The sequence below is a fragment of the Klebsiella sp. 141240 genome, from assembly GCF_050600805.1.
Lineage (GTDB): Bacteria > Pseudomonadota > Gammaproteobacteria > Enterobacterales > Enterobacteriaceae > Klebsiella > Klebsiella aerogenes.
On sequence record NZ_JAQIRK010000005.1, the window covers coordinates 1 to 114,368 of the forward strand.

General features: G+C 53.7%; 113 protein-coding genes, 1 pseudogene and 1 other annotated feature (1 of these 115 running past the window's edge). Of the genes and pseudogenes, 56 read left to right on the top strand and 58 right to left on the bottom strand.

Features of this window, described 5'->3' with window-relative positions:
• Positions 1-294: 294 nt before the first annotated feature.
• A complete protein-coding gene (locus PGQ95_RS10855; RefSeq protein WP_080968052.1) occupies positions 295-1,032 on the top strand; it encodes a colicin Z C-terminal domain-related protein in 738 nt (245 codons plus the stop codon).
• Between the two features lie 41 nt (positions 1,033-1,073).
• On the opposite strand, the gene PGQ95_RS10860 is transcribed toward PGQ95_RS10855, so the two are convergent.
• From PGQ95_RS10860 to PGQ95_RS10905, 10 genes are all read right to left on the bottom strand, one after another.
• Entirely contained in the window at positions 1,074-1,457 is a 384-nt protein-coding gene (locus PGQ95_RS10860) for a hypothetical protein (protein WP_048228855.1), read from the bottom strand.
• Between the two features lie 217 nt (positions 1,458-1,674).
• The gene (locus PGQ95_RS10865; protein WP_263432338.1) at positions 1,675-1,797 is read right to left on the bottom strand and encodes a hypothetical protein; all 123 of its coding nucleotides are present in this window, start codon (positions 1,795-1,797) and stop codon (positions 1,675-1,677) included.
• Positions 1,798-1,991: 194 nt separating this feature from the next.
• Positions 1,992-2,249, bottom strand: coding sequence for a hypothetical protein (locus tag PGQ95_RS10870; RefSeq protein ID WP_048228856.1), 258 nt, complete (start codon positions 2,247-2,249; stop codon positions 1,992-1,994).
• Positions 2,242-2,445: a hypothetical protein gene (locus tag PGQ95_RS10875; RefSeq protein ID WP_020804603.1), complete on the bottom strand. Its 204-nt coding sequence runs from the start codon at positions 2,443-2,445 to the stop codon at positions 2,242-2,244. The genes PGQ95_RS10870 and PGQ95_RS10875 overlap by 8 nt, the downstream gene beginning before the upstream one ends.
• The gene (locus tag PGQ95_RS10880) at positions 2,442-3,227 is read right to left on the bottom strand and encodes a ParB/RepB/Spo0J family partition protein (protein ID WP_048228857.1); all 786 of its coding nucleotides are present in this window, start codon (positions 3,225-3,227) and stop codon (positions 2,442-2,444) included. The genes PGQ95_RS10875 and PGQ95_RS10880 overlap by 4 nt, the downstream gene beginning before the upstream one ends.
• The gene (locus PGQ95_RS10885) at positions 3,220-3,555 is read right to left on the bottom strand and encodes a DUF977 family protein (protein ID WP_048228858.1); all 336 of its coding nucleotides are present in this window, start codon (positions 3,553-3,555) and stop codon (positions 3,220-3,222) included. The genes PGQ95_RS10880 and PGQ95_RS10885 overlap by 8 nt, the downstream gene beginning before the upstream one ends.
• Complete coding sequence (locus PGQ95_RS10890; RefSeq protein WP_224108407.1) at positions 3,548-4,291, bottom strand: replication protein P; 744 nt, start codon at positions 4,289-4,291, stop codon at positions 3,548-3,550. Before PGQ95_RS10890 ends, PGQ95_RS10885 begins: the two co-directional genes overlap by 8 nt.
• Positions 4,288-5,208 carry a replication protein gene (locus tag PGQ95_RS10895; protein ID WP_048228860.1) on the bottom strand — a complete coding sequence of 307 codons (921 nt, stop codon included), beginning with the start codon at positions 5,206-5,208 and terminating at the stop codon, positions 4,288-4,290. Before PGQ95_RS10895 ends, PGQ95_RS10890 begins: the two co-directional genes overlap by 4 nt.
• Before the next feature lie 348 nt (positions 5,209-5,556).
• Complete coding sequence (locus PGQ95_RS10900) at positions 5,557-6,093, bottom strand: toxin YdaT domain-containing protein (protein ID WP_113373668.1); 537 nt, start codon at positions 6,091-6,093, stop codon at positions 5,557-5,559.
• A 2-nt stretch (positions 6,094-6,095) separates the two neighbouring features.
• Positions 6,096-6,323, bottom strand: coding sequence for a transcriptional regulator (locus PGQ95_RS10905; RefSeq protein WP_224108406.1), 228 nt, complete (start codon positions 6,321-6,323; stop codon positions 6,096-6,098).
• Positions 6,324-6,427: 104 nt separating this feature from the next.
• On the opposite strand from PGQ95_RS10905, the gene PGQ95_RS10910 reads away from it, so the two are divergent.
• The 10 genes from PGQ95_RS10910 to PGQ95_RS10955 all read left to right on the top strand — a co-directional run bounded on the left by PGQ95_RS10910 (position 6,428) and on the right by PGQ95_RS10955 (position 15,679).
• Complete coding sequence (locus PGQ95_RS10910) at positions 6,428-6,823, top strand: helix-turn-helix domain-containing protein (RefSeq protein WP_224108405.1); 396 nt, start codon at positions 6,428-6,430, stop codon at positions 6,821-6,823.
• 189 nt (positions 6,824-7,012) lie between these two features.
• Positions 7,013-8,620 carry an SIR2 family protein gene (locus PGQ95_RS10915; RefSeq protein ID WP_224108404.1) on the top strand — a complete coding sequence of 536 codons (1,608 nt, stop codon included), beginning with the start codon at positions 7,013-7,015 and terminating at the stop codon, positions 8,618-8,620.
• Between the two features lie 951 nt (positions 8,621-9,571).
• Complete coding sequence (locus tag PGQ95_RS10920; protein ID WP_004179600.1) at positions 9,572-9,763, top strand: YebW family protein; 192 nt, start codon at positions 9,572-9,574, stop codon at positions 9,761-9,763.
• A gap of 8 nt (positions 9,764-9,771) precedes the next feature.
• On the top strand, positions 9,772-9,927 hold the full coding sequence (locus PGQ95_RS10925) for a YdaE family protein (RefSeq protein ID WP_012967861.1): 156 nt from the start codon (positions 9,772-9,774) through the stop codon (positions 9,925-9,927).
• Between the two features lie 138 nt (positions 9,928-10,065).
• Positions 10,066-13,161, top strand: a complete 3,096-nt coding sequence (locus PGQ95_RS10930) for a RecE family exodeoxyribonuclease (RefSeq protein ID WP_430918070.1) — start codon at positions 10,066-10,068, stop codon at positions 13,159-13,161.
• Positions 13,162-13,172: 11 nt separating this feature from the next.
• The gene (locus PGQ95_RS10935) at positions 13,173-14,261 is read left to right on the top strand and encodes a RecT family recombinase (RefSeq protein WP_224108402.1); all 1,089 of its coding nucleotides are present in this window, start codon (positions 13,173-13,175) and stop codon (positions 14,259-14,261) included.
• A gap of 34 nt (positions 14,262-14,295) precedes the next feature.
• On the top strand, positions 14,296-14,649 hold the full coding sequence (locus tag PGQ95_RS10940) for a hypothetical protein (RefSeq protein ID WP_047053500.1): 354 nt from the start codon (positions 14,296-14,298) through the stop codon (positions 14,647-14,649).
• Between the two features lie 7 nt (positions 14,650-14,656).
• A complete protein-coding gene (locus PGQ95_RS10945) occupies positions 14,657-15,127 on the top strand; it encodes a hypothetical protein (protein WP_080956931.1) in 471 nt (156 codons plus the stop codon).
• Complete coding sequence (locus tag PGQ95_RS10950; RefSeq protein WP_047053502.1) at positions 15,124-15,432, top strand: hypothetical protein; 309 nt, start codon at positions 15,124-15,126, stop codon at positions 15,430-15,432. The genes PGQ95_RS10945 and PGQ95_RS10950 overlap by 4 nt, the downstream gene beginning before the upstream one ends.
• Positions 15,433-15,439: 7 nt before the next feature.
• A complete protein-coding gene (locus PGQ95_RS10955) occupies positions 15,440-15,679 on the top strand; it encodes a DUF4060 family protein (protein WP_072056188.1) in 240 nt (79 codons plus the stop codon).
• Between the two features lie 220 nt (positions 15,680-15,899).
• On the opposite strand, the gene PGQ95_RS10960 is transcribed toward PGQ95_RS10955, so the two are convergent.
• A complete protein-coding gene (locus PGQ95_RS10960; RefSeq protein WP_047053504.1) occupies positions 15,900-17,117 on the bottom strand; it encodes a tyrosine-type recombinase/integrase in 1,218 nt (405 codons plus the stop codon).
• Positions 17,118-17,263: 146 nt separating this feature from the next.
• Between PGQ95_RS10960 and sapC the strand changes: the two genes are divergently transcribed.
• The 3 genes from sapC to sapF are packed head-to-tail and all read left to right on the top strand — an operon-like array spanning position 17,264 to position 19,957.
• Entirely contained in the window at positions 17,264-18,154 is an 891-nt protein-coding gene (gene sapC, locus PGQ95_RS10965; RefSeq protein WP_015366244.1) for a putrescine export ABC transporter permease SapC, read from the top strand.
• A complete protein-coding gene (gene sapD, locus PGQ95_RS10970) occupies positions 18,154-19,146 on the top strand; it encodes a putrescine export ABC transporter ATP-binding protein SapD (protein ID WP_015366243.1) in 993 nt (330 codons plus the stop codon). Before sapC ends, sapD begins: the two co-directional genes overlap by 1 nt.
• A 1-nt stretch (position 19,147) precedes the next feature.
• On the top strand, positions 19,148-19,957 hold the full coding sequence (gene sapF, locus PGQ95_RS10975) for a peptide ABC transporter ATP-binding protein SapF (RefSeq protein ID WP_047044986.1): 810 nt from the start codon (positions 19,148-19,150) through the stop codon (positions 19,955-19,957).
• A 44-nt stretch (positions 19,958-20,001) separates the two neighbouring features.
• On the opposite strand, the gene PGQ95_RS10980 is transcribed toward sapF, so the two are convergent.
• Positions 20,002-21,432, bottom strand: coding sequence for a purine-cytosine permease family protein (locus tag PGQ95_RS10980; protein ID WP_430918074.1), 1,431 nt, complete (start codon positions 21,430-21,432; stop codon positions 20,002-20,004).
• A 199-nt stretch (positions 21,433-21,631) separates the two neighbouring features.
• Between PGQ95_RS10980 and PGQ95_RS10985 the strand changes: the two genes are divergently transcribed.
• From PGQ95_RS10985 to osmB, 7 genes are all read left to right on the top strand, one after another.
• Complete coding sequence (locus PGQ95_RS10985; RefSeq protein ID WP_430918076.1) at positions 21,632-22,174, top strand: HutD/Ves family protein; 543 nt, start codon at positions 21,632-21,634, stop codon at positions 22,172-22,174.
• 242 nt (positions 22,175-22,416) lie between these two features.
• Positions 22,417-23,205, top strand: a complete 789-nt coding sequence (gene fabI / locus PGQ95_RS10990; protein WP_061154898.1) for an enoyl-ACP reductase FabI — start codon at positions 22,417-22,419, stop codon at positions 23,203-23,205.
• 191 nt (positions 23,206-23,396) lie between these two features.
• Positions 23,397-24,557, top strand: a complete 1,161-nt coding sequence (locus PGQ95_RS10995; RefSeq protein WP_430918078.1) for a CMD domain-containing protein — start codon at positions 23,397-23,399, stop codon at positions 24,555-24,557.
• A gap of 81 nt (positions 24,558-24,638) precedes the next feature.
• Positions 24,639-26,573 (top strand): exoribonuclease II, encoded by a 1,935-nt coding sequence (locus PGQ95_RS11000; protein WP_430918080.1) that lies wholly within the window; start codon positions 24,639-24,641, stop codon positions 26,571-26,573.
• A gap of 149 nt (positions 26,574-26,722) precedes the next feature.
• On the top strand, positions 26,723-26,905 hold the full coding sequence (locus PGQ95_RS11005; RefSeq protein ID WP_015366235.1) for a hypothetical protein: 183 nt from the start codon (positions 26,723-26,725) through the stop codon (positions 26,903-26,905).
• Positions 26,906-26,975: 70 nt separating this feature from the next.
• Positions 26,976-27,725: a DNA-binding transcriptional regulator YciT gene (locus PGQ95_RS11010; protein WP_087859379.1), complete on the top strand. Its 750-nt coding sequence runs from the start codon at positions 26,976-26,978 to the stop codon at positions 27,723-27,725.
• A gap of 267 nt (positions 27,726-27,992) precedes the next feature.
• Complete coding sequence (osmB, locus tag PGQ95_RS11015) at positions 27,993-28,211, top strand: osmotically-inducible lipoprotein OsmB (RefSeq protein ID WP_032688354.1); 219 nt, start codon at positions 27,993-27,995, stop codon at positions 28,209-28,211.
• A gap of 113 nt (positions 28,212-28,324) precedes the next feature.
• Here the strand turns inward: osmB and yciH are convergent, their stop codons facing one another.
• From yciH to pgpB, 5 genes are all read right to left on the bottom strand, one after another.
• Positions 28,325-28,651 carry a stress response translation initiation inhibitor YciH gene (yciH, locus tag PGQ95_RS11020; protein WP_213794814.1) on the bottom strand — a complete coding sequence of 109 codons (327 nt, stop codon included), beginning with the start codon at positions 28,649-28,651 and terminating at the stop codon, positions 28,325-28,327.
• On the bottom strand, positions 28,651-29,388 hold the full coding sequence (gene pyrF / locus PGQ95_RS11025; protein WP_045393148.1) for an orotidine-5'-phosphate decarboxylase: 738 nt from the start codon (positions 29,386-29,388) through the stop codon (positions 28,651-28,653). Before pyrF ends, yciH begins: the two co-directional genes overlap by 1 nt.
• Before the next feature lie 194 nt (positions 29,389-29,582).
• Positions 29,583-30,752: a lipopolysaccharide assembly protein LapB gene (gene lapB / locus PGQ95_RS11030; RefSeq protein ID WP_087859378.1), complete on the bottom strand. Its 1,170-nt coding sequence runs from the start codon at positions 30,750-30,752 to the stop codon at positions 29,583-29,585.
• A gap of 6 nt (positions 30,753-30,758) precedes the next feature.
• Positions 30,759-31,067 carry a LapA family protein gene (locus PGQ95_RS11035; protein WP_045374686.1) on the bottom strand — a complete coding sequence of 103 codons (309 nt, stop codon included), beginning with the start codon at positions 31,065-31,067 and terminating at the stop codon, positions 30,759-30,761.
• 142 nt (positions 31,068-31,209) lie between these two features.
• Positions 31,210-31,968, bottom strand: a complete 759-nt coding sequence (gene pgpB, locus PGQ95_RS11040) for a phosphatidylglycerophosphatase B (RefSeq protein ID WP_213794815.1) — start codon at positions 31,966-31,968, stop codon at positions 31,210-31,212.
• 163 nt (positions 31,969-32,131) lie between these two features.
• On the opposite strand from pgpB, the gene ribA reads away from it, so the two are divergent.
• The gene (gene ribA, locus PGQ95_RS11045) at positions 32,132-32,722 is read left to right on the top strand and encodes a GTP cyclohydrolase II (RefSeq protein WP_015366227.1); all 591 of its coding nucleotides are present in this window, start codon (positions 32,132-32,134) and stop codon (positions 32,720-32,722) included.
• Positions 32,723-32,768: 46 nt separating this feature from the next.
• On the opposite strand, the gene acnA is transcribed toward ribA, so the two are convergent.
• The 4 genes from acnA to topA form a co-directional block, all read right to left on the bottom strand.
• The gene (acnA, locus tag PGQ95_RS11050; protein ID WP_087859375.1) at positions 32,769-35,441 is read right to left on the bottom strand and encodes an aconitate hydratase AcnA; all 2,673 of its coding nucleotides are present in this window, start codon (positions 35,439-35,441) and stop codon (positions 32,769-32,771) included.
• A 380-nt stretch (positions 35,442-35,821) separates the two neighbouring features.
• Positions 35,822-35,980 (bottom strand): YmiA family putative membrane protein, encoded by a 159-nt coding sequence (locus PGQ95_RS11055; protein ID WP_072056445.1) that lies wholly within the window; start codon positions 35,978-35,980, stop codon positions 35,822-35,824.
• Between the two features lie 244 nt (positions 35,981-36,224).
• The gene (cysB, locus tag PGQ95_RS11060) at positions 36,225-37,199 is read right to left on the bottom strand and encodes an HTH-type transcriptional regulator CysB (RefSeq protein WP_015705738.1); all 975 of its coding nucleotides are present in this window, start codon (positions 37,197-37,199) and stop codon (positions 36,225-36,227) included.
• A gap of 311 nt (positions 37,200-37,510) precedes the next feature.
• Entirely contained in the window at positions 37,511-40,108 is a 2,598-nt protein-coding gene (gene topA, locus PGQ95_RS11065; RefSeq protein ID WP_045393156.1) for a type I DNA topoisomerase, read from the bottom strand.
• Positions 40,109-40,518: 410 nt separating this feature from the next.
• Between topA and PGQ95_RS11070 the strand changes: the two genes are divergently transcribed.
• Positions 40,519-40,770, top strand: a complete 252-nt coding sequence (locus PGQ95_RS11070) for a YciN family protein (protein WP_015366222.1) — start codon at positions 40,519-40,521, stop codon at positions 40,768-40,770.
• 88 nt (positions 40,771-40,858) lie between these two features.
• Here the strand turns inward: PGQ95_RS11070 and sohB are convergent, their stop codons facing one another.
• On the bottom strand, positions 40,859-41,905 hold the full coding sequence (gene sohB / locus PGQ95_RS11075; protein ID WP_063447169.1) for a protease SohB: 1,047 nt from the start codon (positions 41,903-41,905) through the stop codon (positions 40,859-40,861).
• Positions 41,906-42,156: 251 nt separating this feature from the next.
• Here sohB and PGQ95_RS11080 point away from each other — a divergent pair, with 251 nt between their 5' ends.
• Together PGQ95_RS11080 and cobO are read left to right on the top strand one after the other, a co-directional pair.
• On the top strand, positions 42,157-42,918 hold the full coding sequence (locus tag PGQ95_RS11080) for a YciK family oxidoreductase (RefSeq protein ID WP_087859373.1): 762 nt from the start codon (positions 42,157-42,159) through the stop codon (positions 42,916-42,918).
• Complete coding sequence (gene cobO / locus PGQ95_RS11085) at positions 42,915-43,505, top strand: cob(I)yrinic acid a,c-diamide adenosyltransferase (protein ID WP_015366219.1); 591 nt, start codon at positions 42,915-42,917, stop codon at positions 43,503-43,505. Before PGQ95_RS11080 ends, cobO begins: the two co-directional genes overlap by 4 nt.
• On the opposite strand, the gene PGQ95_RS11090 is transcribed toward cobO, so the two are convergent.
• From PGQ95_RS11090 to rnm, 8 genes are all read right to left on the bottom strand, one after another.
• On the bottom strand, positions 43,477-44,451 hold the full coding sequence (locus PGQ95_RS11090) for a helix-turn-helix transcriptional regulator (RefSeq protein ID WP_271032385.1): 975 nt from the start codon (positions 44,449-44,451) through the stop codon (positions 43,477-43,479). The genes cobO and PGQ95_RS11090 overlap by 29 nt on opposite strands.
• A gap of 21 nt (positions 44,452-44,472) precedes the next feature.
• Positions 44,473-46,824 carry a beta-glucosidase family protein gene (locus PGQ95_RS11095; protein WP_430918083.1) on the bottom strand — a complete coding sequence of 784 codons (2,352 nt, stop codon included), beginning with the start codon at positions 46,822-46,824 and terminating at the stop codon, positions 44,473-44,475.
• Positions 46,825-46,842: 18 nt separating this feature from the next.
• Positions 46,843-48,204 (bottom strand): MFS transporter, encoded by a 1,362-nt coding sequence (locus tag PGQ95_RS11100; RefSeq protein WP_430918085.1) that lies wholly within the window; start codon positions 48,202-48,204, stop codon positions 46,843-46,845.
• Between the two features lie 177 nt (positions 48,205-48,381).
• Positions 48,382-49,284 (bottom strand): 23S rRNA pseudouridine(2605) synthase RluB, encoded by a 903-nt coding sequence (rluB, locus tag PGQ95_RS11105; protein WP_045393170.1) that lies wholly within the window; start codon positions 49,282-49,284, stop codon positions 48,382-48,384.
• 207 nt (positions 49,285-49,491) lie between these two features.
• Positions 49,492-52,074, bottom strand: coding sequence for a bifunctional diguanylate cyclase/phosphodiesterase (locus tag PGQ95_RS11110; protein WP_430918087.1), 2,583 nt, complete (start codon positions 52,072-52,074; stop codon positions 49,492-49,494).
• A 27-nt stretch (positions 52,075-52,101) separates the two neighbouring features.
• Complete coding sequence (locus PGQ95_RS11115) at positions 52,102-54,582, bottom strand: bifunctional diguanylate cyclase/phosphodiesterase (protein ID WP_430918089.1); 2,481 nt, start codon at positions 54,580-54,582, stop codon at positions 52,102-52,104.
• A 327-nt stretch (positions 54,583-54,909) separates the two neighbouring features.
• Complete coding sequence (locus PGQ95_RS11120) at positions 54,910-55,530, bottom strand: L-threonylcarbamoyladenylate synthase (protein WP_020078571.1); 621 nt, start codon at positions 55,528-55,530, stop codon at positions 54,910-54,912.
• Positions 55,527-56,408: an RNase RNM gene (gene rnm, locus PGQ95_RS11125; protein ID WP_213316325.1), complete on the bottom strand. Its 882-nt coding sequence runs from the start codon at positions 56,406-56,408 to the stop codon at positions 55,527-55,529. The genes PGQ95_RS11120 and rnm overlap by 4 nt, the downstream gene beginning before the upstream one ends.
• A gap of 159 nt (positions 56,409-56,567) precedes the next feature.
• Positions 56,568-56,663 (top strand) — a sequence feature (Trp leader region).
• Between the two features lie 35 nt (positions 56,664-56,698).
• Between rnm and PGQ95_RS11130 the strand changes: the two genes are divergently transcribed.
• The 5 genes from PGQ95_RS11130 to trpA are packed head-to-tail and all read left to right on the top strand — an operon-like array spanning position 56,699 to position 63,235.
• Positions 56,699-58,261: an anthranilate synthase component 1 gene (locus PGQ95_RS11130; protein ID WP_087859366.1), complete on the top strand. Its 1,563-nt coding sequence runs from the start codon at positions 56,699-56,701 to the stop codon at positions 58,259-58,261.
• Positions 58,261-59,856 (top strand): bifunctional anthranilate synthase glutamate amidotransferase component TrpG/anthranilate phosphoribosyltransferase TrpD, encoded by a 1,596-nt coding sequence (gene trpD, locus PGQ95_RS11135; RefSeq protein WP_015366209.1) that lies wholly within the window; start codon positions 58,261-58,263, stop codon positions 59,854-59,856. Before PGQ95_RS11130 ends, trpD begins: the two co-directional genes overlap by 1 nt.
• 3 nt (positions 59,857-59,859) lie before the next feature.
• Positions 59,860-61,218 (top strand): bifunctional indole-3-glycerol-phosphate synthase TrpC/phosphoribosylanthranilate isomerase TrpF, encoded by a 1,359-nt coding sequence (trpCF, locus tag PGQ95_RS11140; protein ID WP_316424088.1) that lies wholly within the window; start codon positions 59,860-59,862, stop codon positions 61,216-61,218.
• Positions 61,219-61,232: 14 nt separating this feature from the next.
• Positions 61,233-62,426, top strand: a complete 1,194-nt coding sequence (gene trpB, locus PGQ95_RS11145; RefSeq protein WP_015366207.1) for a tryptophan synthase subunit beta — start codon at positions 61,233-61,235, stop codon at positions 62,424-62,426.
• A complete protein-coding gene (gene trpA, locus PGQ95_RS11150) occupies positions 62,426-63,235 on the top strand; it encodes a tryptophan synthase subunit alpha (RefSeq protein WP_113373650.1) in 810 nt (269 codons plus the stop codon). The genes trpB and trpA overlap by 1 nt, the downstream gene beginning before the upstream one ends.
• Before the next feature lie 30 nt (positions 63,236-63,265).
• Here trpA and PGQ95_RS11155 read toward each other — a convergent pair whose 3' ends face one another.
• Positions 63,266-63,721, bottom strand: coding sequence for a MarR family winged helix-turn-helix transcriptional regulator (locus PGQ95_RS11155; RefSeq protein ID WP_411325051.1), 456 nt, complete (start codon positions 63,719-63,721; stop codon positions 63,266-63,268).
• A gap of 75 nt (positions 63,722-63,796) precedes the next feature.
• Here PGQ95_RS11155 and PGQ95_RS11160 point away from each other — a divergent pair, with 75 nt between their 5' ends.
• Entirely contained in the window at positions 63,797-64,744 is a 948-nt protein-coding gene (locus PGQ95_RS11160; RefSeq protein ID WP_430918093.1) for a quinone oxidoreductase family protein, read from the top strand.
• A 175-nt stretch (positions 64,745-64,919) separates the two neighbouring features.
• On the opposite strand, the gene PGQ95_RS11165 is transcribed toward PGQ95_RS11160, so the two are convergent.
• The 3 genes from PGQ95_RS11165 to PGQ95_RS11175 are packed head-to-tail and all read right to left on the bottom strand — an operon-like array spanning position 64,920 to position 66,718.
• On the bottom strand, positions 64,920-66,056 hold the full coding sequence (locus PGQ95_RS11165; protein ID WP_430914500.1) for an HlyD family secretion protein: 1,137 nt from the start codon (positions 66,054-66,056) through the stop codon (positions 64,920-64,922).
• Positions 66,057-66,065: 9 nt separating this feature from the next.
• Positions 66,066-66,416, bottom strand: a complete 351-nt coding sequence (locus PGQ95_RS11170) for a DUF3302 domain-containing protein (protein WP_063414215.1) — start codon at positions 66,414-66,416, stop codon at positions 66,066-66,068.
• Between the two features lie 38 nt (positions 66,417-66,454).
• A complete protein-coding gene (locus tag PGQ95_RS11175) occupies positions 66,455-66,718 on the bottom strand; it encodes a hypothetical protein (protein WP_411325052.1) in 264 nt (87 codons plus the stop codon).
• Positions 66,719-66,853: 135 nt separating this feature from the next.
• Here PGQ95_RS11175 and PGQ95_RS11180 point away from each other — a divergent pair, with 135 nt between their 5' ends.
• Positions 66,854-67,789 (top strand): LysR family transcriptional regulator, encoded by a 936-nt coding sequence (locus tag PGQ95_RS11180; protein ID WP_087859357.1) that lies wholly within the window; start codon positions 66,854-66,856, stop codon positions 67,787-67,789.
• 41 nt (positions 67,790-67,830) lie between these two features.
• On the opposite strand, the gene ompW is transcribed toward PGQ95_RS11180, so the two are convergent.
• Positions 67,831-68,469: an outer membrane protein OmpW gene (ompW, locus tag PGQ95_RS11185; RefSeq protein WP_045374891.1), complete on the bottom strand. Its 639-nt coding sequence runs from the start codon at positions 68,467-68,469 to the stop codon at positions 67,831-67,833.
• A 269-nt stretch (positions 68,470-68,738) separates the two neighbouring features.
• On the opposite strand from ompW, the gene PGQ95_RS11190 reads away from it, so the two are divergent.
• The 4 genes from PGQ95_RS11190 (at position 68,739) to yciA (ending at position 71,088) form a co-directional block, all read left to right on the top strand.
• Entirely contained in the window at positions 68,739-69,152 is a 414-nt protein-coding gene (locus PGQ95_RS11190) for a YkgJ family cysteine cluster protein (RefSeq protein ID WP_045393211.1), read from the top strand.
• A gap of 27 nt (positions 69,153-69,179) precedes the next feature.
• Positions 69,180-69,923, top strand: a complete 744-nt coding sequence (locus PGQ95_RS11195; RefSeq protein WP_015366197.1) for a YciC family protein — start codon at positions 69,180-69,182, stop codon at positions 69,921-69,923.
• Between the two features lie 51 nt (positions 69,924-69,974).
• Entirely contained in the window at positions 69,975-70,514 is a 540-nt protein-coding gene (locus PGQ95_RS11200; RefSeq protein ID WP_015366196.1) for a septation protein A, read from the top strand.
• 175 nt (positions 70,515-70,689) lie between these two features.
• On the top strand, positions 70,690-71,088 hold the full coding sequence (gene yciA, locus PGQ95_RS11205) for an acyl-CoA thioester hydrolase YciA (protein ID WP_015705756.1): 399 nt from the start codon (positions 70,690-70,692) through the stop codon (positions 71,086-71,088).
• A 33-nt stretch (positions 71,089-71,121) separates the two neighbouring features.
• Here yciA and PGQ95_RS11210 read toward each other — a convergent pair whose 3' ends face one another.
• Positions 71,122-71,658 carry a YniB family protein gene (locus tag PGQ95_RS11210; protein ID WP_047045057.1) on the bottom strand — a complete coding sequence of 179 codons (537 nt, stop codon included), beginning with the start codon at positions 71,656-71,658 and terminating at the stop codon, positions 71,122-71,124.
• Positions 71,659-71,809: 151 nt separating this feature from the next.
• Here PGQ95_RS11210 and hxpB point away from each other — a divergent pair, with 151 nt between their 5' ends.
• The 3 genes from hxpB (at position 71,810) to PGQ95_RS11225 (ending at position 74,721) form a co-directional block, all read left to right on the top strand.
• The gene (hxpB, locus tag PGQ95_RS11215) at positions 71,810-72,478 is read left to right on the top strand and encodes a hexitol phosphatase HxpB (RefSeq protein WP_430918095.1); all 669 of its coding nucleotides are present in this window, start codon (positions 71,810-71,812) and stop codon (positions 72,476-72,478) included.
• A gap of 127 nt (positions 72,479-72,605) precedes the next feature.
• The gene (locus tag PGQ95_RS11220; protein ID WP_015366192.1) at positions 72,606-73,196 is read left to right on the top strand and encodes a metal-dependent hydrolase; all 591 of its coding nucleotides are present in this window, start codon (positions 72,606-72,608) and stop codon (positions 73,194-73,196) included.
• 133 nt (positions 73,197-73,329) lie between these two features.
• A complete protein-coding gene (locus PGQ95_RS11225; RefSeq protein WP_430918098.1) occupies positions 73,330-74,721 on the top strand; it encodes an L-cystine transporter in 1,392 nt (463 codons plus the stop codon).
• Between the two features lie 56 nt (positions 74,722-74,777).
• On the opposite strand, the gene cedA is transcribed toward PGQ95_RS11225, so the two are convergent.
• The gene (gene cedA / locus PGQ95_RS11230; RefSeq protein ID WP_259678455.1) at positions 74,778-75,017 is read right to left on the bottom strand and encodes a cell division activator CedA; all 240 of its coding nucleotides are present in this window, start codon (positions 75,015-75,017) and stop codon (positions 74,778-74,780) included.
• A 205-nt stretch (positions 75,018-75,222) separates the two neighbouring features.
• Between cedA and katE the strand changes: the two genes are divergently transcribed.
• The gene (katE, locus tag PGQ95_RS11235; RefSeq protein ID WP_047066967.1) at positions 75,223-77,481 is read left to right on the top strand and encodes a catalase HPII; all 2,259 of its coding nucleotides are present in this window, start codon (positions 75,223-75,225) and stop codon (positions 77,479-77,481) included.
• 41 nt (positions 77,482-77,522) lie between these two features.
• On the opposite strand, the gene chbG is transcribed toward katE, so the two are convergent.
• The 8 genes and pseudogenes from chbG to osmE form a co-directional block, all read right to left on the bottom strand.
• Positions 77,523-78,281: a chitin disaccharide deacetylase gene (gene chbG, locus PGQ95_RS11240; RefSeq protein ID WP_348854768.1), complete on the bottom strand. Its 759-nt coding sequence runs from the start codon at positions 78,279-78,281 to the stop codon at positions 77,523-77,525.
• Between the two features lie 12 nt (positions 78,282-78,293).
• The gene (locus PGQ95_RS11245) at positions 78,294-79,640 is read right to left on the bottom strand and encodes a 6-phospho-beta-glucosidase (protein WP_087859349.1); all 1,347 of its coding nucleotides are present in this window, start codon (positions 79,638-79,640) and stop codon (positions 78,294-78,296) included.
• A gap of 102 nt (positions 79,641-79,742) precedes the next feature.
• The gene (gene chbR / locus PGQ95_RS11250; protein WP_045393229.1) at positions 79,743-80,582 is read right to left on the bottom strand and encodes a transcriptional regulator ChbR; all 840 of its coding nucleotides are present in this window, start codon (positions 80,580-80,582) and stop codon (positions 79,743-79,745) included.
• A gap of 12 nt (positions 80,583-80,594) precedes the next feature.
• On the bottom strand, positions 80,595-80,942 hold the full coding sequence (gene chbA / locus PGQ95_RS11255) for a PTS N,N'-diacetylchitobiose transporter subunit IIA (RefSeq protein ID WP_015366185.1): 348 nt from the start codon (positions 80,940-80,942) through the stop codon (positions 80,595-80,597).
• 52 nt (positions 80,943-80,994) lie between these two features.
• Positions 80,995-82,353 (bottom strand): PTS N,N'-diacetylchitobiose transporter subunit IIC, encoded by a 1,359-nt coding sequence (gene chbC, locus PGQ95_RS11260; RefSeq protein WP_015366184.1) that lies wholly within the window; start codon positions 82,351-82,353, stop codon positions 80,995-80,997.
• Between the two features lie 11 nt (positions 82,354-82,364).
• Positions 82,365-82,430 (bottom strand): annotated as a pseudogene (locus PGQ95_RS11265) (hypothetical protein); the annotation flags it as partial.
• A gap of 70 nt (positions 82,431-82,500) precedes the next feature.
• Complete coding sequence (gene chbB, locus PGQ95_RS11270; protein WP_015366183.1) at positions 82,501-82,821, bottom strand: PTS N,N'-diacetylchitobiose transporter subunit IIB; 321 nt, start codon at positions 82,819-82,821, stop codon at positions 82,501-82,503.
• A gap of 275 nt (positions 82,822-83,096) precedes the next feature.
• The gene (gene osmE, locus PGQ95_RS11275) at positions 83,097-83,435 is read right to left on the bottom strand and encodes an osmotically-inducible lipoprotein OsmE (protein ID WP_045393231.1); all 339 of its coding nucleotides are present in this window, start codon (positions 83,433-83,435) and stop codon (positions 83,097-83,099) included.
• 295 nt (positions 83,436-83,730) lie between these two features.
• Here osmE and nadE point away from each other — a divergent pair, with 295 nt between their 5' ends.
• On the top strand, positions 83,731-84,558 hold the full coding sequence (gene nadE, locus PGQ95_RS11280) for an ammonia-dependent NAD(+) synthetase (protein ID WP_045393234.1): 828 nt from the start codon (positions 83,731-83,733) through the stop codon (positions 84,556-84,558).
• A gap of 101 nt (positions 84,559-84,659) precedes the next feature.
• Entirely contained in the window at positions 84,660-85,520 is an 861-nt protein-coding gene (cho, locus tag PGQ95_RS11285; protein WP_430918101.1) for an excinuclease Cho, read from the top strand.
• 50 nt (positions 85,521-85,570) lie between these two features.
• Here the strand turns inward: cho and PGQ95_RS11290 are convergent, their stop codons facing one another.
• From PGQ95_RS11290 to astC, 6 genes are all read right to left on the bottom strand, one after another.
• Positions 85,571-87,601 (bottom strand): DUF2207 domain-containing protein, encoded by a 2,031-nt coding sequence (locus tag PGQ95_RS11290; protein WP_430918103.1) that lies wholly within the window; start codon positions 87,599-87,601, stop codon positions 85,571-85,573.
• 439 nt (positions 87,602-88,040) lie between these two features.
• Complete coding sequence (gene spy / locus PGQ95_RS11295) at positions 88,041-88,523, bottom strand: ATP-independent periplasmic protein-refolding chaperone Spy (protein WP_015366179.1); 483 nt, start codon at positions 88,521-88,523, stop codon at positions 88,041-88,043.
• Positions 88,524-88,890: 367 nt separating this feature from the next.
• Entirely contained in the window at positions 88,891-89,853 is a 963-nt protein-coding gene (astE, locus tag PGQ95_RS11300) for a succinylglutamate desuccinylase (RefSeq protein ID WP_430918105.1), read from the bottom strand.
• A 72-nt stretch (positions 89,854-89,925) separates the two neighbouring features.
• Entirely contained in the window at positions 89,926-91,401 is a 1,476-nt protein-coding gene (gene astD, locus PGQ95_RS11305) for a succinylglutamate-semialdehyde dehydrogenase (RefSeq protein WP_430918107.1), read from the bottom strand.
• On the bottom strand, positions 91,398-92,432 hold the full coding sequence (astA, locus tag PGQ95_RS11310) for an arginine N-succinyltransferase (protein WP_087859343.1): 1,035 nt from the start codon (positions 92,430-92,432) through the stop codon (positions 91,398-91,400). The genes astD and astA overlap by 4 nt, the downstream gene beginning before the upstream one ends.
• The gene (astC, locus tag PGQ95_RS11315) at positions 92,429-93,649 is read right to left on the bottom strand and encodes a succinylornithine/acetylornithine transaminase (protein WP_430918109.1); all 1,221 of its coding nucleotides are present in this window, start codon (positions 93,647-93,649) and stop codon (positions 92,429-92,431) included. The genes astA and astC overlap by 4 nt, the downstream gene beginning before the upstream one ends.
• A gap of 446 nt (positions 93,650-94,095) precedes the next feature.
• On the opposite strand from astC, the gene xthA reads away from it, so the two are divergent.
• The 8 genes from xthA to PGQ95_RS11355 all read left to right on the top strand — a co-directional run bounded on the left by xthA (position 94,096) and on the right by PGQ95_RS11355 (position 101,737).
• A complete protein-coding gene (gene xthA, locus PGQ95_RS11320) occupies positions 94,096-94,902 on the top strand; it encodes an exodeoxyribonuclease III (RefSeq protein ID WP_430918111.1) in 807 nt (268 codons plus the stop codon).
• A 237-nt stretch (positions 94,903-95,139) separates the two neighbouring features.
• Positions 95,140-95,760 (top strand): TVP38/TMEM64 family protein, encoded by a 621-nt coding sequence (locus PGQ95_RS11325; protein WP_430918309.1) that lies wholly within the window; start codon positions 95,140-95,142, stop codon positions 95,758-95,760.
• Positions 95,753-96,457: a TVP38/TMEM64 family protein gene (locus PGQ95_RS11330; protein ID WP_087859629.1), complete on the top strand. Its 705-nt coding sequence runs from the start codon at positions 95,753-95,755 to the stop codon at positions 96,455-96,457. The genes PGQ95_RS11325 and PGQ95_RS11330 overlap by 8 nt, the downstream gene beginning before the upstream one ends.
• Complete coding sequence (locus PGQ95_RS11335) at positions 96,454-97,017, top strand: carboxymuconolactone decarboxylase family protein (RefSeq protein ID WP_087859338.1); 564 nt, start codon at positions 96,454-96,456, stop codon at positions 97,015-97,017. Before PGQ95_RS11330 ends, PGQ95_RS11335 begins: the two co-directional genes overlap by 4 nt.
• A gap of 9 nt (positions 97,018-97,026) precedes the next feature.
• Positions 97,027-98,205 carry an ABC transporter substrate-binding protein gene (locus PGQ95_RS11340; RefSeq protein ID WP_430918114.1) on the top strand — a complete coding sequence of 393 codons (1,179 nt, stop codon included), beginning with the start codon at positions 97,027-97,029 and terminating at the stop codon, positions 98,203-98,205.
• Positions 98,178-99,710, top strand: a complete 1,533-nt coding sequence (locus tag PGQ95_RS11345; protein WP_430918116.1) for a thiamine ABC transporter permease — start codon at positions 98,178-98,180, stop codon at positions 99,708-99,710. The genes PGQ95_RS11340 and PGQ95_RS11345 overlap by 28 nt, the downstream gene beginning before the upstream one ends.
• A complete protein-coding gene (locus PGQ95_RS11350) occupies positions 99,710-100,354 on the top strand; it encodes an ATP-binding cassette domain-containing protein (protein ID WP_430918118.1) in 645 nt (214 codons plus the stop codon). The genes PGQ95_RS11345 and PGQ95_RS11350 overlap by 1 nt, the downstream gene beginning before the upstream one ends.
• A gap of 75 nt (positions 100,355-100,429) precedes the next feature.
• Complete coding sequence (locus PGQ95_RS11355; protein ID WP_430918120.1) at positions 100,430-101,737, top strand: rhodanese-like domain-containing protein; 1,308 nt, start codon at positions 100,430-100,432, stop codon at positions 101,735-101,737.
• A 5-nt stretch (positions 101,738-101,742) separates the two neighbouring features.
• On the opposite strand, the gene PGQ95_RS11360 is transcribed toward PGQ95_RS11355, so the two are convergent.
• A complete protein-coding gene (locus PGQ95_RS11360; protein WP_213794835.1) occupies positions 101,743-102,375 on the bottom strand; it encodes a CDP-alcohol phosphatidyltransferase family protein in 633 nt (210 codons plus the stop codon).
• A gap of 100 nt (positions 102,376-102,475) precedes the next feature.
• Between PGQ95_RS11360 and PGQ95_RS11365 the strand changes: the two genes are divergently transcribed.
• Together PGQ95_RS11365 and gdhA are read left to right on the top strand one after the other, a co-directional pair.
• Entirely contained in the window at positions 102,476-102,874 is a 399-nt protein-coding gene (locus PGQ95_RS11365) for a pyrimidine (deoxy)nucleoside triphosphate diphosphatase (RefSeq protein ID WP_087859332.1), read from the top strand.
• Between the two features lie 191 nt (positions 102,875-103,065).
• Positions 103,066-104,409 (top strand): NADP-specific glutamate dehydrogenase, encoded by a 1,344-nt coding sequence (gene gdhA / locus PGQ95_RS11370; protein WP_015705776.1) that lies wholly within the window; start codon positions 103,066-103,068, stop codon positions 104,407-104,409.
• A gap of 43 nt (positions 104,410-104,452) precedes the next feature.
• Here gdhA and PGQ95_RS11375 read toward each other — a convergent pair whose 3' ends face one another.
• The 5 genes from PGQ95_RS11375 to selD form a co-directional block, all read right to left on the bottom strand.
• Entirely contained in the window at positions 104,453-105,430 is a 978-nt protein-coding gene (locus PGQ95_RS11375) for an NAD(P)H-quinone oxidoreductase (RefSeq protein WP_430918122.1), read from the bottom strand.
• 26 nt (positions 105,431-105,456) lie between these two features.
• Complete coding sequence (gene hchA, locus PGQ95_RS11380) at positions 105,457-106,308, bottom strand: glyoxalase III HchA (protein ID WP_430918311.1); 852 nt, start codon at positions 106,306-106,308, stop codon at positions 105,457-105,459.
• 32 nt (positions 106,309-106,340) lie between these two features.
• Positions 106,341-107,063: a PA1136 family autoinducer-binding transcriptional regulator gene (locus tag PGQ95_RS11385; RefSeq protein WP_430918124.1), complete on the bottom strand. Its 723-nt coding sequence runs from the start codon at positions 107,061-107,063 to the stop codon at positions 106,341-106,343.
• 136 nt (positions 107,064-107,199) lie between these two features.
• Entirely contained in the window at positions 107,200-109,149 is a 1,950-nt protein-coding gene (locus tag PGQ95_RS11390; RefSeq protein ID WP_087859328.1) for a DNA topoisomerase III, read from the bottom strand.
• 4 nt (positions 109,150-109,153) lie between these two features.
• A complete protein-coding gene (selD, locus tag PGQ95_RS11395) occupies positions 109,154-110,197 on the bottom strand; it encodes a selenide, water dikinase SelD (RefSeq protein WP_032708315.1) in 1,044 nt (347 codons plus the stop codon).
• A gap of 226 nt (positions 110,198-110,423) precedes the next feature.
• Between selD and phoC the strand changes: the two genes are divergently transcribed.
• Both phoC and PGQ95_RS11405 read left to right on the top strand, forming a co-directional pair.
• Positions 110,424-111,170, top strand: coding sequence for an acid phosphatase PhoC (phoC, locus tag PGQ95_RS11400; protein WP_015705781.1), 747 nt, complete (start codon positions 110,424-110,426; stop codon positions 111,168-111,170).
• On the top strand, positions 111,145-111,285 hold the full coding sequence (locus PGQ95_RS11405; RefSeq protein ID WP_430918126.1) for a hypothetical protein: 141 nt from the start codon (positions 111,145-111,147) through the stop codon (positions 111,283-111,285). The genes phoC and PGQ95_RS11405 overlap by 26 nt, the downstream gene beginning before the upstream one ends.
• Position 111,286: 1 nt before the next feature.
• Here PGQ95_RS11405 and PGQ95_RS11410 read toward each other — a convergent pair whose 3' ends face one another.
• A complete protein-coding gene (locus tag PGQ95_RS11410; RefSeq protein ID WP_072383763.1) occupies positions 111,287-111,838 on the bottom strand; it encodes an NAD(P)H nitroreductase in 552 nt (183 codons plus the stop codon).
• Between the two features lie 164 nt (positions 111,839-112,002).
• On the opposite strand from PGQ95_RS11410, the gene sppA reads away from it, so the two are divergent.
• Together sppA and ansA are read left to right on the top strand one after the other, a co-directional pair.
• Positions 112,003-113,856: a signal peptide peptidase SppA gene (sppA, locus tag PGQ95_RS11415; protein ID WP_047045111.1), complete on the top strand. Its 1,854-nt coding sequence runs from the start codon at positions 112,003-112,005 to the stop codon at positions 113,854-113,856.
• A 140-nt stretch (positions 113,857-113,996) separates the two neighbouring features.
• Positions 113,997-114,368, top strand: partial view of an asparaginase gene (ansA, locus tag PGQ95_RS11420; protein ID WP_430918129.1) — the 5' portion only. 645 nt of this gene lie beyond the right edge of the window; the window shows 372 of its 1,017 coding nt (coding positions 1-372); its start codon is at positions 113,997-113,999; the stop codon falls past the right edge of the window.

Genomic DNA, 114,368 nt, shown 5'->3' on the forward strand with positions numbered 1-114,368 from the left:
AGCGTAGAGGGACTTTTCGTCCATGGCGGTGACCTCTGGCGATTAAATACACCATTATCATGCCTTCAGCCACCACAACAAGGGAAGACCCATATACAAACAGTACACTCAAAAATAATATTGTTCAACCTTAAGGTCAAATGTCTGAATGATGCGCATAACAGGCTAATGACTGTTCCAACCTAAAAAAAACTCCAGACTTGTTGACAATGATTATCAACAACAATACAGTAGAAATACTGGTTATTTATACAGTATTTTATTTACAACTTTAAACGTCAAAGAGGAATTATCATGGCTGATGAAACCATGGTTGTAAAAGGCACTGCATCACCCAGTTTTGGACAAGACTTATCTATTCCAGGTGGTTCGAATGCCCCACACGTACCTGTGACTGGTCACATTAAAGGAGGAGTCAATTTCCCAGTCGCTATTACCCCAGACGGGTGGCCAGTAGATATCTCTGAAAGGAAGAAAAGTGAAATCAGACCAGACGTTGATTCATTACCAGTTGACACCAAAGTCGTAGTGGAAAATGGTACACCTGCCAATGGATATCGATTAGTAACGAACTATATCCCCATCGGGCAGGTTGAAGAACGTATTACTGTTTTAGCGAAAAAGTATCATAATCAACAGCCGCGCTTAATTCTTACCGATGGTTTATCCATCAGTTTCGATAGTTTTCATCAATTATTTGCTTTCGCTAATCGTTCTAAAGCTCGTGGAACACCCGGTGGTCAGAATCATGGCGCCTCCACACAAGCATGGGCACCTCCGCTCACTTGGGGTCCATGGGTTGATTTAGCTTCGCATGTTGGTGTTGACGTATATACAATCAATTTTGATACTGTGTCTGAAGCTCCATCAACTTTTTCTATACAAATTGAGTATGCCGGCACAAATGGTATGGTTACGATTAATACTTTAGGCCCTGGTTCATATCAAGTAACAGATAATAATGGTGCAGGAACTGATCGTATTCGTTTTAAGAGCCATACGATCGGGCAAAATATTAGCATTCAATATTAACTAGTAAATACAGGGCGCCTTTTACAAGGTGCCCATTTATGTTATTCATAAACCCCATAAATACTATGAGCCGTATCTTTATTAGGTACGGAAAGATTAAATCCGTCTTCTGTTTTTATCTGTGATGCAATTTTAGCATTCAGGAGAGCCTGACTATTGAAAGTGACGACTAGATTTTTTCCTATATTATCAGAGATAAGCTTGTCGAATTTTTGAGAGCAGACTTCACTCTTTTTGACTTTTATAAAAACGCTGGGAGAGGATGCATCTTTAAATGAAACATCATCAATACAATCTTTTTTCAATGTGAAGGTTTCATCCCCTGCACTGAAACTGAGTTCTCTGTTTTTAGCATGAACGCTACATGAGGCGATGAATACCGCTGCCAGCAATACAGGTAATATGTTTCCAATCTTTTTCTTCATCACTATCTCCATATGCTATCGAGTTATAAAAATTCGCTCACTTACTTCCGTTTTTATATTAATATACAGCAAAAAAGAGCATTTGCTAACTTTGAAAGAGCCCTGAACCTAAGAAATACTCATCTTCATAGCAGGGAAACTGATGCTCTCTTATTACGCTATACAAATGATCACAGCAAAGCCAATAGTCTGTGCTGCCTCAATTCACATAACCCCCTTAGTAACTGACTAGCCTCTTCGGTTTTTTCTTCAAGCCAAATTCAGACATTGTTGCATAGTGTGCTTGTAATTTTGCGATGATAGCATTCAATTCTTCATCAGTCAGAACGTTGTCAGTCATCAATTCTTCTCCGTTCAATACCTGTATCGATTATGGACTTTCGCAGTATGCGACTCTCTGAACGGCATTGTAATATTTCAATTAGTATTAAACTACGCCTTGTACTAGCTGGGATTTAGAAGGGAAAGGTTGAGTATCATGACGACCATTCCTTGATAGTTTATAACATCCTCCCCCCCATACGGTGGTTTGTTTCACACCGACTCTAGCCTATCTAAGGCTCTGGCTATCTCTTCGAAAAAGCCATCTCGGGTATGGCTGGTCATTGCTGGTAAAAATACGGCCATCAGCCTGTTTGTGTTGCAGTTCTCATCGTCTGCGAACAGAGCGATTTTTTTATCCAAGCGCACCTTCGCTTCCTGCAACTGCTCGTTTTTCTTGTTAGTGCGCTGGATATAGTCGGCAATGATTTCTATAGCCTTGTTTGTGTATTTTTCGACGTGTTCAGTCATGTGAACCACCTATCGCCTCAATCGTTTCCAACAACAACCGGCGGCGCGTATTTTCTGCAAAGTGACGGCGCCCGGTTTCTTTGTGGTAAAACTCGTTTTTGCCGACGACCCACATCCGCTCTGTCTGGTGCAGTTTTTTTACCTTCGGACCGTCTTTGGTGATCACGGTGCCGGTATGGGTTTTTACGATTGTCATACAGCCTCCCCAAGCACCCAGCGCAGAGCCGCCGCGTATTCACCGCTGGCACCTTCGAGGGCTTTTGTGATTTCTTTGCGTGATTTGAGACGTGACTTAGTTTCGCCAAGCACAGCGCGCTGACGCCGGGCTTTTTCATGGCCGGTTGTGCCAGCAGTTGCCGCTTCGATTTGAGCGACCTTCTCCCGCTGCTCTTCTGGTTTAAGCGATACCAGCTGACGCGCCTGAGTAACGGTGACAGTTCCAGACTCCACTGCATCGCGAACAGCCTGAGTAGCATCCAGCAGTGACAGCGTTGCGCGTACGGTCTGGACGCTACAGCCAAACATCTGAGAGAGGTCTTGTTCATCGTGTCCACGTTCCAGCGCATCAGCCATTTTTTTTGCGCGGCCCAGCGGCGTATCTGCCTGGCGGATTTCGTTAGCGCTTACCATCGCCTGCGCCATGCGGATAGCAGAGCCACGTTTAGTGACTGCCGGAACCTGTAACGGTTCTTTGCCCTCATTCGACAGACGCTTGTTGGCTTCCAGTGTATGGCGCACACGCTGGCGACCATCAACCACACAGGACAACCCGCTCTCAGGGTCTTTCCAGACAATGATTGGTTCCAGTACTCCCTGGTCCATGATGTTCAGCACCATTGCCTCGCTGATAGGAAGGTGAATACGCTCATCGTAAAGTGGGTGGGCCTTATCGGTGACCAGGTGCAGGTTTTCAGGCTCGAAGTTGAGCACGTTTGTTTTGCCGCTGGCACCGTATACATCGATAGAATTCTTAGCCATGAATAGCCTCCTGAACATCTAAAACTCGCTGAAAAACAGGACTGCCAAGCAGGCTGTAATTCATCCCAACAACTGCTTTCGGCACCAGACCAAATCGTTTCATGTCAAAATCGATGATGGCGCGCTGATCGCGGAATAAACCGGATCGGCCATGCCGAACAACTTCGCCAGTGGCTTCCGCATCACGGAAATACTTCAGAACGGTATCGCGGCTTAACCCCAGTTTTTTCATTGCTTCGCTGGTCGTCAGTCGCCCCTTATGTTTCGTGAGACGAATCACTGCGCGGACATACTCCCGGCGCTCAGCAGTTGAAAATGCTCTAGCCATGATTCCGCCCTCTTCCCAAACCGAACTTCGCGCGAATCTCAGCAATTTTGTTTAACCCCTGCTCGTTGCTTAACGGACGTCCGCCGAGTTTTGGGATCTGCTTAACCGGTTCTGGAAGCGTTTCTCCGGCGTTCAAGCGACGAACCATACGCAACAGTTCATCCGATGCTTTACGACGCAGTTCTGAATCGCTGAGGCCATTTGCGCGCATATCGGTGTACAGTCCCGTGACCATCCAGTAGCAGGCTTTGTGCTTCAGCGTGGCCGGGATGACTTTGTGCTCAGGCCAAGGATATGACTCTGCGTCGGGGTACTGTCCGCGAGTTCGGCAATACTGGTAGACCATATCAACCAGTTCATTCGCATCTGGCAGTCCAGCAGAAACAGCCTGTACTGAACGGCACCAGGCGACGAATTGTCCCGGCGACGGCATGAACGGTTTTTCCTGTTTGCGGGCAACACGCATTCCGGCGTTAATCTGCTCCATGGTGGTGATCCCGTTCTCTTTGAACGCAAGAAGCCATTGCCGGCGCATCTCGTTGAGGTCTTCTGCAGACTTGCTGGCCAGTGCCGGGAATACGGCGAGCAGCTGGCGAAACAGCTCGTTGAATATCTCAGCCGTTTTTGTCGCCTGATGTGCAAAGCTATGCGCATCCTGCATTTCAGACATGCCGGCTGCGATACGCTGGAAGTTCTTCCGGTCAAAGTTATGCATGCTTTCTGCGAGAGATTTCATTCAAGTACCCCCTTGATCCAGTCGGTATTGTCCAGCGCAGCTGCACAGGATTTCGCGTGTTGTGGGTTTGGGTTGCGCTGACGTTTAGTCGTGAGCTTATCCCACTGTTTTCGCAGGCTGGTGGGGCTCAGAATGTTGTTCTGCCAGAAGCTGTCTTCGTTGGCCCACTTGAACAATTCGCAGATTTCGTAATGGCTGCGCTTGTCCTGCATGCGCATCAGACGGATGGTGTTTGCCCATTCAACCCAGTTCGGTTCTGAGAGTGAGGCATTCACGGTGAGGGCTTTATCGAAAATCCATCGCGCGGCTTTGAGGTCGTCAGCTGTTCCCCAGGATTTTCCCGCAGGGGTATAAATCCCATCGGACGCTTCTGGATGACGAGAGAGAAACTTCAAAGTTTCCTCGTTTCGGGATTCTTTAGAATTCCGAGACGAAGAAGATCTTTTACTATTGTTCTTGTTCTTGTATTGGGTGTCTCCCGTTTCCGGGAAGAGTTTTCCCGTTTTCGGTAACACTTTTCCCGATTCCGGGAAGAGTTTTCCCGTTTTCGGCTTGTCTAAAATCCACTCAGATAGCTCAGTATTTATACCGACAATTTTCATCACTCCCTGCTTATGAGCGAAGATAATTTTCCGCTCCGCGAGAGATTTGATTGTGTCGGAAATATGCGACTCTCCGAGGTCTGTAAGCTCAGCAATCACCGTGTTTGTTACTCGGTCCTGCTTCTTGTTCCATCCATAGGTAAGCCAGATAACAGCCTCAAGACACTGCCACTCACGACCAGACATCCGCAGACGTGGCTTGAGCTTCTGTATCTCGTTTGCGATCTTGGTATACCCGTTAGCCAGGTCGGCCATTTGACCTCCCGAACGCTCGGTTTTAATCGGAAAATTGATAACTTCAGCGGTATTTGACATACTCACTCCGTGAACTAAGAGCCCTTTTTTCACATCCCGAAGACTGGCTGTGTTGGCGCACAACAGTCTTCACCCACTCAGAACAACCCAACCTGGCTATTCCCCTTACGGATTGATTTCTTTGCTTCTCGCTTTTCTGCAGCGCTGGTTTGCTTCTCAGCCCACAGCCTGGCGTGGCGCATAACATCATCAAAAATGCCTCCCTTACGACTGGCCTGTGACATGCGCTTGTACATATCGACAGCCTGAAATGCCCCCCTGAGCCACTGACTGGGTAAATCCCTGCCGGATAAGCTCTTCGCGGACGTTTTTCTCAATGAATTCGATATGGTTCACGTAAACCTCCAGCTACAACGTGCCGAGCATTGAGGTGACGATTGCCATTAGCGGCCCCGTTAGCTCTGGGTCAACCCGGAACATCTCGACAATGCCCTCACTCAGCTCTTTCAGCTTCTGATGGCGTGGTGCCCCCATAGCAACGGCAACCTTCGCTTCGCTGGTTTCTTTCTCCAGACGAGCCAGTCGGGACATAAAACTCTCTTCGGGCAATAGGCGGTGGCGGTATTCCAGCGGAAGAACGGCCATGATCGCCGGTGTAAGAAGGCGAACATACTCGCGATAGCGCTCAGACTCGGCCGGGTTGTCCAGGTAGCGAAAAAGCTTCTGGCGGGCACGGCTGATATCATCAGGAAACGCGATCTCCTCGCCGCCCTGCTGTCGCCACTCATCGATGATGTGTGCCGACACAACATCCTGCCCTTCAGCTGCAGCCCAGGCGCGAACGGCGGAGCGAATAGCGTCGTGATCTGACTCTCTCAGCTGATTTCGCTTTATCAAAGTGCCGGTCTTGAATCCGGTATTTTGTTGAAAGGAGAGTATTTGCATGGTCAGCCTTCCTCTTTCGGTAGGCCGTCTGTTGGATTTGGATAAAGATCAGGGCGAAGTTCGTGAGGTGTAATGCCTGTAGCCTGAAAAATAGAGGAAATGCGTCCCTGAGGCACAAGCCCCCGACAACGTTTTTTCCAATGACTAATTGTCATTGATGAGACGTCCAATTTTTCAGCAAGCTTTGTTGCGTTACCGGCATTTTTTATGGCTTTCTCTAATGCATTCATAAGTGACTCCTTATAGTTTACGAATCAAATTAAACATTATGTTTATTTCAATGTCAACTTTATGAATGTTGTGAGCGTAAACATTTAGTTTAAAATCGTGATATATGAGAAAAAATACGCACCAAGCAGATAACCCGCAGGTTCAGCGGCTTAACGAAATCATTGAGAAGAAGCGCATATCAAAAGCTGATATCGCGAGGATCTGTGGTGTGAGCGCGCAGTCTGTTAACAACTGGTTTGTGCGGGGCGCAATAGGAAAAAGCTCTGCGATAAAGCTCGCGGATGCGCTTGGCGTCAGCCTTGAATGGGTTTTAGGCCAAGATGTGGGCTCTAAAGACGGATTGAGACCTGACGAGCGAAGGTTGCTTGAACTTTACAACCAACTGCCAAACGAAGAAGAACAACAGAACATGCAGCGGATCATATCTCTTCGGCTGAATGAGCTCGATGAGCTGTACGCCAAGTACATGGGGCGGCGGATTAAGGGTGATGCTGAGTAACCGCCTCAGAGGTATAGACAGCATTCGTACTCAATAGTGGGCTGATGAGGTATTTTGGTTGTTCGGCAGCATGATACAAACATATAGGCAAGACGGTTATTTTTACTTTTCAACCCTATAAATACGGTATGTTTGTCTTAACTGATATAAAACACACAATATGCTTCGTTTAACTAGAAGGATTTTGATATGCCAAACCAACTTTTTGAATTCAAAAGCTACCCTATCGTATTCATTGGTTCAGGTATATCTAAAAGATATCTAAAAAATTACCCTACTTGGGAAGATTTACTAAATGAGTATTGGCAAAAAATAAATCCTGAAATAGATTTCTATAATTATCTTCTGACAATAAAAGAGAAATTTCGAGCCAGCATTGGCGATGATTCTGATTTAGATCATAAAATATACACCGAAGCAGCAACTAAAATAGAGAATGACTTTAACAAGCTTTTTACTGGCAACGCAATTAAACTTGAAGGGCTAGACGCAAAACGTGTGTTTAGTGAAAACATTTCACCTTTCAAATACTCAATATGTCAACGGTTCTCTTCTCCTACGCTTAAGGATGATGTAGACCTAGATGAATTAAACTCTTTCAAAGCACTATTAAAAAAAGCAAAAATGATCATTACTACTAATTATGATGCCTTTATAGAGCATCTGCTTAATGATCAAGGCGTCACCCCTAAACTATATATTGGAAATAATGGTTTCTTCGAAGACACCATCGGATGGTGTGAGTTATACAAGATACATGGAGATATCAAGGAACCGAAATCAATTGTAATTAGCGCTGAGGACTATGAGAAATATGATGATAGTGCAATTCTCATAAGTGCAAAAATACTATCGAATATGATTAAAAATCCAATTCTCTTTATAGGGTATTCGTTAACAGATAGAAATGTGAAAAAACTATTGTCAGACTTTTCATCACAATTACCAAAAGAAGATGGAAGGAAATCAGCTGAAAGAATAATTCTTATTCAACACAAATCAAATGAAGAGCAAGTAATCATAAAGCAAATCACTGATCAGCAACTTCAGGTTACTTACACCTCTGTTGAAACAGACAATTACAAACAGATTTATGATGAGATAAGCACTGTTGATGAAGGATTATCTCCTTATGATGTTTTACGATATCAGAGAGCAATTAAGACACTTATTGTTAATGAAGGCGAAAAAGGCAATCTCGACACATTACTAGTATCTCCATCAGACTTAGATAAACTTGAAGAAAGCGTTAAACAGGGAAAAAACCTGGTTGTAGCTTTAGGTGATAAAAAATACGTTTTCACTCAAATAAAAGAACTTAATTATCTAGAGGACTATTTGTTTGAGAAAAATGAAATATCCAACAAGTTAGCAATTGAGTTTATCATTGATGCAAAAAATACAATAAGATTACCGTTTTCAAAGATTATATCCAGTTGCAACTTCCGTGATTTAAATTTGCAGCAAAAAGCATTAACTCGACTTAATCAAAGAATCGAGCGTCATGGTAACTTGGATAATATAATTAACTCTATAACATTAGATAAAGCAAATGCAGAACGAATCTTTACCACAATTACAGAGATAAAAAACGCAGGATTTAGCAAGCGAAAAGAACCAGTTGTCGTTATAAAAAATATTAGACACATAGATGTGCGTGAATTATCTGTCTATGTAAAAGAAGATATATTTTTACAATTTATATCATGTGATAATGAAAACTTAAAGACTGTTTATAGGAAATTGTTCTTAGCCTACGATTTGCTTATAAATGGTGATATTAAGAAACCTCTCTGAATAAAATCCCCGAATAGTAGTTTTGTTCGGGGCCTTTCGCCTTCCGCATGGTGGCGGAATGGTTTCTCTATGGTGAGAGAAACCGTGTGCACACCTCTAGCTTTGCAGATTACCTATTCAATATATTGGACATTATAAAAGTCTTGTAATTGTAAAACCCATATTATTCATAGAATTATGCTTCATGTATTTTAATGCAAATGTTGTAAACCTCAACATCGTTGCGATCATTCTTCCTCTTTAAGCCGTGCTTTTTACTAGCAATCATGTAACAACCGTTCATGACTACAAGCAGAACATGGATTCACCACAGGCGTAGCCAATATAAGTATACCATCCCCTCTGATTCCCTTTCCTATACATCCTTTGGCGCTCCCTTGGAATGACGTTGTCTAAGGTGCGCAGTTGAGTACATCCAATCCTGTCAGCGATGAAAGCTCGAACTCTATCCAACTCATCTCGCTCCACAACCATTCTGGCTGATGATTTTTAAACCAATAACAGCATTAAAAACAGTCAACCCACCTCTTAAATCAATTGCGTGTAAACTTTTTGTTTACTTAAAACAACTCATTTAGTTGACTACTGAGTAAACATTGTGTTTAATTATTCCATCGAAAAAAACCACCCAGGCATGGAGCCCACGAAGTAGCTGCCGGCGGCATACGAAACACCGGATGAGGTGGAGAGATCAACGCGCAGTAGGTTTAAACGTTCCGCTGGCCGGCGACAAGGCAGAGGTTGAAATGAGCAAGCGCGGCATCAGAGCCCTGGTCATTTCGGCAGTAATTGGACTCTTCATCTGGATAGCGCTTATCAGCGCACTGAGGGAGTTATTTCTATGATTGATTTCGCACGCAAACCCGCTCGTCAGCAGGCTGTTCGTTTAAGTCCGCTGTCAGCTTTCATCCGCCGGGTGTGCTACATGCTCGCGCAAAAAGGAGACCCTTCATGAGCACGATGTTTGCCCTGGTTCTCACCGTCAGCATGCTGACGGGCGGTAATCAGGATGTCCTGCTCGGGGTTTACGACACTGAGAATGACTGCAAGGCAGCTGCAGAAGAGCAACACGTGAAAGCTGAATGTTATCCGCTGAAAGGTGTACTGGACGAGCATCCAGCCGGGTTCACGGTGCAAATGTAGGGGGAGGAATGCAGAAGAAATGCGGTTACTGCCGTAAAGCAATCGAGGGAAAACCAGTAGTAAGCACCCTGTTATATCTCCAGGGAAACCAGCTCGCACGGAAAGAAAAAGAGTACTGCTCTGAACGCTGCGCCTCTTACGACCAGATGGCGCACGAGAGCTAACGTAAACCCGCCGAAGCGGGCTGTACGTCCGGTGACACCGACCAAAGTTCCACCGGAAATTACCAATAACCAATGACCACCCTGAATGGGCGCTACCAATGGCCCGGGGGATTCTACATCCAAAATAGAGGCTATCACATGGAATATTTTTATCTGATAAAAGCGACTCAAAAATCGGGTAAAGCTGATGCCGTAATCTGGCGCACTAATAAATCAGAAGCTCGCGCCCTACTGCAGCTCGACGTCGATCTGGAAGACGCTGGGATCGAAACAGGCCGCGGCAAAGACTATCAAAAACCAATTCGTACCGATTTCCCGGTATTCAATGACCTGCCGGCGGAAGGTGTTCTCGATTACTCATGGTGCGAACGCTACCAGCTCGGCAACGATGGCCGCACCTGGGCTCTGAAGCCAGGTCAGGCGCCTGCGGATCATCACATCGATGATGCCGGAGTATCTGCTGAGCCCGTTAGTGGCGAGCTGGTTGATGCCAATACTACTGGTGACGCGGCACAAGGTGAGACCGTGGAAACTTTCGGTAGCGATGAATACCAGGACGATTCGAGCGCGCTATTTAACGTGGCAGAACTCCCCTTTCGCGCTCAGCTGCTGGCGCAGTACATGGCCGAAGAACGTCACGTTTATCATATCAGCATGCCTCACCGGCAGGAGCTGTCAGTTCTTGAAATGGACACTGATAACGCAGCCGTCCAGGATCTGATTCTGGCCGCCGAGAATATCCCTGAAATCAAAAAATACGATATGCCGGCGCTCTGGAAATTCACCAGCGCCAATAAAAAAGTCTTCCCGGAAGGGAAACGGCATGAGCTCGGTAAACGTATCCAGTTTGCAAAACTGTGGTTCGCCACGAACGCGATCGACCGCGGCATTCTCACCAGGGAATGGGCTGCCGGTAACTGCATTTCTTCGGTTATGAAAACTGATGCAGGAACGAATGCTGGCGGCGGTAATAAAACCGATCGCAATCCTGACTACACACATACGCTAGATACGCTTGATGTTGAGATTGCGCTGGCCACAATGCCGATGGATTTCGATATCTACAATTTCCCGGCATCCATTCATCGCCGGGCTAAAGAAATCGTCCAGAAAAAAGAAAGCCCATTCAAAGAATGGTCTGCTGCGCTGCGTAAAACCGCAGGCATCCTGGATTATTCACGCGCTGCCATTTTTGCCCTCATTCGTGACGCCACCAGCGATATTCATCATTTCCCGGTAAGTCTGCAGACCTATATCAATGCGAACCTGACAGAGCATAAGCATGAAACGCCCTCTGCTGAAACGCTTGAGAAAGCAGGGCATGTCTCATCTGCCGCCGTTGTTCTTAACACCGTGAAGAAAGCTATTGATGGCGAGGAAAACAAACCGGAGCTGGAAAACCTCTCAACCGAATATCAGGTTGTTGGCGCTCAACTGGTGGAGGAAGCCCAAAAAGAACGGTCTGCCGTGGATAAGATTCTCGCAGCTGAGCGCGGTGAATATATCGAAGGGGTAAGCGATCCGGATGCACCGAACTGGGTAACGGAAGACCTGACTAAACCCAAACAGCCTGTAGTTTCAAACATGGGCAATGGTGTTTTTTCGATTGATGGTCTGATGGATAGCCAGCCAGCACCAGCTTCAGCACTTTCTATTGTGGACCAGGCGCGCCAGCGCGCTGCAGAAGAAAAATTACATCCAGCTAATTCCGGGGAAACCACTAGCGATGTGCAGATGGAAACGGCTCAGCCAGTCGAAGACGAAAATGATAATGCGGTATCAGCAAGCGAAGGCACTGATGCAACTGCTCCGCAAGCAGATGCCGTGAACATGCGCGACATTCTTGCTGAGCGCTGCCCTGACCTTACCGCGGCAGTATTGAAGGACCAGCAATCAGCAACTGCAGAAGAAGAGCATGAGCCAGAGCCTGAAGCAACAAAATGGCCTGAATTCTTCGAGCCCGGTCGATATGAAAGTGTTCCGAACGAGATTTACCACGCGGCGAACGGCATCAGTTCTACTCAGGTTAAAGATGCCCGTATATCTCTGATGTATTTCGAAAAGCGTCACGTCTCGAAAGTCATTGAAAAAACGCGATCTCCTGTTCTGGATATGGGCAATTTGGTGCATGCGCTGGCGCTGCAGCCTGAACAGCTGGAAAAAGAATTCAGCATCGAGCCGGAAATCCCTGAAGGCGCCTTCACCACGACTGCGACGATCCGCGCGTTTATCGACGAGTACAACGCCGGGCTTCCGTCGCTGTTGAGTGCTGACAACATCAAGGCGTTGCTGGAGGCACACAACGCCACACTGCCTCAACCGGTTCCTTTGGGTGATGACGTTACCCAAACAGGTGAAAACTACATGGCCTTACCCGCTGAATTTCAGCGCGTCGAAGATGGTCAGAAAGTTACCGCGGCCAAAATGAAGGCATGCATCAAAGAATATAACGCCACTCTGCCCGCCCTAGTGAGAACCAGCGGCAGCCGGGATGCCCTGTTAGAACAACTGGCGATTATCAACCCTGACATGGTAGCTCAGGAGGCCCAGAAGGCGCAGCCGCTGAAAGTATCAGGCACTAAAGCGGATCTGATTCAGGCTGTGAAATCGGTTAAACCGGATGCCGTGTTTGCCGACGAACTGCTGGATGCATGGCGCGAAAACCCGGAAGGAAAAATACTGGTTACCCGCCAGCAGATGAGCACTGCGCTGGACATTCAGAAAGCACTTTTGAATCACCCCACCGCCGGCAAGCTGCTCCAGCATCCGAGCCGCGCCGTTGAGGTGAGCTATTTCGGTATTGATGAGGAAACCGGGCTGGAAGTTCGCGTACGCCCTGACCTTGAGATAGACATGAGCGGCCTGCGCATTGGTGCGGACCTGAAGACCATCAGCATGTGGAACATCAAGCAGGAAGGGCTGCGCGCGAAGTTGCACAGGGAAATCATTGAGCGCGATTACCACCTCAGCGCAGCCATGTACTGCGAAACCGCGGCTCTGGATCAGTTCTTCTGGATTTTCGTCAACAAAGACGAGAACTACCACTGGATCGCCATTATCGAGGCATCAGAAGAACTACTGGAACTCGGCATGCTGGAATACCGCAAAGCAATGCGCGCCATCGCGAACGGTTTCGACACTGGCGAATGGCCGGCGCCAATCACTGAAGACTACGCCGAAGAACTTAACGATTTTGATGTGCGCCGTCTCGAAGCGCTGCGCGTACAGGCATAAGGGGAATAACAATGTCCAATTTAGTCGCAACTACTGAAAACCAGACCCAGAAGATCGACAACGTTTCTATTCTGACGAATGGTGAATTGTTCAACCGCCTGCGCACGCTTTCTGAAGTAATGGCCAACAGTGGAAATTTCGTCCCTGAACATTACCGCGGTAAACCAGATGCGTGCATGGCTGTAGTGATGCAAGCAGCGCGTTGGGGTATGGATCCGTTTGCAGTGGCACAGAAAACCTTCATCGTGGGTAACTCAGGTGTGCTTGGCTATGAGGCACAACTGGTGAATGCGGTAATTAACACCATGGCCCCAACCAAAGACCGGATCCATTTTGAATGGTTTGGTGCATGGGAAAATATCGTTGGCCGCTTCATTAAAAAAACCAGCGGCAAAGGTAACGACTACATCGCGCCGGGCTGGGATTTGAAAGATGAAGCTGGCGTGGGCGTCCGCGCCTGGGCAACGCTCAAAGGAGAATCAGAACCTCGTGAGCTTGTGCTGATGCTTTCTCAGGCACAAGTACGCAATTCTACACTGTGGGCGAGCGACCCACGCCAGCAGTTGGCCTATCTTGCCGTTAAACGTTGGGCGAGGCTGTATTGTCCAGATGTAATCCTCGGGGTATATACCGCCGACGAAATTGACGAACGCGAAGAAAAGGTTATCAACCCAGCGCAAACAGAAAAAGTCACGCTGAATGAGATAACAAACTCCGTTGGCGCTTCCACCAGCACGCAAGAGTCTGCATCTAACGTCGACGCAGTTGCCGATGGACTCCGCGACCGAATTGATACAGCTGACTCAGTGGATCAGGCCAAAGCCATTCGCGCAGACATCGAATCACAGAAAGCTCTGCTGGGTACTGCTCTTTATACCGAGCTGAAGAATAAGGCGGTGAAGCGCTACTACCTTGTTGATGCGAAGAACAAGGTTGAGGCTGCCATAAATTCACTTCCTAACCCAGGGGATCCGGAAGCCGAAGCGTTATTCGCGAAGGCAGAAGGCACCCTGACCTCATCGCGCCGCCACCTCGGTGATGAACTGTATGACCAGTTCCGTATCACCCTGGACGACATGAAACCGGAATACCTGGGCTAAGGGAGGCGGGAGGGTTAGCCCTCCCGATAACGATATGAGCAAATCACTTAACGCACGATGCATACGCCGCTGGAAAGTTGAATTCAAAGGGCGCTGCGATTCGAAATATAGCCCCTACTGGCACAAGCGCGATCTCCGCGGTTACATCCGTGAGGCGGCACTGACTACGGCGTATTGCATGGTTGAAAACTTGGCCTACAACAACGCAATGCACGATTTTTTCGCTCATGTGGGTGACAGGAATTGCTGGTCGCCAGAGTTCTCAGCATGGTACGACGGGCGTCGAGAGCATTATCTCAAAGAAGCGCGCGACTACCTGAATGAAGAAGCCACCAACGACGAAATCGACGACGAAATAGAGAACGAACTGGAGGCCTGGAATGACTGAGCGCGGAATGAAATTCTCCAAATTCACTGAGCTGGTAGCCCGCATCTGGTCAAACCCAACTACGCAGCGTCGCGACCCGGAGATCACCATCTTCATACTCTCGCCTGGCAGCATCGGCGCGTCGCCATCCGTTGAAGTAGAGTCAATTCAGGCTGGATTCGACTGGGACGCCGGGCAGGTTCTGATTTACCCTGCGCAACCACTGACCACGCTGACGCCTGAACAGGTAGCGGACATTACCACCAGCGTGAGCAAAGGCCAGTCCTGGCACGCATATGAGGCTTACAAGAAGCACAAGGCCCTGCTGGAAAACGCAGCGCTTGAGCATGCGAAAGTCGCCGGGCAGCGCGACGAGCTTCTGGCGGCGCTGGTTTCCCTAGCTGCTGTCGCTCGCCGCTATCTTCCGGATTATGACGAGCATCCGGAAGTGCAGAAGGCTGATAACACCATCTCCCGCGTCAAAGGCGGTGCAGCATGAGTCTTAAACATCGATTACCTGAGCTGGAAGCCAGCATCGACCCTGCGGCATTGCGCGCGGCCGCCGACGAATATTCGGATCTGCTTCTGACTTTGTGCTTGTGCATGAAGATGGCCGGCCCTACTCGGGAGAACTTGCGCGCCTGCGCCACCGAGCTTAAAAAACGCCTGACAACCTGGCACAGCCAGAAAGAGCTCAATGCAATTCTGTCCAGTTGGGATCCCGTTGGCTATGTTCTCGGCCTCCGTCGGGAGGCGAACGACAACGCGCGCGCAGCTGGCGATCCAGTTGATGTATTTGTGTGAGGTGGATATGCGACTGATAAACCGAAGCAAGCAATCACCGCTGGGCCGCCAGGCTTGTGATGCCGCACTGGCAAAACATGTTGAGCTTTATGGCGCCTACGGGCGACAGAAAACGAAGAGAACTTATACGGTGGTGGTTCAAGGCTCAAAGATCACTGTAGAAGTTGTAAACAGAAAATGCAGTTATGTGGCGACGGCCATGAGCTGCGCCCGTAGGCTGCAGCATCTTCCTGGACAATGTAACTAAGGGGCTTTTATGAATAACGCATCTCATTTCCAAGATGAAATATTGATAACCAGTGACATTCTGTCCAGATACAAAATTTCGCGCAGCACACTGTATTTCTGGAGCACACCATCCCGGATGCCATCGTACTTTTCTCAGCCGTTTCCGAAGCCAAAAATAAATGGCAGTCCTAAAAGATGGCGTTTGTCAGACCTTCTTGCTTGGGAAGACAACATGGGTATCAAACCAGAGGCTGGCCAATCAACTTCTCAAGATGACGTTGCCAAACAGCAAGCCAATGACGCTGATCATCCAAATAATCGTGGAGGTTATACCGCGCCATGACTCCAGACATATGATGCCCTAGTAGTTTTTCCACAACATGTGGTGGCGCACCTAATTCAGAAAGGCGCGTCGCCACTGTTCTTCTCAAATCATGAAGCGACCAAGGTTTCATCCCTGTTTTTGCAATTATCTGCGCAGAGAACAGAGCCACGTTTGGTTGAAGTGGCGGCCTGTCATCTTCTGGCCCCCTGTATCGTGACAACGTCACAACATGTTTTGAAACTGATGTTTCTTTTTCAGCTACCATCATCTGTATTACAGCCTCAGGAAGCGCCCTTCTCACCGACTTCCCAGTTTTATAGTCACTTGCCGGGATAGTCCATGTTTGTTCCTTGAAATCAAACCATTCCCATTTTGCTGTTCTGATCTCTGTACTTCGACAGCCAGTCATAATGAGAAACTTCATTATCAATTGCTGCCTATATTTCATCTCAGGCAGGGCATTCCAAACTGTAATGATTTCATCATCACTTAACCTGCGATCTTTTACAGCTGCTGTGAGCCCTACATCTGATCGTCTAAGGCTTTCAATAGGGTTCACGTTAATTACCCCACGGTTGGAACAGAAACGAAATGTGCGCTGCATCAAACCGAGCATTTGCCCTGTAACCACTCTTCGCCCCATACCGTCAAAAAGATTTAGCCAGTGAGCTTTAGTTGTCTGATCTACAATCATATTTCCGAGCACTGGGGCTATATGATTATTGAAGTCGCGGCGGTTAACTTTGATTTTTACCAGACCTTCAGGGATGCAGTAGTACTTCTCCCAGTAATCGAATGCTTCTTTCACTGTAAGCGCTTCTACTTTTTTCTGTTTCTCGAGTACTACTTGCCGTCTAGGATCAAGCCCTTCCGCTAGCCAAGCCCTGAACTGCTGCCTACGTTCTCGCGCATGAGCTAATGAGGTGGTTGGATAATCACCAATCGTTAGTTGAGCGGCTTTCCCGTTCCATCTGTAGCGGTAAAAGAATGTTATACTGCCGGATGTAGACAACCTGACATTCAGACCATGTGCGTCTGAAATGACCTCGATTTGGTCTCTTTTTTTGCCAAGAGCTTTTCTTAATTTTGTGTCGGTAAGCAATGTGTACACTCCGGAAGAAGATATACACATCAGTGTACACATTATGCGTAAATTGATAACCTTCAAATCTATGAAGAACACACAAAAATAAAGCGTTACATACTGGCAAGGCGTTGATAATAGCGGGATTCTTGAAAAGAAATTAAGCATGACTAACAAACTTAAAACGGATTCATATGCCCTACGATAGCGTCTATCTCGAAAAGCGCCCGCCCGGCGCATTGCGCACCGTATGGCGTAAATTCTACGGCGATACCACCGCGATGATTGGTTTATACGGCTGCGGCGCACTGGTGCTGCTATGCGTATTCGGCGGCTGGTTCGCGCCTTATGGCATCGATCAGCAGTTCCTCGGCTACCAGCTGCTGCCGCCTTCATGGTCGCGCTACGGCGAAGTGTCGTTCTTCCTCGGCACCGACGATCTTGGTCGCGATGTGCTAAGTCGACTACTCAGCGGCGCGGCGCCGACCGTCGGCGGTGCCTTTGTGGTCACGCTCGGCGCCGCGCTGTTCGGCCTGGTGCTTGGCGTGATTGCTGGTTCCACCCATGGTTTACGTTCAGCGGTAATGAACCATATTCTCGACACCCTGCTATCGATTCCGTCGCTGCTGCTGGCGATTATCGTCGTCGCTTTTGCCGGGCCGCATCTGAGCCATGCGATGTTTGCCGTCTGGCTGGCGCTGCTGCCGCGCATGGTGCGTTCGGTCTACAGCATGGTGCACGATGAACTGGAAAAAGAGTACGTGATTGCCGCCCGCCTCGACGGCGCTTCCACGCTCAATATTCTCTGGTTTGCGGTTCTGCCTAATATTACCGCCGGGCTGGTCACCGAAATTACCCGCGCGCTGTCGATGGCGATCCTCGACATTGCCGCGCTCGGTTTTCTCGACCTCGGCGCTCAGCTACCCTCTCCGGAATGGGGCGCCATGCTCGGCGACGCGCTGGAGCTGATTTACGTCGCCCCCTGGACGGTCATGCTACCGGGAGCGGCCATAATGATAAGCGTACTGCTCATCAATCTGCTGGGCGACGGTATTCGCCGCGCAATTATTGCCGGGGTTCAATAATGCCGTTACTGGATATTCGTAATCTCACCATTGAGTTTAAAACCAACGAGGGCTGGGTAAAGGCCGTCGATAGGGTCAGCCTGACGCTGGCTGAAGGTGAAGTCCGTGGTCTTGTCGGTGAATCAGGTTCCGGCAAAAGCTTAATCGCCAAGGCGATTTGCGGCGTCACCAAAGATAACTGGCGGGTCACCGCCGACCGTATGCGTTTTGATGATATCGATCTGCTGCGCCTCTCTAACCGCGAGCGCCGAAAACTGATTGGCCACAACGTATCGATGATCTTCCAGGAGCCGCAATCCTGTCTTGATCCTTCCGAGCGTATTGGGCTGCAGTTGATGCAAAATATCCCCGGCTGGACCTTTAAAGGCCACTGGTGGCAACGCTTTGGCTGGCGTAAGCGCCGCGCTATTGAACTGCTGCACCGGGTGGGAATTAAAGATCACAAAGATATTATGCGCAGCTTCCCCTACGAGCTGACCGACGGCGAATGTCAGAAGGTCATGATCGCCATCGCGCTTGCCAACCAGCCGCGCTTGCTGATTGCTGATGAACCCACTAATGCCATGGAACCGACTACTCAGGCGCAGATTATTCGCCTGCTGACCCGGCTCAACCAGAACAACAACACCACTATTTTGCTGATCAGTCACGATATGCAAATGCTCAGCAAATGGGCGGATAAAATTAACGTCATGTATTGCGGGCAGACGGTGGAAACCGCGCCGAGCGAAGAGCTGGTGACCATTCCTCATCACCCCTACACGCAGGCGCTGATTCGCGCGATCCCGGACTTCGGCAGCTCAATGCCGCATAAAAGCAGGCTGAATACCCTGCCCGGCGCCATTCCGCTGTTGGAACAACTGCCGATCGGCTGTCGGCTGGGGCCGCGCTGTCCCTATGCGCAACGCGAGTGTATCGTCACGCCGCGTTTGACCGGCGCGCGTAATCATCTGTACGCCTGTCATTTCCCGCTGAACATGGAGAAAGAGTGAAATGGTCGAAACATTGCTGGAAGTTCGCAATCTGAGTAAGACCTTTCGCTATCGTACCGGCTGGTTCCACCGTCAGACGGTAGAGGCGGTGAAGCCGCTGAGCTTTACCCTGCGCGAGCGTCAGACGCTGGCAATTATTGGTGAAAACGGCTCCGGTAAATCAACGCTGGCCAAAATGCTGGCCGGGATGGTTGAGCCAACCACCGGTGAACTGTTGATTGACGACCATCCGCTGGAGTTTGGCGACTACTCATTCCGCAGCCAGCGTATTCGTATGATTTTTCAGGATCCCTCGACCTCGCTTAACCCGCGTCAGCGTATTTCGCAGATCCTCGATTTCCCGCTGCGCCTCAATACCGATCTTGAACCAGAAGCCCGGGAAAAGCAGATTATCGAGACGATGCGCATGGTGGGTCTGCTACCTGACCACGTCAGCTACTATCCGCATATGCTGGCGCCGGGGCAAAAACAACGCCTGGGTCTTGCTCGTGCCTTGATCCTGCGTCCGAAAGTGATTATCTGCGATGAGGCGCTGGCCTCGTTGGATATGTCAATGCGCTCGCAGCTAATCAACCTGATGCTGGAACTACAGGAAAAACAGGGAATATCCTACATCTACGTAACTCAGCATCTGGGGATGATGAAGCACATCAGCGATCAGGTGCTGGTGATGCATGAGGGCGAAGTGGTTGAGCGCGGAAGCACTGCTGATGTACTGGCCTCACCTCTGCATGATCTGACCAAGCGGCTGATCGCCGGCCATTTTGGCGAAGCGCTGACTGCCGACGCCTGGCGAAAAGATGGCAAATAGCGTTAACTTTCCTTCAGGGGCGGCATAATAGCCGCCCCTGCCCTTTATGACTGCGGGAACACGTTCTGCGCCGGTAATGGTCGGCGGTCAAAGCGGCGCAGCGCAAAATACAACCATCCTGTACCTACCCAGCCGATAATCCATGACACATCATTGCCGGCGAATATCCACGTCAGCGAACCATGGAACAGCGGGTTCTCAATAAACGGCAGTTGAATAAGCACGCCAATGATATAAATGGTAATGGCATACAGATTCCAGAAACCATAGCGCTGATGCGGGTCGCTAAGCGCCGGAATATCGACCGCGCCTTTAGAGATAATGTAGTAATCGGTCAGGCTGATGGCGCTCCAGGGAACGAAAAAAGCCAGCAGGAATAACAGGAAATGGGTGAAGTGTTTTAAGAAAGCTGGCTCACTGAGCAGCGCGATAATACACGAAGCCGCGACCATCAGGACGACGAAAGCGACACGGCATTTCTGCGACAATGCCGTCTGGCGACGGAAACCGGAAACAATGGTGGTCAGAGACATAAAACTGCCGTAGGCGTTAAGCGTCGTGAAGGTGATTTTGCCAAAGCAAATAGCAAAGTAGATGACCATCGCCATCACCTGGCTTTTACCCAATCCCACCAGATAACTCACTTCATGACCGGGGAAAGCGCTGCCGGCAATCGCGGCGGTAAATACCCCTAGCGTCATGGATGTCTGGGTTCCTAATACGGTACCGAAAAATACCGAGCAGAACGTTTTCGTTGCCGATACATTGCGTGGCAGGTAGCGCGAATAGTCGGACACATACGGGCAGAACGCGATTTGCCACGACGATGACAGCGACACGGCCAGCAGGAACATCGGCAGGGAGAAATGGTTATTTTGCGCCAGGGCCGTGAGATCCGCCGACATCAGTAGCGTAACGAACATATAGACAAAAGCCAGAATGCCGATAATGCTCGCCAGTTTACCCAGCTTATGAATCACCTTATAACCCAGTACCGCAATAACAATAATAATCGCGCTGAATAGCAGCATGCCGGCAACGTTGCTGATACTTAACAGTTTTGCCATCGCCTGCCCGGCCAGTACGGTACCGCTGGCGGAGAAGCCAACATACATGACGCAGACCAGTACCAGCGGCACTACCGCGCCAAAGACGCCAAACTGGGCGCGGCTGATTATCATCTGCGGCAAACCCAGCCGTGGTCCCTGCAGGGCATGCAGCGACATCACCGCCGCCCCCAACACCTGCCCAAGAAGAAGGCCTATCAGCGACCACACCACGTCGCCGCCCAGCACCACGGCTAAAGCGCCGGTGACAATAGCGGTAATTTGCAGGTTGCCGCCAAACCACAGAGTAAACTGGCTAAACGGATGCCCATGCCTCTCGCGTTCGGGAATGTAATCAATCGACCGCGTTTCCTTTAATCCTGCCTCATTACTTTTTGGTTGCCCGTCTGTAGACGAAAAAGAAGACATAGGTACCTCGCTATTATTATTTCATTGACTCCCCACCTGACCGATCCTGTATATACAAGCATTGACAACTGCCCGCACCGCACGCATCCTATTTTTGTGATGAATATGTAAATTCTTTGTATTGCAAAAAGTAACAAAACCATAACAATAACGTTGATTAACGCCTGCGCAGGCAGCGCTTAGCCGAGGTGTACCGCTCATGATCGTTCCCGTCCAACTATCCACTCTGCCCGTCACACCCTGGAAAAATGGCGCTGGCGAGACCCGTGAGATAGTCTGTGTACCTTCTCCTGATGCCCCTTTTTTGTGGCGAGCCAGCATTGCCACCCTACAAAATGATGGTCCGTTTTCCTGCTTTCCCGGCGTCGATCGTGTCATTACCCTACTGACCGGGCAGCCGCTGCGTCTGAAAGGCGAAGCTATCGATCACCCTTTAGCGTTGTGGCAACCCTGGGCTTTTGCCGGCGAGTGGCCGCTGCGTAGCGAAGGGATCCGCGAGCGCGGTCTCGACTTTAATATCATGACCCAGCGCAGTCGCGCCGCCGCCGAGGTACGGGTCGTGAACGATGTACAGACTCCCGGCGACGAAGGCGTCGCGTGGGTATTGCAGGGTCGCTGGCAACTTGGTGAACGGCAATGTGAAGCGCAATCGGGTATTTTCTGGCATCAGCAAGCGCCGGGCGAACTCGCGCCGCTCACGACAGACGCCCTACTGTTACTCACCACGATCGTGCGCCGTTAACCGCAGAAATATCGGTAACGCGTCGTGATCTCACGGTAAAACGTAGTGATTATCCGGTGATATACTGGAGTGAGCGCATTTGTCCTTACGCGCTGCGTTGCGATAGGCGGCACAAAAAATCGTGACACAAGGGGTCTTCAGTGGGATATAATTCCTGGCTAAATTTGAGTTATTTTGAAATAACAACGTTAACCGTTTGATTGTTAGAGTAAAAATAAGCAATAACGATAAGGATTAAAGCTATGGGTTTTCTTTCCGGTAAGCGCATTCTGATCACTGGCGTGGCCAGTAAACTGTCCATCGCCTACGGTATTGCGCAAGCAATGCACCGTGAAGGGGCTGAACTGGCATTCACCTATCAGAACGAAAAACTGAAAGGCCGCGTAGAAGAGTTTGCTGCTGCGTTGGGTTCTAACATTGTGCTGCCGTGCGACGTGGCTGAAGACGAAAGCATCACCGCGCTGTTCACTGAACTTGAAAAAGTATGGCCGAAATTTGATGGTTTCGTGCACTCTATCGGTTATGCGCCAGCTGACCAGTTAGATGGCGACTATGTTAATGCCGTCACCCGCGAAGGTTTCAAAATCGCCCACGACATCAGCGCCTACAGCTTCGTGGCGATGGCAAAAGCCTGCCGCTCAATGCTGAACCCGGACTCCGCGCTGCTGACCCTTTCCTATCTGGGCGCTGAGCGCGCGATCCCGAACTATAACGTTATGGGTCTGGCAAAAGCGTCTCTGGAAGCCAACGTCCGCTATATGGCGAACGCGATGGGTCCGGAAGGTATTCGTGTTAACGCCATTTCTGCGGGTCCGATCCGCACCCTGGCGGCATCCGGTATCAAAGATTTCCGTAAAATGCTGGCGCACTGCGAAGCGGTCACCCCGATCCGTCGCACCGTCACCATCGAAGACGTCGGCAACAGCGCGGCCTTCCTGTGCTCTAACCTGTCTGCGGGCATCTCCGGTGAAGTCGTTCACGTTGACGGCGGTTTCAGCATCGCTGCGATGAACGAACTGGAACTGAAATAAGTTCCTTATCCTCCTCACCCCGGTGAGGAGGATCTCTCTCCCTTCTCTGCTTACGCTTCTCTTCTGTTATTCCAATCCGCTATTTATTAGTACGTATCAATATTTTCTCCTGCTTCAGGGTTACGCCAGGATAGTTGTGCAAAGAGGTACCGCGAAACGGCGGTTCGCCACCTACCGAACAAGGAACGCCCATGGAGCAACGCCGCGTGTATGGCAAAAACCACTGGTATCACGAGACCCAGTCAACCAATAGCCCGGTCGAGGTTCTTCCTCTGGTCCCGGAGGCCGCTGACGTTGATGACCGTTTTTTGCTCGATCTGCCACTCGCAGCCGATCTTAGCCACCCTCATGAAGGCTGGCTGGCGCCCGCGCGTCAGTTGGCAAAGGTACTTTTCCCGGACAGCGTCACGGTCACCCGATTACAAACCTTTAATGCCTACGACCGTCTCAGCACGGCCCTGACCGTCGCTCAGGTCTACGGCGTACAGCGCTTGTGTAACCACTACGCCGCGCGTCTGGCGCCGTTACCGGGCCCAGACTCTTCACGAGAGAGTAATCACCGGCTGGCGCAGATAACCCAGTACGCCCGCCAGTTAGCCAGTTCCCCTTCTGTTATCAACGAGGTCTCCCGCCGTCAGCTTGATGAGGTAGGACTGACCAGCCGCGATATTGTGTTAATTAACCAAATTATTGGCTTCGTGGGTTTTCAGGCCCGCGCGGTGGCCGCGTTTCAGGCCGCGCTCGGCCAGCCGGTACGCTGGCTTCCAGGTATGCCGCAGCAGGATGATGCCCCGGCAGAACGCTTTACTGATGTTACCGGAGAGTGGTCACTGGATATCGATGATGCCGACCTGCGTTACGCCAATGATGACAGGCAAGCCAGGCTCGCCGCATGGCACCGTCATCCCGGCCTGCAGCCTCTCGCCCCCCTTCTGGCAACGGATGAAGGCGCGTTAGCACTGCTGCATCAACTGCTGAATCAACTGGATAACTCTGCGCAGCCCTTAAGCGCAATGGCGGCATTGCTGGCGGCGCGAATCAACGGCAGCGTCAGCTGTTTTAACGCCTGGGCCGCGCGCTGGACAGTTGACAACGGATTGTTGCAGGCATTGCGCGGCGATGAACGAATGATTCAGCACTGGGCGCAAAGCCATTCTTTGGAACACGTTTTCCTGCAGGCGGCGCAGCTATTGACTCGTGCGCCGGACCGTTTTAGCGCCGCGCAGCTAACTCCCCTCACTGAATATGGGCTTTCCCGCGTTGAAGCTATCGATCTGCTGGCGTGGTGCGGCCTTTGCGGCTGGCTGAATCGGCTTAAAGTCGCCCTCGGCGAGGTACGTCAAGCGACGTAAAATGCTGAAACAGCGCTTGCTGAGGCAGGCATATTCGCGTAAAAATGTCAGCCGCTCTTTTAGCCACGAAAAAACCTAATTATGTTTCAGGACAACCCGCTGCTAGCGCAGCTTAAACAGCAATTGCATTCCCAGACCCCGCGCGTTGAAGGGGTCGTTAAAGGTACGGAAAAAGGTTTTGGCTTCCTCGAAGTCGACTCGCAGAAAAGCTACTTCATTCCGCCGCCGCAAATGAAAAAAGTGATGCATGGCGATCGTATTATCGCTGTGGTCCATACGGAAAAAGAACGTGAAAGCGCCGAGCCGGAAGAGCTGGTTGAGCCTTTCCTGACCCGTTTTGTCGGTAAAGTGCAGAAAAAAGACGATCGTCTGTCTATTGTTCCTGATCATCCGCTGCTGAAAGACGCCATCCCTTGCCGCGCCGCGCGTGGCGTAGAACACGATTTCAAACAGGGTGACTGGGCGGTGGCTGAAATGCGTCGCCATCCGCTGAAAGGCGACCGCGGTTTCTATGCCGAATTAACGCAATTCATCACCTTTAGCGACGATCATTTCGTGCCGTGGTGGGTGACGCTGGCGCGTCATAACCTGGAAAAAGAAGCGCCGAATGGCGTTGCCACCGAGATGCTCGATGAAGGACTGGAACGTCGCGATTTGACGGCGCTTGAGTTTGTAACCATCGACAGCGCCAGCACCGAAGATATGGACGACGCGCTGTTTGTAGAGCGCGCCGACGACAGTAAACTTCTGCTGACCGTCGCTATCGCCGATCCGACAGCGTGGATTGCCGAGGGCAGCAAACTGGACAACGCGGCGAAAATTCGCGCCTTCACCAACTATCTGCCGGGCTTTAATATCCCGATGCTGCCGCGCGAACTGTCTGACGATTTGTGCTCGCTGCGCGCCAACGAAGTGCGCCCGGTGCTCGCCTGCCGCATGACCCTGGCAGCCGACGGCGCCATTGAAGATAATATCGAATTCTTCGCCGCGACCATCGAATCAAAAGCCAAACTGGCTTATGACGACGTCTCCAACTGGCTGGAAAATATCGGCGCCTGGCAGCCTGCCGATGACGCTATCGCGCAGCAAATCAAACTGCTGCAGGAAGTCTGCCAACGCCGCAGCGAATGGCGTCAAACCCACGCCCTGGTGTTCAAAGACCGCCCTGATTATCGCTTCGTGTTGGGTGAGAAAGGTGAAGTGCTGGATATCGTTGCCGAACCGCGCCGCATCGCCAACCGCATTGTTGAAGAGTCAATGATTGCCGCTAATATCTGCGCGGCACGCGTGCTTCGCGATAACCTGGGCTTTGGCGTCTATAACGTGCATACCGGTTTCGACCCAGCTAACACCGAGCAGCTGGCCGCGCTGCTGAAAACGCACGATGTACACGTCGATCCGCTGGAAGTCCTGACACTGGACGGCTTCTGTAAACTGCGCCGCGAACTGGATGCTCAGCCTTCAGGTTTCCTCGATAGCCGCATCCGTCGCTTCCAGTCGTTCGCGGAGATCAGTACCGAGCCGGGCCCGCACTTCGGCCTTGGCCTGGAAGCTTACGCCACCTGGACTTCGCCAATCCGTAAATACGGCGATATGATCAACCACCGTCTGTTAAAGGCCATCATTAAAGGCGAGACCATTGGTCGCCCGCAGGATGATATCACCGTGCAGATGGCGGAACGTCGTCGTCTGAACCGTATGGCGGAACGTGACGTCGCAGATTGGCTGTATGCTCGCTTCCTCAACGATAAAGCCGGAACCGATACCCGCTACGCGGCAGAAATCATTGATGTCAGCCGCGGCGGCATGCGCGTGCGCCTGGTCGATAACGGCGCTGTCGCCTTTATTCCGGCACCTTTCCTGCACGCGGTGCGCGATGAACTGGTCTGCAGCCAGGAGAACGGAACCGTACAGATTAAAGGTGAAGTGGTTTATAAAGTCACCGATGTTATCGACGTGACTATCGCTGAAGTTCGTATGGAAACCCGCAGCGTCATCGCCCGTCCGGCGGCGTAACGCTTTTATGGCCCCTGCCCAGGGGCCATGCATTTCTCGTTTTGAGTGAATATCGCCAGCTGCGCAAGGATGTGCGTTTTTTTCGCTTCTCTTTTGCAACCGTTTTTTGCATCATTGATTTCATTCATTTTTGTAACCAGGATAATGCTATGTCTGATCTGAATGCCCGCCTGCTCGCCCAACGTATCGATACCGTGCTGGATATTCTGGTTGCCGGAGATTATCACTCGGCGATCCATAATCTGGAGATCCTCAAAGCCGAACTGCAGGCATTGTCTCACGACGAGCCAGAGAAGGATTCAGGGCAATCAAAAGCGCCGTGGGAAATCTGATTGATTCCTGTCCCCCAGCACGCCGTAAAGCCTGCTGGGCGCCGTATAGACCTCTAACTGTGATGTAGCTATGAACGCCCGACAACAAAGTATTTTACAAATGGTCATTGATAAAGGCCGCATGAGCGTTGCCGATCTGGCCAGGATGACCGGTGTCTCCGAAGTCACTATTCGTCAGGATCTGAATTCGCTGGAAAAACAAAGCTACCTGCGCCGTACCCACGGCTTTGCGGTACCACTGGATAGTGAAGACGTCGAAACCCGGATGATGACCAACTTTGCCATTAAGCGTGAACTCGCCGCGCGCGCCGCGTCGCTGGTGGCAGCCGGAGAAACGGTGTTCATCGAAAATGGCAGCTCAAACGCCCTTCTGGCCCGCACGTTGGCGGAACGCGGTGATATCACTATCATCACCGTTAGCAGCTATATCGCACATTTACTCAAGGAAACGCCGGGCGAGGTCATCCTGCTGGGCGGTATTTATCAGAAGCGCAGTGAAAGCATGGTGGGCCCATTAACCCGTCAATGCATCCAGCAGGTGCACTTCAGCAAGGCGTTTATCGGCGTTGACGGCTGGCAGACCGAAACCGGCTTTACCGGCCGCGACATGATGCGCGCCGATGTGGTCAACGCGGTGCTGGAAAAGCAGTGCGAGGCTATCGTACTCAGCGACAGTTCGAAGTTCAGCGTCGTGCATCCTTATCCACTGGGCCCGATTGCCCGTTTCAATCGCGTCATAACCGACAACAACCTGAGCGAAACTATCCGCCGGCAGCTCTCCGGGAGCGGTTTAACGCTCGATATAGTCGACCCCGCCTGATCGCTTCCGCCAGCGCCCGTAGAATGGCGTTGGCAGCCTTTCTGCGTCTGAGAGTATTCTGACCCGCAATTAAGATTTTTTACCTGACGTTAAATTTTAAAATAAGTAGAATTATTATTAGCGATATAACAGGAAGTGACTATCACCTGCGTGATTAGAGCAACACCTGCGCAACTTAAGTTTCATGGAATAACCCTTAAGTCATAGCCAGTTGCTATGCTTAAAGGAAGGTGTATCCATGAATAGATTATTCAGGAGAATAAAATGATGACTTCAATGAGCAAAAAAATGGCTGCGGCCGTACTGGCGGTTACTGTAGTAATGTCCCTGAGCGCTTGTTCCAACTGGTCTAAACGCGACCGTAATACCGCAATCGGCGCAGGCGCTGGCGCACTGGGCGGCGCGGTATTAACCGACGGCAGCACCCTGGGTACCCTGGGCGGCGCAGCGGTTGGCGGCATCATTGGCCACCAGGTTGGTAAATAACCACCCCGCGTATTAAATTAATAATAATTTCGTAGTTACTGACTCACGCATCTACCAATAATTAAGGCCACGGTATTTACCGTGGCCTTGTTGTTTATTTCGTAGAAATTATCTTAGCCACCCGCTAATTTTACTTTCATCCCTTTAGCTTCCAGCAGTGATTTCAGCAAGTCGCGTTTATCACCCTGAATTTCAATCACTCCATCTTTCAGTGAACCGCCGCAGCCGCATTTCTTTTTCAGCTCCGCGGCCAGCTTCGCCAGCGCATCGTCATCGAGATCGATGCCGGTAATCAAGCAGACGCCCTTCCCTTTGCGCCCGCTGGTCTGGCGTTGAATGCGCACGATACCATCGCCTTTCGCACGTTGCAGCGCCGCTTTCGGCTCTTCAATACGCCCGCTATCGGTAGAGTAAACCAGGCGGCTGTTAGAATCGCTCATTACGCCTCCAATTTCAGCGACGCGTTGATAGCCGCAAGCGTTGCAGCCGGATCGGCAGACTGGGTGACCGGCCGGCCGATCACCATGTAATCAACCCCCGCCTGCTGCGCCTGTTCCGGAGTCATAATCCGGCGTTGGTCGCCCGCATCGCTGCCTGTGGGGCGGATCCCCGGGGTAACTAACTTAAATTCTTGTCCTAACTCTTGTTTAAAGCGGACGGCCTCCTGCGCGGAACAGACTACGCCATCGAGACCACAGCGTTTGGTTAGCGCCGCCAGTTTAGCAGCATGATCGGCAGGTGAAAGCGTGATGCCAAGGTCTTGCAAATCGCTGGCTTCCATGCTGGTCAATACGGTGACCGCAATCAGTAGCGGCGCCTCTTTTCCGAACGGTAACAACGCCTCGCGGGCAGCCGTCATCATGCGCGCGCCGCCGGAGGCGTGAACGTTCACCATCCATACGCCAAGCTCCGCGGCTGCGGCGACCGCGCGTGCGGTGGTGTTCGGGATATCGTGGAATTTCAGGTCGAGGAACACTTCAAAGCCGCGCTGATGCAGGTCGCGAACAAATTGCGGCCCCAGCAGCGTGAACATCTCCTTACCTACCTTTAACCGGCAGTCGCGCGGATCGATTCGATCAACAAAGGCCAACGCCTTGTCACGGTTATCATAATCAAGCGCAACAACGACGGGAGAGGATGTGATAACGCGAGGAGAAGAGCTAGCAGTAGACGTCATGACCGGACCTTAATTGTGGATGAGCGCCGCCAGGGCGCAAAAAAGGTAAACGGGCAGCATTCTACCTGCGAAGTGGGGAAAATGACAGGCTGGTTTTGCCCGTCTACAGACAAAAGCGGGCACGCGGCTGCAGAAATGGATACGCTAAAACCCAGGCAAGTATGTTGTAACTAAAGTCAGGTTTTTTTTAGAAGTTACTGGCCATCAAGGCCGCGAATCGGCTTGATAGTCGCCCAAGAACGGCAGGACGGGCAGTGCCAGTACAGGGTGTGAGAAGTAAAACCGCACTTCTGGCAGCGGTAACGCGGTTTGCTCCGCACCTGCTCGCCAACCATATTGCGCAGAACCCCCAGGCTCGCCTTCGCGCGCCCTTCTTCCGCCTCATTAAGATGGTAGTCCATCAGTTTGTGGAACACGCGCATCGTCGGGTGGCGTTCCAACTGGCGAGTCACATAGCTCTGCGCGGCCTCGGCGCCTTCCTGCTGCTCGATAATTTGCGCCAGCATAAGTTCCGCGGTCGCCCCGGTGTTCTCTTCTACACAGCGGCGCAGGAACGCTTCCCACTCCTCATGCTTACCCAACTGCTGATAACAGGTTTGCAGCATTTCCAGGGTTTCACCAACCAGTTCTTTATCCTGGCCAATCACCCGTTCCAGGCTTTCTACCGCTTTCGCGTAGTCGCCTTTTTCCATCCACACGCGCCCCATCATAATCGAGACGCGGGCGCTGTTGCGGTCCGCTGACGCGCCTTTTTTCAGCAGCGTCATTGCTTTATCGAGATCGTTACTGGCCATCTGCTGCAGCGCCAGCTCACACCAGAAGTTGGCGATATCGCTGCGATGCTTTTCTTTGCCCAATTTTACCAGCCGTTCGGCGACTTCAATAGCGGACTGCCAATCGCTGGTTAACTGGTAAATTTGCAGCAGTTGTTGTAGCGCGCCCAGGCGGAAGTCGGTTTCATCTACCAACTGCTTGAACATATCTTCCGCGCGATCGTACAGGCCCGCGGCCATATAATCACGGCCCAACTGCTGGACGGCGAGCAGGCGTTGGTCGTAGGTGAGCGAGGCGCTCTCCATCAGGCTTTGGTGAATGCGGATAGCGCGGTCAACTTCGCCGCGAGAACGAAACAGGTTGCCAAGCGTCAGGTGGGCTTCAACGGTGCCGGTGTCCTCTTTCAACATATCAAGGAACAGATCCACGGCTTTATCCTGCTGGTTGCTCAGCAGGAAGTTGACCCCAGCGACATAATCGCGCGACAGGCGATTTGCATCGTCCTGTTTGGACTGTTGTGCGCTCCTGCGCCCCATATACCATCCATAGGCTGCGGCAACGGGAAGAAGCAGAAACAACAACTCCAGCATAGACGGTTATTCCTTGACCGCAGGGACGCCGGCATCAGCAGGCGCTACGGTCACTGGCGCGATCTGCTGCTCCAGGCGTTTAATTTTACGCTCGGCGCGGGCCAGCGATACTCGTACCCGTAACCAGAACAGGCCGCAAATCAGCCAGCCAATCGCAAACCCGGCAGCAAATAACACCGCCAGCAACGTGGAGATGCGGAATTCACCCTGCGCGAGCAAATAGTTGAACGTGACCAGTTGGTCATTTTGCGCACCCAGCGTCACAGAGATGACGAAGATAGCTAACACCAGTAAGAAAATAAGTAAATATTTCACATGACTTCCCGTTCTGTGGGTTGCGCGAGTAAAACGCGTTCAAGCCCTATAAAGTATCATTTTCACCGCAGTGGTGAAATGGAAAAGCATGACACCCGTCATGATATGCGGCCGGGTGTCGCGAAAATCAACATAAACAGCGTCAGGTTGCGCGTTTTTTGATATCCGTCGTCTCTTCGACAGGCGGGGTTAACGGGCCGCAAAAACGCTGCGTGAGCCAGGTCGCCGCGGTAACCAGCAGCCACGAAAGGCTGGTCGCCACGATAAGATCCTGCGGCCAGTGCATGCCCAACGCCAGGCGGCTGCCCATGACCGCCGTCGCCCATCCTAACAGCACACCGATAGTCACCCAGCGCCGACGCGGCCACAACAGCCCGACGCCAAGCAGCGCCCAGCTGGCGGCAAACATGGTATGGCCGGACGGAAAGGCAAAACCGGTCTCTTTTTGCCAGTGTTTACGTAAGAACCCCGGTATTGTCTGTTGTTCAGCCAATTGCTCATGCACCAGTTTAGCGCGTTCTTTACGTTTTAACTCATAGAATTGCGCCACCGGAACCTGCTGGGTTCTTTCTAACCAAATCACAAACGGCCGTGGTTCCTGCACCCGTTCTTTGATCCAGGATTTTAGCCCCTGTCCTGCCAGGATAGCAGCGCCGAGAATGAGAAACAGCACCAGCGCTTCGCGCAGACGAAAACGTAAACACCACAAAAACCAGCCAAATAGCGCTACGTGGGTAATGATTCCCCACGGCTGGGTTACCGTTTCAGTCACCCAGTACCACATTTTCAACATGGCCGGGGCTTGACCTGGCTGCCACTGCCAGCCGGAGAGCCAGACCATAACGGGCATAACAAGCAATAGCGCCGCCCCGATGGCGGTCCTTTTGGCAATTAACAGCATCGTATCTCCTTCTCTTTCCTTCTGAATATCATAACGGAAAGTAGATCGTTTGTGCGCTTTCCGCGCAGGCGGTTGTTGGTAATTAGGAGAACGTCGCGGCGTTGTGGCAAAATAGTAGTAAACAGAAAGCACATTCAGGTGCTGTCAGAATCTGGAGAATCACATGCAGCTTAAACGTGTGGCAGAAGCCAAACTGCCAACCCCCTGGGGCGATTTCCTGATGGTGGGCTTTGAAGAACTGGCAACCGGGCAGGATCATGTCGCGCTGGTGTATGGCGATATTTCGGGGCAAGCCCCGGTACTGGCTCGCGTACACTCAGAATGTCTGACGGGCGATGCCCTTTTTAGTCTGCGTTGTGATTGCGGTTTTCAGCTGGAAGCGGCGCTGTCGCACATCGCTGAAGAAGGACGCGGGATCCTGCTTTATCATCGTCAGGAAGGCCGAAATATCGGTTTACTGAATAAAATTCGCGCCTACGCGCTACAGGATCAAGGCTACGATACCGTCGAAGCCAACCACCAGCTTGGTTTTGCCGCCGATGAGCGCGACTTTACGCTGTGCGCCGACATGTTCAAGCTGCTCGGCGTCGAGCAGGTTCGCCTGTTGACTAACAACCCGAAGAAAGTCGAAATTCTGACCGAGGCGGGGATCAATATCGTCGAACGCGTGCCGCTCATCGTCGGGCGTAACCCGAAAAACGAACACTATCTCGATACCAAGGCTGCCAAGATGGGGCATCTGCTGAATAAATAATTCAGTTCCAGAATGAATCAGGGCCAGCATTCGCTGGCCCTTTCTTTTACAGCATATTACGAATCACATAATGCAGAATGCCGTCGTTCTGATAGTAAGTCAGCTCAGTCGCGGTATCGATACGACAGCGACACTGAATGACCTCCTGCTGTCCATCGGCGCGGGTAATCGTGACTGGAACCTGTGCCGCGGGATGCAGCGCCTGCAGGTTGCTGATATCAATCCGCTCTTCGCCGGTCAACTGTAGCGTTTTACGCGTCACGCCTTGTGGAAACTCCAGCGGTAATATCCCCATGCCGATAAGGTTGGAGCGGTGAATACGTTCGAAGGACTCGGCAATGACCACCCGCACGCCCAACAGACGCGGCCCTTTTGCCGCCCAGTCGCGGCTGGAGCCTGAGCCATATTCTTTACCGGCGATTACCGCCAGAGGCGTACCTTCGGCTTTGTACAGCATAGCCGCATCGTAGATGGCGATAGGCTGCGTGTCCGGCAAATGACGCGTCATCCCCCCTTCTACACCCGGCACCATTTCGTTACGGATACGAATATTAGCAAAGGTGCCGCGCATCATGACTTCATGGTTACCGCGTCGCGAACCATAAGAGTTGAAATCGCCGCGCGCCACGCCGTGCTCCTGCAAGTAGCGTCCTGCCGGGCTGTCAGCCTTGATGCTTCCTGCCGGGGAAATATGGTCGGTGGTGACGGAATCACCAAGCATCGCCAGGATCCGCGCGCCATGAATATCTTCCACCGGTTTCGGCTCAACCCCCATCTCATCAAAGAATGGCGACAGGCGAATATAGGTAGAGTCATCCTGCCAGCGATAGGTATCGGAACGCTCAACCTGAATCGCTTTCCACTCCTCGGTACCTTCAAAGACTTCGGCATACTCTTTACGGAACATCTCGGTAGAAACCTGCTGCACAGCGCGAGCAATCTCCTCGCCGCTCGGCCAGATATCCTTCAGGAACACCGGCTTACCGTCTTTACCAACCCCAAGCGGTTCGCGGGTCAGATCGATGTTCATATTGCCGGCCAGCGCATAGGCTACGACCAGCGGAGGCGACGCCAGCCAGTTGGTTTTCACCAGCGGATGGATACGACCTTCGAAGTTACGGTTGCCGGAGAGCACTGCGCCGACGGTCAGGTCACCTTTTTTGATTGCCTCTTCGATAGGTTCCGGCAGCGGCCCGGAGTTACCGATACAGGTTGTACAACCGTAGCCGACGAGGTTAAAGCCCAACTCATCAAGATAAGGCGTCAACCCCGCATGCGCCAGATAATCGGAAACCACTTTCGAACCCGGCGCCAGCGAGGCTTTCACCCACGGCTGCGGTTTAAGGCCGCGCTCAACCGCGTTCTTCGCCAGCAGGCCGGCGGCCATCAACACGCTTGGGTTGGAGGTGTTGGTGCAGGAGGTGATTGCCGCAATCGCCACCGCGCCTTCCGGCAGCGAATAGCGTTGCCCATCGAGAGTGTAATCAACCGGTTGACGCGATTTTTGCGTTTGATTCACTTCCAGTTCGTTGCTGGCGGCAAACGCTTTCGGCACATCGCCCAACGCGACGCGGTCCTGCGGCCGTTTCGGCCCGGCGAGGCTGGCCTCAACCGTCCCCATATCCAGCGCCAGGGTGCTGGTAAAGACCGGTTCATCGCCCGTCTGGCGCCACATGCCCTGCGCTTTGGCATACGCTTCAACCAACGCCACCTGCTCTTCGCTGCGTCCGCTGAGGCGCATATAGCTGAGAGTCACCGCATCGATCGGGAAGAATCCGCAGGTCGCGCCATATTCCGGCGACATATTAGCAATGGTCGCCCGGTCGGCCAGCGGTAACGAGTCAAGGCCGTCGCCGTAGAATTCTACGAACTTGCCAACCACACCATGTTTGCGCAGCATCTGGGTCACTGTCAGTACCAGATCGGTCGCGGTGATCCCTTCACGTAGTTTCCCGGTCAGTTTGAAACCAACGACATCGGGAATGAGCATGGATACCGGCTGACCAAGCATCGCGGCTTCCGCTTCAATCCCGCCGACGCCCCACCCTAATACGCCGAGACCGTTGATCATGGTGGTGTGCGAATCGGTACCCACCAGCGTATCCGGGTAAGCCACCCATTCGCCATTCTGCAGTTCGCTCCAGACGGCACGGCCAAGATATTCAAGGTTTACCTGGTGGCAGATCCCGGTTCCCGGCGGCACGACGCTAAAGCGGCTGAAGGCCTGCTGCCCCCAGCGCAGGAATGCATAACGCTCGTGGTTCCGTTCCATTTCAAGACGCACGTTGTCTTCAAAAGCGTTTTCATTACCAAAACGGTCTACCGTCACCGAGTGGTCGATGACCAGGTCAACCGGAGAGAGCGGGTTCACCTTCGCGGTATCGCCGCCCAGGCGTTTTACCGCTTCGCGCATAGCGGCTAAATCCACCACCGCCGGTACCCCGGTGAAATCCTGCATCAGCACGCGTGCCGGTCGGTAGGCAATTTCGCGGTCGGCGTGCGCTGTCGCCAGCCAACCGGCCAGCGCCTGAATGTCTTGTTCCGTCACCGAGTCGCCGTCCTGCCAGCGCAGGAGGTTTTCAAGCAGAACTTTGAGAGATTTGGGCAGTCGGGTGAGATCGCCCAGGTGTTTAGCGGCCAGCGCCAGGCTGTAGTAATGGTAGGTTTTGTCTTTGACCTGTAGCGTATCCTTACTGGCTGCTCGTAGTGTTGACGACATAGCTCCTCCTTTATCACAGGGATACATGCCCTGAACTCCTCAGGGTCTTTATTAAAGATAACACAAACTTGGCATAACACTTTGATAACAACTCAAATTGCTAAAATTGACAAAACCGTACAGTTCAGAAATTTTGACGAGAATAGTATTACAGCACGGATATATTTGATGAGGGTGAGTAAGTTCCAAACCTGTTCACTAAGCGGGAATAGAAAAAGAGCTAATCACCGATATGCAATGATTAGCTCAGGATGGATTAACATTTAAAGCTGATAAGTCGGAAAATAATTTCTTCCACCGTGTTCCACAATTCCGGGTGCTAATTTTACCAACCTCCTTTTGTCACAAAAGTGAAATATAACCTTCTCTGATAAACTGCTTTAGCTAATAATCCAGATGAATAATGCAACGATGCACCAGAAAGCGCTAAGCCCCATCAGTAGCGAGCCCCAAACCTGACTGCGCAGCGTTGGATCGATTTCCGCTTTATGACGTTCGTACGACATCGCGAGCTTTGCATAATCGATATTGTTTATCATTTCATCACCACCAATTGCTAAAATCATCAGGTACAGATAAATCTTAATAAGATATATAAAATAGATCCAGCTAATTCAGGAACAGCTAAAAGGCTTTTAACCGTTATTTTGATCGCAGCGGGTATAATGGAAAAGGGATGAAGTAAAATCCGCAGAAATGTGATTACAACGAGGTTTATAAGTTCTGATAAGGTCCATAATAGAAAATGGCACTCCCCAGAGGAAATGCCATTTATCGATACGATTATTTTTCCGGCAGTTTAATATCTTTGAACATCGCCTCTATATCCTCATTCGAACGTAGCGCCACGGCCGTATCTACCACATCCCGCGTCAGATGTGGCGCAAAACGCTGAATAAAATCATACATATAACTTCTGAGGAAAGTGCTTCGGCGGAAGCCTATCTTGGTGGTGCTATGGCTGAAAATACCATTGGCATCAAGTTTTACCAGGTCCGGATCGGACACCGGATCGACCGCCATGCTGGCAATGACCCCAACGCCAAGCCCTAAACGCACATAGGTTTTGATAACATCGGCATCAGTCGCCGTGAAGACGATACGCGGAGTGAGCCCGGCGCGATTAAACGCGGTATCCAGCTCGGAACGCCCGGTGAAGCCGAAGGTATAAGTCACCAGCGGGTACTGCGCGAGCTCTTCAATGGTCACCGAACCTTTTGAAGCGAGCGGGTGATCCGGGGTCACCACAATGGAACGGTTCCAGTGGTAGCACGGCAGCATCACCAAATCGTCGTACAGATGCAGCGCTTCGGTAGCAATCGCAAAGTCAGCATTGCCCTTAGAAACCGCTTCTGCAATCTGCGTCGGCGATCCCTGATGCATATGCAAAGAAACCCGAGGATAACGCTCAATAAAGCCCTTAATCACCCCAGGCAGCGCATAACGCGCCTGCGTGTGGGTGGTGGCAACGTACAATGAGCCTTTATCCGGCCAGGTGTGCTCCCCTGCCACGGATTTAATAGCCTCAACTTTGGACAGCACTTCGCGCGCGATGCGAATAATTTCCTGCCCGGCTGGAGTGACCTGAGTTAAATGCTTACCGCTGCGGGCAAATATCTGAATTCCCAACTCATCTTCCAGCATGCGCACCTGCTTGCTGATGCCAGGCTGCGAAGTATACAAGCCTTCGGCGGTAGAGGAGACATTCAGGTTATGGTTAACAACCTCAACGATGTAGCGGAGTTGCTGTAGTTTCATGGCTGATATCCGTAAACGCGTCAAATGAATCCGCTTAATACCCATTATGTTCAGACTGCTGCCTGCCGGCGGCAAAACGCCAGACATTCCCTGCGGCGCGCCGAACCAGCGCCACAATGCGTCCTGAAACGATGATGTATAAGACGATTTGATAATAAAAAAGTGATTCGCTATAACCACTATATCATTTATATCTACAGTGTATAGATGCTAACAAAAAATAATAAGTCGGTTATAACGTGGGAGCCACGAGGCGGTAATACGAGGAAAACAGGAGAGAAAATGGGCCGCATTGCGGCCCATTGAGAAGGTTACTTTTTCGCTTCAGTCCATTTACCGTCGATAAAGAAGGCGGACCAGCCGGTCGCTTTACCCTCTTTCTCGGAGGAGACGTACTGTTGCTTGGTCTTACGACTAAAGCGTACCAGCGTTTTATTGCCTTCCGGATCCTGCTGCGGCGCATCGGCCAGATAGCGCAGCTTTTCAGGCAGACGATCGCGGAAGCGGTACAACTCTTCCACTAATGGCGCACGCGTCTCACGTGATTTCGGGAAGGTGTTTGCCGCCAGGAAAACGCCCGCCGCGCCATCGCGCAGGACGAAGTAAGCGTCGGACTTCTCGCATGGCAGTTCCGGTAAAGGCACCGGATCTTCCTTCGGCGGAGCCACTTCGCCATTACGCAGGATCTTACGCGTATTTTTACATTCGTCGTTGGTGCAAGCCATGTACTTACCAAAACGCCCCATTTTCAGGTGCATTTCAGAGCCGCATTTCTCACACTCCACGATAGGGCCGTCATAACCTTTGATACGGAACTCGCCCTCTTCAATCTCGTAGCCATCGCAGGTCGGGTTGTTGCCGCAGACATGCAGTTTACGCTTCGGATCGATAAGGTAGCTGTCCATCGCGGTGCCGCATTTCTGACAGCGACGTTTAGCGCGCAGCGCGTTGGTTTCGGCATCATCGCCTTCCAGCACGTTGAGAACTTCGTTTTCCGGTACCAGGTTGATAGTGGTTTTGCAACGTTCTTTCGGCGACAGCGCGTAGCCAGAGCAACCGAGGAATACCCCGGTGCTGGCAGTACGAATGCCCATTTTACGCCCGCAGGTCGGACAGTCGATGCTGGTCAGCACCATTGGGTTCGGCTGCATGCCGCCCTCTTCAGGATCCTTCTCAGCCGTTTGTAGCTGGGAGGTGAAATCGCCGAAGAAGTTATCCAGTACCTGTTTCCACTCGGCCTGATGATTAGCCACCTGATCGAGGCGGTCTTCCATCTGTGCGGTAAAATCGTAGTTCATCAGATCGCGGAAGTTCTCTTCCAGACGATCGGTGACGATTTCGCCCATCTTTTCAGCGTAAAAGCGACGGTTCTCGGCGCGTACATAGCCGCGGTCCTGAATGGTCGAAATGATCGACGCATAAGTGGACGGACGACCGATGCCGCGTTTTTCCAGCTCTTTCACCAGCGAGGCTTCGCTGAAACGCGCAGGCGGTTTGGTGAAGTGCTGCGCTGGGGTCAGTTCCACCAGGCTCAGGCTGTCGCCCTGATTGACCACCGGTAACGTACGGTCTTCATCGCCTTTACGCAGCGCTGGCATCACTTTCGTCCAGCCGTCAAAGCGCAGCGTACGACCGCGGGCTTTCAGTTTGAACTCTCCAGCCTGTACCGTCAGGGTGGTTGAGTCGTATTTTGCCGGCGTCATCTGACAGGCGACGAACTGACGCCAAATCAGTTGGTATAATTTCTGCGCATCGGCTTCCATGTCTTTCAGCGATTCCGCCATCACGTTCACGTCAGAAGGACGTATCGCTTCGTGCGCTTCCTGTGAATTTTCTTTGCTGGCGTACTGATTAGCGCTTTCAGGCAGATATTTTTTGCCAAAGTTGTCGCCGATATAGCCGCGAACCATGTTCAGCGCATCCTGACTCAGGTTGGTAGAGTCGGTACGCATGTAGGTAATATGGCCGGCTTCATACAAACGCTGGGCCATCATCATGGTTTTCTTCACGCCGAAGCCAAGACGGGTACTGGCGGCCTGCTGCAGCGTGGAGGTGATAAATGGCGCGCCCGGCTTGCTGCTGGTCGGCTTATCTTCGCGCTCCAGCACGCTATATCGCGCTTTTTCCAGCAGCGCGACGGCAGCCATGGTTTCGTCGCGGTTAACCGGACGGAACGGCTTGTCATTCTTGTGAGTTACCTGCAGCGGTAATGCATCGCCGCCCGGCGTGGTAGTACTGGCGTCGATCTCCCAGAACTCTTCCGGAACGAAGGCTTTAATTTCGCGTTCGCGTTCAACGACCAGACGGACTGCGACAGACTGCACGCGGCCAGCGGACAGACCGCGCGCAATTTTTTTCCACAGCAGTGGAGAAACCATATACCCCACCACGCGGTCCATAAAGCGGCGCGCCTGCTGGGCATTAACACGATCGATATTCAGCTCGCCCGGCTTCTCAAAGGCCTGGCGAATCGCGTTTTTGGTGATTTCGTTGAACACCACGCGGCTGTAACGTTGCTCATCACCACCGATAACTTCCCGCAGGTGCCAGGCAATGGCTTCCCCTTCGCGGTCAAGGTCGGTTGCGAGATAGATGTGGTCGGCTTTTTCCGCCAACTGTTTGAGTTCTGAAACTACCTTTTCTTTACCCGGAAGTACTTCATAATGCGCATTCCAGTCATGCCATGGGTCCACGCCCATGCGGTTGACCAGAGCGCCACGTTCATCCTTTTTAGGCTTTTTAGCCCCTTTGGTGGAGGTAGAGTCGGCGCTCTTTTTGGAAGCTGAGCCACTGGTCGGCAAATCGCGGATATGACCGACGCTGGATTTCACCACGTAGTCATTACCCAGATACTTATTGATCGTTTTGGCTTTTGCCGGGGACTCAACGATAACGAGAGCTTTACCCATATTCACCTTTACCTAATTTAATTCATCCAGGAATACATCGCACATTGATTCACCATCCACTAGCGACGTGCCTGATATGTTGCGGCCACGTCGATGGATATCAACCCTCTGCACGCCCAGTTTCACATCCATAAAACCAGATAGCTGAGTTTGCTGGCTTTTGCGAGCCAGGTTGCATAGCACGAAGAATTTTTGGCCGAATGTCAAGCAAATCTGTTGCCAGATCGCTGAAAGCGTCACACTGTACCTGATAAAATTCGTTACGCAACTTTATTAGCATGCAAAAGCCAACTCCGCCAGTAAAGTGATGTTTCTTAGCCGGTTACAATTACCCCTGTACAATCAATGGAAAATTTGCCCGTTGCCCTCTCGCGGCGTAGACTACCCGCGAAGAACTACAGGAGTCCGTTATGCAAGGTACAACCCAACCCATCGAACGCCAGGCGTTACTTGAAATTGCCAACCAACTCATTCGCGATCATGAAGATACGTTAGCCGGAATTGAAGCCACCAACGTCGTTCAGCGTAACGGGGTTTTGGTGTTCAGCGGCGAGTTTTATCTTGATGAACAAGGTTTACCGACGGCGAAGAGCACTGCCGTATTCAACATGTTCAAGTATCTCGCTCATGAGTTGTCAGATAAGTATCACCTGGTCGATTAATCGCCAGTCATTGATGGACCGGCTCTCGGCTTAAGCCAGCCAGAAACAGCAACGCGAGGTATCAGCCTCGCGTTGTTTTAATTACATATTACATTAACGGTTTTTGTCCACGCTGCCACCAGCGCAACAATAGACGGTCAGCGCTTTCCGCCGCGCTACCGGTAACGCGGTCGAGCAACTTCTTACGCTGCTGATAACGCACGCTAATGACTTCGTGGTTATCCATCATGCTCAACAGGAGTTCATCGCTGGTTTGTACCGCATCCGCCAGCCCTTTTTCCAACGCCTGCACGCCGTACCAGTGCTCGCCGGTCGCTACCTTTTCGATATCCAGCGACGGGCGCATCTGATGCACGAAATCTTTAAAAAGCTGATGGGTTTCATTGAGATCTTCGCGGAATTTCTGCCGACCTTCCTCGGTATTTTCGCCCAACATGGTTAACGTGCGTTTATATTGCCCGGCGGTATGGAGTTCAATATCGATATCTTTGTTTTTCAGGAAGCGATTGATGTTGGGGATCTGCGCCACTACGCCAATCGAGCCAAGAATAGCAAACGGCGCACAGACGATTTTGTTCGCCACACAGGCCATCATATAGCCGCCGCTGGCAGCGACCTTATCGACCGCAACCGTCAGCGGGATCTGTTTATCACGTAAGCGCTGCAGCTGCGAAGCTGCCAGACCATAACCGTGAACCACGCCGCCGGGGCTTTCCAGACGCACCACCACCTGGTCACGCGCCTTCGCCGAAGCCAGCACCGCCGTGATTTCTTCGCGCAGACCGCTTACCTCGTGGGCATCCATGCTGCCTTTAAAATCCAGCACCCAGATACGCGCCTTGCCGCTGGGTTCCGCGGTGCCCAATTTTGCCCGCGCTTTGGCCTCTTTGGCTTCCTGCTTATGTTTTTTCTTCTGCGCTTTATGCCAGAGTTTTTGCTGCGGGCCATCCAGCAGCGCCACCGCCAGCTCTTCTTTCATCTCCTTATATTGCTCGCTAAGATTCGTTACCCGCAGCTCGCCGCGCTGCTTCTTACGCTGAGTCAGATTAACGATTATGGCGGCGATAACCGCAATGGCGACGACGATAGTCGCAGCCTTGGCTAAAAATAAGCCGTATTGAGCAAGTAATTCCACGTTTTCACCTTGTGTAAAGCACTGACGTTGACGCACAGTGTACATCAGCCTTTATCATCAAGTCTCTGCGCTTTCCGTGCGCTGCGAGGCGCATTCCCGTTTTTTTTGTCGCAATGAAATCGTTGCAAGATATTAATTCTGCGAAGACTTTCCCTTTGACTGATTGCAATCATCAATCGTTTAAGGCATAAAGCGCAAAAGTAAGATACCGAATAAGATGTGGCCGTACGCAGGCCAGCAGAGGAGTCGCCGTGCATTATCAACCGCAATATCACCTACTTAAAGACCGTATCATTCTGGTCACCGGCGCCAGCGACGGCATCGGCCGCGAAGCCGCCCTCACCTATGCGCGCTACAGCGCAAGCGTAGTACTGGTCGGCCGTAATGAAGAAAAGCTGCGCGCCGTCGCGCAAGAAATTGAACAGGCCGGCGGCATTGCCGCGCGCTGGTTCACTCTCGACCTGTTGACATGCACGCCGCAGGAGTGCCAGCAGCTGGCGCAGAAAATCGCCATTCACTACCCGCGCCTTGACGGCGTACTGCACAACGCGGGCCTGCTCGGCGACGTATGTCCGATGGATCAGCAGGATCCTGAGGTATGGCAGCAGGTGATGCAGGTAAACGTTAACGGCACGTTTATGCTCACCCAGGCGCTTCTTCCTTTATTACTCAAGTCCGATTCCGGCTCGCTGGTGTTTACCTCTTCCAGCGTTGGCCGCCAGGGCCGCGCCAACTGGGGCGCCTACGCGGCCTCTAAATTCGCCACCGAAGGGATGATGCAGGTTCTGGCCGAAGAGTACCAAAGCCGTCATCTGCGGGTAAATTGTATCAATCCTGGCGGGACGCGTACCAAAATGCGCGCCAGCGCCTTCCCGACCGAAGATCCGCAAAAGCTGAAAACCCCCGCCGATATCATGCCGGTCTATTTATGGTTGATGGGCGACGATAGCCGGCGTAAAACCGGTATGACCTTTGATGCCCAGCCGGGGCGTAAACCAGGGATCTCCCAATGAGCGATCAACGCTACCGCGAGCGCCAGCAGCGGGTAAAAGACAAAGTCGATGCGCGGGTCGCCGCCGCCCAGCAAGAACGCGGGCTAATCATGGTCTTTACCGGTAACGGCAAAGGCAAAACGACTGCCGCCTTCGGTACCGTCACCCGCGCGGTTGGACACGGCAAAAAAGCCGGCGTGGTGCAGTTTATCAAAGGTACCTGGCCTAACGGCGAGCGCAATTTGCTGGAGCCGCACGGCGTGGAGTTTCAGGTCATGGCCACCGGCTTTACCTGGGATACGCAAAATCGCGACAGCGATACCGCCGCCTGCCTCGATGTCTGGCAGCACGGGCGCCGAATGCTGGCCGACGACAGCCTGGATCTGGTGCTGCTGGATGAACTTACCTACATGGTGGCCTATGATTATCTGCCGCTGGAAGAGGTGCTGACGGCGCTGCGCAACCGTCCAGCGCATCAAACGGTGATGATTACCGGCCGCGGCTGCCACCGCGAGATCATTGAGATAGCCGACACCGTCAGCGAGCTACGCCCGGTAAAACACGCCTTTGACGCCGGGGTTAAAGCGCAGATGGGGATTGATTACTAAGCGCCAGTCGGGCCAGGAGCTGGCTATTGAGCGGCAGACACAAACAGTCCTCGCCGAGCGCCAGTTGCTGGTCGAGGACGTTTTGCCGCGAAACAAAGCGTTTGCGGTATTCGGTCGGCGTCAGTCCGCAGTATTTGTTAAAGGCGGCTATCAGGTATTTGTGCTCCTGAAAACCGCAGCTATGGCTGATTTCGGTGATCGGCGTGCGCGTATCGCGTAGTAGATTACGAGCCTTATTCAGCCGTACCAGGGTCAGATACTCTTTAAAGTTGTAACGACTCACCCGCTTAAACAGCCGGGAAAACCACGAATAGCTCATCCCGCTGTGCTCGGCCACTTCGCTTAACGTCAGTGGCCGGTCGTAATGCAGATTAATATAATCGATGCCTTTTTTAATCATCGACTCTTCGCGTAGCGAACTCTCCTCCCGCTCCTGCGGCTCGCCTGCCGTCACCAATGCATCAAGCAGCAAATATATCGCTGCGATACGCTGGAATGGCGTACGGTTATCGACTAGCTGTTGCAGCAGCGCCGTGAGCCGCTGGCGCACCTGCCAATCCGCATTCTGCGCAACACGCCCGGCGGTGCACCATTCCAGCCGCGGAGAGGGATGCATTTCATCAAACAGACCCGGCGAAAACTGCACGGTGACCAGTTGGCTACCGGCCATCTCCGCGCTGAGTGAATGCACTTCCTCCGCGTTGATATACAACATATCGCCCTCGCGTAGTAGCCACTCCCGCTGGCCGACGGCCAGCGTAAAACCGCCATGCAGGACGGTGATAAGCTCCGGCGCCGGGTGCCAGTGAGGTTCGCAGTAGCGCACCTCAGCGGCAAAAACGTTGAGTTTCTCAGCGTCGAAGGCGATCAGCTCATAACCGCTACCGGTCGCCGGCTGCCCGCTTTGCGTTACCTGACGAGGATGCGTCACTGAAAACGGGAACACGGGTTACCTCCTGAACTTTTGTTATTGATGATCCGCCAGCACGGCATTGAGTTCATCGCGGTCGATATCCAGCGCCAGGAATTCAGTCAATGCAATGAGCAAACCACAGAACAGATCCGGCGCCAGGCGGATAAGCTTTTCACGTACCTGGTCTGGCGCTACGCCGCTTTTCGCCGAAATCAGCGCCACCACGCGGGCAAAGGCTTCCGGCTGTTGAATAAGCTGTTGGAGAGAATTGTCGTCGCGCAGCGGTACGTAGCGCGCAGGGCAATCAATCTCAACGCTTGCCGTTAATGGAAGATCGCGTGACGAGGCGCCCACGTAGATTTGCCACTGCCCTGGCGTCACCAGCCAATCCGCCAGCCCCGGATGATAGCAAGCTAAATCAGCGACGGGCAGCGCGAGCGCGACACGACGCGTTTCTCCCGCCAGCAACGACACTTTGCTAAAGGCTTTCAGCGCGCGAACCTCGCGGATCAGTTCTCCCTCCGGGGCCGCAACGTACAATTGTACAATCTCCTTGCCCTCACAGTCGCCGATATTCGTTAAATCAAACGCTACATGCAGGGTTTCGCCTTCGGCAAGCCGCGAGGCGGAGAGCGAAAGATTGGCATAGCGGAATTGGGTATAGCTCAGGCCAAAGCCAAACGGGAAACGCGGCGAAAGACAGCGTTTATCGTAATAGCGATAGCCGACAAATAATCCCTCGCCATAATGATGGCGCAGGTTTTCCCCCGGATACTGTAGCCAGGCGGGCGTCTCTTCGAGCGTATTTGGCACCGTTACGGTCAGCTTACCGCAGGGGTTGCATTTACCGAACAGAATTTCAGCAACGGCTCGCCCCATCCCCTGTCCAGCGAAGAAGGTTTCCAGCAGCGCCCGGCATTCGCCAAGCCATGGCATCACCACCGCGTCGCTGTTGGCCAGCACCACCACCACGTTTGGCTGTACCGCAGCGACCTCGCGGATCAGCCGTTCATGCGCGGGCAGAATATTCAGATCCTGGCGATCGCCATTCTCGCCATCCTCACCGACCGCCGTGCTGACAAAAACCACTGCTACGTCGGCGGCAGCGGCGACATCGCGCGCCTGCGCCAGAGCCTGCTCATCGCTTTGACTGTCGTCTGGCGCGCCCGGCGCCCACGAGACCTTAAAGTCATCCCCGGCAAGATCGAAAATTTCATCCAGCGGACGGTCAAGTAAATAGGGAACCGTGGTGGCGCAACCTGAGCCCTGTATCACCGGCTCCTGAGCGGGCTTACCGATCACCGCGATGCGCGGCGTTTTGTGTGGCTTCAGCGGCAGCAGGTTGTGTTCATTTTTCAGCAATACGATGGATTCTGCCGCTAAACGCTGCGATAACGCATGGTGTGCGGCAAAGTCAGCGCGCGTGTGCGGCCGGCGATGTCGTTGCACTTTATCGACCAGTTCAAGCATCCGCAAACAAGCCCGGTCTACCACCGGCATTGGAACCTCGCCGCAAGAGATTGCCGCCAGTAGGGTTTGTTTGTCCCGCCTGGTTTCCGGCATCGCCAGGTCATTGCCGGCAAGCAGCGATGCCGGGCGATCTTTAATACCGTACCAGTCGGACATCACCAGACCGTCATACCCCCATTCCTCACGCAATACCTGGGTCAGTAAGAACGGATCCTGCGATGTTTGAACGCCATTAAGACGGTTATAAGAAGACATCACCGTCCAGGGCTGGGATTTGGCGATCGCTCGTTGAAATCCGGCGAGATAGATTTCACGCAGCGCCCGCTCCTCAATAATCGAATCCATTTCGGTACGCCGATACTCGGAGTTATTGGCGGCAAAATGTTTAAGGCTGGCGCCGACGCCTTCGGCCTGTAAGCCGTTAATCAGCGCCGCGGCGATATCCCCACTAACGACCGGGTCCTCTGAATAGTATTCATAGCCGCGTCCAGCCAGCGGGGTGCGCCGAATGTTAATTCCCGGCCCCAATAGAATACCCACCCCCATCTGTTGGCATTCGCGACCCAGCGCTTCGCCCATCTCCCGTACCAGTTCAACATCCCAGCTACAGGCCAGACTGGAGCCATTCGGAAAACAGGTGGCCGGCAGCGAGGCGCTGAACAACGCTTCGCTGCCGCCCTTGGCGACAGGCTCGTCGGCGCTGGCCTGGTCGGCGGTTTGAGATATCACCGAGATGAAGTCATCCATGCTCCACTTTTCATTGCCATCTATTTGCGCACTGCTATAGCGCACGCCATAGGTACCATCGGTCATCACGATATCGGGGATACCATGCTGCGGCAACGATGCCGTACGCCACAGGCCACTGCCGGTCAGCAGCGCCACTTTTTCCTCTACCGACATGGCGGCAATAAGGGTACTAAAATCGTTATTCATCTCTCTGACTCCTTGAGGTTAAAGCGCGTTTTGCTTACGCAGGCTGATTTTTTGCACGATATCGCGATAGGTATTTTCATCCAACGAGTAGCAGGCTACGAAGATGGCGCTGATAGCGAACATCGCGCCGGGGAAGAGCGTCATCAGAATATTGATGCCATTAATCGCATCGCTGGTCACATTACCCGCATCATAGTGATAGAGATCCAGCATCCAGCCCGCGCAACCGCCGCCAATAGCCATCGCAATTTTGGTGATAAAGTTAAAGAAACCGTAGATTGCGCCTTCAGAGCGTACGCCGTGATGCCATTCAGCATATTCGACAGTGTCGGCAATCATCGACCACATGGCGACAAAGCCCATACCTAATGTGATGCTGTAAAGACATACACCGCTCATTATCAGCCACAGGTTATTACCAGCGATGAAATATTGCATCAGCACCCCCAGCACGCCAATTAACAACGCCAGAAGCGCCATTTTCTTTTTTCCTATCAGCGCAATCACTTTCTCGGAAATGATGGTTCCAACGATATAAGCACCTGATTGAATCATGAAGAAAGTTGCGGTAAACCCTTCGCTGCCGATAATGTATTTAATAAAGTAAATGGCGATCGCCATCCAGACGGTATAGGCGATATAGAAAAATACGGTAAATAATGACAGATGCATCAGTGGAGCATTGCCTAATACCGCACGGAACATTTCACGAAGCGTCGGCGCATTCATTTCATCCTCTTCGCCAACTCGTTCTTTGGTCATGGCAAAACAGGCAAGAAACATAAAAGTCGCTAACAGCGCAAAGCAGGAAACGGCAAAGACATAGCCCATCTGTTTGTCGTTAAAGGGCGAAATCAGCCAGTCGGCGGTTGTGGAAACAATCAGATACCCGACAATCGCCAACACAAAGCGGTACACGGACAGCGACGAGCGCGAGGCTTCATGCTGCGTCAGGCGGTTGGTCAATGCTGAATAAGGCGTGTTAACCGCCGTATATGCCAGGCAATAAATGGTATAGGAAGCCAGCGCGAAATAAAATTTAGCTTCCCCGCCAAATGGCACAAAACACAACACGGTTAAAAAACCTAACGGTACCGCACCATATAATAGCCAGGGACGCAGCTTGCCATATTTACTCTGCGTCTTATCAATTGCAAAACCAATCAAAATATTAAATATTGCATCAATCACCCGGGCGATCACAAAGATCAGGCTCGCCTGTACCGCGCTGATGCCATAAATATTTGTATAAAAAAACAGTAAGAATAACGAGACAAAACCGAACGATAAATTAGAGGCGAAATCACCTAAGCCATAGCCTATCTTTTCTTTTACGCCGATGACCACATAGCTTGCCGATAACTTTGTTGTTGTACTCATTGCGGGCTACCTGTTTTTGTAATCAGTGCCGACAGTATATGGCGACGCTAATAACATCACTTTGCGTTATTTGTCTGCGTAATTCCTGTTTCTTGTCTTTATGCAAAAGTGTGAAAAATGTCACAAGCGAAGGGAAAAAGAGGAGCGTTCCGGCGGGAACCGCCGGAACGTACAGCATTAGCCGTTGGTCTTGTTGCGAGTGCTGGAACGGCGGTTGCCGTTATTACCCTGACGCGGATTGCCGCTGGTCTGGCTATGACGCTTGACGGCACGCCGAATCTGATTCGCTTTCATGCGACGGCGATCTTTCTCCACCGCCACTTTGCTTTCGGTTTCCGCCGGCAGCTCCACAAGTTCACGCAGATAGTTGGTTTGCGCCAGATCCAGTTCCGTCCAGCCGCCGCGCGGCAGGCCTTTCGGCAGCAGAATATCGCCGTAGCGTACGCGAATAAGACGGCTGACCTGAACGCCGACGGCTTCCCACAGGCGACGCACTTCGCGGTTGCGCCCTTCGGTCAAGGTGACGTTATACCATTGGTTGATCCCTTCACCGCCGGTGAACTTAATCGTTTTAAACGCTGCAGGGCCATCTTCTAACTGTACGCCACGCGCCAGTTGGCGCAGCTTGTCTTCATCAACCTGGCCGAAAACGCGAACGGCGTATTCACGCTCGACTTCGCGGCTCGGGTGCATCAAACGGTTCGCCAGTTCACCATCGGTGGTAAACAGCAGCAGGCCGCAGGTGTTCACATCAAGGCGACCCACCGCAATCCAGCGCGCGCCGCGCAGTTTCGGCAGACGGTCAAATACCGTCGGGCGCCCTTCCGGATCGTTACGGGTGCAGAGTTCGCCTTCTGGCTTGTAATAGGCCAATACGCGGCAAATCTGCTCGGCAGATTCTTTTACCGAAATAAGATGGCCGTCGATACGAATTTTCAAACCAGGCACGATTTCTACGCGATCGCCGAGGGTTGCGACCTTACCATCCACGCTGACGCGGCCAGCTTCGATGATAGTTTCAATTTCACGGCGGGAGCCATGGCCAGCACGAGCCAGCACTTTCTGTAATTTCTCGCTCATAGAGCTTCCTTTAGGTGTCGCCTTCCCAGGCGTCTGATATGCTTTGGCGACAACAGGCCATTAAAACCACCAACCTGTTGTTATATAAATACTTTACACATTTTAAGGCGCCGTTCGTCAGCACTGTTAAACAGCGCGCGCGCCTGCGTGGGCGAACATACTACACTAACTTCAAAATGAATGCTTCACTGCGATACATTTCTCTGTCTATGGATTATCGCTCGCCGTCAATGAACTTGCCTTGAGGGGAAAGTGGGCAAATGGCGCCGGATGACTAAACAGGTATCCTTGCGCTTTCTGGCAACCGAGGTCGCGTAACTGCTCTTTTATCTCCTCATCTTCAATACCCTCAGCAACGACGGGCACCTTAAAACCCTGTGCCAGCACAATCAGCGATGCAATCACCGATTCCGCTTTGTCATCATCGGTGAATTGACAGATCAAACGGCGATCAATTTTGATGCTATCAAAGGGCAGCGTATGTAAATAAGAGAGGCTGGATAAATTGACGCCAAAATCATCCAGCGCGACGGCAATACCATGGCGACGTAAATAAGCAATCATTCTGCTCATTCTGGTAGCATCGTTCATCAATAGCCGTTCGGTTATCTCAAGACAAATATTGCCCGTGACCAGCCCATTACGATAGATAACATCCATTAAATGCCAGGCAAAATCCTGTTGCAGGAGTTGAATCGCCGATACGTTGATATGCAGAATAAAGTTCGCCGGCGCCCCGCGGAGAATCATAGCGGACAGTTCCCGACAGGCCTCTTCAATAACCCAGCGCCCCAGCGGGATTATCAGCCCACTCTCTTCCGCCAGTGGGATGAAACGCTGGGGAGGAATTTCGCCTACCGTTTCGGAGCGCCAGCGAAGCAAACATTCTCCTTCCTGAAAAGCGCTTTGATCCTGCAAATCCACAATTGGCTGTAGCATCAGATGAAATTCATGTTGCTGGATCGCATCATGAAGATGCTCATGGAGTTGGATATTATAAAGCTCAGCCTCATGCATCTCGCCGCTGAAAAACGTCGCGACGCCGTTTCCCTGTTTCTGTGCATGGCGTAATGCAATCCATGCCTCACGCAACGTTTGTTCAATATTCTCTGCGTGGATCTCAGTCGTCACCAGGCCAATATTGCCGGTATAAACGTATTTGCTTGCCGTAGGAGACGCTTCATTATTGACGTCGATAAATAGTGAGGAGAGCAGTTCTCTGTAGCGCTGATGCTCTTTTGGCTGAGTTTGTCCTGGAAAAACCACGATAAGCTTATCTACTGTATCGCGGGCGATCAGCGTATTCGTCGGCAGTAAATTACGCAGGCGAAGAATATAATCGCTAATGAATTTTTCACCATACTCCGTACTTAAGGAATTGATAATAGCGTTCATATTACTGATATGCAGCAGCGCGAGCAGGTTTCTACCTTGATATAGCGATGTCTGACGCAGTAACCCCGTCCGCGAGAATAATCCGGTGGTTCTATCCTCTTCTATTTCGCGCCGTTGGGCGTCGAAACTTTCCGCCAGCTTATGCGATAGCGCCATAAATGTGGTTTCCAGAGAGGCTATTTCCGGGAAATGACGCTTATTATCTGGCGGCGTCCAGCGGTGCGTCGCAAGCTGATCCGCTTTACGGACAATATCCCGCAGCGGTTTTACCACCTTCGCCAGGCCACAGAAAACCACCAGCAGACCAAGTGTAAAAATGACAAACAGCATGCTCATGGTGATAGCTATATATTTAACGATGGTACGGGTAATCATTCTCGCTGGGCTAATCACAATCCCCGTCCAGTGCAGTATGTCATCACGGTCGGTGATTGGGAAAGCATCAACATAATATTCTTCTTTGCCGGAGCTAAAAAACTGCAATCCCGTGCGGTTATGCGTTTTTAAGGTGTGACTGGCTGCCACAACAACCGGTAAATGAGTGTTTTCAAGCGTTTGTAGATTCAACCGTGAGTGTTTTCCCCCAGCCAGCATATTTCGCGTCAATGATGGCACTGATGAAGAAATGAGCTCATTTTTTTCATTAACAATCAGCAGAATACTTTCCGGATGGGGTTTAAATTTTTCCAGGCTTTTATTTAGTTCGTTGAGGTGCAACTCGCTGGCGACGACGCCAACAAACTGTCCCTGGCGATTGAATGCCGGCGAGCTGAACGCAACGCCAATTTCATTTTCATATTCATAATCGCGAAAGGGTTTTGTCCAGTGCGAGCTCTGGTCTTTGGCAACCGCCGCATACCATTCGCGCTGCGTTGTTTGATAATCCGCTAGCACCGATTTTACCAATGAGTTCACCGTCAGGTGGCTATACGCCGTCAGATGGTGACCTGTTTGCGCATCTTTTACCGCAAGATAATCATTCGACTCGGCCTGGCCGCGCGCCACTTGAATAAAATCGCCATTTACTGCGCCAAATCCGACCAGATTGAGATAATGTTTGTTGCTGAAGACGTTATTGGTGGTATTGACCATTTCGCCGATCAGGCTGCGAACCGGGATCGCAGTACTGGATTGACGTCCGATCGCATGAACCAGTATCGCGTTCGATTGCGCGGGAACATCAATATAATCGTGGATGACTTCCTCGATATTGACTCTTTTCGCTCGCAGAATATCCTCACTCACCTCATCAAAAAAAGCATAACCTTCGTAGTAGAGAAAAGCATATGTCGTCAGCAGCACGACGAGAATTGTCGTGGCTAAGGTAAATATGATGGCCTGAGTTAGGGTGAACGGGTAACTGTTGACCGAAAGCTGTTTTTTTAATATTTGCATCGTTATTATCGCCGCTCGTCTTTGTCATCATTCCGGTTCAACAACGAAAAACCCATTGGCGACGTCAAAACTATCAAACGTTTTCGGCCGGGAATAATGATATCCCTGGGCCAAATCACAGCCCATCTCCTGCAGTTTTTCCGCCATTTCGCGCGTTTCAACGCCTTCGGCCACCAGCGGCACGGAAAAACTTCGCGCCAGCATTAACACCGAGGCAATAACCGCTTCGCTTTTTTTATCGTCTAGCACATTGCTAACAAACCCGCGGTCAATCTTCAGACAGTCAAACGGCAGTGAATGCAGATACGAGAGGCTGGAATAACCGGAACCAAAATCGTCAATCGCGACGCAAACGCCGAGGCGGCGTAAATAAGCCAGTATTTCGACAATCCGCCACGTGTCATGTAGCAAAACGCTTTCGGTGATTTCGAGACAAATATTGCGGTTCATCAAATCATTAGCGTGAATTGACTCCAGCAGATGCTGAGCAAAATCAGGTTGCTGAAGCTGAATTGCCGAGATATTGACGTGCAGTTTAAAATCACGCGGCGCGCCGCGCGTGATAAACGCGGCAAGTTCACGACAGGCGGTTTCAATTATCCATTTCCCTAACGGCACAATCATGCCGGTGTGCTCGGCAAGGGCGATAAATTTGTCGGGCGGCACGAAACCCGACACATTTGATTGCCAGCGGATCAGGCATTCACCTTCTTTACAAGGCCGCTGCGATTCAAATGAAACGATCGGCTGCAAAACGAGATGGAAACCTTCCGAATGGAGATCGTCGCATAACGCCTGATGCAGACGCAGATTATTCACTTCCTCTTCACGCATGGCGGCCGTGAAAAGTTTACTCGTACCGCTACGCTGCATCTGGGCATGCTGTAAAGCCAGACTAACATTCATCAGACATTCGCCGATGTTCTCTGGGGTTAATGATTCAATCAACATGCCAATATGGCCAGTAAATATATGCGATTCGCCTGACATATCAGAAGCAGACATACGAAAAACAGAAGCAAGTAGCGCGCTGTACCAGTCGACATCCTTTTCGGCATACATGCCATCAAAAGCGATAATGAACAAGTCTTCTCGATCACGACAACATAGTGCCCCTTCAGGCAATATTTTGCGAATGCGTAAAGTAAACTGGTGAATAAACTGTCGGGCCTGAGTCGTACCGAGCACATTCTTAACCGAGTTGTAGTTGTTAACGTATACCATCGCCAGCATATTGCGATGACGGTACAGCGACTCACAATGCAGTAAACCGCTACGGGTTAAAAAACCGGTTTCGCTATCTTCTTCCAGTTTCCGGCGTTTAGATTCGAAAGTGTCTGGAATAATTGCAAATAGGTTGCTCAATGCTGCATCCAACGAGGCTATTTCCGGAAATACTCGTTTAGTTGGTTTCTTCCACGGCATTAACCCCAGATGCACTTTATCTGTAACGTCTTTTAAGGCGCCGGTGAAATGAGAAATAATCATCAACAGAATCAACATCAGAATAAAAATAAACAGTGTCGTGGCGAAGGTCACAAGTAGACGCTGTTTATTCATTTCCGCCATTTCCCCATGCTGTGGTGCGATAAGTACCGCCTTCCAGTTCAGCAGATGTTGGCGGTCCTGCACGCTAAAGGCGGTCGCCAACAAAGACTCGTCCTCAGTACGCAAGGAAAATGACGTCGGCGACGGCTGCGCCGAGGTAAGCTTTGCTATCAGTTGGCGATCCTGCTGCCATTTATATTGGTTGCCGGAACGCGCGACAATGCGATTGTTGTCATCGATAAGTAGAAGAGCATAGCTTTTATCCGGCAGGAGACTCTGTAAATAAGCGGTCATATCTGCAGGTGTGGCGCCGCTGGCGATCGCCCCGACGAAGCGGCCTTGTTTATCGTACACTGGCTGGTTCCAGCTCATGATCAAACTGCCGGTAAAGAGAGAGCGTTGCCAGAACCCGTGCGTTTGCTGGCGAGCGCGGCGAAACTGCGGTAAATCAGCAACATTAAACGCGTTATTGACGTTGACAATATTGGTCTGCGGGCTTAACCCGCTGTATTTAACCAGGGAGTGATGATTATCGCGCTGGGTTCGCTGTAAATAAATTTGATTACTATGATTATCGCGAATAACAGCAATACTGGAGCCATTTTCCGCAAACCACGACAGGCTCTGGAAGGCGGGCATGGTTTTAAACGCGCTCGCCGTCAAATACACCATTTCAGGAACTAAAGTATCCTTATCGATGTTGTTACTTTCGCCCTGAATATATTGTAAAAATAGATTCGTTATTTGTCGTGGGCGATCGACAGCATCCTCAAGTTTAAGCTGAATAGACGTATACTGAGAACCAATGATTTTTTTATCAATGGCACTACTGACCTGACGCGACTGATAGTTAAACAGGCTGGTCAGGCTGACAACAATCAGCATTAACGCCAGCAGCGAAACAACCAGTACGCTTTTTACCAGGGTGATGGGATAGGTATTTGAGGTCAGCTTTGGCATATATTAACGGTATTTAATCACTATTATAAGATTATTATCACTGAATACCACCAGGGCTTAATGTATGACTTTACCCGCCAGATATAAGGTAACGGCAACACTGGAAAACATAAAAAAAATCAACAGTACTTTCTTCCTCTTAAACACGTCGGAGGGTTAAATAGTCAGCTTATACATAATGTTGAATTTCTTTCTGGAAGCAATATCAGTGAGTGATATCGTAAGCGGACTAATAATATAAAGAAGAAAGGAGCGACTCAATGCGGAAAGAATTTTAAAATAAATTTAAGCCGCGGGCGACGCATGAAACGCCGCCCGCGAGAAACATCACAGGAAGGGTTTAATATCACCAACGCCTTCACGCAGCACCACCGGCGCGTCTTCGGTCAGGTCGATAACCGTCGTCGGCTGCTGGCCGAGATAACCGCCGTGAATAATCAGATCGACCACCTTCTCAAGACGGTCTTTAATCTCTTCCGGGTCGGACTCCGTGAATTCATTACCCGGCAGCATCAAGGATGTCGAGAGCATCGGCTCGCCAAGCGTTTCCAGCAGCATCTGGGCGATAGGATTTGCCGGCACGCGCATACCAATGGTTTTACGCTTTTCTTGCAACAGGCGGCGCGGCACCTCTTTCGTTCCTTTAAGAATAAACGTGTAGTTGCCCGGGGTATTGTTTTTGATCAGACGAAACGCCACGTTATCGACAAACGCATAGGTCGACAACTCGGAGAGATCGCGGCACATCAGGGTGAAATTGTGGCCATCCGGCAACTGACGAATACGGCAGATCCGCTCCATCGCCCCTTTATCTTCAATTTTGCACCCCAGAGCATAACCAGAGTCCGTTGGATAAACGATAACCCCGCCCTTACGTACGATTTCCACCGCCTGATTAATCAACCGCGCCTGCGGGTTATCGGGGTGGATATAGAAAAACTGGCTCATACTTCCCTCTCAATTTGTTCAGCGGCCACTTCCCAACTGCGCCAGATCCCTTCTACGCCAGCGGGTAGCCAAAGTTTGCGCCCCAGTTCGATCCACGGACAGGGCTGGTGGAAATCCGAACCCTGCGACGCCATCAAACCAAACTGTTTCGCGTAGCCCGCCAGCTGCGCGCGCTCATGCGGCGCCTGCTGACATTGGGCGACCTCCATCGCGTCGCCGCCCTGCTCGCTAAAATGGGCCAACAGCCGTTTCAACCATTTGGCGGAAAGATCGTAACGCCCCGGATGGGCGATCACCGCTTTGCCGCCAGAATGATGAATGACATCAATCGCTTGTTTTATTGTACACCACTGCGGCGGAACGTATCCGGTTTTCCCGCGGGCGAGATATTTTTTGAATACATCGGCAATATTGCTCGCAAAGCCGGCTTCAACTAAAAAGCGGGCAAAATGGCCGCGGGTAACCGCGCCGCCATCGGCGAGCTTTAACGCCCCTTCCCAGGCGCCGGGGATACGCGCTTTCTCCAACCGTTCGGCAATCATCTGCCCGCGCTGGTTGCGCCGCGCTTTCTGTTCGCAGAGCAGTTGCGTTATCGCCGGATGGTTGATATCAATATTCAGTCCGACGATATGAATTTCGTGATTTTCCCACAGGGTGGAAATTTCTACCCCGGTGATAAGCGTGAGCGGCAGTTCAGCCCGCGCAATTTCGGCACGCGCTGCCGGAATGGCCGCCACGCTATCGTGATCGGTGATTGCCAGCGTCCCCACCCGCATCTCATGCGCGCGATGTACCAGCTCTTCTGGAGTCAATCGCCCATCGGAGGCGACGGTATGGCTGTGCAGGTCATAAATGACCGCGTAATTAGTGTCGCTCAAAATGGCTCCTGGTGGACCTGAACTGAAATAAGCGCATTATGATAACGACTGAGAAAGAAAATCTGCAAACAAGGGTTGACTTTATTTTCATGGACTAGTTAACTAGTACACAAGTTCACACAACGGGTATCTCTGATGAAAACGCAAATTATTACTCTTCATAGCTGGTGGCGTCGTTCCTGGAATCGGGCGGCGTGATCGCGTTTTGCACTCAGCAAACAGATACCGGGCCCGCCACTGAGCGGGCTTTTTTTTGAACAAAATAATGAACAGAACAGGCGAGAATGATAATGCAAACATCAAAACCAGCGCTCGAGCTTCTCACCAGCGACGCTATCTATCGCGAAAACCCGACGGCGTTATTCCATCAATTATGCGGCGCGCGCCCGGCAACCTTGCTGCTGGAATCGGCCGACATCGATAGTAAAGACGATTTAAAAAGCCTGCTGCTGGTGGATAGCGCCCTGCGTATTACCGCACTTGGCAATACCGTCACTGTCCAGGCGCTGTCAGCGAACGGCGCCGCGCTGCTTGAACTACTGGATAACGCATTGCCGTCCGGCATTGAGAATCTGCGCCAGCCGAACAGCCGGGTACTCACCTTCCCACCGGTTAGCGCCCTGCTGGATGAAGACGCTCGCCTGTGTTCGTTATCGGTGTTCGATGCGTTTCGTCTGTTACAGGATTTGGTCAGCGTCCCGCAGGCCGAGCGCGAAGCGATGTTCTTCGGCGGCCTGTTCGCTTACGACCTGGTGGCCGGTTTTGAAGATTTACCACCGCTTAACGCCGATACCGCCTGCCCGGATTACTGTTTCTACCTGGCGGAGACGCTGCTGGTCATCGACCATCAGACCAAAAACACCCGCATTCAGGCGAGCCTGTTCACGCCGCTGGAGAATGAGAAACAGCGTCTTCTGCAACGTATCGCCCAGCTTCGCCAGCAGTTAAATGAGCCGCCCGCGCCGCTGCCGGTGACAACGGTTGCCGAAATGCGCTGCGACGTCGATCAGAGCGATGAAGAGTACGGCGCCGTGGTGCGCAAAATGCAGCGCGCCATTCGCGCGGGCGAAATTTTCCAGGTTGTGCCGTCGCGCCGCTTCTCCCTCCCTTGCCCGTCGCCGCTGGCCTCGTACGATGTGCTGAAAAAGAGCAATCCCAGCCCGTATATGTTCTTTATGCAGGATAACGATTTCACGCTGTTCGGCGCCTCGCCGGAAAGCTCGCTCAAATACGACGCCGTCAGCCGCCAGATTGAGATCTACCCCATTGCCGGCACCCGTCCGCGCGGCCGCCGCGCCGACGGTTCGCTGGATCGCGACCTCGATAGCCGTATTGAACTGGAGATGCGTACCGACCACAAAGAGCTCTCTGAACATCTGATGCTGGTCGACCTGGCCCGTAACGATCTCGCCCGCATCTGTACCCCGGGTAGCCGCTACGTGGCGGATTTGACCAAAGTCGATCGCTACTCCTTTGTGATGCACCTGGTTTCCCGCGTGGTTGGCGAACTGCGCCGCGACCTCGACGTCCTGCACGCCTATCGCGCCTGCATGAATATGGGCACCCTTAGCGGCGCGCCGAAAGTTCGCGCCATGCAGCTGATCGCCGCCGCGGAAGGCAAGCGTCGTGGTAGCTACGGCGGCGCGGTCGGCTACTTTACCGCCCACGGCGACCTCGATACCTGCATCGTGATCCGCTCAGCCTACGTAGAGGACGGCATTGCCACCGTGCAGGCGGGCGCCGGTATCGTGCTCGATTCCGTTCCGCAATCCGAGGCGGATGAAACCCGTAATAAAGCTCGCGCCGTGCTGCGCGCCATTGCTCAGGCCCATCACGCGAAGGAGACTTTCTAATGGCCGACATCCTGCTGCTCGATAATATCGACTCCTTTACCTATAACCTCGCCGACCAGCTGCGGGCTAACGGCCACAACGTGGTCATTTATCGTAATACCGTTCCGGCGCAATCGCTGATTGAACGTATCGGCACTATGGATAATCCGGTGCTGATGCTCTCTCCGGGGCCGGGTACCCCAAGCGAAGCCGGTTGCATGCCGGAGCTGCTGACCCGCCTGCGCGGCAAGTTACCGATTATCGGTATCTGCCTCGGCCACCAGGCCATCGTGGAAGCCTACGGCGGCTATGTCGGCCAGGCGGGCGAAATCCTTCACGGCAAAGCTTCCAGCATTGAGCATGACGGCCAGGCGATGTTCGCCGGTCTTGCCAACCCGCTGCCGGTGGCCCGCTACCATTCACTGGTCGGCAGCAATATTCCGGCCGGGCTCACCATTAACGCCAATTTCAACGGTATGGTGATGGCGGTTCGCCATGACGCCGATCGCGTCTGCGGCTTCCAGTTCCATCCGGAGTCGATTCTGACTACCCAGGGGGCGCTGCTGCTGGAGCAAACGCTGGCATGGGCGCTGCAGAAACTGGAACAGACCAATGTCGTACAACCGATTCTGGAAAAATTGTACCAGGCAGAGACGCTGAGCCAGCAGGAGAGCCACGTGCTGTTTTCCGCCGTCGTGCGCGGCGAAGTGAAGCCAGAACAACTGGCCGCCGCGCTGGTAAGCATGAAAGTGCGCGGCGAGCAACCGCAGGAAATTGCCGGCGCCGCTACCGCGTTGCTGGAAAACGCCGCGCCGTTCCCGCGCCCGGATTATCAGTTTGCCGATATTGTCGGCACCGGCGGCGATGGCAGCAACAGCATTAATATTTCAACCGCCAGCGCCTTTGTCGCCGCCGCCTGCGGTTTAAAGGTGGCGAAACACGGCAACCGCAGCGTCTCCAGTAAATCGGGCTCGTCCGACCTGCTGGCCGCGTTTGGCATCAACCTGGATATGAATGCCGATAAATCGCGCGCCGCGCTGGATGAACTGGGCGTCTGCTTCCTGTTTGCGCCGAAGTACCACACCGGTTTCCGCCATGCGATGCCGGTCCGCCAACAGTTGAAAACGCGCACCCTGTTTAACGTATTGGGGCCGCTTATCAACCCTGCGCACCCGCCGCTGGCGTTGATTGGCGTCTATAGCCCGGAACTGGTGTTGCCGATTGCCGAAACCTTACGGGTACTCGGCTATCAACGCGCCGCCGTGGTACACAGCGGCGGCATGGACGAAGTCTCGTTGCATGCGCCGACCGTGGTCGCCGAACTCAATAACGGCGAAATCCAGAGCTATCAGCTGACCGCCGCCGACTTCGGTCTGACGCCTTATCATCAGGATCAACTGGCTGGCGGCACGCCGGAAGAAAACCGTGACATTCTCACGCGCTTGCTACAAGGTAAAGGTGAAGCCGCTCACGAAGCCGCCGTCGCCGCCAACGTCGCCATGTTGATGCGTTTACACGGGCATGAAGACCTGAAAGCCAACGCCCGGCAGGTACTGGATGTGCTGCACAGCGGAGCGGCCTATGACAGAGTGACCGCATTAGCGGCAAGAGGGTAAATAATGCAGACCGTTTTAGCAAAAATCGTTGCCGACAAAGCGATTTGGGTAGAAGCCCGCAAACAACAACAACCGTTAGCCAGTTTTCAGAATGACATCGTGCCGTCCGAACGCCATTTTTACGATGCGCTGGCCGGCGCCCGCACCGCTTTTATTCTCGAGTGCAAAAAGGCGTCGCCGTCGAAGGGACTGATTCGTGAAGATTTCGACCCGGCAACCATCGCCGGGGTTTATAAGCACTACGCCTCGGCAATTTCGGTACTGTGCGATGAAAAATATTTTCAGGGCAGCTTTGATTTTCTGCCGATCGTCAGCAAAGTCGCGCCGCAGCCGATTCTGTGTAAAGACTTCACTATCGATCCTTACCAGATTTACCTCGCGCGTTACTATCAGGCTGATGCCTGCCTGCTGATGCTCTCGGTGCTCGATGACGATCAATATCGCCAGCTCGCCGCCGTCGCCCACAGCCTCAATATGGGCGTTCTGACAGAAGTCAGCAACGAAGAGGAGCTGGAACGCGCGATTGCGCTGAAGGCCAAAGTCGTCGGCATTAACAACCGCGATCTGCGCGATATGTCGATTGATCTGAACCGCACGCGTCAACTGGCGCCGCGTCTCGGCCCGGATGTCACCGTGATAAGCGAATCCGGAATCCATACCTATGGCGAAGTCCGTGAACTGAGCCACTTTGCCAACGGCTTCCTGATTGGCTCGGCGCTAATGGAGCAACCGGACCTCAGCGCTGCGGTGAAGCGCGTGCTGTTAGGTGAGAACAAGGTCTGCGGCCTGACTCGTCCGCAGGATGCGCAAGTCGCCTGGGAGGCGGGCGCTATCTACGGCGGCTTGATTTTCGTCGCCAGTTCGCCGCGCGCCGTTGACGACCAGCAGGCACAGGCGGTAATGGCCGCCGCGCCGCTCAGCTACGTTGGCGTATTCCGCGATGCAGCCATTGAAGAGATCGTCACCCGTGCGACCAAATTGAAACTCGCCGCGGTCCAGCTTCATGGGAGCGAAGATCAGGCCTGGATTGATGCCCTGCGCGCGGCGCTGCCGGAGCAGATCCAAATCTGGAAGGCGCTGAGCGTCGGCGAAACGCTGCCGCCGCGTAACCTCAATCATGTGGACAGATATGTCTTTGACAACGGTCAGGGCGGTAGCGGTCAACGCTTCGACTGGTCGCTGCTGCAGGGCCAGGACCTGCGTAACGTGATGCTGGCAGGCGGCCTCAGCGCCGATAACTGCGTAGAAGCCGCGAAAAGCGGCTGTGCCGGACTCGATTTCAACTCAGGCGTAGAGTCGCAGCCGGGAATCAAAGAGGCAAGCCTGGTGGCTGCCGTTTTCCAGACGCTGCGCGCATATTAAGGAGCAATGCAATAATGAGCACTTTACTGAACCCGTATTTCGGCGAATTCGGCGGTATGTACGTTCCGCAGATCCTGATGCCCGCCCTGCGCCAGCTGGAAGAAGCTTTCGTCAGCGCGCAAAAAGATCCTGAGTTTCAGGCTGAATTCACCGACCTGCTGAAAAACTACGCGGGCCGCCCGACGGCGCTGACCAAATGCCGCAATCTGACCGAAGGCACCCGCACCACGCTGTACCTCAAGCGTGAAGATCTGCTCCACGGCGGCGCGCACAAAACCAACCAGGTGCTGGGCCAGGCGCTACTGGCCAAACGTATGGGCAAAACGGAAATTATCGCCGAAACCGGTGCCGGCCAACACGGCGTCGCCTCGGCGCTGGCCAGCGCCCTGCTCGGTCTGAAATGCCGCATCTATATGGGCGCCAAAGACGTCGAGCGTCAGTCGCCGAACGTCTTCCGCATGCGCCTGATGGGTGCGGAGGTCATTCCAGTGCACAGCGGTTCCGCCACCCTGAAAGATGCCTGTAACGAAGCGCTGCGCGACTGGTCCGGCAGCTACGAGAAGGCGCACTACATGCTCGGCACCGCCGCTGGCCCGCACCCATTCCCGACTATCGTGCGTGAATTCCAGCGCATGATCGGCGAAGAAACCAAAGCGCAGATCCTCGAGAAAGAAGGACGCCTGCCGGACGCGGTGATCGCCTGCGTTGGCGGTGGTTCTAACGCCATCGGCATGTTCGCTGATTTCATTGATGAATCCCGCGTTGGCCTGATTGGCGTCGAGCCTGCCGGCCACGGTATCGAAACCGGCGAGCACGGCGCGCCGCTGAAGCACGGTCGCGTCGGCATTTACTTCGGCATGAAGTCGCCGATGATGCAAACTTCCGACGGGCAGATCGAAGAATCTTATTCTATTTCCGCCGGGCTGGATTTCCCGTCAGTGGGTCCGCAGCATGCGTTCCTTAACAGCACCGGGCGCGCCGAGTATGTGTCAATTACCGACAACGAAGCGCTGGATGCCTTTAAAGCGCTCTCACGCCATGAAGGCATTATCCCGGCGCTGGAATCGTCCCACGCTCTGGCGCACGCGCTGAAGATGATGCGCGAGAACCCGGATAAAGAGCAGCTGCTGGTGGTTAACCTGTCCGGCCGCGGCGATAAAGACATCTTCACCGTACACGACATTTTGAAAGCGCGAGGGGAAATCTGATGGAACGTTACGAGACGCTATTTGCACAGTTAAAAAACCGCCAGGAAGGCGCCTTTGTTCCCTTCGTCACCCTTGGCGATCCGGGGCCGGAGCAGTCGCTAAAAATCATCGATGCGCTGATTGAAGCCGGCGCCGATGCGCTGGAATTGGGGATCCCCTTCTCCGACCCGCTGGCCGACGGCCCGACGATTCAGGGCGCGACATTACGCGCTTTTGCCGCCGGCGTCACCCCGGCGCAGTGCTTCGAGATGCTGGCGGCGATCCGCCACAAGCATCCGACCATTCCAATCGGCCTTTTGATGTACGCGAACCTGGTGTTCAGCCCGGGGATTGATGAGTTCTACGCCGAATGCGCGCGTGTTGGCGTCGATTCCGTGCTGGTCGCCGACGTGCCGGTCGAAGAGTCCGCCCCGTTCCGCCAGGCAGCGCTGCGCCATAACATTGCGCCGATTTTCATCTGCCCGCCAAATGCCGATGACGATTTACTGCGCCAGATTGCCTCCTATGGCCGCGGCTATACCTACCTGCTATCACGCGCTGGCGTGACAGGCGCGGAAAACCGCGCCGCGCTGCCGCTGCATCATCTGATTGAAAAACTAGCGGAATATAACGCCGCGCCGCCTCTGCAGGGCTTTGGTATCTCGGCGCCGGAGCAGGTTTCCGCCGCCATTGACGCCGGCGCCGCCGGGGCAATATCCGGCTCGGCCATCGTCAAGATTATCGAGCGCAACCTCGAGCAGCCGCAAAAAATGCTCGAAGAGCTAAAAACCTTCGTGCACGGTCTGAAAGCGGCGACCAAAACCATCTGACCCTTCGTCGCCCGGCCTCACCCCGGGCGGCTATTTCTGCTGCAGGCTGTTGGCGTATTTTCGCGTTAGGCGAAACAGCGCCGACACCTCGTCTTCAGACCATCCATCCAGCACCTGATTCATTAACCGCCGCCGCGCAACGGCAATAGCGTCGATCATCCGCTGCCCCTTTTCGCTGAGCGTCACCTCGCTAATCCGCCGGTCTTTGGCATTGGCCTGCTTGCAGGCAAGCCCCTGAGCCTCCAGCTTTTTCACCTGCCGACTGACGGTGGTGTAATCGCGGCCTAAATGATCCGCCAGCTCAACTACCCCCACCGGGCCATAGCGCCCTACCGCCACCAGTAGCGGAAACAGCATCTGTTCAAGCTGCACCCCTGCCGCCTGTAATATCTGCTCATCGCGCAGAGGTTGATTCATCACGCTGATGATATCCAGCAGCGCGCCGTGAAAGTCGGTGATGTCGTAATTATTATGTGCATCTTGCATATATTAGTTAACCGCGTATAGTGCTCCTGAACGATATGTGCATATTACACATAATTATCTTCAGGAGATAATGTTATGAAAGCAGCCGTGGTATTTGATCTTAACGAAGGCCCGGTATGGGCCGATTTTAGCGAACCGCAGCCTGCAGTCGGACAGTTATTGATTGACGTTCGCGCCGCCGCCATTAGCCACGTGGTTAAGGGCCGGGCATCGGGACATCATTATAGTTTTGACGGTACTCTGCCGTTTGTCGTCGGTATCGATGGCGTCGGTATGACCCCTGACGGCCAGCGCGTCTATTTTGCTTTCCCCAGCGCACCGTTCGGCAGTATGGCGCAACGCGCGCCGGTCGCGCTGCAGAATTGCCTGGCGCTGCCGGATGAGCTTGACGACATCAGCGCCGCGGCAATGGCCAATCCGGGCATGTCTGCCTGGGCTGCGCTTGTTAAGCGGGCGCAGTTTCAGGCCGGCGAAACGGTACTGATTAACGGCGCCACCGGCAGCGCCGGACAGCTGGCGGTGCAAATTGCCCGCTACCTCGGTGCGAAAAAAATCATTGCTACAGGGCGCAATACGCAGACGCTGACCGCCCTCGCAGCCGATGAGTGTATTGATTTAACCGCCGATGAGCAGACGCTTAGCGCACAATTCGCCGCCGCCAGCGCCGGGCAAGTTGATGTGATCGTGGATTATTTGTGGGGCCGCAGCGCAGAGTTGCTGCTGCCTGCGTTGGCGAAATATACCCCCGGCGATAAGCCGGTACGCTATGTGCAGGTAGGTTCCCTTGCAGGGGCGGATATCGCGTTAAACGGCGCGGTTCTGCGCGCCGCGCCGCTACAGCTCATGGGCAGCGGCATCGGCAGCCTGACCATGTCGCAACTGCTGGCGGCAACCGGGGAGATGCTGCAGGCTGCAGTGCCCGGTCATTTTACCATCTCCACCACGCCGCTGCCGCTCCGCGATGTCGCTGCGGCCTGGCCGCGTGATAACAGCCAGAAACGTACGGTTTTCACTCTTGATTAAAAAAATGTGCCTCCGCACAAACTCTGGGGTTGATATCTTAAATGAGAAATATTATCTTTCTCATTACCGAATAGTTGAGTGAACAACTCAGGTATTCGGTACGACATTGCTCACATTGCTTCCAGTATTTTTGCCCGCGTTTATCGCGGGCTTTTTTTTGGGTCAACTTCGGCATTTAATGGTCGAGATACAGATAATGCAGCCAGCTGGTCATCCGTAACAGCACCTTACGCATCACCGACACGTGGGCAAAATGGTCGGTATACACCGCCGCCTGGGCACTGACCCCATCCGGTAAATGGGCAAGATCGCGGCTCGCCGCCAGGTCAATCATTACATACACCCCTTCCCGACCGGGCGTGGCGCTTAAACCCTGTAATGCGCCGCTGGCCTGGTAGCTGCCATCGGGAATGGTTGGCAATACCTTTGTGACCTTGCCGGCATACACCTGCCCCGGTAGACCATTGAACACCACCTCTGCCTCGTCGCCCTGCTCCAGGCGCAGGATAGCGTTCTGGCGAAATACCGCCACCACCTGCCGTTTCTGCTGCGGAATAAAAATCATCACCGGTTTGAAGGGCAGACGAACTGCCGTGGTTCCCGGTCGCGCCAGCACCTGGGTGACATAACCATCGCTGGGCGCGCGGAAAACCGTCTGTTCAAGGTCATAACGCGCTTCGGCAATCTGCGATTTCAGGCTGGCGATTTGCGCATCCTCGCCATTGAAACGCGCAGAAAGTCTTTCTAACTCCTGTTGATACTGGGCTTTAGCCGCCCGCAGGGCCGCAGATTGCGCCTGATATTGCTGCTCGGCGTGATTCACATCCTGCTCGGAAAAAGGATTTACCGGCATCGCCGCGCCTTTTGCATAGCGCTGATAATCCTGCCGGGAACGTTCATATTCCGCCGTCATCCGTTGAACGTTAGCGGCAGATTCACTTAATGCCGCTTTCCGGGTTCTGATATCCGCTTCGGCGGCACTGAGATCCGCCTCCAGTTTATTCAGCCGCGCGCGATAACGGCTATCATCAAGGCGAAACAGCACCTCGCCTTTGCGTAATAACACATTCGTTTTATCGGTAACTTCTACGATGGCCCCCGACACCTGCGGCACAATCGGGATCGACAGAGCTATTTTTTGCGCCCGGTCGGTGTACGGGTGATTATAATTCATAGTCAGAATTAGCGCGCCGACAATAAACACGCCGCCAAGGACCGCCGTGGGTACCGTCCATTTATTTACCGGGATACGAAAAATTTTAAATACGCCATAGGCCAACGCCACATAACTAAGAATAATGAGTAAATCCATACACTGGCCTCAGCGGTTATTTGACGAGTTTGTCGTTACAGTTATCTGTTGCTCCTGCAGACGCTTTAGCTCGCTTTCGAGTTGCCTGATTCGCTGATGCATTTCGGCGTTATCTTCGACTTTATGCGCCATTCCCCACCCGCGCTCAGGGCGATACAGCGTGGCCCAGATCCACAACAGCGGCCAAATCGCATGCAGGGTGAACAGGCTCACCCAGCCGGCAACATGTATCGCATCCTGATGCGGATGCTGACGTTTTTTGGCCAATAAATAGGGAATATCATGAATAATAATAATGCCGTAAAATAAAATCAAAAACACGGCTATTAATACGCCTAAGGCAAAGTAATTAAGAAACATAATGGTTCCTGACAATAAAAACGGTAAAACAGTGCCGACTACGCTGTTTTATAATTAGCAACACCACTCGATTTAATATTGGGGCCTAGTCGAGAATGATAGTTTGCCGACTGATAGACCAAATATTGATAACGGTAAAAATCAGTACTTTTATCTTTCCGATATAAAATCTCTTCTCCCGAGACCGATAGCCCTTTGATAATATCGTCATATTCAATCTTTTTTTCTTCTTCGGTTACGCTGGTAGCGCACGCCGCCAGCAGCAACATCGCAGATAACGCAGCCATTCTTGTTATTTTCATCGATTATTTCTCTGTATTTTCGGCTGTAACAAATAATCTTCGCAAATAATACCCAGCGACTGACCAGAAGTCATATGACAATGACAGCAAAGATATATATCATTTTTGATATAGCAAACCGAAAGAAGCCATCTCATGAAAGAAAAAGACCTGCGTATTGACGAACTCCGTATCGTCCGCATGATTGCCGAAACGGCAAGCGTTAGCAAAGCCGCCCAGCTACTGGACATGCCGCAGTCGAACGTGTCGCGGGCGCTGAACGCGCTGGAACGGCGCCTGGGGCTGGAAATCTTTATCCGCCACCCTCGAGCGTTAATTCTGAGCGAGTTTGGCGAGCAGTTCCTGCGCCGGGCGGACATCCTGCTGGATAAGCATAATGACCTGCTTGATATGTCCGGTACCTGGAAACGCAGCCTTAACGGCATGGTGACGCTCGGCGCGCCAATCGGCATTCAGGCTTTCCTTGCCCGATACCTTTTGCCGCCGGTGCTGCGCTCGGCGCCGGAATTAACCGTCAATCTTCTCACCCGCAATCCCGACGAGCGCGAACAGAAACACGGGACGCTTTTCGATAGCGATTGCGATCTGCTGATTAGCTTTTTCCAACCGCAGGACGAAAGCCTGATCGCAAGGCCTCTCACCCGCTTTCGCATGGGGCTGTTTGCCTGCGCGGATTATATTGCGCAGTCGCCTCTGCACGATGTTGATGAGCTTGCGCAGCACCGCTGTATCACTTTGCGTACGTTGGGCGGGATCCGCAACAGTTGGCATTGCTATAACGCCGCGGGTGAGAGTATTCAGGTAGAGGTCAACGGTTCCAGCGTATGCGATAACATTTTGCCGGCAATCGAGCTTGCTAAACAGGGACTGGGCATCGTATATGCCCCTTTTTACTCTGTCGCGGCGGAATTAGAGGCCGGTACGTTACAGCCATGTCTGCCACGGGAACGCGGCGTGAATATGCAGGCGTGGTTGATTTATCGTCAGCGCGGCGTGTTGCCGCATCGCGTGCAGGTGATAATGGATAGCATTATGGAAAGCGCCAAACTGCACGCCCATCGGCTGGTCTGAAGAGGATAAAACTGGCCGCAGGCGGCCAGTTTTATAAAGCATTAGAAGCGATAACCAGCAGAGAACATAAACACCCACGGATCCAGACGGGTACTGACTTTCTGGTCAACGCCGTTGGCTTTGAATTTCACATCGGTGTCGATATCCATGTACCAGACCGACATGTTCAGCAGCCAGTTGCGGTCAATCAGATAATCCAGACCAACCTGTCCTGCCGCGCCCCATGAATCCTTCAGACTCAGGTCGGAAAGCCCGGCGTCCTTACCGGTATCGTTGAAATCATTGTTAAAGAAGGTCGTATAGTTAATACCGGCGCCGATATACGGGCGCACTTTGCTTTGCGCATCGCCAAAGTACCACTGCGCCATCAGCGTCGGCGGCAACTGGTGTACGGTGGCGATAGTGCCGGTCGGCCCGGTACCGACCTTGTGGCGGAACGGCGTTGCCGCCAGCAGTTCGATACCGATATTGTCGGTCGCCATATAGGTAAAGGTTAAACCTAACTGGGTGTTATTACTGACGTTAAAACCGCCGAGGCTACCCAGCACGTTGTCAGAACCCTCAGTGGGGCGAACCGTCGCCGAGCCCGCGCGAATAAAAAATTCCCCCGCTTCATGCGCCCAGGCGCTACCACCAGAAAGCGTACCTAAGATCAATGCCGCCGCTGCTATTTTCTTCATATCCATGTCCCCATTATGGTTTTTATCAGCGGCTGCAAATATACCTACAATGAGTTAGCTTTGATCTGTTTTAGATCACACCAGGCCATTAGATTTAACATTTATTGATCCAGATTAATTTTTGCAGCAGTTAGTAACGTACTGATTCGTCTTTACATCAATTTTTACCCATGAGAAAAATTTTTGCTTGCCCCTCTTGTCGCCGATCGTGCGGATAGCTAATTTAATTGCCGACAATTTGTGTTGATGCGTTTTTTTCAGGTGTAATTATGAGTGAAATCAACCCGTGCATGACGTGCGGTGCCTGTTGTGCGTATTTTCGAGTCTCCTTCTACTGGGCTGAAGCCGACGACGCCGGCGGCGTGGTACCTACGCAGCTCACCGAACCCCTTACCCCTTTTCTGCGCTGCATGAGCGGTACCAATCAGCGGCAAAGCCGCTGTACCGCCTTAAGCGGTGAAATCGGCGAATCGGTGCACTGCTCCATCTATCACCAGCGGCCTTCCCCCTGCCGCGAGTTTGCCATGTCAGGCGAAGGCGGCGAACTCAACGAAGCATGCGATCGCGCCCGTGCCCGCTACGGCCTGCCGCCGCTGGGAACTCTTTACAAAGATATACCTACCGTGACCTCGGCAGAGACTGCTACCCAACCACGTTTTGCGGTACAATCCCCGGCTAGTTAAAACACCTGCAAGACTCAAGGAGAATGCATGTCTATCACGGCGAAGTCCGTCTACCGTGACACGGGGAATTTTTTTCGTAATCAGTTCGTTACTATTCTGCTGATTGCGTTGTTATGCGCGTTCATCACGGTAGTCATTGGCCATGCCTTTTCGCCCAGCGACGAGCAGTTATCGATCCTCAGCGAGGGCGATAACCTGGCGGGCAGCGCCGGCTTGTTTGAGCTGGTGCAAAACATGACGCCGGAACAGCAGCAGATCCTGCTGCGCGCGTCGGCAGCCTCAACCTTCTCGGGCCTGGTGGGGAATGCCATCCTCGTCGGCGGCGTACTGTTGCTGATTCAGCTAATCTCCGCCGGGCATCGCGTCAGCGCGCTGCGGGCAATCGGCGCGGCGGCGCCGGTTCTGCCGAAGCTGTTGCTGCTTATTCTGTTCACCACCTTCGTGGTACAGATGGGGATGATGCTGGTGCTGGTGCCGGGCGTGCTGCTGGCGATTGTCCTGGCATTCGCGCCGGTGATGCTGGTGCAGGATAAAATCGGCATCTTTAGCGCAATGCGCGGCAGTATGCGTCTGGCGTGGGCGAACATGCGCCTGGTGGCGCCAGCGGTACTCGGCTGGCTGCTGGCAAAAACGGCGCTACTGCTGCTTGCTTCAAGCTTTGCAACGCTGTCGCCCAACGTTGCCGCCGTGGTCATTAATACCATCAGCAATCTGTTCTCTGCGCTGTTGCTGATCTATTTGTTCCGCTTGTATATGCTTATTCGCAACTAACTTTAATCAGGGCCGGGCATTCCGGCCCTTCCTGAACGACGGAATTGATGTATGAAGCAGTTTCTCGATTTTTTACCGCTGGTTGTCTTCTTCGCTTTTTATAAGATTTACGATATCTACGCCGCAACCACCGCGCTGATCGTCGCCACCGCGGTAGTCCTCATTTATAGCTGGGTGCGCTATCGTAAAGTTGAAAAGATGGCGTTGATCACTTTTGTGCTGGTCGCCGTATTCGGCGGGCTGACAATCTTCTTCCACAACGATGAATTTATTAAGTGGAAAGTGACCGTCATCTACGCCCTGTTTGCCGGCGCCCTGCTGTTCAGCCAGTGGGTAATGAAAAAGCCGCTGATCCAACGCATGCTTGGTAAAGAGCTGACGCTGCCGCAGCAGGTGTGGTCACGGCTGAATCTGGCCTGGGCGCTGTTCTTCATTCTCTGCGGGCTGGCCAATATCTACATCGCGTTCTGGCTGCCGCAGAATATCTGGGTCAACTTCAAAGTCTTCGGTTTAACGGCATTGACCCTGGTCTTTACCCTGTTGAGCGGCGTTTATATCTACCGCCACATGCCACAGGACGATAAGCACTAATACCGCTCACCGGTACGCGCTAGCCGGCGCGTGCCGCCTTCTGTTATCAACTCGCAACCCGGCCTTAACCAAAACCCCGTTTTAACCGTACCGACGGGCGTATTCCCCTATTCTCTCTGCGCCGTTTTCATAGTAGCATCGCGCCTGATCTTCTTTGACTAGTACAGAGTATAGAATGACAACAACAGATCTCGCCCCGAAGGGCGAATTGGTTTTACGCACCCTGGCCATGCCGGCGGATACCAACGCGAACGGCGATATTTTTGGCGGCTGGCTGATGTCGCAGATGGATATCGGCGGCGCGATTATGGCCAAAGAGATTGCCCGCGGCCGTGTTGTGACCGTCCGTGTTGATGGTATGACTTTTTTACGCCCGGTCGCCGTTGGCGATGTCGTGTGCTGCTATGCCCGCTGCGTAAAACGCGGCAACACCTCAATCACCATTAATATTGAGGTATGGGTGAAAAAAGTATCGACGGAACCACTGGGCCAGCGCTACAAGGCGACGGAAGCCCTGTTTATTTATGTGGCGGTAGACAATGAAGGCAAGCCGCGAGCGCTGCCTGCCGAGTAGGAAATTGCCCGGTTCGCCGGGCAGCTCTTCTGCTTAAAGGAAACCCAAGAGCGAGAAGAAAATATAACCAATCACAATCACCACAATCGGCAGTACGTACAGCGTGAAATACTGCTTCAGGATCGTATGACGCGGTACGACAATACGTTCGGCAAGCTGTTCACGAGAAAGGCCTTCCGCTCCTTTAGCCTGTTCCAGAATCAACTGATCTTCCACACCTTCGCGTAGAAACTTCGCCTGGCGGGCCATTCGCGCGCCGGAAGCCTGCAACGCCATGCCGACAAACACCAGCGCGTAGATAATCCAGAAACCGATGTTCAACGCATGTTTGAACTCCGGCAGCGGCGAGTTGTACCAGAAGAAATTCAGGAACGGCGTATTAAAACGCACCATCTCAATCATCAGGTGGGCGAAGTCCATCATCACCGCATCAATACCCGGTTTCTTTTCGCTATGCTCGTACATAAATTTCAGTACGGAAATCAGCGTAGACAGCACGGCTGGAATGAAGATGACCCATCCCAAAATGCGTTTAATGACCGCAATGCGTCCAGCTTGTTGATACGTCATGAGTTCCCCTTGTTTAAAACGCCAGACTCTTCATGCCGACATAGAGTCAGGTATAAGTCTATCTTCGTCAGCGAATTTCGCCTGCTTAAGCGCGGTATGATATACCATATGGACAATTTCGTTATCTACTTACGCCAATGGAGAGGAACTTATGTCAGCGAAGCGCCAGATTCTTGCCGCTATTTTCGATATGGATGGCCTGCTTATCGATTCAGAGCCGCTATGGGACCGCGCAGAGCTGGAGGTACTGGACAGCCTCGGAGTGGATATTAGCCGCCGTGATGAATTGCCGGACCTGCTGGGGCTGCGCATCGACCTGGTGGTTGATTTGTGGTTTGCTCAACAGCCCTGGCGAGGCCCGGATCGCGCTGAGGTTACCGCCAGCATTATCCGCAGGGCCATTCAGCTGGTCGAGGAGTCACGGCCGCTGCTGCCCGGCGTGCGTGAAGCCGTGGCATTGTGTAAGGCCGAAGGACTAAAAATCGGCCTCGCTTCCGCGTCGCCGCTGCATATGCTGGAAAAAGTGCTGGAGATGTTTGAACTGCGCGACCAGTTTGACGCGCTGGCTTCCGCCGAGCACCTGCCATACAGTAAACCGCACCCCCAGGTCTATCTCGATTGCGCCGCTAAGCTTGGCGTCGCGCCGATGGCCTGCGTGGCGCTGGAGGATTCAGTTAACGGTATGATTGCCAGCAAAGCGGCGCGTATGCGTTCGATTGTCGTTCCGGAAGTAGAAAACAGCCGCGATCCGCGCTTCGTACTGGCCGATGTGAAACTGGCGTCTCTGCAGCAGCTGACGGTAGCGGACCTGCGCGGCTAAGCGACGTGCGCAGGCATGGGTGTCGTCAAAATATGTCAACCTTGTGACAAAGAGTTACACCGTCACCTCTTCCGTATACTGTATAAAAACCCTATACTGTATGAATTGACAGTTTAGGGTTTTTATCATGACGGCGGAAGGCCACCTCTTCTTTTCTATCGCCTGTGCGGTATTTGCAAAAAATGCAGAATTAACCCCCGTGCTGGCGCAGGGGGACTGGTGGCATATCGTTCCTTCCGCCGTGCTGACCTGCCTGCTGCCCGATATCGATCATCCGAAATCTTTCCTCGGGCAGCGTTTAAGCTGGGTCTCAAAACCGGTAGCCCGCGCCTTCGGCCATCGCGGTTTTACCCACAGCCTGCTGGCGGTATTCGGCGCGCTGGCGCTGTTCTATCTTAAAGTGCCTGATAGCTGGATTATCCCGGCCGATGCGCTGCAGGGTTTAGTGCTCGGCTACCTCAGTCATATACTCGCCGATATGCTCACCCCGGCCGGCGTACCGCTGTTGTGGCCCTGCCGCTGGCGGTTCCGCCTACCGATCCTCGCGCCGCGCAAAGGCAATCAATTAGAACGCGCGCTGTGCATGGCGCTGTTCATTTACGCCGTCTGGATGCCGCAGAGCATGGCCGAAAATAGCGCCGTGCGCTGGTCATCAAATATGATTAATTCGCTGCAAATAACCTTTAATCGCTTTATTAGCCATCAGGCTGAACGATAAATACGCTAAATGATTTTTTGGTTATAACCCATTCCATTTGAGTATAAGAAAGCAATAAGGCCTTCTGCTACTCTTGGCGCCATAAGAGTTGGTTTCAGACCAACCCAGGTAACAAGATATCAGGAGAACGGGGATGAATTTTCCATTAATAGCGAACGTTGTCGTGTTCGCGGTTTTACTGTTTGCGCTGGCTCAAACCCGCCACAAACAGTGGAGCCTCGCTAAAAAAGTACTGGTCGGTCTCGTTATCGGCGTTATCTTTGGTCTCGGCCTGCAGCTGGTTTACGGCTCCGACAGCCAGGTTCTGAAAGATTCTATTCAGTGGTTCAATATCGTCGGTAACGGCTATGTGCAACTGCTGCAGATGATCGTTATGCCGCTGGTCTTCGCCTCTATTCTGAGCGCGGTGGCGCGCCTGCACAATGCCTCACAGCTGGGTAAAATCAGTTTCCTGAGCATCGGTACGCTGTTGTTCACCACCCTTATCGCCGCGCTGGTCGGCGTACTGGTGACCAACCTGTTTGGCCTCACCGCTGAAGGCCTGGTGCAGGGCAGCGCGGAAACCGCCCGTCTGAACGCCATCCAGAGCAACTATGTCGGTAAAGTATCAGATCTGAGCGTTCCGCAGCTGATCCTGTCGTTTGTGCCGAAGAACCCGTTTGCCGATCTGACCGGCGCGAACCCGACTTCTATCATCAGCATCGTTATCTTCTCGGCGTTCCTTGGCGTTGCGGCGCTGAAGCTGCTGAAAGACGATGTGGAGAAAGGTCAACGCGTTCTGACCGCCATCGACACGCTGCAGGGCTGGGTGATGAAGCTGGTGCGTCTGGTGATGCAGCTGACCCCATACGGCGTGCTGGCGCTGATGACCAAAGTGGTTGCCGGCTCCAACCTGCACGACATCATCAAGCTCGGCGGTTTCGTCGTGGCTTCTTACATCGCGTTGGGCATCATGTTTGTGGTGCACGGTCTGCTGTTAGCCGTCAATGGCGTCAGTCCGCTGAAGTATTTCCGTAAAGTCTGGCCGGTGATTACCTTCGCCTTCACCAGCCGTTCCAGCGCGGCTTCTATTCCGCTGAACGTGGAAGCGCAGACGCGCCGTCTGGGTGTACCAGAATCTATTGCCAGCTTCTCCGCCTCATTCGGCGCGACGATTGGTCAGAACGGCTGCGCCGGTATCTATCCGGCAATGCTGGCGGTAATGGTAGCCCCGACGGTTGGCATCAACCCGTTGGATCCAATGTGGATTGCCACCCTCGTGGGTATCGTCACCGTGAGCTCCGCGGGCGTAGCCGGCGTTGGCGGCGGCGCCACCTTCGCGGCATTGATCGTGCTGCCGGCGATGGGTCTGCCGGTCACATTGGTCGCACTGTTGATTTCCGTCGAGCCGCTGATTGATATGGGCCGTACCGCCCTTAACGTTAACGGCTCAATGACCGCCGGCACGCTGACCAGCCAGTGGCTACGCCAGACGGATAAAGCTATCCTCGGTAGCGAAGAAGACGCCGAGCTGGCGCATCGCTAACGTTAACAGCCACAAAAAAGCCGCTGAAATTCAGCGGCTTTTTTTTGCCTACAAGCTCAAGCCTCTATTTCACCATCCTGGCGTATCTGATTAGCCCAACGCTGCGCCGATTCCGGCACGGTGAACGCCGGAGAACGGCGGAAACGCTCGCCCATCAGTACAAAGGCGACATACTTGCCCCGCAATATCCAGACATCGCGAAAATGGTCCATTTTAACGGCATGATCCGGCGGCGCAGGCTCGACGCGCGGCACGTAGCTAATGACAGGGCGATTTTGTTGGCGCAATGTTTTCATAACAGATGGATTCACTAAGCAAAGCGGGAACATAAACCCCTATCATAGCCGATCGCCCCCCTTTTCGTCGCCCCTCCTGGCACGATGCGCATTTTAGGATAACTCCATTCCTTTAAGAGCGGCATCCTCAGCACAATGTTCTATAGTTAGAAGGGTTTTGGTTTAGCAACGACCACTTTTAGCAATGAAAGCAGGAGACGAGCAGATGTCAGAAAAGCACCACGACCCACACAGCCGACAGGCTCCGGTACACGATAGCGATGAAGCAAAACCGGGCCTCGATTCACTGGCGCCAGAAGATCGCGAGTGGCGCCCTACTCCCCAGCCAACCGCGCCCGGGGAGGAACCGACGGCGCCGGGTAGCCTGAAAGCGCCGGATACCCACAGCATAAAATTAGATACCCTCGAGCCGCAGCGTAAAGGTGGTGAAAACTTTCCGCTGACCACCAATCAGGGGGTACGCATCGCCGACGATCAAAACTCGTTGCGCGCCGGCAACCGCGGGCCAACGTTGCTGGAAGATTTTATCTTACGTGAGAAAATTACCCATTTTGACCATGAACGCATTCCCGAGCGTATCGTTCATGCTCGCGGTTCCGCCGCACACGGCTATTTCCAGCCTTACAAAAGCCTGAAAGAGATTACCAAAGCCGATTTTCTGTCCGCACCGGAAAAAATCACCCCCGTTTTTGTCCGCTTCTCTACCGTTCAGGGCGGCGCGGGTTCAGCCGATACCGTGCGCGATATCCGCGGCTTCGCCACCAAATTCTATACCGAAGAGGGCATTTTCGATCTGGTGGGCAACAACACGCCAATTTTCTTTATCCAGGATGCGATTAAATTTCCCGACTTTGTCCATGCGGTGAAACCTGAACCGCACTGGGCAATCCCACAGGGACAAAGCGCTCATGACACCTTCTGGGATTATGTTTCGCTACAGCCGGAAACGCTGCATAACGTGATGTGGGCCATGTCAGACCGCGGCTTACCGCGCAGTTATCGTACGATGGAAGGTTTCGGCATTCATACCTTCCGCCTGATCAACGCCGAAGGCAAAGCCACCTTTGTGCGCTTCCACTGGAAACCGGTGGCCGGTAAAGCATCGCTGGTGTGGGATGAGGCGCAGAAATTGACCGGCCGCGATCCGGACTTCCATCGCCGCGATTTATGGGAAGCCATTGAAGCAGGCGATTATCCGGAGTTTGAGCTCGGCTTGCAGTTAATTCCGGAGGAAAACGAGTTCGATTTCGACTTCGATCTGCTGGATCCGACCAAGCTCATTCCGGAAGCGCTGGTACCCGTACAACGAGTCGGCAAAATGGTGCTTAACCGTAACCCCGACAACTTCTTCGCTGAGAACGAGCAGGCGGCATTCCATCCTGGTCATATTGTGCCGGGTATCGATTTTAGTAACGACCCGCTGCTGCAAGGGCGACTTTTCTCCTATACCGATACGCAAATTAGCCGCCTCGGCGGGCCAAATTTCCACGAAATTCCAATTAACCGCCCCACCTGCCCGTATCATAATTTCCAGCGTGACGGCATGCACCGAATGGAGATTGATACCAATCCGGCAAACTATGAGCCTAACTCTATCAACGATAACTGGCCTCGCGAAACGCCGCCGGCGCCGAAACGCGGCGGCTTTGAATCGCTGGCGGAACGCGTTGATGGCGAGAAAATCCGTAACCGTAGTCCCTCCTTCGGCGAATACTACGCCCAACCTCGCCTGTTCTGGCTCAGCCAGACGCCGATCGAGCAACAGCACATTATCGGCGGCTTTAGTTTTGAGCTGAGCAAAGTGGTGAGAGTCTGGATCCGCGAGCGGGTAGTCGATCATCTGGCGCATATTGATATCGGGCTGGCGGAAGCGGTAGCCAACAATCTCGGTATCGAACTCAGCGATGAGCAGCGGAATATTGCTCCACCAGCGCCGGTGAACGGCGTGGAGAAAGATCCTACCCTCAGTCTTTACGCCGATGGCGATGGCGATGTAAAAGGGCGAATTGTCGCGGTATTACTCAATGAGAAGACCTGCGCGCAGGATGTACTCAACCTGTTGCAGGCGCTGCAGGCCAGAGGCGTCCACAGCAAACTGCTCTATTCGCGTATGGGCGAAGTCAGCGCCGATGATGGATCGCAGCTACCGATCGCCGGAACCTTCGCCGGCTCGCCATCGTTGACGGTTGATGCGGTTATTGTTCCCGGCGGCGACCTGAGCAGCATCAGCGATAACGGCGATGCTCGCTACTACCTGCTGGAAGCCTATAAGCATCTGAAGCCCATTTTACTGGCGGGCGATGCGCGGCAGTTTAGTTCGCTGCTACAGGTGCCCGCTGCGGGTGAAGAAGGGGTTATCGAATGTGACGCGATTAATACGCTTAGCGTCGATAAGCTGCTGACGCTACTGGCCGCGCATCGCGTCTGGTCCAGAAGCAGTAAAGTTGCGGCCATACCCGCATAGTAAAAAGCCCGGCAGTTCATGGCTGCCGGGCTTTCCTCTCTTTATACGTCGCGATAGTTTCCGAGCCGGTAGCCGCGTTCCGCGATCGCGTATTTCAGTTCGCCGGACGTCAGCACGTCCAGTTCGGTCAGCCGCGGATAGCAGTAAGCGCTGCCCATAATGGTGTTATCGACAAATGCCGGATGACACATCACTTCCAGCGAGTTTTCTTGCCGTTCGAGCGATGCATCCAGCGTTTGCAGGAACAGCGCTTGTGAAACCGCTTCACCGTAAAATTCACTGCTGAAGCCATCGCTACTGCGCGCCGCATCCTGGTCGAGGCCATTCAGCGCCGCCACCTGACGATCGATACGCAAAGCGACGCCCTTTTCGCGCGCAAAGGCGGCGACGATGGGGTAGATCTGCGCAATCATATGCACATGGTGGTGACTGTCGATATGCGTTGGTTCGCAACCAAACAGTTCGATAAAACGCCGGTACTGACACTCCAGTTCGTGGGCGATCTCATCCAGCGGTAGGCTGTCCTCTTCCGCCATCTGCCAAATCCATTTGCCCAACCGCCCGTCGCGGGTTAACCCCGGCATCACCGATAATGGCTCGCCCAGCGTCAACACAAAGTGCATGCCCACCGCCAGCTCGGGCAGGCTGCGGCTTAATTGGGCGGCGTGGCCGATAGCCGCGCCGTTGACCAACGCCGTAGTCGACGTCACCAGTCCATTCTTGCAGGCTTCGATAATGCCGTAATTCTGCCCTTTGCTCAGGCCATAATCATCGGCGTTAACGATCAATACGCGTTCCATCGGCCGCTCCCATTACTGTTTCAGTTTTTCGATAGTCGCTGCAAAATTCGGCAGCCACTTCTCATGGGCGAGGATCATCTCCCGCGCCAGCTGCTCGGCATCGCGATCCGAATGAATCAGCGGGCTTAAATTGAGCGCCAGCAGCACATCATTGAGCTCGCCGCTCATTGCCGCCTGGCTGGCCGCCACTTCAAAGCCTTTGATGGTATAAATCAGTCCCAGCACTTTTTCATCAAAATGCGTGATTCGCGGCGTGGGTTTCGCGCCGTCGCGGCCCAGCGTACAGGTCATTTCTACCGCCCAGTCGGCCGGAATATTATCAACATGGCCATGGTGCGGAATATTCACATAGTGCTCGGCCTGCTTATCATTGTAGATGGCGTTAATCACCTCGCAGGCGGCATCAGAGTAGTAAGCGCCGCCACGCTGCTCAAGCTCCTTCGGCTTAATGTTCAGATCCGGATTTTTGTAAAGTTCGAACAGCTGCTTTTCAACCTTCTGCACCACCTGAGCGCGCGCGCCGCCTTTGTAGTACTCACCCATCTCAATCGCCAGCATCTCTTTCGGCTTGAAGTAATAAAGCAGATACGAGCATGGGATCAGGCGCAGTGAGCGAATCAATCCTTCGCTAAACGGCAGATCGAAGATATTTTTCACCGAGTTCGCGGTCAGGCGGCCTGAAGCCACACCGTCCAGCAGTTCATCGAAGCGCGACACGCCATTGACCAGTACATCGCGAACAAATACCAGGTGGTTAAGACCGAACAGATCGATATTCAGCTCATCGCTCGGATTCAGTTGCAGCACATCGGTAATAAACATCTTCATACCAATTGGAATGTTGCACACGCCGATAAAGCGCTTGAAGTTGGTGTGGCGGTAAACCGCCTCGGTGACCATACCCGCCGGGTTGGTAAAGTTAATGATCCACGCGTCGGGGCAAATTTCCTGCACATCTTTGACGATATCGAAAATCACCGGGATGGTACGCAGACCTTTAAACAGACCGCCCGCACCGTTGGTTTCCTGGCCCAGATAGCCGTGGCTTAGCGGGATACGTTCATCTTTTTCACGCGCTTTCAGCTGGCCAACGCGCAGCTGCGTGGTGACGAAATCCGCCCCTTCCAGCGCCGCGCGGCGATCCAGCGTTTTGTAGACTTTCATCGGCACGCCGGCTTTTTCTACCATCCGCTGGCACAGCGCATGGATGATATCGAGCTTCTCCTGCCCTTCTTCCACGTCCACCAGCCACAGTTCCGTTACCGGCAGCTCATGATAGCGTTTGAGAAAACCTTCCAGTAATTCCGGGGTATAGCTGCTACCGCCGCCGATAGTCACGACTTTTAATTTCTGGCTCATATCTTTCTCCCTTAGGCGCTACGCGTAGACGTAGACCGCTCTCCGCATAAATGCGGACAGTTAACTTGAATGAATAAACCGCGCGGTAAATACCGCTGCGAGTTAATTAATATTGGTCAGCTGTTTACGATAACTGCTTGGCGTGAATGAGGTCAGCTTCTTGAAAGTTTTAATAAACAGACTTGGGCTGCTATATCCTGATTCATACGCAATATCAGTGACCGAATAGTTGGTGATTTCCAGCTGTTTTTTCGCGAAATTGATGCGAATATCATTAATGATCTGCATCGGCGTCTTACCATAATAGCGCTGGGTCGCCCGGGTTAAATATTCTTGCGTTTTCCCGGACAATTGCACCATATTTTCCAGCGCGCTTTCGCCAAATTTATTTTTATCGTGCATATCCTCTACGGTATTTTTCAGCCAGTGAGGAATCACATCTTCAACGGGCTCTTCACGATAATGACGTAAGCGGTTAATGGTGTAAAACGAGACCAGTTCAATAAACTCGTCAAATTCAGTCTCGCGAAAATTCAGTGAAGCAATAACCGACTCGATATAACTGAGAAAGGCGCTTTGCACCGCATAGACCTGAGAGGCGACCAGACCGAACGGCAGCAGCGGCAGATAATGTTTCTCAAAGAAGCGTCTGCTGATGCCAACGTTAAGAATGCGCGTCGCACCAAACTCGTAAAAGCTCTGATGGTGCGACCCCATTGGGATAAAGACAAAGTCCCCGCGCTCCAGCAACACCCGTTTGCCATTAATTTCCTGATAATAGCGCCCGGTTAAAACGATAGTGAATTCGTAGTAATCATGCTGGTGAAGCCCGCTCACGCTCTCCGTTTTGTTATAGATGACCACATGAAAGTTTTTCCCGTTGAAGAGCTGTTGTTCCCTGGCGGTACTGATCTCGGTGGTCATCATTTTCGGCTGCCTCATCGTTCGGATAGCCTATTGTACCTTCTCATGCAGCTCGATCAATTCGGCCACCAGTTCACGGGCCAGCATTGAGGTCATCAGATGATCCTGCGCATGAACCAGCACCAGACTTACCTTCATCTTGCCCTCGCCTTCATCGCTTTCAATCAGCTGGGTCTGGACGCGATGCGCTTCGCTCAGCGCCATCCGCGATTGCTCCATCATCGATTTCGCGGCGGCGAAATCCCCCTGCTTTGCCTGCTTCAGCGCCGCATAAGCCAGGCTACGCGCCTGCCCGGAGTTGATAATCAGCCCCATCACCACCTCTTCGAGGTCATTTTCCGGGGTTTCTACCGCGTCGATGTTATCCAGATCAAACATAATATTTCCCTCGTTTCTCAGGCGGTACGGGGTGAACCCGTACCGCTCGACATCAGAATTTCAGTGCGTTAGCAATATCTTCTTCGCTCTCTTCCTGCTCGATGGTGCTCTGCGCTTTGTTCGACAGGATGACGAACGGCAGGTACACGGCAGTAGCGACACAAAGGTTGAAGAGCGCGACCAGCAGGGCAGCAACGCTACCGTTACTGTTAAAGAAAGCGCCCAAACCGGTTGGCATCGTCCAAGGCGCCAGGTTGGTCACCGGTGGGATAATGCCGAGGCTGTAAGCGGCCAGCGTAATCGCGGCCAGAATCGGTTGTACCAGCACGAACGGGATGAACATAACCGGGTTCATGATGATCGGCAGACCGAACAGAATCGGTTCGTTAATCTGGAAGATGCCTGACGGCAGCGCCAGCTTAGCGACCTGACGATGATCGGCGCGGCGAGAAGCGATGAAGATGGCGATAATCAGACCCAGCGTCGCACCGGAACCACCCAGCAGGATGTAGGAGTCGAGCATCGGTTTCGCCCAGAAGTGGAACTGTTTGCCGGCTTCGATGGCCGCGTCGACAGAACCATACTGGTTATACAGCGCGATGTTTTCCAGTGCCCACGGCGTCATAATACCGTTATCCAGCGCGGTCAGCGCCAGCGAGCCGTGCACCCCGAAGAACCACAGCAGGGAGTTAAAGATAACGTACGCCCAGCCAACGACGCTGCCCATCGCCGCCAGCGGCGTGGAGATGGAGTCCATGATGATCTGATGGAAGTTGCTGCCGTAGTTTGACAGAATCCACGAAATAATGCCGAAGACTGACAAAATCAGGAAGCCCGGGATCAGCGCCGAGAAGGAACGTGATACCGATGACGGTACGCTATCCGGCAGTTTGATGACCCAGTTACGGCGAATAACAAAGGTGAACAGTTCCGCGACCACCAGGCCGATAATCATCCCGGAGATGATGTTCTGCCCGCCGAGCCAGTTGGCGCCGACGGCGTAGGCTTCACCCACGCTATAAGGCGTGACGGTCATAAAGGCGGCAACCGCCAGCAGACCTGCTGCCATGGGGTCGACTTTACGCTCCTCGGCCAGCGCGGCGCCGATAAAGAACGGCGCCATCAGCGACATAATGCCCAATGTACCGTTGTAGACATTACCGCCGATGGCTTTAAAGCCGTTTAAGGTTTCAATGGTGGAGGCATCCAGACGAATCCCCATTGAATAAAAGAAAGAACCTTCACCAAAGCTCAGAAAAACGTTGTTGATTAATACGAACATGGCCCCGGCGAGGGTCAGCGGCATTAATTTAATAAAGCCGTTTTTAATCGCATTAATGTGCGGTTGCTTTCCTATTTTAACTGCAAAAGGAAGGAGTACCTTTTCAAGCGAATCGATCACTTTACTCATAGTAAATACCCTTAAAAGCCGCAATAAAATATTACGGCGATGATGTATGAAATTACTCTTTGACGGGAAAATAAACTGTTGAATATCGTGGCGGCTAGTATTAATTAACTACCAGACGCCAGAATATCGCGAGTTTAAAAAATAAAATTATTGTGCAGCAGCTTTCTTAATGGCCGCGACGGCCGCTTTCAATACACCTAAGCCATCAACTTTACCGTACAGAATCGAATCAATTACCTCTACCGGTTTGTTCGGCAGTAGCCGTTGAATTTCCGGCAACATATAAGCAATTTGTGGCCCTAATAATACGACATCCGCTTCCGGACCTTTTTCGCCGGCCAGCGTTTCAGGATACGCTTCAATAATAACCGGGACCTCATACTTTTCCGCTTGGGCGCGCATTTTGGAGACCAGTAATGAAGTGGACATGCCAGCCGAGCAGAACAGATAGATATGTTTCTTTTCCATGAACGCTTCCTCAATGTGTAGGACCAGGGCTTCAGCGCTGGCTGAGAGCCGGTAAGACTGGTAACTTTCGGTTAGTTTTGTTTATGCATTGAGTATACGGCAACATTTGGCGGCAGGATAATTCCCTGTTGAACAGAATTGTCTCTCATTGACCTCGCGTTTTGACTACCCTCACATTTCCCCCAAATAATTCGCGCAATTAAATAAGCATTAGCCGCCATAAAAAAGCCCGACCAATGGTCGGGCTTTCGTAGCTCTCAGCTTATGACGCGTAGTTATTTGCTGTTACGTGGATCGGTGTCGTACTCGGCGCAGGTCTGGTAGCCAGAGTTCATCACGTGACCGGTTTCGTCCAGCGCGACAAAGTAGGTTTCAATTTTACCATCCCGTTGACCCAGGATATAAGTCTGGCAGGTTCCGCGCGCGTGGATCATGGTGACTTCAGACGACGGTTTACCGGCAATCTGCATAACCTGGCTGCGGGTCATGCCTTTTTTGACATCCTTAACAACTGGCTGTGTGAACTGGTCTTTGGTGCGGTCATAGGCCGTACACCCTGCCAGCATGGTTAATACTGCCGCTGCGCCCATCAATCCTGCTAATTTTTTGTTCATATTCCGTCCTCATTATGTAATCGGCGTGTTTTAAGCCTGGAATAAAAAGCGTTATTTTTCAAGCCAAACGTCGAATTCATGTAAATTCAGAACTTTTCTGGTAACCAGATATGTGCAAAAAAACAGCGACGGAACGAACTCCTCTACGGACTTCCTGACACACCATAAGTAAAGACTATGTCATTGGCTGCCTTCTTTTCCGTCAGTCAGCGGTACCAGCCTTGTCGTTTCAGCAGCAAAGAGGTAGTTTTAGACCATGCTGGTTGCCATACAGGCTCACTTTCCGGAGGGCGTAATGACGCTTCAACAACAAATTATTCAGGCGCTGGGCGCGAAGCCGCAGATTGATGTCGAAGGCGAAATTCGCCGCAGCGTGGATTTCCTGAAATCCTATCTGCAGACCTATCCGTTCATTAAATCACTGGTGCTCGGGATTAGCGGCGGTCAGGATTCGACCCTTACCGGCAAACTCTGTCAGATGGCGATCGATGAGCTGCGCGCTGAAAGCGGCGATCGGAGCCTGCAATTTATCGCCGTGCGCCTGCCCTATGGCGTCCAGGCCGATGAGCAGGATTGCCAGGATGCCATCGAATTTATCCAACCTGACCGCGTGCTGACCGTCAATATCAAAGGCGCGGTGCTGGCCAGCGAGCAGGCGTTGCGAGAAGCGGGTATTGAGCTGAGCGATTTTGTTCGCGGCAACGAGAAAGCCCGTGAGCGAATGAAAGCGCAATACAGTATCGCCGGCATGACCAAAGGCGTGGTCGTGGGAACTGATCATGCCGCAGAAGCGATCACCGGCTTCTTTACGAAATACGGCGATGGCGGAACCGATATTAACCCTATCTTCCGCCTCAATAAACGTCAGGGCAAACAGCTATTGGCGCAGTTGGGCTGTCCTGAGCACCTTTATATGAAGCAGCCGACCGCCGATCTCGAAGATGACCGCCCTTCTCTGCCGGATGAAGTCGCGCTAGGCGTGACCTACGAAAACATTGATGACTATCTGGAAGGCAAAACCCTGGACGAGAACATCGCCAAAACCATCGAAGGCTGGTATCTGAAAACCGAGCATAAGCGCCGCCCACCAATTACCGTTTTCGACGATTTCTGGAAGAAGTAACTATTCCCCAACACCCCGGCCAGCGCCGGGGTTATTTTTTGTCCTTTTCGCCGCAAAATTCGCCTGCTATACTGGATACATAAACAGTATCAGGAGTTGTTGTGGCCAGAAAGCAATCAGCCCCGCGTCTGGAATTTGAGGCGGCGGCAATCTATGAGTATCCCGAACATTTGCGCCCATGGCTGGAGGCCTTGCCAAAGCTGCCGGGGGTATATCAGTTTCATGGTGAAAGCGAAACATTGCCGCTTTATATCGGTAAGAGCGTGAATATCCGCAGCCGGGTGCTGTCGCACTTGCGTACCGCTGACGAAGCCTCCATGCTGCGGCAGGCGCGGCGCATCAGCTGGCAACGCACCGCCGGAGAATTAGGCGCGCTGTTACTTGAAGCGCGGTTAATTAAAGAACAGCAGCCGCTGTTTAATAAACGACTGCGGCGTAATAAGCAGCTCTGCTCCTGGCTGCTGGAGGCGGGTAAACCGCAAATTGTGTATGCGCGAGAAGTCGATTTCTCCCATCAACAGCACCTCTACGGCCTGTTCGCTAACCGCCGCGCGGCCTTCCAGGCGCTGCAGAGCATCGCCGATGAGCACCGTCTGTGTTATGGCATTCTGGGGCTGGAGCCGCTGAGTCGCGGGCGCGCCTGTTTTCGTTCCGCGCTGGGGCGCTGCGCCGGCGCCTGCTGCGGTAGAGAGCGCGTCGAAGAGCATAATCAGCGGCTGCTGGCGCAGATGAGTAAGCTTCAGCTGGTATGCTGGCCGTGGGCAGGCCCGGTGGCGCTGGAAGAGCGCGGTCCGGATATGGTTCAGTATCACATCATTCATAACTGGCTGTGGCTGGGCGCGGTGGATTCACTGACGCAGGCCGCTGAACTCACCACACTGCCAGCCGGTTTCGATCACGATGGCTACAAGATCCTTTGTAAGCCTTTGCTCAGCGGTGAGTATCAGCTGCATTTATTTTAAAGAGATAATTTGCGCCTGATTCTGGCGCAAATTATCAGACCATAACTTTACTACCAGCCACCGCCTCCACCGTCATCTCCCCCAGAGCTACTCTCTGAAGAACCACTATCGCTGGAGCTATAACTGCTATCAGGCAAATCCTGTGAAACAGCTCCCGAATCAGGTTTAGCTGCAGCCATTGAGCACGCCTGGCAGCAGTCGCAAAATTGAGTTATGTCTTTCCACTCGATGCCAGCGAATAATTGAGAGGTCATACCGTGGTTTCTTAGGTAGTCCGTAAACGCTCCCATCCATTCTTTACCCACGCCGAGCGCTACCGCCACGGGCAACAGCGTTTCGAAATGCGACATCATTTGCGCTGGCGGGTATCGATAATGGAAGTTTTCTTTTTGTGCTGACTCCAGATACAGTTTCACACCTTTAGCAACGGCGAGTTCATTCAAGGCGCGCTGGGTATAGCGCGGTGTTCGCCAACTGACATAGACGAGAAATGCAAACGCCATCGCCATACCGCCAATGTATCCAGCCGGAAGCCGGTTAATCGGTTGCATAAACATGAGAGCGTAGCCTCCCCACGTCGTTAAGGACCCAAAAATTAATCCTAAGACAAGGGGAACCGGTCCCCAAAACTTCCACATGTCACGGCGATGACATAAAAATCTCAACAGGAAAAACCAAATAGCCCCACCAACCAGCCAGAAGAAAAGCACGGGAATAGTGATAAACGCAATGCGGTAATCCACCCAAATAGCACAAAACGCAGGCATCAAAAGCGCCAGGTAAATACAATGCCTGAGCGGCAGCCCCCACTTACGAAAAAGCCTCTCACGCTGTGCATCATAATATTTTTCCTGATTGCGACGAGCTTTGTGTAGTGAGGGCTGATGCCCTGTACGAAGAGAAAGACTTTTGCGCTTTCCACTAAAAATCTGACTAACGAGCACTTTGTCAGCACGATCTAAACGACTATTTCCTGCGGTGGTTAATAGCGAGAGCCGTTGTATTACACCGGCCTCCCTCAGAGCATCCCGTTTTCCACTTGCCAATGCGACCGCCCTCTTAGTTACTAATCCAAGCACATCGCTACTGAAAGCAATATCATCATAGTCACGGCGGATAAGGAAACGCAGATAGCCCGGAGTCATACCATTTGGTACATGATCAAGCGAGATAATAGACGGCATCTTTAAGCCGGTTTGAATGACATTTTTTTGCCACCAGCAATAGTAATAGCCAATCATTAGTAATAATGGCAGCCATATCACCAGGGTTTCGGGCGTAGGTATCAACAAATGTACTAATGGCACAACGGCCTTCGGCGGGGGAGCGTTAGCCAGTACCGCTTGCGGCCAGCTATAAACAACCGTTAGCCCCTCACCTTTTGCCATAGGACGTATAGTGCGGACACTGCCGTCTGGTAATACTGTCGCAACAGGTCGCTTCGCCCCGGCCATTACGGTAAACGCTTCTATTGAGTGTAACCGGCGATCTTTTGCTTGCGCGTTCAGATTTTCACTTGCGTTCGGAAGCTGCAGACGAAAGCTGGCCCTACTGATAGGCCAGGGCCAGCTGCTCCCGGTGACATTCCAGTAAAGCTCATCGATGCCATGAGAACGGCTGAAATGATTACTCACTTTATAGCGTATTTGATAATGATAGATACCGGACCTGAGGATATGTCCAGGACTGCCAATACGCACAATCACTGCTTGCGGTTGTTGATCAAGCTGAAAAAGCTCTGGAACGCCGTTTCGTAATACTGACATTACCGTATAGTTGGCACGGAATATTCTACCATCACGTCGCTGCCAAACATTAGGCAACGTTCGGAAAATGCCCTGGCGGACCCTTCCACGCATAGCTAAAACGCTTATATTCTCCTGGACTTCCATGCTTCCATCGGGGTTAAAGCTGGCCAGAACGTCATATGAAAGGATATGCTCAAAAGAAGGTATTGCTGTGGTTGAGAACTGTCGCGGCATTTTTACATCACCAATACCATCGGCGGCGAAAGCCATATAATTCATTAAAAACAATAGGACAGTAAGTAGTTGCGATAACTTAAGGAGTAATTTCGTCATGACATCACTCCGGATGCACGACTAATAGCAAGCCTGGTACCACCGCCCGAAGCTCCTTGGGCTCTGTAGCAAGCCGTCGCCTGGTTCCCTTTTGCCGGCGATAAAAATAAAAAGAGATGAGGGCGATTAACGCCAAAACATTCCACTCAATTAAAACCGGTTGACTCCCAGCAGATACCATTCAGCAACCCCACCCTTACATTAATATATATAATCCATTGATATGAAATACAAATATTCTTCAAAAGGGGATATTAGCGTGCATCAACAGTGGAGATAAACCGTATCTTTATAGATGTATTCCGATAATGGCGAGCACTCGCAGAAACAGACGAGCAGGCTGAACGCAACGGGATTAAACGTAAAAAACCGCCGGCCCTGCCCAAAGCCTTAATGGCAATGATTGGGCAAGACCGGCGGTCTTCATTCTTGGCGCTGATTACTCAGCAGGTGCAGGCATTTTACCTTCCGGCGCTTTACGTTCTGTCAGATGCTTCTCAAAATTCGCATTGAACTGTTTTTTCTGTTCTGGCGTCAGGATGTTGTAAATCTTGTTCTGGGTTTCCATACGGGAAAGCATCATCTCTTTATGCTGCGCTTCCATTTTATCAATCTGCGCGCTGGCTTTCGCTTTGTCGAAAGTATCGCTGGCGATCAGGTCGTGCATGGCGCGACGTTCGTCAAGGGACGGACGTTTCATGTTCTGGCGCTGGCTTTTCATGATGTCGCGAACCTGCTGTTTTTGCGCATCGGTCAGGTTCAGGTCTTTGAACATCATATCGTGATGACCCGGCATACCTTTATGGTGCATCATCGGTTTGCTGTCGGTTTGGGTGGTAGCGGTAGTATCGGCCGCGTGAGCCAGGTTAGCAGCACCCAGAGCCAGAGTAGAGGCAACAAACAGAGCAGTAATCTTCTTCATGGTTATGTCCTTACTATCAGTTATTCTGACGGCGCATTGCCGTGTTGACGAGATTAACTTTACGCGCTTTATCGTCAATTAGTCAGTGCAAGCGTAAAACAATGAAAGTGTAAAAAACATTTTCTCACCAATTGTGGAGAAAATAAGGAAAATGAGGAGGGATATGCAACAAAAAATAAATAACAAGCTGTTTTATAAGGAAACTGTGAAGATTATAAAACAGTAGAGATTAAAAACAAAGCATTTAACCAGGAATAATCCGCAAACCATATCAATGGCACAAATAAATAAGATCGGCGTACAGCGATATTTCACTCGATATTCACAACCGCGAACAACAACGGCTGTGAATAGTTAAGAAAGGGAATTACAACCGTTCCAGCATCAGCCCAGCCCGTAGCCCTGGCGCCACGCCGGGGTTGGGAAACAGCACGTACTCTTGCGCCTTTTCGACGACATAGCGCGTTTCGCCATCCTCCGCCAGCAGCGTCCCGGCGCTGAACGGCGTAAAATTGAGCGTTTCCCCTGACATATGCAACCGGAACTGGTCGCTGTGGCGCGTGATCTGCTGTACGACCCGGTAGCGCAGCGGCGCAGTCTCTTCTTCCACGGCTAAATCGCCCACCAACACCCTGCTTAACGCCCGCTGCGTCGCTGAAAACTGGGTTAAATCGTTGTCGCCAAAAGGCAGCGCTTTGCCCAACTCCAGCGTACAGGCCAGCGCGGCAAAACGTTCGCAACTAAAGTGGGTAAAGGTTCCCGCCGGTTGTTGATGAAACACCAGCGCCTCCAACCCGGCCGCGCCAAGCCAGCTGAGAAAATCTTCACTCCACGGCTCCTCGCGTGCCGGCAATACGCCAAAGCGCGGATGCAGCGAGCCGCGAATAGCGGTATGCATATCCAGATGCCAGCGCACGCCATGGCTATCGCTAAAGAAACGCGTCACAGCGCCTTCCAACTGCCGCGCCCGCACCGTTTCACCACCGGGGGCGAATTTGCGCCATCGCTCGCCGAACATGCGGTTCATATCGCTTTCGAGATAGCGTTTATTTTGCCGCAGCGCCGGCGGGTTGCCGAATATCACCAGCACACGCCAGCGCAGCGGCAGTTCGCCACTAAATAACTGCTGAAGCAAAGCGTTAACCATCTCCACCGGCGCGGTTTCATTGCCGTGAATACCGCACGAAAGCACCAGTGAACGTTCGCAGCGCGCATGCGGGGTCAACAGCAGGATGCCGCAATCGATCCAGTGCCAACGAAAATGGGCGGTTTCGCCATGAAATTGATGCGGCCAGCGCCCCGCCAGAGTTAATGCCAGAAAGTCGTCCACGACGCCTCCTCTATTACTGAAACGGATCGAGGAAAGCACGCGAGGCCGACAGTCTGGCCTCGCGTGCCTTAATCAGCTTGCCTGCGATGAAAAATCCAGACCCGGACTGAGCGTCTCCGGTAGCGTCAGTTCGGCAGATTCCAGGCTGGCCATCGGCCAGGCGCAATAATCGGCGGCGTACCAGGCGCCTGGACGATGATTTCCCGAAGCGCCGGTTCCGCCAAACGGCGCGGTACTGGCGGCGCCGGTGAGCGGCTTGTTCCAGTTGACGATCCCGGCGCGGGCCTCCAGCAACAGGCGCTCAAATTTGTCGCGCTCGGCAGAAATCAATCCGCAGGAGAGACCGAACCGGGTGGCGTTAGCCATCGCGATCGCTTGCGTGAAATCGTCATAGCGCCACACGCACAACAGCGGGCCAAAAACTTCTTCATCCGCCACCTGCTGCACGTTGCTCATGTCGATGATCCCCGGCGTCAGCAGCGAGGTACCGTCGCGCAACAGACGCGGCTCAAGTAACGTCTGTCCGCCGCTCGCCACATGCCCAAGCCAGGCCTGATGCACCTTTTGCGCGGCCTGCGGCGATACCAGTCCGCCCAGGAACGGCTGCGGCTGCGCATCCCACTCGCCGGGAATAAGACGTTGTGACACCGTCACTAAACGCTGCAAAAACGCATCGCCCGTCGCGCCGCGCTTTACCAACAGGCGGCGCGCGCAGGTACAACGCTGCCCGGCGGTGATAAATGCCGACTGGATGGTCAGGTGGACCGCAGCGTCAATATCCTGCGGTTCGTCAACAATCAGCGGGTTGTTGCCGCCCATTTCGAGAGCGAGGATTTTTTGCGGCTGCCCGGCCAGTTGGCGATGCAGTTGGAAGCCGGTCGCGGAGCTGCCGGTGAACAACAGTCCATCGATATCCGCCTGCCCGCTCAGCGCCTCGCCGATCTCCCGAGCGCCCTGCAGTAGATTCAAGACCCCAGCGGGTAAGCCCGCCTCCGCCCATAGCTTCACCACCGCTTCGCCGCTTTGCGGCGTAAGCTCGCTGGGCTTAAAGACGACAGTATTACCGGCGAGTAGCGCCGGCACGATATGTCCGTTAGGTAAATGGCCCGGGAAGTTATACGGCCCGAACACCGCCAGTACCCCGTGGGGACGGTGGCGCAGCGTGGCGGCGCCGTCGGCCATCGCCGTCTCGCTTTCGCCGGTGCGGCTATGATAGGCGCGCACTGAGATTGCCACCTTATTTATCATGGCGGTAATTTCCGTGGCCGCCTCCCAGCGCGGTTTACCGGTCTCGGCGGCAATAATCGCCGTCAGCTGGCTTTTGTTCTCTTCAAGCAGCGCCGCAAACTTCTCGACGATCGCCTGACGCGCGCTAAATGGCAGGCAAGCCCAGGCGGGGAAAGCCTGACGCGCGGCGCTAACCACCTGTGCGACCTGCCCGGCGTCGGCGTCATTCCCCTGCCACAGCAGCGCCTGGTTGACCGGGTTATATTTACTGCGCTGCAGGCCGCGCCCGCTTTGCCATTCGCCGTTAATCCATAAACTCATGATGTTTTCTCCTCCGGGATCAGGCGGACCATCCGTACGCGGTCGCCTGGGTGGCATTTCAGCGTATCCAGCTCACGCGCGCTCAGCTGCAACGTTTCGCTATCCGGATCGGCATGGACCAAAATGGCGCGGAACTGCTGATACTGCTCGTTGGTGACCAGACACTGCGGCCACTCTCCCGGCGCAGGCTGCCCTTCTTCCACCGTCAGCAGGCGGCTTTTGCGTATCGCCCGCACCCGGTCGATTTCGCACTCCAGCGTCGGGCCGCCGTCAAAAATGTCGATGTAGTTGTTAAAACGGAAACCTTCTTTTTCCAGTACCGCACGCGCAGGCGCCGTTTGCGGATGAACCTGGCCGATGACCGCCCGCGCTTCATCGGAAAGAAAGTCGATATATAACGGATGTTTTGGCATTAATGCGGCAATAAACGCTTTTTTACCGGTGCCGGAGAGATAATCGGCGCGGGAAAATTCAATCGCGAAGAAGCGCTTGCCGAGGCTTTCCCAGAACGGAGAATAGCCATGCTCATCAATCACGCCGCGCATCTCGGCAACCACTTTGTCATTAAAGTGGTCGCGGAAACCGGCCATAAACAGCAGTCGCGATTTCGACAACAGGTAGCCATTGCCCTCTTTACGCCATGCCGGATCGAGAAACAGCGTGCAGAGTTCGCTACAGCCGGTGTGATCGTTGCTAAGGAACAGCGTTGGCAGCGCGTGATAAACGTTGAGCTCTTTTGATGCATGTACCTGCGTGCCGACCCGATAGTTGTACCAGGGATCGTTGAGGCCAACGGCGACTTCAATCGCGCAGATCCCAACGACCGCGCCGCTGACGCTATCTTCCAGCACAAAGACATAGCCCTGCTCGCTTTTCGGCAGTTCGCCGCGCCAGGTGCGCTGGGAGCGTTCAATGCGGGCAGCCAGCGTGGGTTCGTCCGCCGGCAGCGACGTCAGGCCGCCGCCGGTTTCCCCCGCAAGGGCCATTAGCCCCGGCAAATCGGCTTTTTCAACCGGTCGGATCACCATCATGATGAAACTCCCGCAAGGAAGTGACGGCAAGCCAGCTCAAAGCGATCGAGACCGGTGTTCACCTCTTCCTCGCTCACGTTAAGGGCCGGAGCGAAGCGAACGACGTTTGCCCCGGCAATCAGTACCATCAGCCCATCTTCCGCCGCCTGGGTACTAATGGCTTTAGCTTTCCCGGCATATTCGTCGTTCAGTACACAACCAATCAGCAGCCCCAATCCGCGAATTTCCTTGAACAGGCCGTATTTGGCGTTAATCGCGCTCAGGCGTTCGCTAAACCACTGGTGACGCTGTTTAACGCCGTTCAAAAGCGCTGGGGTATTGACGATAGACAGCAGCTCCCCGGCAACAGCGGTGGCGAGTGGGTTGCCGCCGTAGGTCGTGCCATGGGTGCCGACGGTCATCACGCTGGCGCATTTCTCCGTCGCCAACAGCGCGCCGATCGGGAAGCCGCCGCCCAGCGCTTTCGCCGTCGACAGGACGTCCGGCGTCACCCCGTAGTGCATATAGGCATACAATTCGCCGGTACGCCCGACGCCGGTTTGTACCTCATCAAAAATCAGTAGCGCGTTGTGCTGGTCGCACAGTTCGCGCAGGCCGCGCAAAAATTCCGCTTTCGCCGGCACCACGCCGCCCTCGCCCTGCATCGGCTCGACGATCACCGCGCAGGTGTCGTCATTAATCATCGCGCGCGCCGAGTCGAGGTCGTTATAGGTAGCATGTTGGATCTGCGGCGGCAACGGCGCAAAATCCTGCGAATAGGAAGGCTGGCCGCCAGCGGACACGGTGAACAATGTGCGCCCGTGGAAGGCGTTTTTGAACGCGACAATGCCGCTTTTGTGGCTGCCGTAATGATCGTGGGCGTATTTACGCGCCAGTTTCAGCGCCGCTTCGTTGGCTTCGGCGCCGGAGTTACAGAAGAAAACGCGGTCGGCAAAGGTGGAGTCGATAAGCTGTTTGGCAAGGCGTAGCGCCGGTTCGTTGGTGTAGCCGTTACCGGTATGCCAGAATTTTCCCGCCTGCTCGGTCAGCGCTTTTACTAACTGTGGGTTAGCGTGTCCCAGCGCATTCACCGCGATACCGCCGGCAAAATCGATATACTCTTTCCCCTGCTGATCCCACAACCGTGAACCTTCGCCGCGTACCGGAATAAAAGCCGCCGGCGCATATACCGGCATCATCCATTGATCAAAATTGCTACGCGTAATTGACTGAGACATATCGACCTCTTCCGGTAAATTAAAAGTAAGCACAATGTTAAAATTTATGAGTTATTACGCTGTAAATGTAGATTGCACGCATCGTGCCAGCCAGAGGCAAAAATGCATAAATTGAGCTCAATCACGTGATATCAATGAGTTACAGACACTAATTATTCAATAAAAATGCATATTTAGTGAATAATCATCAAATAAACGGCGATGGATAGAGGAAAACGACGAGAAGTTATGCAGCGATAAGATATAATTCTGTAATTGTGATCCTCTACGAAATTTATCGTAGATATCTGCGCTTTTTTGGCGCGACATGCGCCAAAGCGGTGCATAATTTGTGCGATTCGCTCGCCAACCGCAGTAATCGGCAGAATTAACCACCTGCCGGCAGCCACCATGATGAAATTCTGCTAACATCCTTGCACTATTCACCTTGCACAGTGGCAGCGACTATGAAATTCATCTCTTTTAATATCAACGGCCTGCGTGCCCGCCCCCATCAACTGGCCGCCATCGTCGATAAACATCAGCCCGATGTTATCGGCCTCCAGGAAACCAAAGTACACGACGATATGTTTCCTCTCGAAGAGGTGGCGAAGCTGGGCTACAACGTCTTTTACCATGGGCAAAAAGGCCATTACGGCGTCGCGCTGCTGACCAAAGAGACTCCGATAGCCGTGCGTCGCGGCTTCCCGGGCGACGGCGAAGATGCGCAACGCCGCATCATCATGGCGGAAATCCCCTCACCGTTTGGCAATGTCACGGTAATTAACGGCTATTTCCCGCAAGGAGAGAGCCGCGACCACGAGATCAAGTTCCCGGCGAAAGCGGCGTTTTATCAGAATCTGCAGAACTACCTCGATACCGAGCTGAACAAAGAAAATCCGGTGCTTATCATGGGCGATATGAATATTAGCCCTACCGATCTTGATATCGGCATTGGTGAAGAGAACCGCAAACGCTGGCTGCGCACCGGTAAGTGTTCCTTCCTGCCGGAAGAGCGTGAATGGATGGATCGTCTGCTGGGCTGGGGCCTGGTGGATACCTGGCGTCACGCCAACCCGGATAATAATGAGCGCTTCTCATGGTTCGATTACCGCTCTAAAGGTTTTGATGACAACCGCGGTCTGCGTATCGACCTGCTGCTGGCAAGCTCGCCGCTGGCTCAGCGCTGCGTCGAAACCGGCATCGATTACGACATCCGCGGGATGGAAAAGCCTTCCGATCATGCGCCGGTATGGGCAACCTTTAAGCCGTAATTCTTCTTGGGGCTCCGGCGCGGAGCCCCGCTATCCTGAGCAAAATCAATAAAGTGAACGGTATACATTGTCGCTCACGGCAATTTACTATACTGTCGCGCGCACCCGGCGTTTCCTGCCGGGCAAAACGAAGACAGGAGACCCCTATGCAAAAGAAGCCGTTATCCAACACGCTATAAACTGCTGTTTGCCGTACTCCTGTTTGCCCTGCTGGCATGGCTTGTTCATCACGCCGGGCTGACGCGACTGCTCAGCCACCTTCACGATCTTCAATTACTTATTCTGCACAGCGGTAGCGCAGGCTATGCGCTTTATATCCTGCTGTTTATCATCGCCGCCTTGTGCCTGATGCCCGGCAGCGCGTTGGTCATCGTCGGCGGTATGATATTCGGCCCCTGGTTGGGCACGCTTCTCTCGCTTATCGCCGCGACTATCGCCTCATCGCTGTCGTTCCTGCTGGCCCGCTGGCTGGGGCGCGAAGCGCTGCAGCGCTATTGCGGTCACCATGCCGTTTTTCAGGCGTTCGAGCGCGGCATTGCCCGCAGCGGCTGCGATTTTCTGATTTTCACCAGGCTGGTGCCGCTGTTTCCTTATAATCTGCAGAACTATGCCTATGGGCTGACGGCGATCCCCTTCTGGTCCTTTACGTTTATCTCCACCATCGCCACCCTACCGGGATTGTTTATTTATACTTTTATGGCCAGCGAACTGGCCCGCGATGGCATCACCCTGGCCTTTATTGGCAAACTCAGCATCGCCGGCCTGGCGCTTTTTGTATTAACCCAGGCCGCCAGGCGGTATGGCCGCTATAAACGCATTAGTGTCGCAACATCCGCGGTAAGCGATAAAAATGGATAACAGAAAACGGCTGTGGCTCTCACGCGGCGCTATCGTCCTGCTGGCGCTGGCGGCGTTCATCGGCTGGTGGTTAATACCGGGCGTACGCTCCTTTGTGCAACATAGCCTTAGCGCGTTTGCCACTCTCGATCAGCAGGCGCTGGAGCGTTTTATTCACGCTTATGGCCCGCTGGCGGCGCTGGTCTCTTTCGGGCTGATGATCCTGCAGGCGATTGTCGCGCCGCTGCCGGCATTTTTAATTACCTTCGCCAATGCTTCGCTGTTCGGCGCACTGTGGGGCGGCGTGTTGTCATGGGTCAGCGCGATGGCTGGCGCGGCGCTGTGTTTTTTTATTGCCCGCGTACTGGGCCGTGAAGTGGTAGAAAAACTGACCGGCAAGACGGTATTACAGAGCGTAGATGGCTTTTTTAGGCGCTACGGCAAGCACACCATCCTGGTTTGCCGCCTGCTGCCCTTCGTCCCTTTCGATCCGGTGAGCTATGCCGCTGGCCTAACCTCAATCCGCTTTCGCCATTTTATGGTTGCCACCGGCGTCGGCCAATTACCGGCGACTATCGTCTACTCGTGGGCCGGAAGCCTGCTGACGGGGGGGCGGTTCTGGCTGCTCAGCGGTTTATCTATTTTGTTCGCTTTAGCTATCGTAGTCGCGATAGTCAAAGCGCAATACGTTGCGCATCACAACAGGAAATCGCCATGAATCTACCGCCGTTAACGTCGATTCCATTGATCCTGCGCCCGCAGGCGTGGCTACACCGTCGCCATTATGGCGCGGTACTCAGCCCTATCCGCTGGTGGGGGCGCATCCCGCTGGCGTTTTATCTGGTCTCAATGTTTGTCGGATATCTGGAACGCCGGCGCTCGCCACTCGATCCGCTGCTACGCTCGTTGGTGAGCGCCCGTATCGCCCAGTTGTGTCACTGTGAATTTTGCATTGATATCACCAGTATGAAACTGGCGCAGCGCGCCGGCGGCAGCGAAAAGCTATTGGCGGTTAACGACTGGCGCAACAGCGGATTATTCAGTGATAGCGAACGGTTAGCGCTGGAATATGCCGAAGCGGCGAGCATGACGCCGCCCACCGTCGATGATGCGTTGCGCGCCCGGCTGGCGCAGCAGTTCGATGCCCAGGCGTTAACCGAGCTAACCGCGCTGATCGGCTTGCAAAATTTATCCGCGCGCTTTAATTCCGCGCTGGCAATCCCGGCGCAGGGCCTGTGCCAAATTCCAAAGCCCGATGTTTCTGACACTCATCCCTAAGGAGTCAATATGCGCAGTCTGCGTTATTGTTTAATTTGGCTTGCCGCACTGCTGCTGGCCCCGACTCTCGCCAACGCCGACGAGAACTGGCAGAGCATCAGCCAGCAGGCGCGCGGCCAGACGGTGTGGTTCAACGCCTGGGGCGGCGACCCGGCGGTTAACCGCTACCTCGACTGGGTCAGCGCCGAGGTGAAACGGGATTACGCCGTCGATCTGCGTATTGTACATATCGCCGATGCCGCCGATGCGGTTAAGCGTATTCAGACCGAGGCGCGTGCCGGGCGTTCCCGCGGCGGTTCAATCGATTTATTGTGGGTTAATGGCGAGAATTTCCGCACGTTGAAGCAGGCGAATTTACTGCGCAGCGACTGGGCCGAGAAGCTGCCTAACTGGCGCTACGTCGATACGCGAAAACCGGTTCGGGAAGATTTCTCCCTCGCCACCGACGGCGCGGAATCCCCGTGGGGCGGCGCGCAGCTGACTTTTATCGCCCGCCGATCGCAGCTGGCTCAACCACCGGACAGCGCACAGGCGCTACTGACTTTCGCCACAGCACATCCAGGCAGCGTCACCTATCCGCGGCCGCCGGATTTTACCGGCACCGCTTTCCTTGAGCAGTTGCTGGTTGCGTTGACCGATCGGCCGGAGGCCCTGCGCCAGCCGCCGCAGGAGACAAGTTTCGCCGCGGTGACCGCGCCGCTTTGGGCCTATCTCGACAGGCTACACCCGCTGCTCTGGCGCCAGGGCCGCGATTTTCCGCTGTCGCCAGCGCGGATGGACGCGATGCTGACGCAAGGCACGCTACAACTATCACTGACCTTCAATCCGCTGCATGCGCAGCAAAAAGCCGCCAGCGGCGAACTCCCACAAGACAGTTATAGCTTTGGTTTTAAACAAGGGATGCTCGGCAACGTGCATTTTGTCGCTATCCCCGCCAACGCCCGCGCGACGGCTGGCGCACAGGTGGTTGCCAACTTCCTGCTGTCGCCACAGGCTCAGTTACGCAAAGCCGATCCGCAAATCTGGGGCGATCCCAGCGTACTCGATCCCGAAAAACTCAACGACGCCCAGCGCGCCGCATTGTACGCCGTACAACCGAAAGCGACGCCGCCGATGCTGGCAGAACCGCACGCCGCCTGGGTTGACGCGCTGGAGCAGGAATGGTTGCGCCGCTACGGTACCCACTAATTGCGCTGACGTGGGGAGCGATAGCGCTTATCTACCTCCCCCTGCTTCCCGCCGCCGCTTTGATGGCGATACCCGCCGTCGACGCCGCGGCCTGGCGGGGGCTATTTAGCGATCCGCAGTTGCCGCAGGCGCTGGCCGCGACGCTAGTTTCTACGCTACTGGCGGTGGGCGGCGCGCTGTTCATCACCCTGACGGTGATTGGCGCGTTATGGCCAGCCGCCGGCTGGCAGCGCCTGGCGAGAAGATTACCGCTGCTGCTGGCCGTACCCCATGTCGCTTTCGCCACCGCCGCCCTGCTGCTATTTGCCGAAGGCGGCTGGCTGTGTCGTCTGTTTCCCGCCTTGAGCCCACCGGCCGATCGCTACGGTATCGGTCTGGGCCTGACAATGGCGGTCAAAGAGAGCGCTTTTTTACTGTGGGTGGCGTATGGCGTACTGGGCGAAAAACAGCTGGCAGCCCAAACCGTAGTCATGAAAACCCTCGGCTACAACCGCAGGCAATGTCTGCAGTGGATTATTGTACCGGCGCTGCTGCCATCGATGAGCCTTGTTCTGCTGGCCACCGTCGCCTGGAGTCTGTCGGCGGTGGATGTCGCTTTGGTGATCGGTCCTGGAAATCCACCAACGCTGGCGGTACTGGCGTGGCAGTGGCTTAATCAGGGCGATCCGCTGCAACAGGCGAAAGGCGCGCTGGCCAGCCTGCTGCTGCTTGCCTTCACGTTAATCTTCGCGGCCATCGCATCGGTAGGCTGGCGCCGCTGGCGGCAAAGCATTCCCGCACTACGCGGCAAGCGCGCCCCCCCTGCCAACGCAGCGGCGGGACATATTCTGGCGCAGGCGGTACCCGCCTGCGGTCTGGTTTGCGCGTTGTTGTTGGCTGGCATTTCACAATGGACGCAGCCAACGGCTGAGGCGATCGGCAACAGCCTCTGGCTGGCGTTAGGCGCGGCGATACTGGGGGCCGCGCTGTGCCTGCTGTGGCTGGAGTTCGGCCCCGCCAGATATAACGGACTCTGGCTGCCATTAATCATCCCGACGCTGCCGCTTGCCGATGGTCAATATCAATTAGCGCTCGCGGGCTGGCTCGACGGTGAATTGATGACGGTATTATGGGGGCATCTGTTATGGGTCGTGCCATGGATGCTGTTTATCCTCTCCCCGGCGTGGCGCAATCTTGATCCACGGCTGTTATTGATTGCCCGTACGCTTGGCTGGCGGCGCGGCCGCCTGTTTTGGTGGGTCAAACTGCCGTCAATGGCGCGACCGCTGCTTACCGCGCTGGCGGTCGGGTTTTCGGTGAGTATCGCGCAATATCTGCCGACCGTGTGGCTCGGCGGCGGACGTACGCCGACGTTGACCAGCGAAGCGGTGGCGCTGAGCAGCGGCGGCGACAGTACGCGGCTTGCCGCACAAGCGCTGTGGCAATTGCTGCTACCGGCGATCTGTTTTATGGTTACTGCGCTGATAGCCTGGTTTATAGGCCGTCGCCGCCGGGGATTACGCTAATGCTAACCGTTCACAATCTGACATTAACCCTCCACCGCCAACCGCTGTTATGTGGAGTAAATTTTTCTGTCGCCCCCGGCGAAGTGTTGACCCTGATGGGCCCTTCCGGCAGCGGTAAATCAACCCTTTTTGCCTGGATGATCGGCGCGCTTGCCGACACTTTTCGCGCCGAAGGTGAATTATGGCTCAACGAACGCCGCTGCGACAGGCTCGCCACCGAAGCGCGGCGCATTGGCATCCTGTTTCAGGATTCGCTACTGTTTGACCACTTCAGCGTGGGCAACAATTTACAGCTCGCCCTGCCTGCGGAGTTCCGCGGCGCGGCGCGCCAGGTTGAAGTTGAACAGGCGCTGGCGCGCGCCGGCATGCCGGGGTTCGCCTCGCGCGATCCGGCCACGCTCTCCGGCGGACAGCGCGCGCGCGTCAGCCTGTTGCGCGCCCTGCTGGCAAGGCCGCAAGCGCTGCTGCTGGATGAGCCTTTTAATCGCCTGGATGCAGAACTTCGCGCCGATTTTCGCCAGTGGGTGTTTGCGGAAATTGACCGGCTGGCAATCCCGGCGGTGCTGGTGACTCACGACAGTCAGGATCTTCCGCCGGGCGGACGCTGTATTAATATTGCCGCCTGGCAGGCAAATTCCGCCTAACCTGCGTTATCGCAAAGAAATTCCCTTATCAGGAGCAGAGAATGAGCCCTCCTCTTTCTACCGTCGGGCATTTCGATGAAACGTGTTTCTCAATTGACCGCACTCGCCCTGCTCATGGGGCTTGCTGCTTCCTCTACTTTCGCCGCTGATACCATGCCAACGCTGAACTTATCAACGCTGCAGCAGCAGCACGGCGTAGCGATAGACACCCGCCTCAGCGCTTTCTATAACGGTTGGCCGCAAAGCGCCAACGGCCCAGAGGGCCATGAACCGCAGGCGCTAAACCTCTCTGCTAGCTGGCTTGGCTCAATGAGCGACGAACAACTGCGTGCATGGGCTACTCAGCACCGGCTGCAGGCCGATACGCCAATCGCGTTATATGGCGGCGCTGACGATAACGCCAGGGTTGCGGCGCGCCTGAAAGAAGCCGGATTCACCAAACTCAGCACCCTTAGCGACGCTTTCAGTCAGGGCGAGCGCCTGCAGAAGCTGCCGCACTTTGAGCAGCTGGTCTATCCGCAGTGGATCCACGATTTACAGCAAGGTAAAACCGTTACCGCCGCCCCGCAGGGCGACTGGAAACTGTTTGAAGTGGCCTGGGGCGCGCCGAAGTTTTATCTGCTGAATCATATTCCCGGCGCCGGTTATATTGATACCAATGAAGTGGAAAGCGAGCCGCTGTGGAACAAAGTGTCCGATGAACAGCTAAAAGCGATGCTGGCTAAACACGGTATTCGCCATGACACCACGGTGATTCTGTACGGCCGCGACGTCTACGCCGCCGCGCGCGTCGCGCAGATCATGCTGTATGCCGGGGTGAAAGATGTACGCCTGCTCGACGGCGGTTGGAAAAGCTGGTCCGACGCGAATCTGCCGGTCGAGCGCGGCATGCCAGCCAAAGAAAAAGCGGTGCCGGATTTCGGCGCGCCGATCCCCGGTCAGCCGCAGTTAATGCTCGATACCGAACAGGCGCGCGGGTTACTACACCGCCAGGATGCTTCGCTGGTCAGCGTCCGCTCGTGGCCGGAATTTATCGGCACCACCAGCGGCTATAGCTACATCAAGCCGAAGGGTGATATTGCTGGCGCCCGCTGGGGTCATGCCGGCAGCGATTCCACGCATATGGAAGACTTCCATAATCCGGACGGCACGATGCGCAGCGCCGATGATATCGCGGCGATGTGGAAACAGTGGAACATTCTGCCCAACCAGCAGGTCTCATTTTACTGCGGCACTGGCTGGCGCGCCTCAGAAACCTTCATGTACGCCCGTGCGATGGGCTGGAAAAACGTCTCCGTTTACGACGGCGGCTGGTACGAATGGAGCGGTAATCCGCAAAACCCGGTAGCCACCGGCGAACGTGGCCCGGACAGCAGCAAATAATCCTACTACTGAGGGAGGTTCTGGCTTTGCGCCTCCCTCAGCGTCAGGTAGCCGCTCCAGATACGGGTGAAGGTTGTCAGCCAACATAGCGCGCCAAAACACCACGCCAGCCAGGGGAAGTTCGCCGGAAACAGGCAACACAGCACAAATAGCAGGATTGTCTCCGTTCCTTCAGTCAACCCGCCTAGATAATAAAATGATTTATGCGCATAGCCCGGATTGGCAATCTGATGCTTTGCCGCAAGTGTCGCAAATGCCAGGAAGCTGCTGCCGGTGCCGATAAACGCAAACAGCAGCCAGCCGCCCGCCAGCGCATTTTGCGCCGGGTCGGCAACAATAAAACCGAACGGCACCAGCGCGTAAAACAAAAAATCGAGCGAAATATCCAAAAATCCGCCGGCGTCGCTGAGACCACGCCGCCGCGCCAGCGCGCCATCCAGGCCATCCAGTAACCGGTTCAGCACAATGGCCGCCAGCGCGGCGCCGTACCAGCCGAGCGCCAGAAACGGCAGCGCCAGCACGCCGATAGCAAAACCGAAAAGCGTCAGGCCGTCAGGGGAGATCCCCGGACGGTCGAGCACGCGGGCGATAGCATTCAGTACGGGCTTCAATCGGGGATGCAGGCGGCTATCAAGCACGGTGACGCTCCATCAGGCTAAAAGGTTGTCGGTACAGGGGAAAGACGGAGATAATACGCCATTATGCGCAAGCCCGGTATTTGAATGATTCAGGATAACTATGCAAAAAACGATTGATGTCGTCGCCGCCATTATTGAACGTGACGGCAAAATTCTCCTGGCGCAGCGCCCGCCGCACGCCGATCAACCGGGGCTGTGGGAGTTCGCCGGCGGCAAAGTCGAACATGGCGAAAGCCAGCCGCAGGCGTTAGCCCGCGAACTGGAAGAGGAACTGGCAATTGTTGCGAGGCCAACCCGCTATATCGCCAGCCATCAGCGGGAAGTCTCCGGGCGTTTGATCCACCTGCATGCCTGGTGGGTCGCCGAATTTCGCGGTGAACCCGTCGCCCGTTACCATAGCGAACTGCGTTGGTGTACCCCGGCGCAAGCATTAGCATTTGATCTGGCGCCAGCGGATATTCCTCTGCTGAATGCCTTTATCGCTCAACAGGCAGGTTAGTTTCTCTTCCCCCTCTCCGACCTGGGTCATCGTTTTTAGTTATGACCCTTGTCGAATTATAAATTTTTCTCCGCGCTCAATTTTTCCTTGTCAGCCTAACGATTTCCGGTGTTATAGTCGGAAAAACGGCATTTTCAAGGCCGGGTATAAAAAATAACAAGCAACCACAACCGTAAGGGGAAATTACATCTATGGATCAGGCGTGTACTCTGGAAAGTTTTCTCGCCCGCGTTCAACAGCGCGACCCGCATCAAACTGAATTCGCTCAAGCCGTCCGCGAAGTGATGACCACTCTGTGGCCGTTCCTTGAACAGAATCCGCGCTATCGTCAGCTCAATTTGCTGGAACGCCTGGTCGAACCGGAGCGCGTCATCCAGTTCCGCGTCGTCTGGGTTGACGATCGCAATCAGGTTCAGGTTAACCGCGCCTGGCGCGTGCAGTTCAACTCCGCGATTGGCCCGTACAAAGGCGGCATGCGCTTCCACCCGTCGGTCAACCTGTCGATCCTTAAGTTCCTGGGCTTCGAACAGACCTTCAAAAACGCCCTCACCACGCTGCCGATGGGCGGCGGTAAAGGCGGCAGCGATTTCGACCCGAAAGGTAAAAGCGACGGCGAAGTGATGCGCTTCTGCCAGGCTTTGATGACCGAACTATATCGTCATCTCGGCCCGGACACCGACGTGCCGGCGGGCGATATCGGCGTTGGCGGCCGCGAAGTCGGTTTTATGGCCGGCATGATGCGCAAGCTTTCCAACAATAGCGCCTGCGTCTTCACCGGCAAAGGTCTCTCCTTCGGCGGCAGTCTCATCCGCCCCGAGGCCACCGGTTACGGTCTGGTTTACTTTACAGAAGCGATGCTCAAGCGCCACGGTCTTGGCTTCGAAGGGATGCGCGTCGCGGTCTCCGGCTCCGGCAACGTGGCGCAGTTCGCCATTGAGAAAGCCATGGAATTCGGCGCGCGCGTCATTACCGCCTCCGATTCCAACGGTACGGTGGTAGACGAAGCCGGCTTCACCAAAGAGAAACTGGCCCGTCTGATCGATATTAAAGAGCGTAGCCACGGCCGCGTCGCCGACTACGCGCGCGAATTCGGTCTGACCTACCTCGAAGGCCAACAGCCGTGGTCAGTGCCGGTAGATATCGCGCTGCCGTGCGCGACCCAGAACGAACTGGACGTCGATGCCGCGCAAATGCTGATCGCCAATGGCGTTAAAGCGGTTGCCGAAGGCGCCAACATGCCCACCACCATTGCCGCCACCGATCTGTTCCTCGACGCTGGCGTGCTGTTCGCGCCGGGCAAAGCAGCCAACGCTGGCGGCGTCGCCACATCCGGCCTTGAAATGGCGCAAAACGCCGCGCGTATGGGCTGGAAAGCGGAGAAAGTGGATGCGCGTCTGCACCACATTATGTTGGATATTCACCACGCCTGCGTCGAATACGGCGGTGAAGAGAAACAGACCAACTACGTTCGCGGCGCCAATATCGCCGGCTTCGTCAAGGTCGCTGACGCCATGCTGGCGCAGGGTGTGATTTAATCTGTGCCTTTATCCCCGACGCCCGGCGTCGGGGATATCAACGCTACTCCATGGTAATCACCACTTTCCCCAGATGATTACCGCTATCGAGGCAGGCATGCGCCTGCGCGATTTCAGCCATCGGATAGCTGGCGTAAATCAGCGGCTTACATTTACCCTGCGACAGCAGCGGCCAGACGTGGTCCTTCAGCGCCAGAGCGATCTGCCTTTTTTCTTCCGCACTTCTGCCGCGCATCGTTGAACCGGTCACGGTCGCGCGCTTGAGCATCAAGGTTTGAATATCAACATCATGGGCGATTCGCCCGCCCATAAAGCCGATAATCACCAGCCGCCCGTCTCGCTTCAGCAGTTCCAGGTTACGATTAAAATAGGGTCCACCCACGATATCGAGAATAACGTCGACGCCTTTACCATCGGTCAACTGATTGATTTTCTCTGCGAAATCATCGGTTTTATAATTAATGGCCGTAGCATAAGGACGCAGCGCCGCCACTTTTTCTTCCTGCCCAACGGTGGTATAGACTTTCATACCTAACTCATGGCACAACAGGATCGCCGTCGTCCCGATGCCGCTGGCCCCGCCGTGAATCAAGACGCTTTCATGAGGTTGCGCCCGGCCCATCTGAAACAGGTTCGCCCACACGGTAAAGAAAGTTTCAGGTATCGCCGCCGCTTCGCTAAAGCTCAGCCCAGGCGGTATTGGCAGCGTTTGCCCTGCCGGTACCGAGCAATACTCCGCATAGCCACCACCGTTGGTCAGGGCGCAAACTTTATCGCCGGGATGAAAATCCGTCACCTGCGATCCTACCGCCGCGACCACCCCAGCGACTTCCAGCCCGGGTATCGGCGTTACCCCTTCCGGCATCGGATATACGCCCTGTCGCTGTAAGATATCCGGCCGATTGACGCCAGCCGCTTTAACCTGGATCAGGACGTCGTTATCACCGACCGAAGGGATGTCGCCTTCACCAATCTGAAGAACCTCCGGGCCGCCCGGTTGACTAATTGAGATATACTTCACTGCTCCCCCTCATCATCAGATTGCTGTTACTTTGCATATTCGTCGAGCAACGCTTTTGCCGCCAGCTGACCGAGCGCATTCGCCGCAAAAGGGCTGTCCCCGGTTAGCACTTTACGGTCCTGATGCACACGACCTTTGATATCGCTATTTACGATCTCAAGCCCCATTGCTTTCAACGCTTCACCAAAATACCAGGTCAGGTGACCGGGCATATAGCCGATATCCGGCGTTTGTTTATCGGCGGCATCTGGAAACGCGCAAATGGCATAACCGTTTAACGGATTCTCCCCATGGCGTAACGCGAGGAACGCCGCCGGGCCGTGACAGAGCGAAATCACAAACCGATCGTGTCGTAGCGCCCAGCGCAGCGTTTCGGCGACGTCTTCACTCTCCGGCAGGCCGATAAGCGCACCGTGGCCGCCGGGAATAAATACCGCCGCATAATCGCTATCAGCATCCAGTTGCGCTAAGACGTCAGAAAGCGCCAGCGGCTGGCGGAACTGCGGCAGATAACGCTCGAAGAACGGCATAATCTTTTGGTCTTCTCGCGGCATCGCCCAGTATTCAAACTTGACCATTTGCCCGGAGAGCGTTGCAATATCAAAATCGAAACCTGCGGCATGCAGATGGTACATCGGCAATAGCGTCTCCACCGGATGATTACCGGTCGAAAAGAGCGTGCCGTTATCGGTGGGCAGATAACGTTCATCGGCGGCGATAACCAGCACTTTACGCCGTCCATTATAGCGCCGCGTATAATCAGCGCCGCTAAGGTCAGACACCGCGCTGGTAAATTGGCTGAGAGAATAGGCCGAAGGAAAAAAAGCATTCTCTTCAGCATGGTCCACCTGCGGTTGTTTACTGATTTGTTCGCTCATCATCTTTTCCTTTTCATCTGCGGATATAGAGATTATTCACTGTGAGGCGGCGATATTTCACCGTTCAGCATCGCCACCTGGACGGCCTGCGCCGTGGTCACCACCTTCAGGCGACCGCGCGCATGGCGCAAATGATTCTCCACCGTACGTTCAGAGATCCCCAGCACGGCGGCAATGTCTCCCTGCCTAAGCCCTTTGGCTACCAGAGTAAGTACTTCGATTTCTCTGCGGGTCAGTACGGTTGCATTACCTTCCTCAGCAGAGCTCAACAATCTCCGCGCGCAATGAAATGCCTCTATGCCCAGTAACAGCAGCAGCATTTCGGCTCGCGGTGAAGCGTCGATGGCCATGCCGCCAAGGCTCAGCGCACCTTCAATACCGGTGTGGCCAAAAATGGGGATCTGCATGCCATGAAGCGCGCCTTTCAGGGGAACGTCGACAATTTGATACTCACCGCTGGCCGTGTCACTACCGGTTTTTCGCCACAAAAATGGCCGGGAGGCATGGATAAAATGCTGGTTGACCGGACAGCGCTGCAGGTAGGTTTGTTCATCTACCTCATCGTCAAACCAGTGCCCTTCAATCCAGTAAATGCGTTCAATATAGGGAGTACGTAGTGGGGAAATAGAAAATAGTACGATCCGGTCATAGCCAAAAGCAGACATCACATTTCTGACGTGTCGTTGCAGTTCAGCCATGGTGCTGACTGATCTGATTTTGAGGATACTGTCCATTGGATCGTTTACCATCATCATCCCTTCTTTAACATCAATGCCCCTAGTTTAGAGCAAGAAGGCGGAAATGATATGCGGGAAAACCCTCAGCCGGGTTAAGCGCCCTCAGGCGGAAGGGCGTTTTAGCTAAGCCCCTCAGTGGCGAGGGGCGGAGAAATTATTGCGGATTTTCCGGCGCGATGTCCGCCGCCGGCTTTTTCCCTTTCGGCTTGCCCTTCCCTTTACTAAACGACTTTTTCGCCCCGCCTGGCGCGGCCAGCCCGCGGAACTGGCGCACCGGCGTGCTCCGCGCCTGATCGATAAGCTGGAACAGCGTCCCCACCAGCGGCTGCATAAAGTCCTGATAGCGGCACTGTTTTTCGCTGATTTGCGTCAATACCGATTCCCAATGGGCGGTCATATCCGGGCGTGCGGCCATTTCCGGCAGGGAATGGATTAGCGCCCGACCGGCATCCGATGAGTGGATATAGCGCCCCTTTTTATTCAGGAAACCGCGCTTAAACAGCAGCTCAATAATCCCGGCGCGGGTCGCTTCCGTCCCCAGACCGTCGGTCGCGCGGAGGATCTTTTTCAGTTCTTTATCCTGCACAAAGCGGGCAATACCGGTCATCGCCGACAGTAACGTCGCGTCGGTAAAGTGGCGCGGCGGCTGGGTCTGTCGCTCCACCACTTCACCTTTTTCGCACAATAGCTCATCGCCTTTGGCGACCACCGGCAGCGGCGTACCATCGTTCTCTTCGTCGCGCTCTTTGTTGCCAAGCAGCGCGCGCCAGCCCGCTTCGGCGAGGAAGCGGGCCTTAGCGACAAATTTGCCGTTAGCAATATCAAGGTCAATCTGGCACTTGCGGAATACCGCATCCGGGCAGAACTGCATCAGATACTGACGAGCGATCAGGTTGTATACCTTCTCTTCGTTATCGTTGAGTTTGACCTGACTGCTGCGCGCGGTCGGGATAATGGCGTGGTGCGCATCGACCTTTTTATCATCCCAACAGCGGTTGCGGATCTCCGGATCCATCACCGGCTGCGGCAGCAGATCCGGCGCATGGACGCTAATCGCATTCAATACCGCATGGCGGCCGGCAAAATGTTCCTCCGGCAGGTAGCGGCTATCCGAGCGCGGATAGGTAATCAGTTTGTGGGTCTCATACAGCTTCTGGCAGATATCCAGCACGTTCTGGGCGCTGAAGCCGAAACGTTTGGCCGCTTCGATCTGTAACGCCGACAGCGAAAACGGTAGCGGCGCCGGTTCGGAATCGCGCTTATCGTTATAGCCGGTCACGATTGCCGGCTGTCCTTCGATACGTTTAACCACATGCTCGGCCAGCGGACGATGCAGTAAACGCCCCTCTTCATCCTGATAGGGTTCGCAGGCTTCGCTTGGCACCCAGGTGGCGATAAACCGCTCGTCTTTTGGCGTAACAATATGCGCTTTGACGTCAAAGAAATCTTTGGCGACGAAGTTCTCGATCTCTTCATCGCGACGCACCACCAGCCCCAACACCGGCGTCTGTACGCGGCCAACCGACAACACCCCCTGATAGCCGGCATTACGCCCGAGAATGGTGTAGGCGCGGGTCATGTTGATGCCGTACAGCCAGTCGGCGCGAGCGCGGGCCAGCGCCGACACGCACAGCGGGACAAACTCGCTATTCGCGCGCAGGCGGTTAATCGCCCGTTCAACCGCCTGTGGGTTGAGGTCGTTAATCAGGCAACGCTGCACCTGCTGGCGCTTTTCCGGCGCCAGCTGCAGGTAGTCCAGCACCTCATCGACCAGCAGTTGCCCTTCTCTATCCGGGTCGCCCGCGTGAACCACTTCCTGCGCCTCGCCAAGCAGGCGCTTGATGACGTTCAGCTGTTTGGTGACCGACGGTTTTGGTTGCAGTTGCCACTTTTCCGGAACGATAGGTAGATCGAGCAGGTTCCAGCGCGCGTAGCGTCCGTCGTAAACATCCGGCTGCGCCTGCTCCAGCAGGTGACCGATACACCAGGTGACCACCTGCCCGTTGCCGCACTCAATAAAGCCATCGCCTTTACGATGCGGTTTAGGCAACACATCGGCGATAGCGCGACCGAGACTCGGTTTTTCTGCAATAAACAACCGCATCTAATCAACGGATCTCGATCATTGGACGCCCGCCGCGGGCGGTTACCAGCTCGCCAATGGCGGCAAGCTTGATGCCAAATTCCGCGGCAGCGGCCTGGACTTCGGCTTCAGCTTCCGGCGTTACCGCCAGCAGCAGGCCGCCGGAAGTTTGCGGATCGCACAGCAGATCGCGCCATGCCGCCGGCATCTCGCCCATCAAGTGGCCGTAGCTGGCAAAGTTGCGTCCGGTGCCGCCCGGCACCGCTCCGGCGGCGATATAGGCTTCAACACCCGGCAGTTTAGGAATATCGGCGTAGTTTAGCTGCGCCTGAACGCCCGCGCCGCGGCAGACTTCGCTGAGATGCCCCAGCAGGCCGAAACCGGTGACGTCCGTCATCGCTTTTACCCCTTCGATATTGGCAAATGCGGCGCCGGCAAGGTTCATCTGACACATGGTCTCCGTCGCCAGCCCCTGATGTTCCGGCTTCAGCAGCGATTTCTTCTCGGCGGTAGTCAGCACGCCAATACCCAGAGGTTTGGTCAGATACAGCTTGCAGCCCGCCTGCGCGGTGCTGTTTTTCTTGATACGTTCGGTTGGTACCACGCCGGTCACCGCGAGCCCGAAAATCGGTTCCGGCGCATCGATAGAGTGACCGCCCGCCAGCGCAATCCCGGCCTGCTGGCAGGCAAAACGCCCGCCTTCAACCACTTCGCGAGCAATCTCCGGCGCCAGCGTGTTGATTGGCCAGCCAAGTATCGCAATCGCCATAATCGGTTTGCCGCCCATGGCGAAAATGTCGCTGATGGCGTTAGTCGCCGCGATACGGCCAAAATCAAAAGGATTATCGACGATCGGCATGAAAAAATCGGTGGTGCTGATGATCGACGTCCCGTTACCCAGATCGTAGACCGCCGCATCGTCGCTGGTTTCGTTGCCGACAAGCAGGTTCGGGTCGACAAACTTCGCCTGCTCGCTATGCAGAATGGTTTCCAGCACTTTAGGGGAAATTTTACAACCGCAACCGGCTCCGTGGCTGTATTGCGTTAAACGAATAGCTTGCTCGCTCATGGACATCTCCTGTCATTGCAATCCCGCTATGGTAGCGCCCAAACGGCAAGGTGATAAGTGCGACAGTCCGAAATCGCGAGTGGTTGCTCATTAAGCAGACAAATATGCGTTTTTGCGATACCGAACAATTTTTTCAATGTGATTTTAACTTTTACTTACAGATGACAAAAATGTGACTAAAAACAAAACCATTGTTCTGGACATATAACACCGTAAGGAAATGTAGATGAAAAAGCGCGTTCTCGCCCTCTGCCTCGCCAGCCTGTTTTCCGTTAACGCTTTCGCACTGGTCCCTGCCGGCAACGATGCAACCACTAAACCCGATCTCTATTATCTGAAAAATGCCCAGGCCATCGATAGTCTGGCGCTGTTGCCGCCGCCGCCGGAAGTCGGCAGCATTGCATTTTTGAACGATCAGGCGATGTATGAGAAGGGACGGCTGCTGCGTAATACTGAACGCGGTAAACTGGCGGCTGAAGATGCCAACCTGAGCGCCGGCGGCGTGGCGAATGCCTTCTCCAGCGCCTTTGGTTCGCCCATCACCGAAAAAGACGCGCCGCAGTTACATAAGCTGCTGACAAATATGATTGAGGATGCCGGCGATCTGGCCACCCGCAGCGCGAAAGAGAAATATATGCGCATTCGCCCGTTTGCGTTCTACGGCGTTTCAACCTGTAACACCACCGAGCAGGACAAGCTGTCGAAAAACGGCTCTTACCCTTCCGGCCACACCTCTATCGGTTGGGCAACCGCGCTGGTACTGGCGGAGATCAATCCGCAGCGGCAAAACGAAATTCTTAAGCGCGGCTATGAGCTGGGCGAAAGCCGGGTTATCTGCGGCTATCATTGGCAGAGCGACGTCGATGCGGCGCGGATAGTCGGCTCGGCGGTAGTGGCGACCCTGCACACCAACCCGGCCTTCCAGCAGCAGTTGCAGAAAGCCAAAGATGAATTCGCCAAAACGCAGAAGTAACGTCATCGCCGTTGAACTCCCGGAGGCGGCGCTTGACGCGCCTTCTCCGGGCTACCAAATCGCACAGCGCTGTAGCCCGGTAAGCAACAACGCCGCCCGGCGGAACAAGCGCTGACTCAGAAGCGCGTGACGAACGGCGCGGTATCCGGACGCGCAAACGTGGTTGATGCTTTTAACTGCGGCGTGCCGAGATAGAGGAAACCGACAATTTTGTCCTGCTCGCGGCAGCCAAAGCCTTCGCGGACAACCGGACTCTCGGTTAACGCGCCGCTACGCCAGATACCGTTATAGCCCTGCGCCACTGCGGCCATTTGCATCGCCATCACCGCACATCCTGCGGACATTTCCTGTTCCCACAGCGGTACCTTCGGATGTTCTTCACAGCGTGCGACCACCGCGATAATCAGCGGTGCGCGGAACGGCGCATTACGTGCTTTTTCAATGGCTTTTTCATCCTGCCCGGCGGCCATCGCCCCTTTTTCCAGCAGTTGGCTAAAGCGTTCGCGGCCATCATCGGCAATAATAAAGAACCGCCACGGCTGTAACGTGCCGTGATCCGGCGCGCGCATCCCCGCGTGAAGGATATTTTCCAGCTGTTCACCAGCCGGAGCCGGGTCGGTCAGGCGCGACGCGCTGCGGCGATTTACCAGTAGTTCGAGAGCATCCATCTGTGTAACTCCTGTGATGTCATTTTGCATAAAATTAACATGCGCATGGATTTTGTTACAGCCCGATGGGTGATTCCTGCTGACAAGCGTCGGCACTCTCTTTAGGATAGCCAGACGCGGCAGCCCCTGCGGCTGACCCATCATCAAAATATTAGGGAGAATACATGCGAACCCTTTGGCGATTTCTTGCCGGATTTTTTAAATGGACATGGCGAATACTCAATTTCATTCGCCAATTCGCGCTGAACCTGGTGTTCCTGGCGCTGGTGCTGATTTGCGTCGGCATCTGGGCGCAGTTTAGCAGCAGTACCGCGGAACATACCGCGCGCGGCGCGCTGCTGATGAACATCACCGGCGTGGTCGTTGATAAACCTTCCGCCAGCAGCAAACTGGGAGTCATTGGCCGCCAGCTGTTCGGCGCCAGTTCCGATCGTCTGCAGGAGAACTCGCTGTTCGATATCGTACAGACGATTCGCCAGGCGAAAGACGACCGTAATATCACCGGTATCGTACTGGATCTGAAAAACTTCGTCGGCGGCGATCAGCCCTCAATGCAGTACATCGGTAAAGCGCTACGCGAGTTCCGCGACAGCGGTAAACCGGTATATGCCGTCGGCAGCAGCTACACCCAGGGGCAATACTACCTGGCGAGCTTCGCCAATAAAATTTGGCTCTCGCCGCAGGGTGAAGTCGACCTGCACGGCTTTGCCACCAACGGCCTGTACTACAAGTCGCTGCTGGATAAATTGAAAGTCTCGACCCACGTTTTCCGCGTCGGTACCTACAAATCCGCCGTCGAGCCGTTTATTCGCGACGACATGTCGCCGGCTGCGCGTGAAGCGGACAGCCGTTGGATCGGCGAACTGTGGCAGAACTATCTCAACACTATTGCCGCTAACCGCCAGATCACCGCGCAGCAGCTGTTCCCCGGCGCGCAGGGCGTGATCGACGGTCTGCGTAAAGTCGATGGCGATACCGCGAAATACGCGCTGGATAACAAGCTGGTCGACGAGCTGGCCACCTCGACGGAAGTGGAAAAGGCGCTCACTAAGCAGTTTGGCTGGAGCAAAGCGGATAACAACTATCGCGCCATCAGCTACTACGATTACAACGTCAAAGCGCCTGCTGAACAGGGTTCAGCGGTAGCGGTTATCTTTGCGAACGGCGCCATCATGGATGGTGAAGAAACGCCGGGTAACGTCGGCGGCGACACCACCGCGGCGCAAATCCGCGACGCGCGCCTGGATCCGAAAGTCAAAGCGATCGTCCTGCGCGTCAACAGTCCTGGCGGCAGCGTCAGCGCCTCGGAAGTGATCCGCGAAGAACTGGCGGCGGCGAAAGCGGCGGGTAAACCGGTGGTGGTCTCAATGGGCGGCATGGCGGCATCCGGCGGTTACTGGATCTCCACCCCGGCGGATTACATCGTGGCGAACCCGAGCACCCTTACCGGCTCCATCGGTATCTTTGGCGTGATTAACACGGTGGAAAATACGCTCGGTTCAATTGGCGTCCATACCGATGGCGTCGCCACCTCGCCGTTGGCCGATGTCTCAACCACCAAATCGCTGCCGCCGGAAGTGCAGCAGTTAATACAGCTGAGCATCGAAAACGGCTATAAGCGCTTTATCACCCTGGTGGCTAACGCGCGTAAGAGCACGCCGGAGAAGATTGACCAAATCGCGCAAGGCCACGTCTGGACCGGTGAAGACGCCAAAGCCAATGGTCTGGTGGATAGCCTCGGCGATTTCGACGACGCGGTGGCGAAAGCCGCGGAACTGGCGAAACTGAAACAGTGGCATATCACCTGGTACCAGGAAGAACCAACGTTCTTCGCGATGGTGATGGATAGCCTGACCGGTTCGGTGCGCGCTGCTCTGCCGGCCGCGATTCAGGCATATCTGCCTGCGCCGGTTGCGGCTGCAGCAGACGTTGTGAAAACGGAAAGCGATAAACTGGCGGCATTTAACGATCCGCAGAACCGCTATGCCTTCTGTCTGACCTGCGCCAATATTCGTTAATTCCCCGTCTGCCCCCACAGTGGGGCAGCGTTTCAACGACATTAAATTCAAGCGCTTCTCTGCAACTCCCAGGGTTAGCGCTTTATTTTTTTGCCTGCCACTTTATACTGCGCCTGTTCACGTCCAACCTAAGCGATGCTATGCAAAAGAAATCGATTTACGTTGCCTACACCGGTGGGACCATCGGTATGCAGCGCTCCGATCACGGTTATATCCCCGTTTCCGGCCACCTGCAGCGCCAGCTGGCGCTGATGCCCGAGTTCCACCGCCCGGAGATGCCGGACTTCACTATTCATGAATATGCGCCGTTGATGGATTCGTCTGATATGACGCCGGAAGACTGGCAGCATATCGCTGACGATATTCGCGACCACTACGACCAATACGATGGCTTTGTTATCCTGCACGGCACCGATACCATGGCCTTCACCGCTTCGGCGCTATCGTTCATGCTGGAGAACTTAGGAAAGCCGGTCATTGTGACAGGGTCACAAATCCCGCTAGCCGAGCTG

Bases quoted from the DNA above. Each gene is read 5' to 3' on its own strand.
- hchA (WP_430918311.1), bottom strand. From the start codon at position 106,308: ATGAGCGAACAAATCAGTAAACAACCGCAGGTGGACCATGCTGAAGAG.
- PGQ95_RS11190 (WP_045393211.1), top strand. From the start codon at position 68,739: ATGAGTGAAATCAACCCGTGCATGACGTGCGGTGCCTGTTGTGCGTAT.
- gdhA (WP_015705776.1), top strand. From the start codon at position 103,066: ATGGATCAGGCGTGTACTCTGGAAAGTTTTCTCGCCCGCGTTCAACAG.
- trpD (WP_015366209.1), top strand. From the start codon at position 58,261: ATGGCCGACATCCTGCTGCTCGATAATATCGACTCCTTTACCTATAAC.
- PGQ95_RS11410 (WP_072383763.1), bottom strand. From the start codon at position 111,838: ATGGATGCTCTCGAACTACTGGTAAATCGCCGCAGCGCGTCGCGCCTG.
- sapD (WP_015366243.1), top strand. From the start codon at position 18,154: ATGCCGTTACTGGATATTCGTAATCTCACCATTGAGTTTAAAACCAAC.
- PGQ95_RS11175 (WP_411325052.1), bottom strand. From the start codon at position 66,718: ATGAAAATAACAAGAATGGCTGCGTTATCTGCGATGTTGCTGCTGGCG.
- cedA (WP_259678455.1), bottom strand. From the start codon at position 75,017: ATGAAAACATTGCGCCAACAAAATCGCCCTGTCATTAGCTACGTGCCG.
- PGQ95_RS11225 (WP_430918098.1), top strand. From the start codon at position 73,330: ATGAATTTTCCATTAATAGCGAACGTTGTCGTGTTCGCGGTTTTACTG.
- cysB (WP_015705738.1), bottom strand. From the start codon at position 37,199: ATGAAACTACAGCAACTCCGCTACATCGTTGAGGTTGTTAACCATAAC.
- PGQ95_RS11005 (WP_015366235.1), top strand. From the start codon at position 26,723: ATGTCTGATCTGAATGCCCGCCTGCTCGCCCAACGTATCGATACCGTG.
- PGQ95_RS10920 (WP_004179600.1), top strand. From the start codon at position 9,572: ATGAGCACGATGTTTGCCCTGGTTCTCACCGTCAGCATGCTGACGGGC.
- PGQ95_RS10925 (WP_012967861.1), top strand. From the start codon at position 9,772: ATGCAGAAGAAATGCGGTTACTGCCGTAAAGCAATCGAGGGAAAACCA.
- PGQ95_RS11165 (WP_430914500.1), bottom strand. From the start codon at position 66,056: ATGGATTTACTCATTATTCTTAGTTATGTGGCGTTGGCCTATGGCGTA.
- chbB (WP_015366183.1), bottom strand. From the start codon at position 82,821: ATGGAAAAGAAACATATCTATCTGTTCTGCTCGGCTGGCATGTCCACT.
- nadE (WP_045393234.1), top strand. From the start codon at position 83,731: ATGACGCTTCAACAACAAATTATTCAGGCGCTGGGCGCGAAGCCGCAG.
- PGQ95_RS11130 (WP_087859366.1), top strand. From the start codon at position 56,699: ATGCAAACATCAAAACCAGCGCTCGAGCTTCTCACCAGCGACGCTATC.
- chbG (WP_348854768.1), bottom strand. From the start codon at position 78,281: ATGGAACGCGTATTGATCGTTAACGCCGATGATTATGGCCTGAGCAAA.
- rluB (WP_045393170.1), bottom strand. From the start codon at position 49,284: ATGAGCGAGAAATTACAGAAAGTGCTGGCTCGTGCTGGCCATGGCTCC.
- PGQ95_RS10890 (WP_224108407.1), bottom strand. From the start codon at position 4,291: ATGAAATCTCTCGCAGAAAGCATGCATAACTTTGACCGGAAGAACTTC.
- lapB (WP_087859378.1), bottom strand. From the start codon at position 30,752: ATGCTGGAGTTGTTGTTTCTGCTTCTTCCCGTTGCCGCAGCCTATGGA.
- PGQ95_RS11160 (WP_430918093.1), top strand. From the start codon at position 63,797: ATGAAAGCAGCCGTGGTATTTGATCTTAACGAAGGCCCGGTATGGGCC.
- PGQ95_RS10855 (WP_080968052.1), top strand. From the start codon at position 295: ATGGCTGATGAAACCATGGTTGTAAAAGGCACTGCATCACCCAGTTTT.
- PGQ95_RS11290 (WP_430918103.1), bottom strand. From the start codon at position 87,601: ATGACGAAATTACTCCTTAAGTTATCGCAACTACTTACTGTCCTATTG.
- ribA (WP_015366227.1), top strand. From the start codon at position 32,132: ATGCAGCTTAAACGTGTGGCAGAAGCCAAACTGCCAACCCCCTGGGGC.
- PGQ95_RS10930 (WP_430918070.1), top strand. From the start codon at position 10,066: ATGGAATATTTTTATCTGATAAAAGCGACTCAAAAATCGGGTAAAGCT.
- katE (WP_047066967.1), top strand. From the start codon at position 75,223: ATGTCAGAAAAGCACCACGACCCACACAGCCGACAGGCTCCGGTACAC.
- sppA (WP_047045111.1), top strand. From the start codon at position 112,003: ATGCGAACCCTTTGGCGATTTCTTGCCGGATTTTTTAAATGGACATGG.
- PGQ95_RS10905 (WP_224108406.1), bottom strand. From the start codon at position 6,323: ATGAATGCATTAGAGAAAGCCATAAAAAATGCCGGTAACGCAACAAAG.
- PGQ95_RS11335 (WP_087859338.1), top strand. From the start codon at position 96,454: ATGAATCTACCGCCGTTAACGTCGATTCCATTGATCCTGCGCCCGCAG.
- astC (WP_430918109.1), bottom strand. From the start codon at position 93,649: ATGTCTCAGTCAATTACGCGTAGCAATTTTGATCAATGGATGATGCCG.
- osmB (WP_032688354.1), top strand. From the start codon at position 27,993: ATGACTTCAATGAGCAAAAAAATGGCTGCGGCCGTACTGGCGGTTACT.
- PGQ95_RS11110 (WP_430918087.1), bottom strand. From the start codon at position 52,074: ATGCAAATATTAAAAAAACAGCTTTCGGTCAACAGTTACCCGTTCACC.
- PGQ95_RS10985 (WP_430918076.1), top strand. From the start codon at position 21,632: ATGATCGTTCCCGTCCAACTATCCACTCTGCCCGTCACACCCTGGAAA.
- selD (WP_032708315.1), bottom strand. From the start codon at position 110,197: ATGAGCGAGCAAGCTATTCGTTTAACGCAATACAGCCACGGAGCCGGT.
- yciA (WP_015705756.1), top strand. From the start codon at position 70,690: ATGACAACAACAGATCTCGCCCCGAAGGGCGAATTGGTTTTACGCACC.
- PGQ95_RS10895 (WP_048228860.1), bottom strand. From the start codon at position 5,208: ATGTCAAATACCGCTGAAGTTATCAATTTTCCGATTAAAACCGAGCGT.
- PGQ95_RS11245 (WP_087859349.1), bottom strand. From the start codon at position 79,640: ATGAGCCAGAAATTAAAAGTCGTGACTATCGGCGGCGGTAGCAGCTAT.
- PGQ95_RS11220 (WP_015366192.1), top strand. From the start codon at position 72,606: ATGACGGCGGAAGGCCACCTCTTCTTTTCTATCGCCTGTGCGGTATTT.
- chbC (WP_015366184.1), bottom strand. From the start codon at position 82,353: ATGAGTAAAGTGATCGATTCGCTTGAAAAGGTACTCCTTCCTTTTGCA.
- osmE (WP_045393231.1), bottom strand. From the start codon at position 83,435: ATGAACAAAAAATTAGCAGGATTGATGGGCGCAGCGGCAGTATTAACC.
- yciH (WP_213794814.1), bottom strand. From the start codon at position 28,651: ATGAGCGATTCTAACAGCCGCCTGGTTTACTCTACCGATAGCGGGCGT.
- chbR (WP_045393229.1), bottom strand. From the start codon at position 80,582: ATGAGGCAGCCGAAAATGATGACCACCGAGATCAGTACCGCCAGGGAA.
- PGQ95_RS10900 (WP_113373668.1), bottom strand. From the start codon at position 6,093: ATGCAAATACTCTCCTTTCAACAAAATACCGGATTCAAGACCGGCACT.
- PGQ95_RS10955 (WP_072056188.1), top strand. From the start codon at position 15,440: ATGCGACTGATAAACCGAAGCAAGCAATCACCGCTGGGCCGCCAGGCT.
- acnA (WP_087859375.1), bottom strand. From the start codon at position 35,441: ATGTCGTCAACACTACGAGCAGCCAGTAAGGATACGCTACAGGTCAAA.
- PGQ95_RS10875 (WP_020804603.1), bottom strand. From the start codon at position 2,445: ATGACAATCGTAAAAACCCATACCGGCACCGTGATCACCAAAGACGGT.
- PGQ95_RS10945 (WP_080956931.1), top strand. From the start codon at position 14,657: ATGAAATTCTCCAAATTCACTGAGCTGGTAGCCCGCATCTGGTCAAAC.
- PGQ95_RS10865 (WP_263432338.1), bottom strand. From the start codon at position 1,797: ATGACTGACAACGTTCTGACTGATGAAGAATTGAATGCTATCATCGCA.
- PGQ95_RS11095 (WP_430918083.1), bottom strand. From the start codon at position 46,824: ATGAATAACGATTTTAGTACCCTTATTGCCGCCATGTCGGTAGAGGAA.
- xthA (WP_430918111.1), top strand. From the start codon at position 94,096: ATGAAATTCATCTCTTTTAATATCAACGGCCTGCGTGCCCGCCCCCAT.
- PGQ95_RS11115 (WP_430918089.1), bottom strand. From the start codon at position 54,582: ATGCCAAAGCTGACCTCAAATACCTATCCCATCACCCTGGTAAAAAGC.
- spy (WP_015366179.1), bottom strand. From the start codon at position 88,523: ATGAAGAAGATTACTGCTCTGTTTGTTGCCTCTACTCTGGCTCTGGGT.
- PGQ95_RS11000 (WP_430918080.1), top strand. From the start codon at position 24,639: ATGTTTCAGGACAACCCGCTGCTAGCGCAGCTTAAACAGCAATTGCAT.
- PGQ95_RS11210 (WP_047045057.1), bottom strand. From the start codon at position 71,658: ATGACGTATCAACAAGCTGGACGCATTGCGGTCATTAAACGCATTTTG.
- PGQ95_RS11365 (WP_087859332.1), top strand. From the start codon at position 102,476: ATGCAAAAAACGATTGATGTCGTCGCCGCCATTATTGAACGTGACGGC.
- phoC (WP_015705781.1), top strand. From the start codon at position 110,424: ATGAAAAAGCGCGTTCTCGCCCTCTGCCTCGCCAGCCTGTTTTCCGTT.
- PGQ95_RS11340 (WP_430918114.1), top strand. From the start codon at position 97,027: ATGCGCAGTCTGCGTTATTGTTTAATTTGGCTTGCCGCACTGCTGCTG.
- PGQ95_RS11170 (WP_063414215.1), bottom strand. From the start codon at position 66,416: ATGTTTCTTAATTACTTTGCCTTAGGCGTATTAATAGCCGTGTTTTTG.
- PGQ95_RS11345 (WP_430918116.1), top strand. From the start codon at position 98,178: ATGGTTGCGCCGCTACGGTACCCACTAATTGCGCTGACGTGGGGAGCG.
- PGQ95_RS11200 (WP_015366196.1), top strand. From the start codon at position 69,975: ATGAAGCAGTTTCTCGATTTTTTACCGCTGGTTGTCTTCTTCGCTTTT.
- PGQ95_RS10950 (WP_047053502.1), top strand. From the start codon at position 15,124: ATGAGTCTTAAACATCGATTACCTGAGCTGGAAGCCAGCATCGACCCT.
- fabI (WP_061154898.1), top strand. From the start codon at position 22,417: ATGGGTTTTCTTTCCGGTAAGCGCATTCTGATCACTGGCGTGGCCAGT.
- PGQ95_RS11070 (WP_015366222.1), top strand. From the start codon at position 40,519: ATGCAAGGTACAACCCAACCCATCGAACGCCAGGCGTTACTTGAAATT.
- PGQ95_RS11405 (WP_430918126.1), top strand. From the start codon at position 111,145: ATGAATTCGCCAAAACGCAGAAGTAACGTCATCGCCGTTGAACTCCCG.
- trpA (WP_113373650.1), top strand. From the start codon at position 62,426: ATGGAACGTTACGAGACGCTATTTGCACAGTTAAAAAACCGCCAGGAA.
- PGQ95_RS11055 (WP_072056445.1), bottom strand. From the start codon at position 35,980: ATGATAAACAATATCGATTATGCAAAGCTCGCGATGTCGTACGAACGT.
- PGQ95_RS11195 (WP_015366197.1), top strand. From the start codon at position 69,180: ATGTCTATCACGGCGAAGTCCGTCTACCGTGACACGGGGAATTTTTTT.
- PGQ95_RS11390 (WP_087859328.1), bottom strand. From the start codon at position 109,149: ATGCGGTTGTTTATTGCAGAAAAACCGAGTCTCGGTCGCGCTATCGCC.
- PGQ95_RS10960 (WP_047053504.1), bottom strand. From the start codon at position 17,117: ATGTGTATATCTTCTTCCGGAGTGTACACATTGCTTACCGACACAAAA.
- trpB (WP_015366207.1), top strand. From the start codon at position 61,233: ATGAGCACTTTACTGAACCCGTATTTCGGCGAATTCGGCGGTATGTAC.
- PGQ95_RS11355 (WP_430918120.1), top strand. From the start codon at position 100,430: ATGAAACGTGTTTCTCAATTGACCGCACTCGCCCTGCTCATGGGGCTT.
- PGQ95_RS10880 (WP_048228857.1), bottom strand. From the start codon at position 3,227: ATGGCTAAGAATTCTATCGATGTATACGGTGCCAGCGGCAAAACAAAC.
- PGQ95_RS10910 (WP_224108405.1), top strand. From the start codon at position 6,428: ATGAGAAAAAATACGCACCAAGCAGATAACCCGCAGGTTCAGCGGCTT.
- PGQ95_RS10885 (WP_048228858.1), bottom strand. From the start codon at position 3,555: ATGGCTAGAGCATTTTCAACTGCTGAGCGCCGGGAGTATGTCCGCGCA.
- astD (WP_430918107.1), bottom strand. From the start codon at position 91,401: ATGAGTTTATGGATTAACGGCGAATGGCAAAGCGGGCGCGGCCTGCAG.
- PGQ95_RS11385 (WP_430918124.1), bottom strand. From the start codon at position 107,063: ATGATGATGGTAAACGATCCAATGGACAGTATCCTCAAAATCAGATCA.
- PGQ95_RS11010 (WP_087859379.1), top strand. From the start codon at position 26,976: ATGAACGCCCGACAACAAAGTATTTTACAAATGGTCATTGATAAAGGC.
- PGQ95_RS10915 (WP_224108404.1), top strand. From the start codon at position 7,013: ATGCCAAACCAACTTTTTGAATTCAAAAGCTACCCTATCGTATTCATT.
- pgpB (WP_213794815.1), bottom strand. From the start codon at position 31,968: ATGCTGTTAATTGCCAAAAGGACCGCCATCGGGGCGGCGCTATTGCTT.
- PGQ95_RS10980 (WP_430918074.1), bottom strand. From the start codon at position 21,432: ATGTCTTCTTTTTCGTCTACAGACGGGCAACCAAAAAGTAATGAGGCA.
- PGQ95_RS11180 (WP_087859357.1), top strand. From the start codon at position 66,854: ATGAAAGAAAAAGACCTGCGTATTGACGAACTCCGTATCGTCCGCATG.
- PGQ95_RS10870 (WP_048228856.1), bottom strand. From the start codon at position 2,249: ATGACTGAACACGTCGAAAAATACACAAACAAGGCTATAGAAATCATT.
- ompW (WP_045374891.1), bottom strand. From the start codon at position 68,469: ATGAAGAAAATAGCAGCGGCGGCATTGATCTTAGGTACGCTTTCTGGT.
- topA (WP_045393156.1), bottom strand. From the start codon at position 40,108: ATGGGTAAAGCTCTCGTTATCGTTGAGTCCCCGGCAAAAGCCAAAACG.
- PGQ95_RS10995 (WP_430918078.1), top strand. From the start codon at position 23,397: ATGGAGCAACGCCGCGTGTATGGCAAAAACCACTGGTATCACGAGACC.
- cobO (WP_015366219.1), top strand. From the start codon at position 42,915: ATGAGCGATCAACGCTACCGCGAGCGCCAGCAGCGGGTAAAAGACAAA.
- chbA (WP_015366185.1), bottom strand. From the start codon at position 80,942: ATGTTTGATCTGGATAACATCGACGCGGTAGAAACCCCGGAAAATGAC.
- hxpB (WP_430918095.1), top strand. From the start codon at position 71,810: ATGTCAGCGAAGCGCCAGATTCTTGCCGCTATTTTCGATATGGATGGC.
- sapF (WP_047044986.1), top strand. From the start codon at position 19,148: ATGGTCGAAACATTGCTGGAAGTTCGCAATCTGAGTAAGACCTTTCGC.
- sapC (WP_015366244.1), top strand. From the start codon at position 17,264: ATGCCCTACGATAGCGTCTATCTCGAAAAGCGCCCGCCCGGCGCATTG.
- pyrF (WP_045393148.1), bottom strand. From the start codon at position 29,388: ATGACGTCTACTGCTAGCTCTTCTCCTCGCGTTATCACATCCTCTCCC.
- PGQ95_RS11350 (WP_430918118.1), top strand. From the start codon at position 99,710: ATGCTAACCGTTCACAATCTGACATTAACCCTCCACCGCCAACCGCTG.
- PGQ95_RS11120 (WP_020078571.1), bottom strand. From the start codon at position 55,530: ATGAGCCAGTTTTTCTATATCCACCCCGATAACCCGCAGGCGCGGTTG.
- trpCF (WP_316424088.1), top strand. From the start codon at position 59,860: ATGCAGACCGTTTTAGCAAAAATCGTTGCCGACAAAGCGATTTGGGTA.
- PGQ95_RS11155 (WP_411325051.1), bottom strand. From the start codon at position 63,721: ATGCAAGATGCACATAATAATTACGACATCACCGACTTTCACGGCGCG.
- PGQ95_RS11330 (WP_087859629.1), top strand. From the start codon at position 95,753: ATGGATAACAGAAAACGGCTGTGGCTCTCACGCGGCGCTATCGTCCTG.
- astA (WP_087859343.1), bottom strand. From the start codon at position 92,432: ATGATGGTGATCCGACCGGTTGAAAAAGCCGATTTGCCGGGGCTAATG.
- PGQ95_RS11100 (WP_430918085.1), bottom strand. From the start codon at position 48,204: ATGAGTACAACAACAAAGTTATCGGCAAGCTATGTGGTCATCGGCGTA.
- PGQ95_RS10860 (WP_048228855.1), bottom strand. From the start codon at position 1,457: ATGAAGAAAAAGATTGGAAACATATTACCTGTATTGCTGGCAGCGGTA.
- PGQ95_RS10940 (WP_047053500.1), top strand. From the start codon at position 14,296: ATGAGCAAATCACTTAACGCACGATGCATACGCCGCTGGAAAGTTGAA.
- PGQ95_RS10935 (WP_224108402.1), top strand. From the start codon at position 13,173: ATGTCCAATTTAGTCGCAACTACTGAAAACCAGACCCAGAAGATCGAC.